This is a genomic window from Paenibacillus tuaregi, assembly GCF_900086655.1.
GTDB classification, from domain to species: Bacteria; Bacillota; Bacilli; order Paenibacillales; family Paenibacillaceae; genus Fontibacillus; species Fontibacillus tuaregi.
Genome location: NZ_LT575476.1, coordinates 3,252,612 through 3,367,954, shown reverse-complemented (window position 1 = coordinate 3,367,954; position 115,343 = coordinate 3,252,612). Strand labels below are relative to the sequence as shown.

At 49.4% G+C, this 115,343-nt stretch carries 108 protein-coding genes (2 of these 108 cut by a window edge); 83 read left to right on the top strand and 25 right to left on the bottom strand.

Going from position 1 to position 115,343, the window contains the following annotated elements; genetic code table 11:
* On the bottom strand, positions 1–1,031 hold the 5' portion of the coding sequence (locus BN6628_RS15095; RefSeq protein WP_068618789.1) for an NCS2 family permease. Its footprint begins 274 nt before the window's first position; the window shows 1,031 of its 1,305 coding nt (coding positions 1–1,031); the start codon lies at positions 1,029–1,031; its stop codon lies beyond the left edge, outside the window.
* 301 nt (positions 1,032–1,332) lie between these two features.
* Between BN6628_RS15095 and BN6628_RS15090 the strand changes: the two genes are divergently transcribed.
* Together BN6628_RS15090 and BN6628_RS15085 are read left to right on the top strand one after the other, a co-directional pair.
* Positions 1,333–2,907 carry a response regulator transcription factor gene (locus BN6628_RS15090; RefSeq protein ID WP_068618787.1) on the top strand — a complete coding sequence of 525 codons (1,575 nt, stop codon included), beginning with the start codon at positions 1,333–1,335 and terminating at the stop codon, positions 2,905–2,907.
* A 78-nt stretch (positions 2,908–2,985) separates the two neighbouring features.
* Entirely contained in the window at positions 2,986–5,829 is a 2,844-nt protein-coding gene (locus BN6628_RS15085; RefSeq protein ID WP_068618785.1) for a glycoside hydrolase family 3 protein, read from the top strand.
* A gap of 75 nt (positions 5,830–5,904) precedes the next feature.
* Here BN6628_RS15085 and BN6628_RS15080 read toward each other — a convergent pair whose 3' ends face one another.
* Both BN6628_RS15080 and BN6628_RS15075 read right to left on the bottom strand, forming a co-directional pair.
* Entirely contained in the window at positions 5,905–6,852 is a 948-nt protein-coding gene (locus tag BN6628_RS15080; RefSeq protein WP_068618783.1) for a hypothetical protein, read from the bottom strand.
* A 97-nt stretch (positions 6,853–6,949) separates the two neighbouring features.
* On the bottom strand, positions 6,950–7,840 hold the full coding sequence (locus BN6628_RS15075; protein WP_068618780.1) for a helix-turn-helix transcriptional regulator: 891 nt from the start codon (positions 7,838–7,840) through the stop codon (positions 6,950–6,952).
* Between the two features lie 134 nt (positions 7,841–7,974).
* On the opposite strand from BN6628_RS15075, the gene yicI reads away from it, so the two are divergent.
* The 7 genes from yicI to BN6628_RS15040 all read left to right on the top strand — a co-directional run bounded on the left by yicI (position 7,975) and on the right by BN6628_RS15040 (position 20,459).
* Complete coding sequence (gene yicI, locus BN6628_RS15070) at positions 7,975–10,296, top strand: alpha-xylosidase (RefSeq protein WP_068618778.1); 2,322 nt, start codon at positions 7,975–7,977, stop codon at positions 10,294–10,296.
* 103 nt (positions 10,297–10,399) lie between these two features.
* Entirely contained in the window at positions 10,400–12,184 is a 1,785-nt protein-coding gene (locus BN6628_RS15065; RefSeq protein ID WP_068618777.1) for a sensor histidine kinase, read from the top strand.
* 145 nt (positions 12,185–12,329) lie between these two features.
* Positions 12,330–13,274 carry an ABC transporter permease gene (locus tag BN6628_RS15060; protein ID WP_235847736.1) on the top strand — a complete coding sequence of 315 codons (945 nt, stop codon included), beginning with the start codon at positions 12,330–12,332 and terminating at the stop codon, positions 13,272–13,274.
* A gap of 15 nt (positions 13,275–13,289) precedes the next feature.
* Positions 13,290–14,189: a carbohydrate ABC transporter permease gene (locus BN6628_RS15055; RefSeq protein ID WP_068618773.1), complete on the top strand. Its 900-nt coding sequence runs from the start codon at positions 13,290–13,292 to the stop codon at positions 14,187–14,189.
* Between the two features lie 83 nt (positions 14,190–14,272).
* Positions 14,273–15,979 (top strand): ABC transporter substrate-binding protein, encoded by a 1,707-nt coding sequence (locus BN6628_RS15050; RefSeq protein WP_082926926.1) that lies wholly within the window; start codon positions 14,273–14,275, stop codon positions 15,977–15,979.
* 57 nt (positions 15,980–16,036) lie between these two features.
* Positions 16,037–18,400 carry a glycoside hydrolase family 95 protein gene (locus BN6628_RS15045; RefSeq protein WP_068618771.1) on the top strand — a complete coding sequence of 788 codons (2,364 nt, stop codon included), beginning with the start codon at positions 16,037–16,039 and terminating at the stop codon, positions 18,398–18,400.
* A 28-nt stretch (positions 18,401–18,428) separates the two neighbouring features.
* On the top strand, positions 18,429–20,459 hold the full coding sequence (locus BN6628_RS15040) for a beta-galactosidase (RefSeq protein WP_068618769.1): 2,031 nt from the start codon (positions 18,429–18,431) through the stop codon (positions 20,457–20,459).
* Between the two features lie 150 nt (positions 20,460–20,609).
* Here the strand turns inward: BN6628_RS15040 and BN6628_RS15035 are convergent, their stop codons facing one another.
* Entirely contained in the window at positions 20,610–22,121 is a 1,512-nt protein-coding gene (locus BN6628_RS15035) for a stalk domain-containing protein (RefSeq protein WP_068618768.1), read from the bottom strand.
* A gap of 245 nt (positions 22,122–22,366) precedes the next feature.
* On the opposite strand from BN6628_RS15035, the gene BN6628_RS15030 reads away from it, so the two are divergent.
* The 11 genes from BN6628_RS15030 to BN6628_RS14980 all read left to right on the top strand — a co-directional run bounded on the left by BN6628_RS15030 (position 22,367) and on the right by BN6628_RS14980 (position 33,976).
* Positions 22,367–23,131, top strand: coding sequence for a prolipoprotein diacylglyceryl transferase (locus BN6628_RS15030; RefSeq protein ID WP_068618766.1), 765 nt, complete (start codon positions 22,367–22,369; stop codon positions 23,129–23,131).
* Entirely contained in the window at positions 23,128–24,543 is a 1,416-nt protein-coding gene (locus tag BN6628_RS15025; protein ID WP_068618764.1) for a radical SAM protein, read from the top strand. The genes BN6628_RS15030 and BN6628_RS15025 overlap by 4 nt, the downstream gene beginning before the upstream one ends.
* Positions 24,540–25,025 (top strand): hypothetical protein, encoded by a 486-nt coding sequence (locus BN6628_RS15020; protein ID WP_068618762.1) that lies wholly within the window; start codon positions 24,540–24,542, stop codon positions 25,023–25,025. The genes BN6628_RS15025 and BN6628_RS15020 overlap by 4 nt, the downstream gene beginning before the upstream one ends.
* Positions 25,026–25,156: 131 nt before the next feature.
* Positions 25,157–26,809, top strand: coding sequence for an S-layer homology domain-containing protein (locus BN6628_RS15015; protein ID WP_068618760.1), 1,653 nt, complete (start codon positions 25,157–25,159; stop codon positions 26,807–26,809).
* A gap of 191 nt (positions 26,810–27,000) precedes the next feature.
* Entirely contained in the window at positions 27,001–28,101 is a 1,101-nt protein-coding gene (locus BN6628_RS15010; RefSeq protein WP_068618757.1) for a putative 2-aminoethylphosphonate ABC transporter substrate-binding protein, read from the top strand.
* 32 nt (positions 28,102–28,133) lie between these two features.
* Complete coding sequence (locus BN6628_RS15005) at positions 28,134–29,186, top strand: ABC transporter ATP-binding protein (RefSeq protein ID WP_068618755.1); 1,053 nt, start codon at positions 28,134–28,136, stop codon at positions 29,184–29,186.
* Positions 29,183–30,904 carry a putative 2-aminoethylphosphonate ABC transporter permease subunit gene (locus BN6628_RS15000; protein WP_068618753.1) on the top strand — a complete coding sequence of 574 codons (1,722 nt, stop codon included), beginning with the start codon at positions 29,183–29,185 and terminating at the stop codon, positions 30,902–30,904. Before BN6628_RS15005 ends, BN6628_RS15000 begins: the two co-directional genes overlap by 4 nt.
* A 9-nt stretch (positions 30,905–30,913) precedes the next feature.
* On the top strand, positions 30,914–31,711 hold the full coding sequence (phnX, locus tag BN6628_RS14995; RefSeq protein WP_082926923.1) for a phosphonoacetaldehyde hydrolase: 798 nt from the start codon (positions 30,914–30,916) through the stop codon (positions 31,709–31,711).
* Positions 31,708–32,838 carry a 2-aminoethylphosphonate--pyruvate transaminase gene (phnW, locus tag BN6628_RS14990; RefSeq protein ID WP_068618751.1) on the top strand — a complete coding sequence of 377 codons (1,131 nt, stop codon included), beginning with the start codon at positions 31,708–31,710 and terminating at the stop codon, positions 32,836–32,838. Before phnX ends, phnW begins: the two co-directional genes overlap by 4 nt.
* Positions 32,839–32,912: 74 nt before the next feature.
* Positions 32,913–33,152: a hypothetical protein gene (locus BN6628_RS14985; RefSeq protein ID WP_068618750.1), complete on the top strand. Its 240-nt coding sequence runs from the start codon at positions 32,913–32,915 to the stop codon at positions 33,150–33,152.
* A gap of 38 nt (positions 33,153–33,190) precedes the next feature.
* A complete protein-coding gene (locus tag BN6628_RS14980; protein ID WP_068618748.1) occupies positions 33,191–33,976 on the top strand; it encodes a DeoR/GlpR family DNA-binding transcription regulator in 786 nt (261 codons plus the stop codon).
* Between the two features lie 154 nt (positions 33,977–34,130).
* Here BN6628_RS14980 and BN6628_RS14975 read toward each other — a convergent pair whose 3' ends face one another.
* The 3 genes from BN6628_RS14975 to BN6628_RS14965 form a co-directional block, all read right to left on the bottom strand.
* Entirely contained in the window at positions 34,131–35,141 is a 1,011-nt protein-coding gene (locus BN6628_RS14975) for a phosphotransferase family protein (RefSeq protein WP_068618746.1), read from the bottom strand.
* The gene (rsgA, locus tag BN6628_RS14970) at positions 35,138–36,082 is read right to left on the bottom strand and encodes a ribosome small subunit-dependent GTPase A (RefSeq protein WP_235847651.1); all 945 of its coding nucleotides are present in this window, start codon (positions 36,080–36,082) and stop codon (positions 35,138–35,140) included. Before rsgA ends, BN6628_RS14975 begins: the two co-directional genes overlap by 4 nt.
* Positions 36,083–36,585: 503 nt before the next feature.
* The gene (locus tag BN6628_RS14965; RefSeq protein WP_068618742.1) at positions 36,586–36,969 is read right to left on the bottom strand and encodes a hypothetical protein; all 384 of its coding nucleotides are present in this window, start codon (positions 36,967–36,969) and stop codon (positions 36,586–36,588) included.
* 288 nt (positions 36,970–37,257) lie between these two features.
* Between BN6628_RS14965 and BN6628_RS14960 the strand changes: the two genes are divergently transcribed.
* Both BN6628_RS14960 and BN6628_RS14955 read left to right on the top strand, forming a co-directional pair.
* Positions 37,258–41,124: a PAS domain S-box protein gene (locus tag BN6628_RS14960; protein ID WP_068618740.1), complete on the top strand. Its 3,867-nt coding sequence runs from the start codon at positions 37,258–37,260 to the stop codon at positions 41,122–41,124.
* Between the two features lie 154 nt (positions 41,125–41,278).
* Positions 41,279–42,127, top strand: a complete 849-nt coding sequence (locus tag BN6628_RS14955) for an eIF2A family protein (protein WP_068618739.1) — start codon at positions 41,279–41,281, stop codon at positions 42,125–42,127.
* An 87-nt stretch (positions 42,128–42,214) separates the two neighbouring features.
* Here the strand turns inward: BN6628_RS14955 and BN6628_RS14950 are convergent, their stop codons facing one another.
* On the bottom strand, positions 42,215–42,430 hold the full coding sequence (locus tag BN6628_RS14950; protein ID WP_068622333.1) for a hypothetical protein: 216 nt from the start codon (positions 42,428–42,430) through the stop codon (positions 42,215–42,217).
* A gap of 135 nt (positions 42,431–42,565) precedes the next feature.
* Complete coding sequence (locus tag BN6628_RS14945; protein WP_068618737.1) at positions 42,566–43,081, bottom strand: PCYCGC motif-containing (lipo)protein; 516 nt, start codon at positions 43,079–43,081, stop codon at positions 42,566–42,568.
* Positions 43,082–43,374: 293 nt separating this feature from the next.
* Between BN6628_RS14945 and BN6628_RS14940 the strand changes: the two genes are divergently transcribed.
* The 9 genes from BN6628_RS14940 to BN6628_RS14900 all read left to right on the top strand — a co-directional run bounded on the left by BN6628_RS14940 (position 43,375) and on the right by BN6628_RS14900 (position 51,785).
* Positions 43,375–43,917 carry a DUF1697 domain-containing protein gene (locus BN6628_RS14940; protein ID WP_068618736.1) on the top strand — a complete coding sequence of 181 codons (543 nt, stop codon included), beginning with the start codon at positions 43,375–43,377 and terminating at the stop codon, positions 43,915–43,917.
* Positions 43,918–44,058: 141 nt separating this feature from the next.
* Entirely contained in the window at positions 44,059–45,159 is a 1,101-nt protein-coding gene (locus tag BN6628_RS14935) for an amidohydrolase/deacetylase family metallohydrolase (RefSeq protein ID WP_068618734.1), read from the top strand.
* A complete protein-coding gene (locus tag BN6628_RS14930) occupies positions 45,137–46,240 on the top strand; it encodes a DgaE family pyridoxal phosphate-dependent ammonia lyase (RefSeq protein WP_068618732.1) in 1,104 nt (367 codons plus the stop codon). The genes BN6628_RS14935 and BN6628_RS14930 overlap by 23 nt, the downstream gene beginning before the upstream one ends.
* 1 nt (position 46,241) lies before the next feature.
* The gene (gene dagF / locus BN6628_RS14925) at positions 46,242–46,997 is read left to right on the top strand and encodes a 2-dehydro-3-deoxy-phosphogluconate aldolase (RefSeq protein WP_068618730.1); all 756 of its coding nucleotides are present in this window, start codon (positions 46,242–46,244) and stop codon (positions 46,995–46,997) included.
* A complete protein-coding gene (locus BN6628_RS14920) occupies positions 46,990–48,006 on the top strand; it encodes a sugar kinase (RefSeq protein ID WP_068618728.1) in 1,017 nt (338 codons plus the stop codon). The genes dagF and BN6628_RS14920 overlap by 8 nt, the downstream gene beginning before the upstream one ends.
* A 9-nt stretch (positions 48,007–48,015) precedes the next feature.
* Positions 48,016–48,729, top strand: coding sequence for a GntR family transcriptional regulator (locus tag BN6628_RS14915; protein ID WP_068618726.1), 714 nt, complete (start codon positions 48,016–48,018; stop codon positions 48,727–48,729).
* 179 nt (positions 48,730–48,908) lie between these two features.
* Entirely contained in the window at positions 48,909–49,442 is a 534-nt protein-coding gene (locus tag BN6628_RS14910) for a sigma-70 family RNA polymerase sigma factor (protein ID WP_068618724.1), read from the top strand.
* Entirely contained in the window at positions 49,439–50,650 is a 1,212-nt protein-coding gene (locus BN6628_RS14905) for a DUF4179 domain-containing protein (protein ID WP_068618722.1), read from the top strand. The genes BN6628_RS14910 and BN6628_RS14905 overlap by 4 nt, the downstream gene beginning before the upstream one ends.
* Positions 50,651–50,741: 91 nt before the next feature.
* A complete protein-coding gene (locus BN6628_RS14900) occupies positions 50,742–51,785 on the top strand; it encodes a DUF4179 domain-containing protein (protein WP_068618720.1) in 1,044 nt (347 codons plus the stop codon).
* 60 nt (positions 51,786–51,845) lie between these two features.
* On the opposite strand, the gene trhO is transcribed toward BN6628_RS14900, so the two are convergent.
* A complete protein-coding gene (trhO, locus tag BN6628_RS14895) occupies positions 51,846–52,733 on the bottom strand; it encodes an oxygen-dependent tRNA uridine(34) hydroxylase TrhO (protein WP_068618718.1) in 888 nt (295 codons plus the stop codon).
* Between the two features lie 371 nt (positions 52,734–53,104).
* Here trhO and ku point away from each other — a divergent pair, with 371 nt between their 5' ends.
* From ku to BN6628_RS14865, 6 genes are all read left to right on the top strand, one after another.
* Positions 53,105–54,034 carry a non-homologous end joining protein Ku gene (gene ku / locus BN6628_RS14890; protein WP_068622329.1) on the top strand — a complete coding sequence of 310 codons (930 nt, stop codon included), beginning with the start codon at positions 53,105–53,107 and terminating at the stop codon, positions 54,032–54,034.
* A gap of 3 nt (positions 54,035–54,037) precedes the next feature.
* Positions 54,038–54,949 (top strand): ATP-dependent DNA ligase, encoded by a 912-nt coding sequence (locus BN6628_RS14885; RefSeq protein ID WP_235847650.1) that lies wholly within the window; start codon positions 54,038–54,040, stop codon positions 54,947–54,949.
* Positions 54,946–55,836, top strand: coding sequence for a non-homologous end-joining DNA ligase (gene ligD / locus BN6628_RS14880; protein WP_068618716.1), 891 nt, complete (start codon positions 54,946–54,948; stop codon positions 55,834–55,836). Before BN6628_RS14885 ends, ligD begins: the two co-directional genes overlap by 4 nt.
* 52 nt (positions 55,837–55,888) lie before the next feature.
* Positions 55,889–56,116 (top strand): DUF2188 domain-containing protein, encoded by a 228-nt coding sequence (locus tag BN6628_RS14875; protein WP_068618714.1) that lies wholly within the window; start codon positions 55,889–55,891, stop codon positions 56,114–56,116.
* Positions 56,117–56,154: 38 nt separating this feature from the next.
* Positions 56,155–56,874, top strand: coding sequence for a class I SAM-dependent methyltransferase (locus tag BN6628_RS14870; RefSeq protein WP_068618712.1), 720 nt, complete (start codon positions 56,155–56,157; stop codon positions 56,872–56,874).
* A gap of 221 nt (positions 56,875–57,095) precedes the next feature.
* On the top strand, positions 57,096–58,184 hold the full coding sequence (locus tag BN6628_RS14865) for a DNA alkylation repair protein (protein ID WP_068618710.1): 1,089 nt from the start codon (positions 57,096–57,098) through the stop codon (positions 58,182–58,184).
* Between the two features lie 35 nt (positions 58,185–58,219).
* Here the strand turns inward: BN6628_RS14865 and BN6628_RS14860 are convergent, their stop codons facing one another.
* On the bottom strand, positions 58,220–59,302 hold the full coding sequence (locus BN6628_RS14860) for an alpha/beta hydrolase (RefSeq protein ID WP_316245808.1): 1,083 nt from the start codon (positions 59,300–59,302) through the stop codon (positions 58,220–58,222).
* A gap of 248 nt (positions 59,303–59,550) precedes the next feature.
* Here BN6628_RS14860 and BN6628_RS14855 point away from each other — a divergent pair, with 248 nt between their 5' ends.
* The 4 genes from BN6628_RS14855 (at position 59,551) to BN6628_RS14840 (ending at position 64,236) form a co-directional block, all read left to right on the top strand.
* Positions 59,551–60,144, top strand: a complete 594-nt coding sequence (locus tag BN6628_RS14855; RefSeq protein WP_068618709.1) for a TetR/AcrR family transcriptional regulator — start codon at positions 59,551–59,553, stop codon at positions 60,142–60,144.
* Between the two features lie 159 nt (positions 60,145–60,303).
* Positions 60,304–61,716, top strand: a complete 1,413-nt coding sequence (locus BN6628_RS14850) for an NAD-dependent malic enzyme (protein ID WP_068618707.1) — start codon at positions 60,304–60,306, stop codon at positions 61,714–61,716.
* A gap of 466 nt (positions 61,717–62,182) precedes the next feature.
* On the top strand, positions 62,183–63,226 hold the full coding sequence (locus BN6628_RS14845) for an SPFH domain-containing protein (protein WP_068618705.1): 1,044 nt from the start codon (positions 62,183–62,185) through the stop codon (positions 63,224–63,226).
* A 5-nt stretch (positions 63,227–63,231) separates the two neighbouring features.
* Entirely contained in the window at positions 63,232–64,236 is a 1,005-nt protein-coding gene (locus tag BN6628_RS14840) for an NAD(+)/NADH kinase (protein ID WP_068618704.1), read from the top strand.
* Positions 64,237–64,369: 133 nt separating this feature from the next.
* Here the strand turns inward: BN6628_RS14840 and BN6628_RS14835 are convergent, their stop codons facing one another.
* The gene (locus tag BN6628_RS14835; RefSeq protein WP_068618702.1) at positions 64,370–65,560 is read right to left on the bottom strand and encodes an MFS transporter; all 1,191 of its coding nucleotides are present in this window, start codon (positions 65,558–65,560) and stop codon (positions 64,370–64,372) included.
* Between the two features lie 183 nt (positions 65,561–65,743).
* Between BN6628_RS14835 and BN6628_RS14830 the strand changes: the two genes are divergently transcribed.
* The 7 genes from BN6628_RS14830 (at position 65,744) to BN6628_RS14800 (ending at position 71,818) form a co-directional block, all read left to right on the top strand.
* Positions 65,744–67,081 (top strand): ABC transporter substrate-binding protein, encoded by a 1,338-nt coding sequence (locus tag BN6628_RS14830; protein WP_235847649.1) that lies wholly within the window; start codon positions 65,744–65,746, stop codon positions 67,079–67,081.
* 30 nt (positions 67,082–67,111) lie between these two features.
* Positions 67,112–68,041, top strand: coding sequence for a carbohydrate ABC transporter permease (locus BN6628_RS14825; protein ID WP_068618699.1), 930 nt, complete (start codon positions 67,112–67,114; stop codon positions 68,039–68,041).
* Positions 68,041–68,931, top strand: coding sequence for a carbohydrate ABC transporter permease (locus BN6628_RS14820; protein WP_235847648.1), 891 nt, complete (start codon positions 68,041–68,043; stop codon positions 68,929–68,931). The genes BN6628_RS14825 and BN6628_RS14820 overlap by 1 nt, the downstream gene beginning before the upstream one ends.
* 201 nt (positions 68,932–69,132) lie before the next feature.
* Positions 69,133–69,996: a YheC/YheD family protein gene (locus BN6628_RS14815; RefSeq protein WP_068618697.1), complete on the top strand. Its 864-nt coding sequence runs from the start codon at positions 69,133–69,135 to the stop codon at positions 69,994–69,996.
* A 121-nt stretch (positions 69,997–70,117) separates the two neighbouring features.
* Positions 70,118–70,666, top strand: a complete 549-nt coding sequence (locus BN6628_RS14810) for a glutathione peroxidase (protein WP_068618695.1) — start codon at positions 70,118–70,120, stop codon at positions 70,664–70,666.
* A 145-nt stretch (positions 70,667–70,811) separates the two neighbouring features.
* Positions 70,812–71,504: an AzlC family ABC transporter permease gene (locus BN6628_RS14805; RefSeq protein WP_068618694.1), complete on the top strand. Its 693-nt coding sequence runs from the start codon at positions 70,812–70,814 to the stop codon at positions 71,502–71,504.
* Complete coding sequence (locus BN6628_RS14800; protein WP_068618693.1) at positions 71,495–71,818, top strand: AzlD domain-containing protein; 324 nt, start codon at positions 71,495–71,497, stop codon at positions 71,816–71,818. The genes BN6628_RS14805 and BN6628_RS14800 overlap by 10 nt, the downstream gene beginning before the upstream one ends.
* 171 nt (positions 71,819–71,989) lie before the next feature.
* Here BN6628_RS14800 and BN6628_RS14795 read toward each other — a convergent pair whose 3' ends face one another.
* On the bottom strand, positions 71,990–72,421 hold the full coding sequence (locus BN6628_RS14795; RefSeq protein WP_068618692.1) for a MarR family winged helix-turn-helix transcriptional regulator: 432 nt from the start codon (positions 72,419–72,421) through the stop codon (positions 71,990–71,992).
* Positions 72,422–72,593: 172 nt separating this feature from the next.
* On the opposite strand from BN6628_RS14795, the gene BN6628_RS14790 reads away from it, so the two are divergent.
* Positions 72,594–72,812 carry a hypothetical protein gene (locus tag BN6628_RS14790; RefSeq protein ID WP_068618690.1) on the top strand — a complete coding sequence of 73 codons (219 nt, stop codon included), beginning with the start codon at positions 72,594–72,596 and terminating at the stop codon, positions 72,810–72,812.
* A 98-nt stretch (positions 72,813–72,910) separates the two neighbouring features.
* Here BN6628_RS14790 and BN6628_RS14785 read toward each other — a convergent pair whose 3' ends face one another.
* From BN6628_RS14785 to BN6628_RS25690, 3 genes are all read right to left on the bottom strand, one after another.
* On the bottom strand, positions 72,911–73,117 hold the full coding sequence (locus tag BN6628_RS14785) for a hypothetical protein (RefSeq protein ID WP_068618687.1): 207 nt from the start codon (positions 73,115–73,117) through the stop codon (positions 72,911–72,913).
* Positions 73,118–73,133: 16 nt separating this feature from the next.
* Entirely contained in the window at positions 73,134–73,718 is a 585-nt protein-coding gene (clpP, locus tag BN6628_RS14780) for an ATP-dependent Clp endopeptidase proteolytic subunit ClpP (RefSeq protein WP_068618685.1), read from the bottom strand.
* Between the two features lie 295 nt (positions 73,719–74,013).
* Positions 74,014–74,145: a DUF4023 domain-containing protein gene (locus BN6628_RS25690; protein WP_082926922.1), complete on the bottom strand. Its 132-nt coding sequence runs from the start codon at positions 74,143–74,145 to the stop codon at positions 74,014–74,016.
* A gap of 308 nt (positions 74,146–74,453) precedes the next feature.
* Here BN6628_RS25690 and BN6628_RS14775 point away from each other — a divergent pair, with 308 nt between their 5' ends.
* The 6 genes from BN6628_RS14775 (at position 74,454) to BN6628_RS14750 (ending at position 80,878) form a co-directional block, all read left to right on the top strand.
* Positions 74,454–75,017: a bifunctional transcriptional activator/DNA repair enzyme AdaA gene (locus BN6628_RS14775; protein WP_089153557.1), complete on the top strand. Its 564-nt coding sequence runs from the start codon at positions 74,454–74,456 to the stop codon at positions 75,015–75,017.
* Positions 75,014–75,559, top strand: a complete 546-nt coding sequence (locus BN6628_RS14770; protein WP_068618680.1) for a methylated-DNA--[protein]-cysteine S-methyltransferase — start codon at positions 75,014–75,016, stop codon at positions 75,557–75,559. The genes BN6628_RS14775 and BN6628_RS14770 overlap by 4 nt, the downstream gene beginning before the upstream one ends.
* Positions 75,552–76,265, top strand: a complete 714-nt coding sequence (locus BN6628_RS14765; protein ID WP_068618678.1) for a 2OG-Fe(II) oxygenase — start codon at positions 75,552–75,554, stop codon at positions 76,263–76,265. The genes BN6628_RS14770 and BN6628_RS14765 overlap by 8 nt, the downstream gene beginning before the upstream one ends.
* Positions 76,255–77,073: an SPL family radical SAM protein gene (locus BN6628_RS14760; protein ID WP_068622324.1), complete on the top strand. Its 819-nt coding sequence runs from the start codon at positions 76,255–76,257 to the stop codon at positions 77,071–77,073. The genes BN6628_RS14765 and BN6628_RS14760 overlap by 11 nt, the downstream gene beginning before the upstream one ends.
* A gap of 348 nt (positions 77,074–77,421) precedes the next feature.
* A complete protein-coding gene (locus BN6628_RS14755; RefSeq protein WP_068618676.1) occupies positions 77,422–79,404 on the top strand; it encodes a methyl-accepting chemotaxis protein in 1,983 nt (660 codons plus the stop codon).
* A gap of 241 nt (positions 79,405–79,645) precedes the next feature.
* Positions 79,646–80,878 carry an aminopeptidase gene (locus tag BN6628_RS14750; RefSeq protein WP_068618675.1) on the top strand — a complete coding sequence of 411 codons (1,233 nt, stop codon included), beginning with the start codon at positions 79,646–79,648 and terminating at the stop codon, positions 80,876–80,878.
* 165 nt (positions 80,879–81,043) lie between these two features.
* Here the strand turns inward: BN6628_RS14750 and katA are convergent, their stop codons facing one another.
* The 3 genes from katA to BN6628_RS14735 all read right to left on the bottom strand — a co-directional run bounded on the left by katA (position 81,044) and on the right by BN6628_RS14735 (position 84,191).
* Positions 81,044–82,498, bottom strand: a complete 1,455-nt coding sequence (katA, locus tag BN6628_RS14745; RefSeq protein ID WP_068618672.1) for a catalase KatA — start codon at positions 82,496–82,498, stop codon at positions 81,044–81,046.
* A 274-nt stretch (positions 82,499–82,772) separates the two neighbouring features.
* The gene (gene ybaK / locus BN6628_RS14740) at positions 82,773–83,267 is read right to left on the bottom strand and encodes a Cys-tRNA(Pro) deacylase (protein WP_089153556.1); all 495 of its coding nucleotides are present in this window, start codon (positions 83,265–83,267) and stop codon (positions 82,773–82,775) included.
* A gap of 33 nt (positions 83,268–83,300) precedes the next feature.
* Positions 83,301–84,191: a helix-turn-helix domain-containing protein gene (locus BN6628_RS14735; RefSeq protein WP_068618670.1), complete on the bottom strand. Its 891-nt coding sequence runs from the start codon at positions 84,189–84,191 to the stop codon at positions 83,301–83,303.
* Between the two features lie 137 nt (positions 84,192–84,328).
* Between BN6628_RS14735 and BN6628_RS14730 the strand changes: the two genes are divergently transcribed.
* From BN6628_RS14730 to treR, 5 genes are all read left to right on the top strand, one after another.
* Complete coding sequence (locus BN6628_RS14730) at positions 84,329–84,724, top strand: response regulator (protein WP_068618668.1); 396 nt, start codon at positions 84,329–84,331, stop codon at positions 84,722–84,724.
* A 207-nt stretch (positions 84,725–84,931) separates the two neighbouring features.
* Complete coding sequence (locus BN6628_RS14725; RefSeq protein WP_068618666.1) at positions 84,932–86,608, top strand: M20/M25/M40 family metallo-hydrolase; 1,677 nt, start codon at positions 84,932–84,934, stop codon at positions 86,606–86,608.
* A 391-nt stretch (positions 86,609–86,999) separates the two neighbouring features.
* Complete coding sequence (gene treC, locus BN6628_RS14720; protein ID WP_392397640.1) at positions 87,000–88,706, top strand: alpha,alpha-phosphotrehalase; 1,707 nt, start codon at positions 87,000–87,002, stop codon at positions 88,704–88,706.
* 49 nt (positions 88,707–88,755) lie between these two features.
* Complete coding sequence (gene treP, locus BN6628_RS14715) at positions 88,756–90,729, top strand: PTS system trehalose-specific EIIBC component (RefSeq protein WP_068618662.1); 1,974 nt, start codon at positions 88,756–88,758, stop codon at positions 90,727–90,729.
* 103 nt (positions 90,730–90,832) lie between these two features.
* The gene (treR, locus tag BN6628_RS14710) at positions 90,833–91,549 is read left to right on the top strand and encodes a trehalose operon repressor (RefSeq protein WP_068618660.1); all 717 of its coding nucleotides are present in this window, start codon (positions 90,833–90,835) and stop codon (positions 91,547–91,549) included.
* A 133-nt stretch (positions 91,550–91,682) separates the two neighbouring features.
* Here treR and BN6628_RS14705 read toward each other — a convergent pair whose 3' ends face one another.
* Both BN6628_RS14705 and BN6628_RS14700 read right to left on the bottom strand, forming a co-directional pair.
* Positions 91,683–92,261 carry a hypothetical protein gene (locus BN6628_RS14705; RefSeq protein ID WP_068618658.1) on the bottom strand — a complete coding sequence of 193 codons (579 nt, stop codon included), beginning with the start codon at positions 92,259–92,261 and terminating at the stop codon, positions 91,683–91,685.
* A gap of 105 nt (positions 92,262–92,366) precedes the next feature.
* A complete protein-coding gene (locus BN6628_RS14700) occupies positions 92,367–93,386 on the bottom strand; it encodes a glycine-rich domain-containing protein (RefSeq protein ID WP_068618655.1) in 1,020 nt (339 codons plus the stop codon).
* Between the two features lie 237 nt (positions 93,387–93,623).
* Here BN6628_RS14700 and BN6628_RS14695 point away from each other — a divergent pair, with 237 nt between their 5' ends.
* The 8 genes from BN6628_RS14695 (at position 93,624) to rbsB (ending at position 100,324) form a co-directional block, all read left to right on the top strand.
* Positions 93,624–93,824 (top strand): DUF4177 domain-containing protein, encoded by a 201-nt coding sequence (locus BN6628_RS14695; RefSeq protein WP_068622320.1) that lies wholly within the window; start codon positions 93,624–93,626, stop codon positions 93,822–93,824.
* A gap of 190 nt (positions 93,825–94,014) precedes the next feature.
* On the top strand, positions 94,015–94,296 hold the full coding sequence (locus BN6628_RS14690; protein ID WP_068618653.1) for a hypothetical protein: 282 nt from the start codon (positions 94,015–94,017) through the stop codon (positions 94,294–94,296).
* Between the two features lie 364 nt (positions 94,297–94,660).
* A complete protein-coding gene (locus tag BN6628_RS14685; RefSeq protein ID WP_068618651.1) occupies positions 94,661–95,641 on the top strand; it encodes a LacI family DNA-binding transcriptional regulator in 981 nt (326 codons plus the stop codon).
* Between the two features lie 2 nt (positions 95,642–95,643).
* Positions 95,644–96,522: a ribokinase gene (rbsK, locus tag BN6628_RS14680; protein WP_068618649.1), complete on the top strand. Its 879-nt coding sequence runs from the start codon at positions 95,644–95,646 to the stop codon at positions 96,520–96,522.
* A 2-nt stretch (positions 96,523–96,524) separates the two neighbouring features.
* Complete coding sequence (gene rbsD / locus BN6628_RS14675; RefSeq protein ID WP_068618647.1) at positions 96,525–96,923, top strand: D-ribose pyranase; 399 nt, start codon at positions 96,525–96,527, stop codon at positions 96,921–96,923.
* Between the two features lie 13 nt (positions 96,924–96,936).
* Complete coding sequence (locus BN6628_RS14670; RefSeq protein WP_068618645.1) at positions 96,937–98,418, top strand: sugar ABC transporter ATP-binding protein; 1,482 nt, start codon at positions 96,937–96,939, stop codon at positions 98,416–98,418.
* 1 nt (position 98,419) lies between these two features.
* Positions 98,420–99,394, top strand: a complete 975-nt coding sequence (rbsC, locus tag BN6628_RS14665) for a ribose ABC transporter permease RbsC (protein ID WP_068618643.1) — start codon at positions 98,420–98,422, stop codon at positions 99,392–99,394.
* Between the two features lie 15 nt (positions 99,395–99,409).
* Entirely contained in the window at positions 99,410–100,324 is a 915-nt protein-coding gene (gene rbsB / locus BN6628_RS14660) for a ribose ABC transporter substrate-binding protein RbsB (protein WP_068618641.1), read from the top strand.
* Between the two features lie 220 nt (positions 100,325–100,544).
* On the opposite strand, the gene BN6628_RS14655 is transcribed toward rbsB, so the two are convergent.
* Positions 100,545–100,775: a hypothetical protein gene (locus tag BN6628_RS14655; RefSeq protein ID WP_068618639.1), complete on the bottom strand. Its 231-nt coding sequence runs from the start codon at positions 100,773–100,775 to the stop codon at positions 100,545–100,547.
* 290 nt (positions 100,776–101,065) lie between these two features.
* Here BN6628_RS14655 and BN6628_RS14650 point away from each other — a divergent pair, with 290 nt between their 5' ends.
* Positions 101,066–101,962: a copper amine oxidase N-terminal domain-containing protein gene (locus BN6628_RS14650; protein WP_068618637.1), complete on the top strand. Its 897-nt coding sequence runs from the start codon at positions 101,066–101,068 to the stop codon at positions 101,960–101,962.
* A 110-nt stretch (positions 101,963–102,072) separates the two neighbouring features.
* On the opposite strand, the gene BN6628_RS14645 is transcribed toward BN6628_RS14650, so the two are convergent.
* Entirely contained in the window at positions 102,073–102,423 is a 351-nt protein-coding gene (locus BN6628_RS14645) for an ArsR/SmtB family transcription factor (RefSeq protein ID WP_392397639.1), read from the bottom strand.
* Positions 102,410–102,811 carry an SRPBCC family protein gene (locus BN6628_RS14640; protein ID WP_068618635.1) on the bottom strand — a complete coding sequence of 134 codons (402 nt, stop codon included), beginning with the start codon at positions 102,809–102,811 and terminating at the stop codon, positions 102,410–102,412. Before BN6628_RS14640 ends, BN6628_RS14645 begins: the two co-directional genes overlap by 14 nt.
* 354 nt (positions 102,812–103,165) lie before the next feature.
* On the opposite strand from BN6628_RS14640, the gene BN6628_RS26440 reads away from it, so the two are divergent.
* Complete coding sequence (locus tag BN6628_RS26440; protein WP_187386138.1) at positions 103,166–103,309, top strand: hypothetical protein; 144 nt, start codon at positions 103,166–103,168, stop codon at positions 103,307–103,309.
* Between the two features lie 247 nt (positions 103,310–103,556).
* Here BN6628_RS26440 and BN6628_RS14635 read toward each other — a convergent pair whose 3' ends face one another.
* A complete protein-coding gene (locus BN6628_RS14635; RefSeq protein ID WP_148449283.1) occupies positions 103,557–104,000 on the bottom strand; it encodes a hypothetical protein in 444 nt (147 codons plus the stop codon).
* Positions 104,001–104,335: 335 nt separating this feature from the next.
* On the opposite strand from BN6628_RS14635, the gene BN6628_RS14630 reads away from it, so the two are divergent.
* The 13 genes from BN6628_RS14630 to BN6628_RS14575 form a co-directional block, all read left to right on the top strand.
* Positions 104,336–104,683 (top strand): winged helix-turn-helix transcriptional regulator, encoded by a 348-nt coding sequence (locus BN6628_RS14630; RefSeq protein ID WP_068618632.1) that lies wholly within the window; start codon positions 104,336–104,338, stop codon positions 104,681–104,683.
* A gap of 188 nt (positions 104,684–104,871) precedes the next feature.
* Positions 104,872–105,345, top strand: coding sequence for an NADPH-dependent F420 reductase (locus BN6628_RS14625; RefSeq protein WP_157692479.1), 474 nt, complete (start codon positions 104,872–104,874; stop codon positions 105,343–105,345).
* Positions 105,342–105,479, top strand: a complete 138-nt coding sequence (locus BN6628_RS26140; protein ID WP_157692478.1) for a hypothetical protein — start codon at positions 105,342–105,344, stop codon at positions 105,477–105,479. Before BN6628_RS14625 ends, BN6628_RS26140 begins: the two co-directional genes overlap by 4 nt.
* Positions 105,480–105,533: 54 nt before the next feature.
* On the top strand, positions 105,534–106,415 hold the full coding sequence (locus tag BN6628_RS14620; protein WP_068618630.1) for an SDR family oxidoreductase: 882 nt from the start codon (positions 105,534–105,536) through the stop codon (positions 106,413–106,415).
* A gap of 581 nt (positions 106,416–106,996) precedes the next feature.
* Positions 106,997–107,896: a copper amine oxidase N-terminal domain-containing protein gene (locus BN6628_RS14615; protein WP_068618628.1), complete on the top strand. Its 900-nt coding sequence runs from the start codon at positions 106,997–106,999 to the stop codon at positions 107,894–107,896.
* 202 nt (positions 107,897–108,098) lie between these two features.
* Positions 108,099–108,518, top strand: a complete 420-nt coding sequence (locus BN6628_RS14610) for a hypothetical protein (protein WP_068618626.1) — start codon at positions 108,099–108,101, stop codon at positions 108,516–108,518.
* Entirely contained in the window at positions 108,508–109,797 is a 1,290-nt protein-coding gene (locus BN6628_RS14605) for an ammonium transporter (protein WP_068618625.1), read from the top strand. The genes BN6628_RS14610 and BN6628_RS14605 overlap by 11 nt, the downstream gene beginning before the upstream one ends.
* Before the next feature lie 192 nt (positions 109,798–109,989).
* Complete coding sequence (locus BN6628_RS14600; protein ID WP_068618623.1) at positions 109,990–110,907, top strand: hypothetical protein; 918 nt, start codon at positions 109,990–109,992, stop codon at positions 110,905–110,907.
* Between the two features lie 82 nt (positions 110,908–110,989).
* Positions 110,990–111,733: an ABC transporter ATP-binding protein gene (locus BN6628_RS14595; protein WP_068618621.1), complete on the top strand. Its 744-nt coding sequence runs from the start codon at positions 110,990–110,992 to the stop codon at positions 111,731–111,733.
* The gene (locus BN6628_RS14590; protein ID WP_068618619.1) at positions 111,726–112,472 is read left to right on the top strand and encodes an ABC transporter permease; all 747 of its coding nucleotides are present in this window, start codon (positions 111,726–111,728) and stop codon (positions 112,470–112,472) included. Before BN6628_RS14595 ends, BN6628_RS14590 begins: the two co-directional genes overlap by 8 nt.
* 17 nt (positions 112,473–112,489) lie before the next feature.
* The gene (locus BN6628_RS14585; RefSeq protein ID WP_068618617.1) at positions 112,490–113,968 is read left to right on the top strand and encodes a sensor histidine kinase; all 1,479 of its coding nucleotides are present in this window, start codon (positions 112,490–112,492) and stop codon (positions 113,966–113,968) included.
* Complete coding sequence (locus BN6628_RS14580) at positions 113,965–114,654, top strand: response regulator transcription factor (protein ID WP_068618615.1); 690 nt, start codon at positions 113,965–113,967, stop codon at positions 114,652–114,654. The genes BN6628_RS14585 and BN6628_RS14580 overlap by 4 nt, the downstream gene beginning before the upstream one ends.
* A gap of 119 nt (positions 114,655–114,773) precedes the next feature.
* A protein-coding gene (locus tag BN6628_RS14575) for a manganese catalase family protein (RefSeq protein WP_068618613.1) crosses the window boundary here: on the top strand, positions 114,774–115,343 show its 5' portion. 285 nt of this gene lie beyond the right edge of the window; 570 of the gene's 855 nt are visible here — the first part of the coding sequence; its start codon is at positions 114,774–114,776; the stop codon falls past the right edge of the window.

Here is a 115,343-nt window from a genome sequence, read left to right as displayed (position 1 = left end):
TCTGGGATATAAGTCAGCAGCGGGATGAAGAAGAACGTGGCGCCGAACAGACACGCGGCTACCAGCGGGGACACGCCGGAACGTCCTCCGGCTGCGATGCCTGCGGTCGTCTCGGCTGCGGCCACAGTAGGACTGCTGCCGAACAGGCCGGCGCCGATATTGGACAGGGAGAGCGCACGCAAGCTCCCCTTAAAGGTCTCAGGTCGGCCGATCATCCGCGTCTGTGCCCCAATCAGGCCGATATTTTCGAATACAATAATCAGAAGCAGCAGGAAGACCGCAATCCAGAAGGAAATGGTCAGAATCCCTGGATAGAAGCTTAGTTTGGCAAAAATTTCCCCATACTGCTCCAGGGGTTTGCCTTCTATCTTGGCAGCGGCGGGATGTACACCTCCCAAAATATAAGCCAAGGCCGTACCCACCAGGATGCTGATCAGCAGATCGCCCTTCACTTTGCGCACAAAGAGCACAAGAGCAAGCAGCAGGGTGACACAAGCCGTAATCACGTTCGGATCGCTGAAATGCCCTATCGTCACAAAGGTAGTCTGATGAGCAATGACAATTCCGCTTTTTTGCAGCCCGATAAAAGTCAGGAACAAGCCGATCCCTACACTGATGCCATGCTGCAGATTGTGCGGAATCGCTTCACTTATCTGTTTATAGAGTGAGGTGAAGGCCACAATGGCGAACAGCAGTCCGGCGACAGCAACAACAGCCAGCGCTTCCTGCCAACTCAGCTTCATGGAATGCACAAGAGTATAAGTGAAGAAGGCGTTGATTCCCATGCCGGGAACAACGATGATGGGTGATTTGCCAAGAAAGGCCATCAGCAGGCAGCCTGCAATCGAAGTGAGCAGCGTTCCCACCATGGCGGCTTGCAGCGGCATTCCCGCATCACTAAGAATCGATGCGTTCACCATGACTATATATACGACAGAAAAATAAGAAATCAGGCCAGCTGCGATCTCTCTTTTCCAATCGTGCTGTCCAGGCAGATACCCCAGACTTTTGGACAGCAGGTTTTGTTTCATTGTTTTGCCCCCATTCAATAAGTCAACATCACTTTACAGCAAGAGTAAGCATACAGCCGCATGCATGGATTAGCAAGCCATTTAATGTAAGTATATCCAAGGGATGCGGGATTCCAGTACGAAGAAGGATGAAGATAGTGCAACAGAGCCTCCAGATAATGTTAGTGATGCGCCGCAAGCTTGCTTATAATGGTAATAACAGCAGTTTTTATCTTTAAATTAAAGGTCTTAATCAATCTTCTGTAAGCGCTTAACAACTTGTCTGCAATTTGATTATATGATGCGATCGGGGGGATGTGCCATGATGAAAGTAATGATCGTGGATGATGAACCAAAAGTGAGGGAGGGTCTTACCCGGTTGATTCCTTGGGAAGCTTACGGCTATATGATTGCAGGGACTGCGGCTAATGGATTTGAGGCCTTGGAGAAATATGATGAGCTGCGGCCGGATCTGGTGGTAGCCGATATCCGCATGCCCGGTATGGACGGGCTTCAGCTTATTCAGAAATTGAGGGAGCGGGATGCACGGCTGCATATGATTATTCTCAGCGGATATGCGGATTTTGATTATGCCAAAAAAGCAATTAACCAGCGGGTCGACGGCTACCTGCTTAAACCGGTGGATGAGGATGAGCTAATTACTTATCTGGAATCGATCCGCTTGAAATGGGAAGCGGAGCAGGAGAAGCTGGAATGGGAGGACAGCACGACCATCCGTCAATGCGGATGGCTGATTGAGGCCTTGCTCAGTGGGAGCAAGGAAGATGCCGATACTTTTCTCGGCCAGGCGTCCTCCTGCGGCTTCGATTGGAAGGAGTATCAGGTTCTTCTTCTGGATCTTTACCCCTCCGGAGAGGGGAACCCACTCGAAATGGAAGAAGCTGCAGAGGAAATCCGTGTTTATTTCGAGGATGGGGGCTCGGGCATCAGCTTCCATTTGCATTCGTATCTTGGGATTGTTCTGAAACGACCCATTCTAGGGGAACAAATGAAGCGGGAGCTGATGCAGGAGCTTGATACAGTTCTTACCGGGTTCTGTGTTGAATTCACTGCTGCCTTGGGCACGATAGTCCGTGACCTGAAGGATATACCTGCTTCTTATGAACAGGCAAGGGAGCTGCTTCGTTCGGAATTCTTCATCGCTGGGCTGCCCGTATTAAGCCCGGACAATTTAAATCAGATCACGCCGTTGGAGACTGAGACTGCTGAGCTCAGTTCAATTGAAGATCGTCTCTATTATGCAGTTGATCTTGGTGATTCTGAGCCTGTGGCTAATCTACTGAGAACTCTCGGCCGCACCCTGGCCGCGGAGGGCAGAACAGAACAGGAAGTGAAACGGTACTTCGCTGAACTGATTACGGGTCTGCTCAGCAAGCTAGCCATGCGCAACTCCGATCTTGATGGTCTTCAGAGAAAATATGCGGAATCCGTCTCCAAGCTCTATCAGCAGCGAAGCTTGGAGCAGCTGATCAGGCATGCCGGGCACATCCTGAGTGAAGTGTCCCGCCATATTGACCGCAGCCAGCAGCAGGATATTAAGATCATGCTGGATATGATTCATCGCAATTATGCTGATAATCTGAAGCTTGAGACCTTGGCCGGCGTGTTCAATTACAACAATGCCTACTTAGGCAAGCTGTTCAAGAATGTGACCGGTCAATATTTCAATACGTACCTCGATCAGGTCCGGATGGAGCATGCCAAGCGGATGCTTCAGGAAGGTCTTAAGGTATATCAAGTGGCAGAGCGGGTGGGGTATACGAATGTTGATTATTTTCACAGCAAATTCAAGAAATATGTCGGGACCTCCCCATCCGTTTACCGCAAAGAAACTGATCCGGTGCGAATCAAGGAAACACATCCAATTTCTATATGAAAAGACCGCTAATTGTTCAGGTACTCGTAGAGCTGTAAGGGCGGTATAATTGCTGCAAAAAAAGAGAGAAGGTGCAGTATGACTTCTGCAAACGCTTACCTATATCGATTCCAGAGTCCCGATCTCCCTTTGGAGGAGCGGGTGGCTGATTTGATATCCCGCCTCACGCTTGAGGAGAAGATTGAACAAATGTGCCAGTATCAGGCTGAGGTGCCCAGGTTGAACCTGGCTGCTTACAAACATGGAACCGAGGGAGCACACGGCGTTGCCTGGCTTGGTGAAGCCACCGTTTTTCCGCAAAATTCCGGGCTCGCCTGTACCTGGAACCCGGAGCTGATGAAAGAGATCGGCTCGGTCATTGCGGACGAGGCCCGGATCTATCACAAGAAGGACCCAAAGGTCAACGGGCTGACCATCTGGGCCCCAACTGTGGATATGGAACGGGACCCGCGCTGGGGCAGAACGGAGGAAGCTTATGGGGAAGACCCGTACCTGACGGGACGCCTCACCACAGAGCTGGTCAAAGGAATGCAGGGGGAGCACCCTTTTTACTATAAGACGGTAGCTACCCTGAAGCATTTCTATGCAAACAACAACGAAGTGAACCGTGGAAGCGCATCGGTAAGCATTGACCCGCGCAACAAACGGGAGTATTACCTCAAAGCCTTTGAGCCAGCCTTTCGAGAAGGCAGGGCAGGCTCAATGATGACGGCCTACAATGCGGTTAACGGAGTTCCCTGCAACGTGAATCCGGAAGTGAATCATATTGTTAAAGGTGAATGGGGAATGGATGGCTTTGTGGTAGGAGATGCCGGAGATGTGCTGGGTACGGTGAACGACCATCGTTATGTTCATTCTTATGCCGAAGCCGTGGCGAGATCCGTGAAGAACGGGATTGACAGTATTACGGATGACCAGGAAATTGTCGTCCGGGCGCTGCAGGATGCTCTAGAGCAGGGACTCCTGGAAGAGGCCGATCTGGACAGAGCGCTGCAGAATACCTTCCGGGTGCGGTTCAGGCTGGGTGAATTTGATTCAGTGGACCGGAACCCTTATGCGGCGGTGGATGAATCCCTGCTCTGTGCTGAAGCCCATTCCCGCTTGTCGAGAAGAGCTGCGCAGGAAGGCATAGTTCTGCTGAAAAATGATAACCTGCTCCCGCTGGGTAAGGAGCTGGGAAGTCTGGCTGTCATTGGCCCATTGGCGGATGAGGTGCTCACGGATTGGTACAGTGGAACTCCAAGCTACCGGATCACCCCGCTTCAAGGCATCGCCAAGAAGATGAAGCATGCCACAATCCGTTACTGCAGCGGAAGTGACCGGGTCCGTCTGCGTTCTCTTGCGACAGGCCGGTATGTCGCTATAGGCACCGGGGAAGCCGAAGCTTGCGAGCGGCTTGCAGCTCTGCACCAAGAGGCGGAGCAGGCGGCGGTGTTCAGCCGGACCGACTGGGGCTGGGGCAGCGAGACACTCCGTGAGGAAGCGGGTGGCAGGTTCGTTACCGAGAGGGACGACGGATACTTGTATGCCTCCGCTGAGGAAGTCCGGGGCTGGTTCGTGAAGGAAGCCGTGAGCTTGGAAAGCGGTGCGGATGGAACATGCCATTTCAAGAATTGGCAGGGACGAGAGGTGTGTGCCAGGGAGGACGGAAGCCTGAAGGTGAACACCGGGTCCCCAGTTGATAACTCCCAAGGGGATTTCTCGGTAGAGGTTGTCAGCGATGGAATTGCCGAAGCGGTGAAGGCGGCCAAAGCTTCGGACGCAGCCATTATTTTTGCAGGCAATATTCCGTTTCTTAACGGCAAGGAGGAAGTAGACCGCCAGGATATTACACTGCCTCCGGCGCAGCAGCGTTTGATTCAGGCTGTGCTGGACGCAAATCCCAATACGGTGGTGGTGCTGGTCAGCAGCTACCCTTATGCGGTGAACTGGGAGCAGGAGCACATTTCGTCCATCCTGTATACGTCACATGCCGGACCCGAGCTAGGCTCGGCGGTTGCGGACGTATTGTTCGGGGATTACAATCCTGGCGGACGCCTTGCCATGACCTGGTACCGTTCCAAAGACCAGCTGTCTGACATCATGGACTACGATTTGATCAAGGGGAAGCGTACTTATCAATACTTTGAGGGACCTGTCCTGTATCCGTTCGGCCACGGGCTCTCCTACACAACATTTAACTACACTGAATTTAATGTGAGTTCATCTGTTATGAGTCAGGATGGGGAGATTGAGGTCACCGTTTCCGTGAAGAACGAGGGCCATCTAACAGGAGAAGAAGTGGTGCAGCTGTATGTCCGGGCGGATAGGTCCCGCGTTCCGAGACCGATCAAATCATTGCGGGGCTTCAAGAGGCTGGAGCTTGAGCCGGGTGAGAAGGCGGAGGTAGGCTTCCGGCTGAAGGCAGAGGATCTGGCCTTCTGGGATGTAACGCGTGATGGTTATGCGGTGGAGCCGGGAACCTATACGGTCATGGTCGGCAGTTCATCCCAGACGATTCATGCTTCAACGGGGATCACCGTTGAGGGTGAGCCCATTCCTCCAAGATCGTTCAGCCGGGATGTGTTGGCGGAGAACTTTGACGACTATGAAGCCGTGTACTTGGACGAGTGCAGCGAGGGCGGAACTTGTGTCCGAGTGAAGGGCGAGGAAGGCTGGATTTCATTCTGGGACGTGGAGCTGGCTCTTCGTGAAGGGAGAGACCTGGTGGTGCGGGCCGCCGGATCGGTACCCGGCGCAGTTCTTGAAGTCCGGTTGGAACAGGCGGATGGCCCCTTGATGGGAGCTGCTCCCGTGCCTCCAACCGGAGGCAGGCAGGCTTGGACCACTCTTCGCGTTCCTTTGAAAGAGGCTTCCGGTCGCTATAAAGTTTTCCTTGTTCTAAAAGGTGGGGTATCCATCAGCAGATTTAGATTGGAATAGAGGGCAGTTCATCCCAATGTCCTAAGCATCAACAAAGCGGCTTCCTCTAAGAACGGGAAGCCGCTTTGTTTGATTTTATGAGTGGGCATCTGAGCTGGTTGTACGATCAACCTGCGTGGGCTGTTTAGGCTGGGTCACAGCAAGATCAGCTTTATAGCCTGCTGGAATATAAGTTGTAGCACTGACCTGAGTGATAACCTGGGCATTCAGGCTGCCTTTTTTGGGCTGGACAACTTTAGTATAAATTATCGCTTGTTTGCGATCGTGGTCAAACGAGATGGAAGCGATCTGCAGTCCGTAACCCGGGCTCGGGGCTGCAGCACTTACGGTGATTTTGTTGATTTTGTCATCCATGGCTTGGGAGTTTAGACCGTAGTCCTGAAGCGGGGCCCCACTTGCTTTAAGCTCATCTTGCATCCTGTGCATAAAATCCACACTTTCGTTAAGCCAGCGGGTGGCAAGGCTCTGGGTAACCGGAGACTTCGGGTTGAAGCCCAGCTTGTCGTCAAGCAGGGAAACTCCGCTGTTCAGCAGGTACTGAATGCTGTCCATGTAAGCGGGGGTGATAGAATCCCCGTCTTTGATCACGTTGTAGCGCATAATTGTTGGATAATTACCGTTAAGATGAATGGCCTGGGACAGCAGGTTCGCATACTGCTCGCGGGTCATGGATTGATCCGCCTGCACATCCTTCGGGATGCTGAGCCCGTTCACTTGAGCGATTATAAACGCTTCAGAGTACCATGCGGAATCCTGAAGCTTTGTGAAATAATCGGATACCTTGGGTTCCTTAATGAAGTTATACCCGTCCAAGGATAGATTAAAATGGCTGACAATCGCAGTTATAGCTGAAGCGTAGTCCAGCTTGCCCTGGGGATCGAGCTTGCCTCCCGGAGTCTGGATAACCTGAAGCTTGCCGGCCGAAGGCTCTGTTGTGTTCACATCGGCGAGCACGCTGGCTGGAATGGCTGCACCCAGGATAACAACTAGGCTGAGCAGCATGATGCTGAATTTATGTTTCATCTCTATCCTCTCTCCTCGCTGGAGTAATTTTCTACCCTACCAGACGGGCCTTTCCGGCAAAAGGTTGCAGCTTGAGCGGGTCTGCGCTCCCCTGCTATCAGAGGGATATTCCTTTACGGAAAGCCGACGGAGGGCATTTCATGATTTTCCGGAATACCCGGATAAAGTAGCTGATATTATCAAAGCCCACTTCGAGGGCAATATCGGAAATTTTCTTATCCTCCACCCTCAGCATTTCTGCCGCCTGTCTGATCCGGTAGCTGTTGATGTAATCCACCGGGGTCTGCCCGGTCATGGATTTGAAGAAGCGGCAGAACTGTCCCTCACTCATCGGGATCAGGTCCGCCAGCTCCTGCAGACGGATCGGGCGGTCATAGTGCTGCTGAATGTGCAGAATCACCTTCTTCAGACGCTCAAGCTTAACGGCTGAACCGGAGCGGTTGAGGCTGCGGTCACAGGCCAGCCCACTGACGGCCAGCTCTTGAAGCATAAGCAGCAGCCTGCCTTTAACGGCGGCTTCATATCCTGGAGCCTTCAGGGTGCAGGCTGTCATCATGGATTGAATATGCTTGAGCAGTTCCTGGCCAGCTGACCCGGAAGGCTGGATCAAGCGGGGGAAGGTGACCCGCCGCTCCTGAAAGGGCAGGATCACTTGATCCTGAATAATGTCGTATTGGGCACTTGTGAGTAAGCCTGGGCCAAAGACGAGGGCGAAGAACTTGCAGCCTGCCCCGCCCAACGCATGACCGGCATGAATATCTCCGCCGTCGATAAAGACCGCTTCGCCCGCCCGAACCGGAAAGTGCTCCTCATCCAACTGGAAGAGCACTTCACCCTCGAGCACCAGGAAGATTTCGGACTCCTCGTGCCAATGGCAGTCCAGCACATGTTCACCTGGTCCGTATTCCATGTGGTACGCTCCGAAGGGCTGAAGATGACCGCTGTGAATGCGGCTTTCTTTTAACGTGCTTTTCAGCTGGGGGTCCATATCATTCACCTCGTCAATATTGTGTTATATAACCGTTCAATAATATAAGATTTGCATAACAGATATCAGTATAATGCGAGTATAACGCTTTCATTGGATTTTGTAAAAGTATACAGAAAAGGCAGTGAGGACAAATGAAATTCACCGATGGCAACTGGCTGATCAAAGAAGGTTATACGCTGGATAATGCGGTACAAATCCACGATTGTGAGGTAACCGGAAGGACCTTGGCCGCTTATGTATCGACAACGCCGCTGAACGGGCGGGGCACGATGATTAATACGACCCTGCTGACCGTGAAATTTCATTCCCCGGCACCTGGTGTAATCGGAGTTAAGCTGATTCACTTCGACGGAATCCGGGACGCCGGACCAAACTTTGAGCTTCATACGGACAGCACACATCCGGTTACCGTTATGGAGAATGAGCAGGAGGCCGTCTTAACAAGCGGGGACCTGAGTGTGAAGGTGTCCAAGGGAAGCCAGTGGTCTTTTGATTTCTATAGGGGTACACAGCGGTTGACCGGCAGCGGGTTTAAGTCTGCAGCTCATATCACGGACAGCCAGGGGCGGACTTATATGCGGGAAGAGCTTGATCTGGGCGTGGGCGAATGGGTGTATGGATTAGGAGAACGCTTCACCGCATTTCAACGGAATGGGCAAATCGTCGATATTTGGAACCAGGATGGAGGGACGAGCTCGGAGCAGGCGTACAAGAATATCCCGTTCTATCTAACCAATAAAGGTTATGGGGTATTCGTGAACCATCCGGGTCTGGTCTCTTACGAGATCGCCTCTGAGAAGGTGAAGAAGGTCCAGTTCAGCATAACCGGAGAGTCTATGGAATATTACGTCATCGATGGGCCTTCGCCCAAAGAAGTGCTGGGACGGTATACCAGTCTGACAGGGAAGCCTGCGCTTCCGCCAGCCTGGACCTTCGGGCTGTGGTTGTCGACTTCATTCACGACAAACTATGATGAAGAGACAGTGAACACTTTCGTTGACGGGATGGCGGAAAGAGGCGTGCCGTTGCATGTGTTCCATTTTGACTGCTTCTGGATGAAGGAATTTCACTGGTCGGATTTCAAATGGGATGAACGTGTATTCCCGGATCCTAGGGGCATGCTGGCAAGACTCAAGGCTAAAGGGCTGAAGATCTGTGTATGGATCAACCCGTATATTGGACAGCGCTCGCGCCTGTTCGAGGAAGGGAAGCGGCTTGGTTACCTGGTGAATAAGCCGAACGGCGATGTGTGGCAGTGGAACCTATGGCAGCCGGGCATGGGGCTGGTTGACTTCACGAATCCTGCTGCTTGCGAGTGGTATGCAGGTTATCTCCGGGAATTGGTGGATATGGGAGTAGACAGCTTTAAGACTGATTTCGGGGAGAGAATACCGGTGGATGTCGTCTATCACGACGGTTCTGACCCAGAGAAGATGCACAACTACTACACATATTTGTACAACAAAGTGGTATTCGGCGTGCTTCAGGAGAAATTAGGCCCACGGGAAGCAGCCGTATTCGCCCGCTCCGCAACGGCCGGGAGCCAGCAGTTTCCGATACACTGGGGCGGCGACTGCTACGCGGACTACGAGTCCATGGCAGAGAGCCTCCGCGGCGGATTGTCCCTAGGACTATCCGGCTTCGGCTACTGGAGCCATGATATCGGAGGGTTTGAGAACACGGCCCCGGCCCATGTGTTCAAGCGGTGGCTGGCTTTCGGCCTGCTTTCCAGCCACAGCCGGCTGCACGGTAGTTCCTCCTACCGTGTGCCTTGGGCCTACGATGAGGAAGCGGTGGTGGTCACCCGCTTCTTCACAAAGCTGAAGTGCCGGCTCATGCCTTATCTGTATCAATCCGCGGTACAGGCATCGGAGCAGGGGGTACCGATGATGCGGGCCATGCTGCTGGAGTTCCCGGATGATCCGGCCTGTGAACCTCTGGACCGTCAATACATGCTGGGCGACAGCCTTCTGGTTGCACCTGTATTCAGTGAGCAGGGAGAGGTTCAATATTATATTCCAGAGGGGAACTGGACCCATCTGCTGACAGGCGCGGTAGTTACTGGCGGGCGCTGGCTTAAGGAAACCCATGATTTCTTAAGTCTGCCGCTGTACGTCCGGCCGAATTCCATTGTGGCCTTTGGCAGGGAGGATACAGAGGTGGATTACGATCTGGCGGATGAGGTTAAGCTCGTCATTTATGAACTGGAGGATGGTTCATCAGCACAGACTTCTGTATTCGGCACTAGCGGGGAGAAGGAGCTTGAGGTCTCCGCCCGCAGGGACGGCAATAACATTTATCTGGAAGCCATAGGTGCAGGCAAGGCGTTCCGGGTTGTCTTAAACGGCAGCAATGCTCTGAGCATCGTGGAAGGACCAGCGGAGCAGAAAGATCATGAGGTCTATGTTCAACCGGGCTTGACCGAAGTTTCCCTGCATTTAACGGTATCCTAAATAGAAATTCATAGAAGAAGAGGCTCCTTTTTATGCCATAAAAGGGGCCTCTTTTGCTTCTGATATAATAGAAATTGACAATTTATAGATTAGGGGGATCTTTATGTTAGAGCGGATGGCGAGATTGTCCAACAACCTGAAGATGAAAAACAAGCTGATTCTGTCCTTTATTCTTATTGTAATGGTGCCTGTCCTGATTATTGGAGGTACCGTTACTTTTTATTTCCGGGAACAGGCGCTGGATAATGCGATCGATCAAGCAACGAATAACGTTGAGAAGATCAAGACCCAGACGCTGAACATGCTTCGCGTACCTACTGATATTTCCAATAGTCTGCTCTTCGACGAAGGCTTGAAGGAGCTGGTAAATACCCGCTATGAGGGTGCGCTTGATTTGACAAAGAGTTATTTGTCCTACACTAAATTTAAAGATTATGTCCGTCAGTATAAAGAAATTTCAGGCATCCGCTTCTACATGGACAACTCTACGCTGGTAAACAATCTGGAATATATTCCTCTTGATGAGCAGATCAAAAAGACTCACTGGTACCAGAAAGCAGCAGCCAACAAAAATATCGGCTGGTTCTATATTCCCGATGTGGAGGCTTCCCCGGTTCACAGGCTGAGCTTGGTCAGGAAAGTAATCTTTCCCGAATACCATTCCAGCGGGATCCTGATGGTCGAGATGGATCAGGGTGAGCTCAACGGCATGCTTAGGCAGGAGCAGTTCGATACATATATAGCTGATGAACAAGGATACATAATCGCCGCGAGCAAGCCGGTCATGGTGGGAAAGCTGATGAAGGACTTGAGCTTGGGCCTGGGCACAGATACGGAATACAAGGGAGCCTACAAGAAGGTTCTTAATGATAAAGCTTCCTATGTCATCACCGACAACCTGACACCGGACGCCAGCATGAACGGCCTGCGGATTATCTCTGTATTTACAACCGAGAGCATTGTGAAGGATGCCAACCATGTAAGTATGATGGGGTTCTGGTTCATGCTGCTTGTGCTCGTGATAGCCTTAATCTTTGTATACATTGTATCGGTTTTAACTACAGGGAGGCTGCTTCGGCTCAGCCGTCAGCTCAACCAAGTAGCGCTTGGCAAGTTCGATGTCGTGTCGACAATCGATGGCAATGACGAGATTGGACAGCTGTCCCGCCAATTCAATTACATGGTCAGCAGCATCCAGCAGCTGATGCGGCAGGTGGTAGAGAAGACGGAGCACAACCAGGCGCTTGAAATCGCTCAGAAGGAAATCACGCTTAAAATGATGGCAAGCCAGATCAATCCTCATTTTCTATTTAACGCACTGGAATCCATCCGGATGAACGCCCTTCTTAAAGGAGACAGGGAAATTGCTCAAGTTGTCCGACTGCTGGGCAAGCTGATGCGCAAGAACCTGGAGGCTGGAAGAGAGAAGACAACCCTCCAGGAGGAGGTTGAAATGATCAGGTCTTATCTGGAAATTCAGAAATTCCGTTATGAGGAACGGCTTGACTATACGATCATCGTGGATACAAATGCGGACAAGGTTATGATTCCGCCGCTCATTATTCAGCCTCTGGTGGAGAATGCGGTTGTGCATGGCATGGAGGACAAGCCGGACGGGGTTCAGGTGAATGTCCGGATACAGGAGATCGGGCAGGGCAGGATCCGGATTGAAGTTGAAGATAATGGGACCGGGATTACAGAGGAACGGATGGATGAGATTGTTCGGTATATTTCCGGCCCGGAGGATAAGGAGAAGCGGAGTATTGGACTAAGGAATGTGCATCAGCGGTTATGTATGGTATTCGGCCCCTCGGCCGGACTACATATTCGGAGCAAAGCGGGAATCGGGACAACGATATATTTTGAAATTCCGGCAAAGGAAGCGTAATCTCTAATTTTTATATGGTTTTCAGTCAAATCTGTCGGGTATTTCGGCAGCGCCTGCCCCTATACAATTGGAGTATAGATGAGGGGGGAAACCAGACGTGAAAACGCTAACAACAACCAACAACCTCCAGGCTGAAGGCGTAAGCTTGAAGAACCCGCAGAAGGAGAAAAAGCCGAAGAAGGGAAGCTTGTGGCGAAGTGTCGTCAGGCAGAAGTACTTGTATATGATGTCTATCCCGTTTGTAATTTGGCTCTTCATATTCAGTTATGTCCCGTTGTGGGGATGGACAATGGCCTTTCAGAACTACAAGCCTGCACGAGCCTTTTCGGAGCAGAAGTGGGTGGGATTCAAGAATTTCATTGAGCTTTTTCAGGACGAGCGCTTCTATCTGGTGCTGAGGAATACGCTGGCTATGAGCATCATGGGAATTGTCGCCGGATTCATTGTGCCAATTGTGTTTGCCATTCTGCTCAATGAGCTGAGGTCCATCAGGTTCAAGCGGACGGTTCAGACGATATCTTATCTTCCACACTTCGTCTCATGGGTGGTAGTAGCAGGGATTATTACGAAGCTGCTCTCTATCGACGGCGGAATTGTGAATGAGATCCTTATCTCTCTTCATATTGTGGATCAACCGATCCAGTTCATGGCTAAGGGAAACTGGTTTTGGGGAATTGTAACCGCTTCCGACTTGTGGAAAGAGACGGGGTGGAATGCGATTATCTATCTGGCGGCCATCACCGGAATAGACAAGGAACTCTATGAAGCGGCACGGGTAGATGGAGCAGGCCGCTTCAGACAGATGTGGAACATTACTCTGCCAGGAATCCGGCCGACCATTATGGTTCTGCTTATCCTGTCGATCGGACACCTGACCAGCATTGGGTTTGAGAAGCAGATGCTGCTGGGGAATAGTCTCGTGACGGATTACTCAGAGGTGCTGGACTTATATGCGCTGAAGTACGGGATTCAAATCAACCGTTTCTCCTATGGTACAGCCATCGGGATGTTCAATTCGGTGGTCAGCATTATTCTCCTCTTCACCGCCAACGGACTGTTCAAGAAATTCACGAAAGAAAGCGTTATGTAGAGAGGAGAGAGGAATATGGCGGACCGGGCATTTAATTCAACCCGATCAGAGAAATTGTTTGATATCTTCAATTATTTCTTTCTAACCGTTGTACTGATTGTGACACTCTATCCCTTTATAAATGTTCTGGCGATATCACTTAATGATTCTACCGATACGGTTCGTGGCGGCATTTACATTTGGCCCAGAGCGTTCACGCTGGAGAACTATCAGACGATTTTCAACTATACAGGCCTTATTCAGGGCCTGAAGATCTCGCTGCTCCGCACGATTGTAGGAACTGTACTTGGTCTGATCGCAGCGTCGATGCTGGCATTTACTCTTAGCAGGGCGGATTTCCGGGGCAGAAAATTTATCTCTACCTTCGTCGCGCTTACGATGTATTTCTCAGGGGGAATCGTTCCCGTCTACATTCTGATGCGGGATCTTCATTTGATCGGTACGTTCTGGGTATACATTCTGCCAGGGCTTGTCAGCGGATTCAACGTTTTCATTATCCGGTCGTTTATTGACGGCCTTCCGTATGCCCTTCAGGAATCAGCCAAGCTGGACGGGGCTAATGATTTCACGATTTATTACAGAATCATCCTCCCTCTCTGCAAACCGGTTCTGGCCACCATTGCGCTGTTCCTGGCCGTAGGGCAGTGGAATTCCTGGTTCGATACGTATCTGTACAATGGAACCAAGCAGCAGTGGACTACGCTTCAGTATGAATTGATGAAAGTGCTGCAGAGCACACAGCAGGGCGGGAATATGGTCAATGCCAACGATCTGGCGACTCAAATGGCCCATGTCTCACCGGATTCAATCAAAATGGCGATTACGATTGTGGTCACCGTTCCGATTCTTCTGGTATATCCATTTCTTCAACGTTATTTTGTGGGCGGAATGACCCTTGGGGCAGTAAAAGCCTAATGGTTCATAGGTTGAACACGGTGAATTCAGCCCGTCAGGCTGATCACATACACAAGCGACTTAATATGGCAAGGGGGATAAAAATGAAGATTAGCAAAGCGTCAAGACTCGTAGCGCTGGTTCTGGCAGGTTCGTTAATGCTGGCTGGCTGCTCAAGCTCGAAGGACAATCCAGGGGCAGCAGATACGGGCAAAGCCGGGGATACGGAGTCCACAGCTCCAGTGACCTTTACCTTCTTCGGTGCGGATGCAAGTCCCAATTGGAACAACATGAAGGATGATGTGGGACAGGAGATCACGAAGAAGACTGGAGTTACCATTAATGCGGAGTATGATGTCGGCAGCGGGGGTGGGGACAATAAAGTCTCCCTGATGGCGGCCAGCGGGGAGTATCCCGATATGATCTTTGCCAAGGGTAATCTGGGCATGCTGGTTGATGCCGGAGCGATGATTGATCTGACCGATTTGATTGAGAAGCATGCTCCGAATTTGAAAAAGATTTATAGCAGCAACATGAACCGGCTGAAGTACAGCAACGAGGACCCGAAGATTTATTCGATTCCGACGAATGCCGGCGTGGATAACGTGGTGTTTGATGCTACCGGCGGCTTCGAGATTCAGCATCGTGTTCTGAAGGAGCTGGGTTATCCCAAGGTCAGAACGCTGAAGGATTATGAGAACGTGCTCAAGCAGTATGTGGCCAAGCATCCGACAACCAATGGACAGCCTACAATTCCGCTTACACTTAATGCGGATGATTGGAAAATTATGATCACAGTGACGAACCCGGCCTTCCTGGCGACCGGAGCTCCGGATGATGGGGAGTATTATATCGACCCGGCAACTTATGAGGCGAAGCTTCATTATAAGCGTCCGGAAGAGAAGGAGTACTTCCGCTGGTTGAACCATATGTATACTGAAGGACTGCTGGACAAAGATACATTTATTCAAAAGGACGATCAGTATAAGGCTAAAATTTCAAGCGGACGGGTGCTCGGCCTGATTGACCAGGAATGGGATTACCAGGATGCTGAGAATGCCCTTAAAAGCTCAGGCAAGAACGAGTACACTTATGCCCACTTCCCTGTAACCATTTCCGAGGACATTAAGGATAAATCCATGCAATCTACAGGGTTTGACGGATATGGCGTTGGGATTACAACTTCCTGCAAAGATCCGGTCCGTGCTATTAAATTCCTGGATTGGCTGGCTTCAGATGAAGGTCAGGTTCTCCGCAACTGGGGGATCGAAGGGAAACACTATAAGGTGGAGAACGGCAAGCGGGTTATTCCTCAAGATGTGCAGAACCGAAAGGTCAACGATGCCTCCAACTTCGCAAAGGAGACAGGAATTGGATTGTATGCAGCTTTCAGTGCGCGGTATGGTGACGGTGTGAAGGATTCCACAGGCAACTATTACACCACGAACTTCCCTGAACAGATTGTAGCCAGTTATTCAGATGCCGAAAAGGAATCATTGAAGGCATACAAGGCTACTACTTGGAAAGATCTGTTCCCAAGCGAGAAGGAATTCCCGGTTAAGGAATGGGGAGCTGCTTACAACATGACGGTGCCTACAGACGGGGAATACCAGGTCATCTTCAAGAAGACCCAGGATATTATTCGCAAAAGCATTCCGGAAGCCATTCTTAGCAAACCGGGAGATTTCGACCGGGTCTATGACAACTTCCTGGCGAGTCTCGACAAGGCTGGCGCTCCTAAAATGGAAGCCGAATATACCAAGCTGGTCAAAGCCAGAGTTGCGCTTTGGACTGGTAAAGATGTGAAATAATGAAGCAGCAGCCCGGGCATTTGTCCGGGCTTTCTGTTCGACAGCAGGAGGATGAGTATGTATCCGGTTGAGGCAGGAAATGAAGAGCGGCTGTGGTACAGACAGCCAGCCGAAAGCTGGGAAGAAGCGCTTCCGGTCGGCAATGGGCGCTTGGGTGGCATGGTTTTTGGAGGAGATGAGCTGGAGAGAATTGCGCTGAATGAGGATACGTTATGGTCAGGATTTCCCAGGGACACGATGAACTATGAAGCGATCCGCTATTTGGAGCGTGTAAGAAAGCTGATCCGCGAGGGAAGCTTTGAGGAAGCCGAACAGCTGGTGGAGCAGGGCATGGTGGGAAGGCGGACGGAGTCCTATCAGCCGCTTGGCGATCTATGGCTTCGAAACCACAGATTTACCGGAAGAGAGCAGGGTTATACTCGCAGCCTCGACCTGAAGCGGGGGGTAGCGGCCGTCCAATCCGGCAAAGGGGGAGCGCGGTTCTACAGAGAGGTGTTCGTCAGTGCGCCTGATCAGGTTATGGTCGTCAGGCTGGAGGATACCCAGGGGATTGATGTTACGGTTCAGCTGAGTTCCCCGCTCCGGTATACGGTTCATGCCGGAGAAGCCGAGCTGGTCTTAAGAGGAAGAGCGCCTTCGCATATTGCAGACAATTATGCCGGCGATCACCCACAGCCCATTTTGTATGAAGAAGACCGGGGAATCAGCTTCGCTGTGCATCTGTTCGTGGACGCATGCGGAGGGAGTCTTGAGGCTGGGGAGGAAGGGGCTCTGCGTATTCATAATACCGGGTCTGCCGTACTTTATTTGACGGCGGCAACGGACTTTGAACGGTTTGATGTGATGCCTGGCCGATCAGATCCGGAAAAGAAGAGCCGGGAGCAGCTGACAGCCGCGGCAGGTCTTGGCTTCAGCCTGCTAAGGGAGAGACACATCCGGGATCATCTGGATTTATTCAGCCGCGTGTCGCTGATCTTGGGAGGGGAGGAGAGCGAAGCGATACGGCGGCTTCCGACCGATGAACGCCTGAAGTTATATGCTGGCGGGGGCAGAGACCCGGAGCTTGAAGCTTTGTATTTCCAGTATGGCCGCTACCTGTTAATGGCTTCTTCAAGACCAGGTACTCAAGCCGCACATCTGCAGGGAATCTGGAATCCGCATGTTCAGCCCCCCTGGAACTGTGGATATACGACCAATATCAATACACAGATGAATTATTGGGCAGCTGAAGTGTGCAATCTGGCCGAATGCCATGAACCGTTGATGGACTTGATCGGGGAGCTTGGCGCCAGCGGCAGCAGAACCGCCCGTATTCACTATGGAGCGCGCGGCTGGGTCGCCCATCACAATGTGGATTTGTGGCGGACCTCAACCCCTTCCGAAGGCCGCGCCAGCTGGGCCATGTGGCCCATGGGCGGTGTGTGGCTGTGCAGCCACCTGTGGGAGCATTATTTGTATGAGCCGCATGACCTTCAGTTCCTGCGGGATACAGCCTACCCCCTGATGAAGGGTGCGGCAGAGTTCTGTCTTGATTGGCTGGTGGAAGATGCTGAAGGGTATTTGGTCACCAGCCCATCTATTTCCCCGGAGAATGAGTTCATTACTCCTTCGGGAAATGTGTGCAGCATATCCGAAGGCTCTACGATGGATATGTCGCTTATCCGCGAGCTGTTCAGGAATTGTGCCAAGGCGGCCGGGCTTCTTGGTATTGATGGAGAATGGGCAAGTACCCTGCTGACAGCGGCTGGCAGATTGCGCCCCTTCCAGATTGGCGGGGACGGCCGGCTGATGGAATGGGCGTCCGAATTTCAGGAAGCTGAGTCCGGTCACCGGCACATGTCCCATCTGTATGGCCTTCATCCGGGATTTGAGATCCACCCGGAGCATACGCCGGAGCTGGCCGAGGCTGCAAGGCTTGTGCTTGACCAGCGGATTGCCAGCGGCGGCGGGCATACCGGGTGGAGCTGTGCCTGGCTGGTGAATCTGTACGCAAGATTGGCTGACGGGGAGTGGGCGCATCATTTCCTGCGCTCCTTGTTGAGCAGGTCCACGTATCCAAATCTGTTCGATGCCCATCCTCCGTTTCAGATCGACGGAAATTTTGGAGGAACCGCTGGAATTGCTGAAATGCTGCTCCAGAGCCATGCGGCTTATATAGACCTGCTGCCCGCCCTTCCTTCATCGTGGAGACAGGGAGAGGTTGCCGGTCTGAGAGCCAGGGGAGGATTTACGGTGGATGTGGAATGGGCAGCAGGCCGCCTAGTTCAAGCCCGGATTACTTCCGTTTATGGCGGCTCATGCAGGGTAAGGTATCGCGGAGAGGCACTGCAAGTGGTGGGAGGTACGGCGGTGACAGAGCCGGGCGGGGTGCTGGTCTTTGCCGCTGCGCCTCACAAGCCTTATACGATAAAATTGATATAAATTTCAATTCAGAAGGGATGGGAAAGAAATGATTAACACCAAGCTGCCAAAAATCTGGTATGGCGGGGATTACAATCCTGAACAGTGGGAGCCCGCCATCTGGAGTGAGGATGAACGGATGTTCCAGCTTGCCGGGGTGGATGTGGCTACGCTTAACGTATTCTCGTGGGCACTGAATCAGCCAAGTGAGGATGTGTATGATTTCAGCTGGCTGGATGAGCAGATGGACCGCATGTCCAGAACCGGAGTATACGTCTGTCTGGCAACAAGCACGGGGGCACACCCGGCATGGATGGCGAAGCGTCATCCGGATGTTCTCAGAGTGGATAGGATGGGCCGCAAGCGGGCCTTCGGTGGAAGGCATAATTCTTGTCCGAACAGCCCGACTTACCGCCAGTATTCGACCAGGCTTGCCGGCAAACTGGCCGAGAGATACAAGGACCATCCGGCACTTGTGATTTGGCATATCTCCAATGAGTATGGAGGGTACTGCTACTGTGATAACTGTGCTGCTGCCTTCCGGGTATGGCTGAAGGAACGCTATAAAACGCTGGACGCACTGAACCGTGCTTGGAACACGAGATTTTGGGGACATACGTTCTACGATTGGGATGAGATTGTGCCTCCAAGTGAGCTCAGTGAGGAATGGGGGCATAACCGGACGAACTTTCAAGGCATCTCACTAGACTACCGTAGATTCATGTCTAACAGTCTGCTGGAGTGTTACAAACTGGAGTATGAGGCCATCAAGGAGTTTACCCCGGATATTCCGGTCACTACCAATTTAATGGGGCTGTACCCGGAACTGGATTATTTCGAGTGGGCCAAATATATGGACGTGGTGTCATGGGATAACTATCCCTCGCTCGATACACCGGTCAGCTTAACCGCGATGACCCATGATCTGATGCGCGGACTAAAGCATGGTCAACCGTTCATGCTTATGGAGCAGACCCCGAGCCAGCAGAATTGGCAGGCTTACAATTCGTTAAAGCGGCCGGGTGTCATGCGCCTGTGGAGCTATCAGGCGGTGGCGCGTGGTGCGGATACGGTGATGTTCTTCCAGCTGCGTCGGTCCATCGGGGCATGTGAGAAATACCATGGGGCGCTGATTGAGCATGTGGGACATGAGCATACGCGTGTATTCCGCGAGTGCGCCCAGCTCGGCAAGGAACTGCAGGGACTTGCAGACTCGATTCTTGATTCGCGAAGCGGGGCACGGGTTGCCATCGTCTACGACTGGGAAAACCGCTGGGCGATTGAACTATCCAGTGGACCCACTGTGGCGCTGGATTATGTGAAGGAGGTCCACAAGTATTATGACGCTTTATTTAAGCTGAATATTGCCGTGGATATGATCGGTGTCGATGCGGATCTTTCCCCGTATGATCTTGTAATTGCTCCGGTTCTCTATATGGTTAAGCCGGGGTATGCCGGCAGAATTGAAGAGTTCGTGGAAGGGGGAGGCACTTTCGTAACCACTTTCTTCAGCGGAATCGTGAATGAGAATGATCTGGTTGCCACCGGAGGGTATCCGGGTGAACTGCGCAAGGTTACAGGAATATGGGCTGAGGAGATTGACGCCCTGTTCCCGGATCAGAGCAACCGCATGGAGATGCGGCAAGCCTGGGGGGAGCTGGAAGGAAGTTATTCCTGCGGGCTGCTCTGTGATCTTATTCATGCCGAAGGAGCGGAGGTGCTAGCGGAATATGGGGAGGATTTCTACAAGGGCATGCCGGTTCTGACCAGGAACCGCTATGGTCAAGGAACCGCCTACTATGTGGCGAGCAGCCCCGAAGCCGCATTTCTTGAAGGATTCCTGAGTAATTTATGCCAGGACAAAGAAATAGCTCCCCTTCTCGCGGATGTGCCCCGAGGTGTGGAAACAGCCCTGCGGGTTAAGGGGGAGTCAAGGTACTTGTTCGTCCTGAACCATCTTGCAGATGAGGCCCAGATCCAAATTGGAAACCAGGTGATGAGGGATTTACTGAGTGGCGAACAGATAAAGGGCCAGGTATCGCTGCCGGGAAGAGGGGTGCTGATTCTGGAGAGCATGTAAACATTTATTTGTTCAAAATGATATGGTTTTCGAGATATATTGGGAAAACTATGAGCCGCGAACCTGAATTCTGCCCAAATACAAAGAAGAGGCCTACAGCCGTGAATACGACTAGTAGGCCTCTTTTTTGTTCAGATCCGTCAACAGCAGTTAGTCGACATCTGTAATCTTCCACTTTCCATCGGTTTGTCTAAATACAATGCCGACAGAGGTGCTTGAACGACCGTTGGGGTCTGACAAATAACGGAATTCCACGTAAGCCACGAGTTCATTCGGATCTGTGCCCTTCTCCAGCCGGAATCCGCTGATCTTCGTGATTAGGCGGTTTCCCAGGTTCTCCAGCTTAGGGAATACAAATTCGTCTTTCGCGAATAGCGTCTTCAGCTTGCTCAAGTTTCTCCTGTTGAGGGCAGATACGTATTCGTTGACCCGCCCGGCGATTTCACGCTCCAGGCTTCCTGTGGCGTACTTGTTCACCGATAGCAGCGCGGGCTTCAGGATAATGGTTACGTTCTTGCTGGGCTCCAGCCAGAGGACTGACTGGCCGAACGCGCCGGTTGCCGCCCTAACGGGGACATAGGTGACCCCGTTTCGCACAATGACCGGCTTCAGGTCTGAAGCTGCAGGCTTGCCATCAATCCAAAGGCGTACTCCACCAGATGGTTTCCCGGACACAGCTGATAACGGGGTTCTGATCAGAACACTCTGGTGTTTCGCATCCCAGATCAGCGCTTCCCCCAGCAAGGCTCCAACAGCCCGCAGAGGCAGCAGTGTGATCCCTTGGTAAGAGATTGGCTGAAGAGACGGGTCGGTCACGGGAAACCCGTTTACAGAAAGGGATAGAGAGGCTGCAGGCTGAACATTCACCGGGAAAGACTTGTGAAGCCGTGCCGGTGTTATTGTTATTGAACCCGCACCCGGATGAATCGCCCCAAGGCTTCCATCCCAAGCCTCCCCATAAACGGGAAATGTAAATTTAAAATCATACCGCGCCTGATGCGAAGGCCCCCGGTAGATAAGCAGCGCCGACTTGGAGGGGAATTCTGCTCCGGTTGCGGACTCGGTTGGGGTATAAGAGTTAATTTTGCCTGGGGTCCAAAACACATTTACTTGGCCATCTTCTACAAGATCATCGGAGCCACTGATTCGGACGGGGTCACCAATCCGGAAGCTGGCTGGACTCAAGGAGGCCGATTTCCCCATAACAAACAGGCTGGTCAGCTTGGTTAACTGGGCATCCGCTAATGATATTCTGGTCTCCTTATATTCAAGGACTAGACCGCCTGAATTTTGAGGGTTGTAGAGCAGGGCATTCGAACCGTCTTTAAATGAAAGGTCGACCTTGTAGCTGAAGAAGCTGTTTGAGCTGTCTCCCGGCTTAATAGTTTCTTTGGTACCCTTTGCTGTGAATTGATTGATGAAGCTGGATATCTCGGTCAGTGCCTGTTTGTCTGCTTCCCTGCTGCCGAATAACGGGCGATAGGTCAGATCTGCTTGGGACAGGGTGGCTTGGCGGATATCTTCAGCTTTGATATTCGTGAGCGATTGTTCTGCTGCCGATACCACACCATGGCCAACGATGTTTGAATATGAAGGGGTTAACGTGACTCCGACCGCTAAAGTGAACATGAGTATGTACTTGGCTGCATGATTTAACTTCATAACATCAACTCCTTTAGTTTGAAAAAGAATACAAGAGTAGACTAACGGAATAATCATATATCATCTGTGATTTACAAAATTTACAAAACTGTTAATGAACACGGGAGGTTTTCTAAGAAAACTCAAGCAAAAAAGGCTATCCGCCGGGGGTTCAAATTGGTATAGTAGTAATAGTTTTTATTCCTAATTTTAACCAATCTATCAATATCAATGATGAACTTACAACCAGCGACAGGAGAACCAGGATGCAGTTTCCCGTATACATTCATATTGGAAAGTTAGTGATTCACCCTCATTTTTTGTTTGAGACACTTGCCTATTTCTTGGGATTCAGAGTTTACCTATGGACCCGGCGCAAGACGGAGGTTCCGGTCAAAAATATGTTTTGGGTGATTGTTGGTGCCGCGATAGGAGCTGCTCTTGGCTCCAAGCTGCTGTTTTGGTTTGAGAATCCAGAGCTGTTAAAGTCTATTGGAAGCCACTGGACGGAACTCATGGCCGGTAAAACGATTGTTGGCGGGCTTCTGGGCGGCTTGATCGGAGTAGAGCTGGCCAAGAAAATGGTTGGCATTACGCGCTCTACAGGGGACGATTTCGTATTTCCCTTGCTTTTTGCGATTGGAATCGGCCGCATCGGGTGTTTTTTAACCGGGCTGGATGACCATACCCACGGTATTCCTACGAATTGGATCACGGGCTTCGACTATGGCGACGGGATTCCAAGACATCCTACACAGCTTTACGAGATCGGCTTTTTCCTGGTGTTCGGGATCGTCTTGTTTGTGATCAAACGAAGAAGAGCAGCCCGGGGCTGGCCGCTGGCCGACGGTGCCATGTACCAGGCGTTTATGTTCGGTTATCTTGCGTTCCGGTTTTGCGTTGATTTTATTAAGCCGACGCCTCACCCATACCTGGGAATGAACAATATTCAAATTGCGTGCCTGCTTGGCATGCTGTATTTCATATTTGGCTATCATACTCAGCCGGTTAGGAAGGAAAGTGTGTCATGACCACAAAAAACAGACCTTATCTATTCTACGAACTCACGAACAGCATCTGCTCTAAATGCCTCAAGAAAGTGGAGGCCAAAGTCATTATTGAAAATGACCGGGTGTATTTATCCAAATACTGCTTCGAACACGGCCGGGAAAAGGTGCTGATCTCCACGGACGTAGAATATTTCAAGCGCTGCCGCGAATTTATCAAGCCAGCGGAAATGCCGCTGCACTGGAATACTCCGATCCGCTACGGATGCCCGTATGATTGCGGTCTATGCCCGGATCATGAGCAGCACAGTTGTCTGACAATCGTTGAGATTATCGACCAATGTAATTTGAAATGCCCGATCTGTTATGCCGATTCGTCCCCGGAGAAGAAATTATGGCGCTCTCTTGAAGAGATCGAACGAATGCTGGATGCCGTCGTCCGCAATGAGGGGGAGCCTGACATTGTGCAGATCAGCGGCGGGGAGCCGACCATTCATCCACAGTTTTTTGAAATTTTGGACATGGCCAAGACGAAACCAATCAAGCACCTGATGATTAACACCAATGGAATCCGGATTGCCCAGGACCGGGAATTTGTCCGGCGGCTGGCGGAGTATAAACCAGGGTTTGAAATTTATTTGCAGTTTGACAGCTTTGATAAATCCACGCTTCAGGAGCTGAGGGGGGCCGACCTTCGGCAGATTCGGAATAAGGCGATTGAGCACTTGAATGAATTCAACATCTCGACCACCTTGGTAGTCACACTTAAGAAGGGGCTGAATGATCATGAAATCGGGGAGATCATCCAGTACGGTCTCAAGCAGCGGGCGGTTCGGGGCGTAACTTTCCAGCCAATCCAGGCTGCTGGGCGCCTCGAGGAGTTCGACCCTTCCAAGGACCGCTTAACCTTAAGTGAAGTCCGTCAGCAGATTATTGATCAGTCCGGTGTGTTTCAGGCTGAAGATATCATTCCAGTTCCATGTCATCCCGATGCACTTGCGATGGGGTACGCGCTGAAGATGGGTGGTGAAGCCGTACCGCTCACCGGAATGATCGATCCGCAGATTCTGCTGGAGGGAGGACGCAATACAATTGTGTTTGAACAGGACCAGGATCTTAAAAAGCAAATCTTTGAACTGTTCTCTACGGCTCATTCTCCAGAATCCTCGGCATTATCATTAAAAAGTCTGCTGTGCTGCCTTCCACTTGTCCAGGTACCAGAGACAGTCAGTTATGACAATGTATTTCGCGTGATCATCATGCAGTTTATGGACCCTTACCATTTCGATGTCCGCTCCGTCAAGAAATCGTGTGTTCATATCGTACATCCGGATGGTAGAATCATTCCGTTTGATACGTATAATATCTTCTATCGTGGAGAGTTGGAGAACCGGCTTAAGGAGCTGAAGGCGGAAATGGAGGGGGTCAACCGATGAGCGATGAGCACGACAAACGGCCTGAAGGGAAAAATGATGCGGACAGGAATGCGGAATCTGTAGAGGGTTCTAGTGACCGGGAGCCATCCAAGTCAGTGCCCCCGTCCTCCCAAGGCAATGGCCATGGATTAGAGTATGGACAGGGACTTGGACTTGACCAACAGCCTACACCTGGCTATGAATCCTATCCTGGCGCCTGGAATGGAGTGCCCGGTGCGCCGCCTCCCCATGAACCGGAGCGGAATCATTCGGCCGAGGTGTTTAAAGGACTGGCCATTCTGTTTCTGCTCCATTTCCTCCATGCTGCCTTTCCCGCAGCGATCTTTGTCATCGGTATTTCTCAGATCGTATACTTAATTCCGGCTGCGATCATTGCGTTTAACCGCAAACGAGTTGGAATAGGGCAGGGAATCCTGATCGGCGGAGCGATTACCTTCCTGCTGAATGCCGCCTGCTTCGGAATAATAATGGGCAAATTCTAAAAATAATGACCACCTGAGCGGGTGGTTTTTTTCTTTATCTGGAAGTTTTTCCGTCTCTTGTTGTTCAGATTATTGTTTGATTATGCTACGATCTTTGTGATTTTTCTTATTTCATCTATTGGGGGAACATTATGAAAAGATTAAAGCGGGCACTTGCCGTATCAGTGGCTTCCGGCGTGATTTACCTTGGAGCACCACTAAGCACACATGCTGCAGTAGATTTCACCGATATTCAGGGCTCATTTGCCAAGGATGCCATTTTGGAATTGGCTTCCAAGGGAATACTGAATGGGGTGAACACAGGCAGCTTCAATCCTGCCGGAAAGATCGAGAGACAGGATTTCGCTATCATTCTCGCCAAGGCATTGAAGCTGGATACCAGCCAACCGCCTGCTTCGCCAAGCTTCAAGGATGTTCCCAAGGATCATTATGCCTACGCAGCGGTTGAAGCCGCAGTCAAAGCCGGTCTGATTAAAGGAACAGGCGATGGGTCATTCGGAGGCGGAACCAATCTGTCCCGCCAGGATATGGCCGTCCTGTTCGCCAGAGCACTGAACCTGATTGTAGGTAAAGACGTGGTGACCGGGGGAGCAGCCTATTTGAATTTCTCAGATGCAGCTTCTATTTCCGATTACGCCAAGGATGCGGTAGGCGCAGCGTTTAAGCTGGGTTATCTTAATGGCAGCAACGGCCAGTTTAATCCCACGGGGGCGGCAACCCGCGAGCAGGTTGCAAGCTTGACTCAAAGATGGCTCAGCACTTCTGATACGGTGCAAAAGCAGGAGGCAGCGAAAGCTGAAGAGGCAAAGAAAGCGGAAGAAGCGAAAAAAGCTGAAGAAGCCAAAAAGGCGGAGGAGGCGAAAAAGTCTGAGCAGCCGAGCACATCTTATGTGCCGCCAGTCTATTATCCGACCACACCGACTCCTGAACAGCCGCCCGTGGCAACTCCGGAAATTCCACAAGCTCCTTCCGATCTGGCGCTGCATTATTCTGTAAATGCAGACTTGCCGGGACTGACTCTGCCAGAGTTGACCTGGACGGCTAAGCCGAGTGTTACTTATGATGTCTACTATTCCAGTGTGTCTGGGTTAGAATACCAAAAGATAGGTCAGACAGAATCTGGTTCATTCCCACTCACCAATAAGTATTTCCAAGGTACCGCTTATTTTGTGGTGAAACCAAGCGGAGAGGGAACGAAGTATTCCAATGAAGCTTCCGTTCAATTCAAGCCGGAAATAGCCGAGTTTAGATATTATAATGACGGCGGGGCTACTCTAGAGTGGATGCCAGGGGATGTGAACGACCGGTATTTCATTTTCTACAAAGAACCGGCTGGAGCACAATACCGTCTGTTAAATCTTCAACCAGCCACAGCTGATGCAGGAAATGTAAATGGTGGCAGCATCTCTTCTTCATACATTAAATACATGATTGAAGGATTTAACGGAGGCAAGCCGCTTACCGGATATTCCTTCTTCTTGCTCAAGGTTCCTTCTTCAGCGGATCAGCCAGGCACGGTTATTACATCATCTGTAGTCACTGTGCAAGACAGCACTAATGATTCCGATGGCGGGCAAGATTCAGGCTCCGACCAAGGAGGAACGACTGGCCAGACACCTCCTCCGGGTACTGGTGATCCAGGCACCACAGATCCGGGTACCACGGATCCAGGCACTACAGATCCGGGTACCACGGATCCAGGCACTACAGATCCAGGCACCGCGGATCCCGGCACCACAGATCCAGGCCCTGCAATTCCAGGCACCATGGATCCAACTCCATAGAAAGACACCTAAAACCCTGACTGCTTCGGCGGCAGGGTTTTCTCGTATCAAAAGTCACAACAAAAAACAATTAAAATATAAACAAAAACATTTTATTAACGTGGATTTGATGTGTAGTTAATAAATGGCCTCTATACTGAGTTTGTTGTCTGAAATGAACCTATCAAGGTATTGGAGGAGAAGAAGAGAGCATGAAAAAATGGACGGGTCTATTAGCAACTATGCTTATGCTGGTGTCATTCCTGGCTGCTTGCGGTCAAGGAACGAAATCTGAAGGAGCGAATCAGCTGAAAGACCAGAGTGCTGGTGCCGGGAAAGAGGCGGCGGTTTCGGGAAGCAAAGAGATAACGGTGTATACCGCGCTCGAAGATGATCAGATTGAGTCCTACCTAGAATCTTATAAGTCTACTTATCCTGATGTAAAGGTGAATGTCGTCCGCGATTCCACAGGTGTCATTACAGCCAAGCTGCTTGCAGAGAAAGATAATCCGGTAGCCGATGTGGTGTGGGGAACAGCCGCTACAAGTCTGCTGGTGCTTGACCAGAACGGAATGCTGGAGCCTTATTCACCAGCAGGCGTTGAGAAAGTTACACCGGAATTCAAGGATTCGCAGAACCCAACTCACTGGGTTGGAATTGATGCCTGGGAGACTGCCTTTGCGGTAAATACGGTGGAGCTTAAGAAGAAAGGACTGGCCATTCCACAGTCTTATGCTGATCTGATTAAGCCGGAATATAAAGGTCTTATTGTTATGCCGAACCCGGCTTCTTCCGGAACAGGTTTCTTGACGGTATCTGGTCTGCAGCAGCTGCTGGGTGAAGAAGAAGCTTGGAAGTACATGGACAAGTTGAATGAGAATATCGCAACCTATACACATTCGGGCTCGAAGCCGGCGAAGCTGGCCGGTACAGGTGAATACCCAATAGGTATTTCATTTGGTTACCGTTCTATCCAGGAGAAGAAGAAGGGTGCTCCGGTCGAAGTTGTATTTCCGAAGGAAGGCTCCGGCTGGGATGTGGAAGCGAACGCTTTGATCAAGAAAGCCGACATCAAACCTGAAGCCAAGCAGTTCCTCGATTGGGCGATTTCTGCCGAGCCGATGAAGAAGTATAACGAGAATTACGCCATCATTTCCATTAAAGACGACGCTGCGGGCATCCCGGAAGGTTACAGCAAGGATCCTGTCAGCCAATTGATCAAGAATGACCTGAATCAGACTGCCAAGAACCGTGACGCCACGCTTGCCGAGTGGACAAAGCGCTATGACTCGAAGAGCGAGCCTAAACAATAACAATAACGAACCTGAATGAAGGAGGAAAGCCCATGCCAGACCCCTATTTGGCAATTCGAGACATCCATAAGGCATTTGGCACATTTACAGCGCTGGAACCCATCCGGATCGATATTCAGAAGAATGAATTTGTTTGTCTTCTAGGTCCGAGCGGATGCGGCAAAACGACGCTGCTCCGGATCATTGCAGGACTGGAAGCGCCGGATGGCGGTAGTATAACGGTTGCGGGCAGGGATATCACATCCCTGCCTCCAGCTAAACGGAACGCAGGCATGATGTTCCAATCTTACGCCTTATTCCCTAATCTGACTACCGCCCAGAATATCGCTTACGGTCTCAAGGAGAAGAGAATGTCCAGAGCTCAGATCAGCGAAAAAGTACACGAGGTGCTTGCCATGGTTGATTTGGAGCATGCCGTGGACAAATACCCGGCTCAGCTGTCAGGCGGCCAGCAGCAGAGGGTAGCTTTGGCCCGGGCGGTTGCACTGTCCCCGGATTTCCTGCTGCTTGATGAACCGTTATCCGCACTGGACGCCAAGGTCCGTCAGAAGCTGCGCAAGGAAGTGCGCCGGCTGCATGATCAGCTTGGCATGACTACGATTATGGTGACGCACGACCAGGAGGAAGCGTTAACCATGGCAGATAAAATCGTCGTGATGAACAACGCCAAAGTCATTCAAACCGGTTCGCCGGAGGAAGTATACGAGCAGCCCAAGACCCGTTTTGTAGCGGACTTTATCGGTGCTGTGAATTTTATGGATAACGGGTGGCTTCAGCATCCCGAATATGATAAGGACAGCGAGCTTGGCATCCGGCCGGAGCATATCCGGATCAGTGACCGGCCAACCGCATACAGCCGCGAAGCCGTAGTAACCGACTCCGAGTTCAGGGGCGCGTTTTACCGGCTGAGTATCCGGCTTGCGGCACACCTTGGCGGGGAAGAACCGATTTATGTGGATGTGCCGGCCTCCTTTGCGAAGAGACTGCACGTGCACAAGAATCTGAAAGTATATGTGGAATTTCCAGAGAACCAAATCATCGGGTTCGGCACACCCCGAAGCGGAAAGCTGAGTGTTCCCGTATGAAGACCACACAGGGGGCACATCTATTCACCACGGGTGCAGGCAGAGACCGTTTCATTCAGCGGACCGCCATTTTCGTTATGATTGCCGGCCTGTTGATTGCCGTTCTGGCACCGCTGATGTCTTTGTTCAGCAGAGCCTTTACAGACAGGGGAGGGCAGTACATTGGACTGGGGAATTTCGCGAAATATTTTACAACCTCAGCATCCATGCAATCATTCCAGAACACGATGTTTATTTCCGTTGCTTCATCTGTGATTTCCGTAGCGCTGGCTCTTGGGTTCGCGTTCACCTTAACCCGGACGGCCGTTCGGGGCAAGCGGTTCTTTAAATCCGTGGCCCTGCTGCCTTTATTCGCACCAACCATGATGCATGGAATCGGACTAACTTATCTGTTCGGGCATCAGGGGATCATCACAACGGGGTTCTTCGGGGCATTGCCATGGGAATGGAAGATCGACTTATATGGACCGGTCGGAATTATACTTTCCGAGGTCATCTATACCTTCCCCCAAGCTTATTTAATTCTGTTGGTGGCATTGTCCTTTGCGGATTACAACCTGTATGAAGCCGCCGAGACCATGGGCGCGGGGAAGCTCCGTAAATTTCTGACTGTAACTGTGCCCAATATCAAATACGGTCTGATCTCATCCCTGTTTGTGTGCTTTACGTTGTCATTTACCGATTTTGGAGCACCCAAAGTCGTAGGGGGACAGTACAATGTCCTGGCTACCGATATCTATAAGCAGGTGATCGGCCAGCAGAATATGGGCATGGGAGCCACTGTGGGAATTATTTTGATCATCCCTGCAATCTTGGCGTTTATTGTGGACCGGATTCTGGAAGGGAAAATGAACTCGGCTATTACAGCGAAATCCGCTCCTTACCGGACAGGAAGGAACCGGCTGCGTGACACCCTTCTGTTCACTTATTGCCTGATTATTTCAGGGGCCATTCTAGTGCTGACCGCAACGGTATTTGCCGCCGCTTTTATCAAGACCTGGCCATACAATCTTACGTTCACGCTGGATCATTTCGATTTCAGCAAGGTGGCGGGAGAAGGTATGAAGCCTTTCTGGACCAGTTTGAAAGTGGCTGCCTGGACCGCGGTGATTGGAACAGCAGGCACTTTTATGGGAGCTTATCTCATTGAGAAAACAAGACATTTCAGGCTGCTGCGTCAAGCCGGATATTTTTTGTCGATCCTGCCGCTTGCGCTGCCGGGCATGGTGATTGGTCTAGGGTATATTTTCTTTTTTAACAATAGGGATAATCCGCTTCACGCCATTTACGGTACAATCTGGATTCTGGTGCTGGCGAATATGGCCCATTTCTATTCCGTTTCGTTCATTACAGCCACCACGGCGCTGAAGAAGCTGGACCGGGAGTTTGAGATGGCTTCAGAATCTATGGGCGTCCCGTTCTACAAAACATTTGCCCGGATTACGGTTCCGATTTGTTTACCGGCAATTCTGGAAATGACAATGTATTATTTCATCAACTCTATGGTTACGGTCTCTGCCGTGATGTTTCTGTATGCGGCGGACTTGAAGCTGGCATCTGTATCGATCGTGAATATGGATGACGCGGGCGATGTTGCCCCGGCGGCCGCCATGTCGATGCTGATTGTCATCACGAATATCGGGGTGCGGATGATCTACGAGCTCGCCACACGAGGGGTTCGCAAGAAATCGGCAGCCTGGCAAAATAGGGAAGGTTAGGTGAGAGGAATGATTAAAGCAGTTATGCTCGACTGGGCGGGAACCATGGTGGATTACGGCTGTTTCGCTCCGCTTCATGTGTTCGTTGAGGTGTTCGCCCAAGCAGGGATTGAAGTCACAGCTGAAGAGGCCCGTAAGCCGATGGGGCTTCTGAAGAGGGATCATATTGCGGCGATGTGCCAAATGGAGCGCATCTCGGCATTGTGGGAGATCAAGTATGGACGCACACCGAATGAGCAGGATATCGACAAGCTGTACGCAGAATTTGAGCCGCTTCTGTTCAGCACATTGGAGCAGTATGCACAGCCTGTGCCAGGAGCAGTTGAGCTTACAGCACGCCTTCGGGAGCGCGGCATTCAGATCGGCTCCACGACCGGCTACACCCGGGCTATGATGGATATCGTATCCCGTGAAGCCGCTGCCACAGGCTATAGACCAGACTACTTGGTTACACCGAGTGAAGTACCTCAAGGCAGACCTTACCCTTGGATGATCTACAGAAATGCGGAAGCGCTGAATGTGTATCCCATGTACGAGATCGTCAAGGCCGGGGATACAGTCAGTGATATGCAGGAAGGTGTAAATGCGGGCTGCTGGACCGTAGGCGTGATTCTGGGCAGCAACGAACTCGGGATGACCGAGCAGGAAGTACAGGCATGTGACCAGCTTGAGCTGGAGGCCAGGAAGGCTGCTGTGGCAGCAAGGCTGCTTGAAGCCGGTGCCCACTACGTCATCGAACAGATTGGGGATCTTGACCGTATTGTGGATGAAATTAATGAGAGGCTGGCAAGGAGGGATCGCCCATGACTACGGCATCATCAACGAATCAGACTGCTCTTGGAGATAATCCGTATCTGCTGCTTACTCCAGGACCATTATCCACCTCGAAGACGGTAAAGGAAGCTATGCTGCGGGATTGGTGTACTTGGGATAAGGACTATAATGAACTGGTGCAGAGTATCCGGTCTCGGCTTGTTGAATTAGCTGGCGCCAGCACGGATGAATATACCGCGGTCCTGATGCAGGGGAGCGGAACGTTCAGTGTGGAAGCGGTAATCAGCACGGTCATGCCATCTGAAGGCAAGCTTTTGATCCTGACCAATGGCGCTTATGGCAACCGGATTGCAGAAATCACACGTCTGTACAATATTGAGGCCACCGTGTTGGACTTTGGGGAAGTTGTTCCTGTCTCTTCCGAGGCTGTAGACCGGATTCTGGCTGAGGACAAGAATATCACCCACGTTATATTTGTCCACTGTGAGACAACCACAGGGATGCTGAATCCAATTCATGAGATTACCTCCATAGCCAAGCGTTATGGCAAAACCATCATGGTCGACGCGATGAGCAGCTTCGGCGGAATTCCGCTTAACATTCAGGAACTGCATATCGATTACCTGATCAGCAGTGCAAATAAGTGCATCCAGGGTGTGCCTGGATTCGGATTTATTTTGGCAAGAACGAACTCTTTGCAGATGTGCAAGGGCCAGGCCCGAACCGTGTCGCTGGATTTGTACTCCCAATGGGAGACGATGGAGAAGGGCGGGGGCAAATGGCGTTACACCTCACCGACGCATGTTGTCCGGGCCTTTGATCAGGCGCTTAAGGAGCTTGCCGAAGAGGGCGGGGTAGAAGCCCGTTATGCCCGTTATAAGAATAATCAGCAGCTTCTCGTAAGCGGAATGAGTAGGCTTGGGGTAGAAGCGCTGCTTCAACCAGAGGTTCAATCCCCTTTTATCACAGCGTTTCAATTCCCGCAATCTGAACACTTTAGTTTTGAAGAGCTGTATGCAAGAATAAAACAAGCAGGCTATGTGATCTATCCAGGCAAAATCAGTGCCGCCGACACATTCCGGATCGGAAACATTGGGGAAGTCTATCCGGAAGATATTGAGAATCTGCTTCAAGTTATAGCGGATAACCGGTTTTGGTAGACTCCTTTTTTTATCGATAAAGTTCCAAGCAAAAACACAACAACAAAACCTCGGTCTGGGGAGGATAAAGTTGAATGAAACGCTCCATACGCTCAGACGTTTCGGTTCCCGGGTGGGGGATTCTATGTGCTTATACCCGTAATGTGAGTACTCTCATGGCTAGTGCTGCCGAACTGATTGCAAAAGAGGAGGTCACCCGGACCGGAGTGATTACACCTAAGGAAGCGTTTGTGAAACCGGAGAGGTCATTTTTAAAGCACTGGAGAAGAGGAACATCCTCATTCATGAGCGAATTAATGAACTATAGAGGGTAAGTATAGATAATACGCCGGATTGGAGCTGGAGCTTCTGTATGTCTTTAGTAGGTGAAGAGAGAAAACAGGTTATTCTGAATATGATTAATGACGCTGGAAAAGTCCGTACGAACGATCTTGTCCGAACGCTGCAAGTATCTTCGGAGACGATTCGCCGTTATCTGGAGGAACTTGAGGAGGACAACCGTCTGAAGAGAGTGTACGGTGGGGCCGTCAAGATGACGCTGGAGCGGGAAGAGCTTCCACACGGGAAGCGGGAAGTCCTCCGGGCTGAGGAGAAGAGAAGAATTGGCCGAGCGGCTGCCAATCTCGTGGAAGACAACGATGTCGTGGTCATTGACGATGGCTCAACAACCCAGCAGATGATTCAATTCCTGATGTACAAGAAGAATTTGACGGTGCTGACCAACTCAGTGCCGGGACTGAATCTACTCATAGAATATACGAACAAAGAGCTGTTCGGTGGGGAAGTGTTCTTCCTCGGCGGCAAAATTGATGCGAAGCATTACAGAACCTGCGGCTCATTAACGGGAAGTATGATGAGCAGCTTTTATGTGAACAAGGCTTTTCTCTCAATTGACGGTCTGCATCCCCGAAGAGGGATTACAAGCTATGATGCCGACAGGGCCAACCTGTCACGGGTGTTCATGGAACATGCCAAGCAGAATATTATCCTTACCGACAGTTCGAAGCTGGGGGATACCAAGCTGTACAAAATGGCTGCTATAAAGGAAATCGACACCATTATTAGTGATGTTCCCGTACCATCGGAGTGGGCAGAGGAGCTTAAAGACCTGGATGTGGAGTGGATTACGGCTGAATAAGCGGAGATTCCCCCACTTGCAGACACTCCTAGTGCCCCGCGTCGTCTACGACATCACGAGCAAGCCGCCGGCGACGTTCAAATGAGAGTCATGAAAGAAACTCCGAAAACCCGCTACATTAAGGGTTTTCGGAGTTCTTTTTTTAGAATCAGCCTTACACAGGGCTGGTCTTCATTTCATAGATTTTTTGGAGTGTATGGACATGCTTTGTCTTCTCGTCATCATCCTCTGTGTGGAGATACCCCTCCACAAGCCTGTATCCGAATATGAGAAGGATCAGCTCGTATACGCAATGATCGGCGATTAGAGATATATCCGCATGCTCTGAGAAGCCTTTGTAGTATGCGGGGACACACCTGTGGTAGTATTCGACCATGTGATCAATATCCGCTTCATCGGCAATCAGGCTTGCGAGATCCTCGCCCAGGTAGCCCCATCCGGATGTGTCCCAGTCGATGAGTGCAAATTTCCCGTCGGCATAGATCAGATTGGTCACCCAGAAGTCCCGGTGACACAGCACAAGGGGCAATTGTTCTATGCGGGCGAATATCTCGTCTGCGTGCTCATCGATGTCGATAATCATTTGCCGCACATGCCTCGGGAATTCGCATTCCTCAGAGCGTATATAATCATAGACGACCGGCCAAGACCGGTAATGCAGATACGTATTCTTCATGAACTCCGCACGGCTCAGGTTGGTCAGACTCTGCAGCACAGCGGGCTGCTCCGCATACAGTTTGCCTTGGTAGCGTCCTAACTCCAGCGCGGCCTGTTCATACATGTCACCGGTCAAGTCTAAACCGGTTACGCCATCGATATATTCCAGCCACAGCTGGAATTCATCTTCTTCGGCATTGATTTCGGCATGATAACATGTCGGCCAGCGAAAGGCATCCGAGAACGTCGCTCCCAGATCAGACATATAGAGATCATACTCCCGGCGCCATGAACCCGGATCGCCGTAACGCTCCCATTTCTTCTGGATTTTCAGCACGATACGGTACAGTAATTTTTCACCATCCGCGGTTTCTGTGATTCCCGTTACCAGGTACACATTTCCTACAGTTCCGCCCTGTAACGGCATGGTTTGGTAGTCAGCTAAGGTGACATCCTTCTTGAACCGTCGGCTTAATGCATAGATCAGCGTTTCATATTTAAAATTCATTTCTTTGATCCTCCGTTTTTCTTCGTTTGCTTGCTCCAGATGCCCATCGTTTTGCCCTTAGCCCTCTTCTCGATGAGGTAGCCCGTTTTATTCTGGATATACTTGTTCTCATGCTGCTGGGCAACGTAATGCTCCCACCGTTCACGCGGCAGCGAACCATCGGCAAGTGCGGCGTGAACGGCACAGCCCGGCTCGGCCTGATGGCGGCAATCCGCAAATCGGCACCGCGGGAACCATTCCTCCACATCGCTAAAGTTTGCGCGTATGCCTTCGTTAGCATCGAAAAGCCCAAGCTCACGCATACCCGGCGTATCGATAACCATAGCACCGGAAGGGAGCATGAACAGCTGACGGTGCGTTGTCGTATGCCGCCCCCGGCTGTCGACCTCGCGGATCGCCTGAACCTTCATTACGTCCTGCTTTATCAACGCATTGAGTAGAGATGATTTACCGACGCCGGACATGCCGAGAAAGACGACGGTTTTACCAGGCATCAAGTAGGGAGCGAGTTCGTTCAGCCCCTGGCCCGTATGACTGGAGATCGCGTAAACCGGCACATCAGGGATGCTTTGTGTGACTTCTGCGAGCGGGAGATTATAATCTGGGACGAGATCAGATTTGGTCAGAATGACGACCGGCTGTCCGCCGCTCTGCCTGGCTTGTGTGAGGTACCGCATGATGCGAGGAACGTTGAAATCCCAGTTCAGAGAAGAAATAATAAACACATAGTCAAAGTTGGTTGCGACGACCTGTTCCCGGATGGTTTTGGCATAGCTTGCGGCATGCCCTGAGTAATCCGCGCGTGAGAACTTGGAGCGGCGGGGCAGTACAGTATCGATGAGAGAATCTCCACTCTCGTTGTAGTGCAGCAGGACAAAATCACCGACGCACGGAAAGTCAACGCGTGTTTCCGCGCTGTGATAGAACGATCCTTTGAGCACCACGGTGACTTCGCCGCGCTCAGTCATGACCGTGAAGCGCTCGCGCCGAAGTTCCGTCACCCTGCCGGGCATTAATCCGCCCCGAATTGCTTCAATATTTGTGTAGCCATAGGTTTTTAAATCTATCATGTTTTTGGTTAGCTCCTTTGATATTGTTTTTTGGACGCAAAAAAGCCACGGACAAGCAGCCTCTAAAGAAGCTGCTGTCGCGCGGCATCAGGACGCAAAAAAAGATACGACCTTCATCGTATCCTGCAAACAGCAATATTCACGAAAGGTTACTTTGGATGGCATACCAAATAATACGGGTGTTTTTCCCGCTTATGTTCGCATATGCCTACTATTCAGTTTAAGACGAAACCACCATATAAGTAGCTGCCATTAAAACCATCTCCCTTCGTGTCAGGAACTTGCTTATCGCTAAGCTGTCTATAAAATAACCTGTTTTGGAAAAAAATCAACAACACCGGATTAATGAATAATTGCTCCCTGAATTAAAACAATTAAAGCTCTATTTCACCAGCTTGATCTTGCTCTAGATGAACAAGTGGAACAGGGGAGTAAATAAACGTATCTCCGTCGTTTTCAAGCTTGTATATGATACAAAACAAAGCTGAACCTCGATGATCGCCACTCGGTATAGAGAAAATCATGGCTGGACAACGCAGCTCAGCAGAATGAACGATTGTACACAGATCTTTATAAGTCACAGCAGCAAGGTTGTCGATATCAACGAGATGCTGTTGACAATCCCCGATAACATGCATGTAATACTCAATACTCTGGCTGTACTTATTCGCAAAGCTCATCTTATACTCCTCAATGCTGAGAAAGCAGCACTCCCAATCCAAAGGTGGGACACTTAATACATAGCGATAGAACTTCAACTTTCTGATTCCTCCTCTTACGAATCGAGCGATTATACGTGATCATTTAAGTATATAGGTATTTTTGGAAAGATTCCTCCTATTGAGTATATACACAATAACCGGGGGGATCATCCCGACAAGAGTATTGAGATTGTGACCCAACCTGTGCCGGGATTTTGATACCGGCGTTGTTTTTTTGTACATATATGGCTTCTGCTGATCTAAAACTGAGGATTTTGTTTATTTATATCGTATACTTAAGTTATCAACTAAGAATAGTCGTTATCCAAATTAAGGAGGCTAGCAATGGTATCCTCATCCAGACAGATGGCAGTATTCAAACAATTCTACAAAAGTTCATCCACAGGAGTCGCTGTGATCGATGGCCAGAATCACCGGTTCTTAATGGTTAATCCGGCTTTTTGCACTATGCTGGGATATTCCGAAGGTGAACTGTTGGCGATGAGCTATACCAAAATTAAGTTTGATGAGGATTCTGAATCCGAATTAAGTTCATTTAACCCAACACCTACAGACCTTCAGACGCAGGAGGTGGCTGTGTTTGAAGGGCAATTTGTTCATAAGTCCGGAAAAATGGTGCGGGCAAGCACGACGCTGTCTTCGGTTGCTGAAGAAGGCTCTTCGGAACCGGCATGCATTCTAGCACAGTTTGTTTCAATTGCGGAGCCTCATATGTCTGAGCAGCAGCTTGAAATTAATCATGATTTATATAATTTGATTACCAATAATACGCCTGATCTGATTTCCGTCAGCACCCCGGATGGGTTTATCACTTATATGTCTCCCTCTTGCGAAACGGTGCTTGGGTATGACCCGAGCGAAATGATAGGCAAGCACAGAACCCTGTTCTACCATCCGGAGGATGCGGAACAGATGAAGCGTGACAATGCCTTATATTCAGACAGTGATGTCTACCGGAGACGGGTAAGACATAAGAACGGCCATTATTTATGGCTGGAGACCTCGTTCCAGATTGTAAGGGGTGAGCGTAACCATATCGAGCGGATTCTCGCTATTGGACGTAACATCACAGACAGAGTGAATTCAGAGAAGATGCTTGCCGAAGCCCAAAGGATAGCTAATATAGGCACGTTTGATTGGGATATTCAGAATAACAAAGTCCATTTCTCGGAAGAGATGCGTAGGATTTTCGGATATGCAATGAATCCGGTTGATACGATGGAGTCTGTTATGGCCTGTCTGAGCCCTGATGATTTAAAGATGATTGGGAGGGCTTATGAATCGGCCATTCATAACGGTGAGAATGGGGAATGCGAGTATCGCATGACCAAGCCGGATGGAAGCCTGCGAATTGTATACTCCAGATGGAGAGTTGAGATTGACCATGTAAGTGGTAAGGCAATCCAGATGGTGGGGATGGTGCAGGACATTACAGAGCGAAGAGAGACGATGGACAAGCTCAGAGAGAGCGAGCGGCAGTTTCGCTTAATTTCGGAAAGTTCATTGGATTTCATTTCCAGGCATGCTCCTGATGAAGAGGCGACCTTTCTGTATGCTTCTCCAGTGTGCCGGACCATGCTCGGTTACGAACCAGCGGAGATGATTGGACAAGCCGGACTGGATTTTATCCACGAGGAAGACCAGGACGCCGTGAGATATTATCTGGAAATGAACAGAATGGGTCTGGGGCCGGAAACCGTAGTCTACCGCTTTAAGCGAAAAGACGGCACTTATGTCAGTTTTGAAACGGCTTCGATTTATGCCTACGATGAATTCCGGCAGGTGGAGGAAATCATTGCAGTATCCCGGGACATTACAGAGCGTAGACAGATCGAGCTCAGGCTACAGGAGAGCCAGAGCCGGTATAAGTCTTTATTTGAATATAACCCAGAGGGGATTTTCGCCATTGATCTTGAGGGCAATCTGATGTCAATGAATACAAGTATGGAATCCTTGATCGGATACTCCCGTGAGGAAATGATAGACAAGCCGCTAATTCCGCTGATCGACCCAATGGATCAGGAGGCGACCCGAGCTGCGATTGAGAGTGTGTTTCGCGGAAGCACGAAGTCTTGGGAGACCCGAATGTATACACGTACAAAGGACTTGGTTGATGTCAGCCTTACGATCCTGCCGATTGTAGTCAATCACCAGATTGTCGGTGCATATGGAATTGCGGGTAACATCTCCTCCCGTAAGAAGTCGGAGCGCCTGCTTAAGGAGAGCGAGAGCCGTTATAAGTCTTTGTTCGAAAATAATCCTTCTGCAGTCTACTCCATGAATCTGGCCGGAGACTATTTAACGGCAAACGAGAATCTGGAGCTGCTGACAGGCTATGCTCTAGATGAGCTGATCGGTAAGTATTTCGGTCCTTTGGTACCGGATGAATTCATATCTAAGACCTTGCATCACTTTGGCTTGGCAGCCCGTGGATTCCCGCAGAACTATGAAATATCGATCCGTCATAAACAGGGGCATCTGGTTGATATTTCGGTAGCCAATATTCCAATTATTATTGATGATGAGATTGTTGGCGTGTACGGAATTTCCAGTGATATTACGGAGCGCAGCGAGTATATCAAGCAAATTGAGAAGCTTAGCAATGAGTACACCTTGATTCTGAACTCGGTTACAGAAGGCATCTTTGGGGTGGATAACGATGGAAGAGTTACGTTCATCAATCCTGCTGCCGCAGCCATGCTCGGCTACAGTCACCGCGAGATTATCGGACAGTATCAGCTTGACTCAATTCAGATGACCCGGCTGGATGGAAGCCATTATGCCCCTGGTGAGACACCCATCTATGTGGCGGCGAAGGAAGGCCGCTGGTATCAGAGCACGGAAGAAGTATTCTGGAAACAGGATGGAACCAGCTTTCTGGTCGAATACCGGGTCAGTCCTTTGATAGATAAAGGTGAGCGTAAAGGAGCCGTTGTCGTCTTCCGTGATGTCACGGATGAGAAAGAGATTATCCAGGCTAAGGAATCGGCCGAACGGGCCGACCGGGCCAAATCGGAATTCCTGGCCATTATGAGTCATGAGCTGCGGACACCAATGAACGGAATCATTGGAATGACCAGTCTGCTCGAGAGCACAGAACTGGATGAAGAACAGCGCGAATATACCAATATTATCGTTCAGAGCAGTAATTCTTTGCTGCATATTTTGAATGAGATTCTTGACTTTAGTAAAATTGAGGCTGGCAAGATGGTTCTAAACCAAGACCCGGTTAGTCCGGTTCATATTGTCAAAAGCGTTGTTGAGCTCTTTGCTCCGCGTGCCGAGGAGAAGCAGATTGAGCTTGTCTATCACGTAGATATATCGGTCCCAAGCCTGGTCATTGGGGATGAGGTGCGCCTTCGTCAAGTATTGATTAATCTGCTTAGCAACGCGGTCAAATTCACGGAGAAGGGCAGAATCAATCTTACGGTCCGCGCCAAACACCGTTACAAGTCGTCTGACGGGATCGTGCTGGAGTTCTTTGTAGAAGACACAGGGATTGGAATTCCTCTCGATCTTCAGGGTCAGCTGTTTCAATCCTTCTCCCAGCTCCATCCCTCTATCAATCGTAAGTATGGGGGAACCGGCCTCGGTCTGGCGATCAGCAAAAAGCTTGTTGAGCTTATGGGTGGGTCGATTGGCGTGGAAAGTGAAGTAGGAAGAGGTTCCACCTTCCGGTTTACGGTTTCCTCGGGTCTTTATCATGAATCGGGTGCAGAGGAAGAGGAGCAGACTCCCCGGACAGATATGGAAGCCAATGCCTCGTTTAAGGAGGACGCTTGTCCAGCTGCGGAACACTTTGAACCGATCCAGATACTTATAGCCGAAGATCACCCGGTGAACCAGAAGCTTCTGCATACGATACTCAGCCACAGAGGACATCATGCGGATATTGTTAGTAACGGAAAGGAAGCGGTGGATGCTATTTTGAGCAATAACTACGAACTGGTCTTCATGGATGTGCAGATGCCTTTAATGGATGGGCTTGACGCTGTGAAGCTGATTCGTTCCCATCCCGGGTATGAGAGCCGGCCCTACATCGTTGCCGTAACTGCTTTTGCCAGGCATGAGGATAAATTGACCTGTCTGGCCAGCGGCATGCAGGATTTCGTAGCGAAGCCGATTGATATGTCAGAGATCGACCGGGTCCTGATGGAGATAATTTCCTCAAGGAAAGGGCAAAATAGTTAAATGAGCCGAACATCGCCATGGTTGGCGGAGGGTTCCTGTTCGCTTCTAATTAAATATATCCAAATGTCCGCAAGCTCTTCGCAATGGTGTAAAATAGTTAGCAGATGAAAAGGTCACACATACAGTCAGGCCACGGTAAGGAGGCGAAAGTGGGATGAAATCCATTTACATGACAATCATGGCGGTCCTGGTTGTATTCACGGTAATCGGCTGCACGGCAAGTGGAGATATTTCCGAGACTCAAGCAGAAGCGGATAATATGAGGACCCTTGACTCAGGGCAGGCGGCCGTTGCTCCAGCTGTCGACGAAACGCCTGCGGAAGCCTCTAAGAAATATAGTATGCCGGAGATTGTTCCGGTTCAAGTAAATGATGACAAGGTCAGCTGGCAGGCTGGGGACGTGAGCTTCACAGGGCATCTGGCTCCGTCATCGGAAGACCAGATTTCGGGTAGTATGGAAATACGCGATACGTCCATCACCTCAGGAGGCAAGGCGTTTAAGCTCGAATTGAATCCACTGCCAAGTTCTGTCTCATCGGTCACTTTGTCGGCGGACCACCGATATCTAGCCCTTCATTATCAATTTAAGGAGGGTTATAAGCTGATCATCATGGATCTGAAGAAAGGCGATTATTACCCGGTGAATGACTATTTCAGCCGGAACGGCAGAGGGACTGTGAATCTGATTCATGCCTATAATTGGTCCCCGGAAGGCCATGAACTGGCTTTATCCTATGGTGAGCAGAATAGAAGTAGTGTTGCGGTATATGATACCGATTCACGAATGCTTCTCGATATCGCGACCCCCCGGGTCTATAAGAATACGGTAGCTATACTTTGGGGCGAAGACGGGAAGGGCTTTGATTTCGTGAATGGGGATGAGTCCGGGAATTATGTGCTCTATCAATACACGCGAAAAGGAAACCTGCTTCAAGAAGCTGGACCCGTGAGCGCTAGTGACCTTGAGCGCTTTGCGGAGATCAGCCCTGCTTATGCAAAATAACACAAAGAGAGGGGCCGTCCCTAAAGACGGCCCCTCTCTTTGTGTAGGAGTTCTGTTTGTGTTCAAGAGGCTCCGGACCGCTTCTTCTTAGGCTTTGCTGGATAAATAGATGGCTGCGGCTGCAAAGGTCACCACCGTAGCTGCAACATAAATCCAAGAAAGCTTGCCCAAATTTCCTTTTGTCCGCCGGTCGTATTCTGGATTGCTGACCTTATTGGCCTTGGAATGACCAATCAGCAGGGTACCCAACCCGCCAATCACTGCTATCACTATGATAAGGATGTAAGGCAAATGCTCCATCATATTCACACCGTCCTCACCCATTGTGTTAATTCAAGATTATAGGCATCCTTACTAAATTGCAATCTTTGATTCTAGAACCACTAGGCAGCGCCGTTTCCCCAAAAATTTATAAACTATCCTTGAATAAAACGCTCGTTATAGGGGTATCGGTGTCGGGGTAGGCGGAGCATAACCTTCTTTGTATTGCTCATCGATGATTCTCCGGATTTCCTTCAGGGATTTGCCCTGTTTTTTCATTTCAGCAGTCGTTTTTGCAGTTTCAAGACACACGCCGCACCGGGTTCCATGGTCATCCCACAAGACGGAGCCGTCCTTGTTGATCTCTGAGATAAAACAATTCAAATTGCTCTTGTGCCCGGCAGATTTCCCACACCCGCAATAACATGGAATGGAAGAGAGGATATCGGAAACGGAGGCCGCTGTTACGTAACCCGATTTCACCTCGGTAGAAGCCTGACTTAAAAAGGCGGGCAGCTTATCCAGCGAGACGGTCTTCTCCTGAAGGTCGCCACTTGCGGTTTGCTTTACATGGTCAGATCCTGAATGTGGCTTAGGCTGCTGCGAATCCGTAGACTGGCCAAAGCCGCAGGCGGATAGGATCATGCCGGCTCCAAGGAGAGAGGCGAGGGCTGTATAGATCCGTTTTTTCATAGGAACTTAGGTCTCCTTTCATCGCTAACAAATATACATATACCTGGTATGAGTATAAATGAAATTGAGATAGGTTTCCAGCAAGTTGGAAGTTTAGAAGAGTAACTCTGTATTTGAATGTAGTACAATATACGAAGGCAACAAATAGATGAAATGGCCCATTGGGCACTTATTTCAAGTATTTCGGAGGCAACCGTGATCGTAAGATTACTCGACATCGCAGCGCCCGAAAAGGGCAGCCTTCATAAGTTCATTTTATATAGTAACAATCACTTGAAGAGGAGGATCATCTAATGATCTATATTGCACTGCTAAGAGGGATCAATGTGGGCGGAAACAACAAAATTAAAATGGCTGATTTAAAAAAGGCACTGGAGGATGCTGGGTTCATGCGGGTCAAAACTTATATTCAAAGCGGAAATGTTCTGTTTGAATCGGACAAGACGGAGGCGGAGCTGGTTCCAGAGCTTGAGGGGATTATTCACACCGCATTTGGCATTTCACTTAAGGTAATCCTGCGGACTGCAGATGAACTTGACCATCTGATTACAAACACTCCATATGCGGGTCATACCCTTGCTGAAGGGGAGAGCTTTTACGTAACTCTGCTCGGTGAGCCTCTGCCTCAGGAGGAGCTTGTAAAGCTGAAGGAGATGGAGAACGAGGAGGATCAGTGCTCCGTGGTAGGTCGGGATGTGTATTATTTGTTCCGTAAAAGTATTTTGGATTCCAAGCTGGCTGGGGCGATGAACAAAATCAAAATCCCATCCACCACAAGGAACTGGAATACGATGAACAAGCTGCAAGCCCTGGCTAAAGAAATGAGTCAGCAATAAACATTATAACGTTATATTTACCTTGTTGAAATTATGTGCTACTCTAGCATTATTAGCAGCTTATAGGAAAGGGATGGCTGTTAGATGCCTTTTATATGAGTGAGCAGAGAGTGGACAGATAATAGGATGAGGTGATAGGGCTTGGGTGATAAGGTTGTGCTTCGTAATGTGAAGACCGTCAATGGGCATGCCGTTGACATTGTCATTGCATTCGGGAAAATCGTCGAAATCACACGGGCGGGAGAAGCGTCAGGCAGTGAGATCAGGGACTGCACCGGGCAGTACGTGTCCAGCGGGTGGATAGATATGCATGTGCATGCTTTTCCAGAGTTCGAGCCCTACGGGGATGAGATCGATGAAATTGGGGTTAAGCAGGGGGTCACCACCATACTTGATGCGGGAAGCTGCGGCGCGGACCGGATCGGGGAACTAAGAGGCAACGCGGAGCGTGCTCACACAAGGCTGCTGGCTTTTCTAAACATCTCTCATATCGGTCTCGAACGGGTGGATGAGCTTTCCCGTCTGGAGTGGATTGATGTGGAGAAAGCACTTCAGGCTTGCCGTGACCATAAGGAATTTATTGTTGGACTTAAGGCGCGGATCAGCCGGAGTGTTGTGCAGAGAAGCGGAATTGAACCTCTGAGATTGGCAAGGGTACTATCTTATGAGACCCATCTGCCCATAATGGTGCATATCGGCTCCGCTCCTCCCATGATAGAGGAAGTTCTGGAGTTAATGGAGAACAAAGATATTATTACCCATTACCTTAATGGGAAGCCGAATAATTTATTCGATTCACAGGGCGACCCGCTGCCAGAGCTCCTTGCGGCATTGAACCGGGGGGTTCATCTCGATGTGGGGCACGGCACGGCCAGCTTCTCGTTTAAGGTGGCTGAGTATGCGAGAAAGGCCGGAATCCGGCCCGACACGATTAGTACGGATATATACCGCGCCAACCGGTTGAACGGTCCCGTATACAGTCTGGCCAATGTCCTGACCAAGTTCCTTTATTTAGGTTACAGCCTTGAAGAGGTGATCTATGCGGTGACGGAGAAAGCCGCTAATTGGCTGAACAGACCTGAGCTTGGGCGGATTCAAGCAGGGGATGAGGCGAACCTGACGCTGTTCGAGCTTAAACCAGGAAAAATCACCCTTACCGACTCCGAAGGCGAAGAGCGGATTGCGGATCAGTATATTGAACCGAGAGGAGCTTTTGTAAATGGCACATTCACTGAATGCTAAATACGGTCTTAAGCGGGTTATCAATGCTAGTGGAAGAATGAGTATTCTTGGCGTATCCGCCCCTACGGATACAGTGATGGAAGCGATGAAGCAGGGGGGCCAGCAGTACGTTGAAATTGCTGATCTTGTTGATAAGGCCGGGGATTATATAGCTGGCATCCTAGGATCTGAAGCCGCTGTTGTCGTCAACTCGGCGTCCAGCGGAATTGCGCTCTCCGTGGCGGCAGTGGTGACCCAGGGACAGCGCCGGGCCAGTGAGAGATTGCATCAGGACCCGATTGCGAGAAATGAAATCATCATGCTCAAGGGACACAATGTCCAGTATGGAGCTCCCGTGGAGACAATGGTGTACCTTGGCGGGGGGAGCCTTGTGGAAGCCGGTTACGCAAATGAAGGCCGTAAATATCATATTGAGGATGCAATTAACGTCAATACTGCGGCGATCCTGTATGTGAAGTCCCACCACTGCGTGCAGAAGAATATGATTTCTGTGGAGGAGGCCTGGGAAATTGCCCAGAGACGCGGAATTCCACTGATTGTGGATGCTGCTGCAGAGGAGGATATCCAGAAGTATGTGCAGGTATCCGATCTGGCCATTTATAGCGGGTCCAAAGCGATTGAAGGGCCTACCTCCGGCATTGTCGGTGGCAAGCGCAAATATGTTGACTGGCTCAAAGTGCAGCTTCACGGTATCGGTCGAAGCATGAAGGTAGGCAAGGAAACGACCTTTGGACTTCTGCAGGCACTGGACGAGTACATGAGCAAGACGGACAAAAGTGAGCAGGAGAAGGCTTCTCTCAAGCTGCTGGAACCTCTTGAGGCTCTGCCAGGCGTTAAAGTGACGATAGTGCAGGATGAAGCTGGCCGGGCGATCTACCGGGGCCGTATTCATATTGATGAGCAGGCGGCAGGACTATCGGCGGCTGCGGTGAACGACCAACTGAAAGATGGGGAGATTGCAGTCTATACACGTGATTATGGTTTAAGACAGGGGTATTTCGACATTGATCCCCGCCCGCTGCAGGGGGATGACATGCAGGTGATTGCAGCAAGAATCCAGGAAATTATAGGAGGCAAATAACATGTCCAATATCGAGAAACGTATGTACAAGAACCGTGCAGCCCTAAACGTGCTGGCTGGAAGTATTGAGAATGCGAAGGAAGTATTCGAGGCTGCGGAAGGTCATGTGGTTGTTGGAGTTCTGTCCAAGGACTACCCCAATGCCCAGGAAGCGGTTAAGGCGATGCGCGAATATGGAGCGGCCATTGACGATGCTGTCTCGATTGGACTTGGTGCTGGAGACAACCGCCAAGCTGCGGTTGTAGCTGAAATTGCTAAGAGTTATGAAGGAGCGCACATCAATCAGGTATTCACGGCGGTTGGCGCTACGCGCGCAAATTTAGAAGGCCGGGACAGCTGGATTAATGCGCTTGTCTCTCCAAGCGGACGGCCGGGCTATGTGAACATCTCCACCGGGCCTATCAGCGCAGCGAATGCGGATCATGCCATTGTACCCGTCCGGGCGGCGATCGCACTGATTAAGGATATGGGCGGAAATGCGCTGAAATATTTCCCGATGCAGGGACTTAAGCTGGAAGATGAATATCGTGCGGTAGCAGAAGCTTGTGCGGCCGAAGGTTTTGCCTTGGAGCCGACGGGCGGTATTGATATGGACAATTTCGAGCGGATTGTGGAAATTGCTCTTGAAGCTGGAGTTCAGCAGGTCATTCCACATGTGTACTCCTCCATTATTGACAAGGCAACCGGAAATACGAATGTGAATGATGTTAAAGTTCTGCATGAAACGTTGAAAAAGCTGGTTGACCGTCATGGCTAAACGGATCTCGGCCTTCGGCGAGGTCATGATGCGGCTTCAAGTTCCGGGGTATGAGTCATTGGTCCAGGCACACACCCTGAACTTCACATTCTCCGGGACAGGGGTCAACATTGTCTCGGCCTTGTCCAAGTTCGGCCACAAGGGTTACCTTGTGTCAACGCTCCCTTCCAATCCGGTGGGAGAAGCGGCCCTCGCTTATTTGCGGAAGCTTGGAATTTCGACCGATTACATCAGCAGGAACGGCAAGTATGTGGGGATGTATTTTTTGGAGAACGGCTTTGGGGCAAGACCGGGCCGGGTGACTTATACGGACCGGTTGGCCAGCAGCTTTAATACGGCTGCAGCGGACAATTATAACTTTAAAGAAATTGCCGGGAATATGGACATGGCCCACTTCTGCGGGATTACCCTGGCTATGAACGATGCTGTCCGCAGTCAGATGAAGGCATTCGCATCGGAGATGAAGGCCGCTGGACGCACCGTGGTTTTTGACTGTAATTACCGGCCTTCACTTTGGGGGGATAACGGTTACACAGCCGCCCGCCCGCACTACGAGGATATGCTGCGGATGGCGGATATCGTGATGATGAACGAGAAAGATGCCATACTCATCCTCGGCATGGAGACTGAGCAGACGGACCGGATGGCCCAGCTCCAGCATTTGATTCCGCTGGTCGCGCAGCAGTACGGTATCCGTACCATTGCAGGCACGCACCGGGTTGTCAATTCGGACAACACACACTCGTTGTTAGGGTATATTTACTCGGAAGAGCAGTTTGAGTTCTCACGTCTGCTCACGTTCTCAGTCTACGACCGGATTGGAGCTGGGGATGCGTTCGCCAGTGGGATCATACATGGGGAGGCACAGGGCCTCCCTGCTAAGCATACCGTAGAATTCGCAGCAAGAGCCGCAATGCTGGCTCATACCGTGGCTGGAGATACGCCAACTTCAACTGAAGCTGAAATTCTGCAGACAATGACAGAGATTGTGCTTGATGTAGAAAGGTAGGGACCTGAAATGTCCATCAATCGGAATAGAGGACCCTTGTATTTGCAGGTCAAGAAAGCTATTAAGGATCGTATTCTGCATGGGATTTATCCGCTGGGTTCATTGATCCCCTCCGAACCGCAGCTGGAGCAGGAATTTGCTGTAAGTAAAATGACAGTGCGTAATGCGGTGAAGGAGCTGGCCCAGGAAGGTTATGTGGAGAAGCGCAGCGGAATCGGAACCAAGGTTATCCGCAATACCTCCTTCTCCAAGCTGTCAAAGGGCAAGCGCTTCACTGAAGTCCTGGTGGAAGAAGGGCATAAGATTCAGAAGAAGCTGCTGAGCCTTAAGGTCATTCGTACGGAGGACAATTCCGAACTTTACGGAATGTTCGGGGATATGTGCTTGCAAGTGAACCGTCTGTATATTCTTGACGGCCACCCGTATGTTCACTACACGCATTATCTTAGATCGGTGTTTTCCGATGAAGACCTGGGCGATCTGGACCATCAGTCACTCTATGAGCTCATTGAAGAGCACCATATTGAGCTGGAGAAGTTTAGAGACAGCTTTACCGTTGCCGAGGCAACGGAGGAGCTGGGAGAGCTGCTGCTGATTCCCCAAGGCAAGATGCTGCTGAAGAGGATCAGACATTCCTATGATTCAAGCGGAGTGCTCATGGAGTACAGCATCGGTCATTATAACACAGAGCTTCAGCATTATCTGGTCAATTATGATGCCTAATCTATAATGAAGTTTTCATCCGGATGCTTTCATCCATATGTAGCAGAATAGTACCAAACCGTGAACAGTCAGGATCATCAGCCTGACTGTTTTCTTTTTTTATGTAACCTTTTACCGGAATGGGCCATCTAATTAGCAGAATTTAGGAAGAAGTTAGTCAAGAGAGGGGATTGCGCATCTTGAACACAGACCAAGAATCTGAAGTAAGAAGGGCTCAGGCAGGAAGCCAGGCCTCCTTCATTAATCTGATCAAGCAATATGAGGTCCAAATGTATAATGTGGCTCGCTCGATTGTGAAGAAGGATGAAGATTGTGCCGATGCGATGCAAGAAACGGTGCTTAAAGCCTACCGATCCTTGATTAATCTCGAGAATCCGGCTTTTTTCAAAACATGGTTATTCCGCATCCTGATTAATGAATGCAACCTGATTCTCCGGGGGCGCTCCAAAGTCTTGAGCTTGCACAAGGAGGAGGGCTCTTATCATAACACTTCCGTTAATGCGGAAAGAATGGATTTGCGTGATGCGGTATACCGCCTTGAAGAAGTGTCCCGTACGATTGTGATTCTTCATTACTTCCGGGACCTGCCGCTGCGTCAGGTGGCTGAGCTCATGGATATGACAGAGGCGGCGGTCAAGACGCGTCTTCACCGGGCGAGGCACACATTAGCTGAGTGGCTTGTCGATTCTGCGGAAAGGAGGGTTAACATATGACCGGCGGACAGCAAAATTTGAACCAGGAGCTGGGGAAATTGAAAAAGGAGGAGGCAGAGCATTTGCCAGAAATGATTCGTCAGCGTATGGATTATCTGTATGCACATTTGAATGAAGTGGATCAGGGGTCAATGAGGTTGGGATCAGAGAATGGCCAATCTCAGCATATGAAGTTAGGTGAATTAGATCAGATCACAACAAGACCGAGCCTTGTGAAGCGCGGATTGAGGACATTACTTATCTCCATCTCCGCAGCGGCAGCGGCAGGTGTGCTTATTATCGGATCTGGCTTTGTCTCTCCGGTCATGGCGGAGGCTCTGAGGCATATCCCGCTGGTGGGAGGTATATTCAGCACTTCAGGAGATGAGGGGCTTAAGGCCGCAAGTAAGCAAGGGTTATCGACCAATGTGAATCTCAGCCTTGAACATGGCGGGGCAACGTTAACCATTTCAGATCTACTATATGACGGAAACCGTCTGTCGATGGTGCTGACCAGGCATACCGCTGATGGGAACAGCTTATCCCTGTCTGATTGGCTGGGCAATAAGAACTGGAAGAAGGGAGAGGGGATCAACCAAATTGAATTTACCGTAAATGGCGAACGGGTCAATACAAGTATGGGAACGTCCAAAGCCCAGAACGATGAGTTTAATTCCATTATCATTAACACAATGGATGCGGTTCTCTTAAAAGATAGTACTACTGAAGTTCAGCAGATTCCCGAGCAATTTGATCTTGGAGTCCGGATTTATGATGCCAAGCAGGATTATTGGTACAGCTTTAAAATTCCGGTTAAGAAAGCGGGACAGAACAACATTCTGATCCAGCCTACGGAGACAAAATCATTAGGAAATAACACCTTTAAAATTTTGAAGCTCGAAATGACACCAGCTACCGTTCGGCTGGATGCTCAAATGGAAGGGAAGTCAGGCGAAGATATTAAAGAGATTGCTAAGAAGCTTCCGGACAAGTACAAAATTGATGGGTTTATCAATATCAAATACGACCTGGCAGACGATAACGGAACCCTGCTAAAACCTCTTGGGGCAACGGGAAATGGGAGAGGGGATATGTACTGGTTCACCGGTACCTATGAGCCACAAACAAAAAGACCTAAATCTATTACTGTGAAGCCTTTTACCGAACGAAACGGAAAGAAAGTATATATTCCAGAGCTGGAGTACGTGCTTCCTGTGCCAAGCAAATAATGTCATTACTTAGTAAATAACACCTCACATACCCGGTTTGGAATTGGGGTTTTGAATCGGGATTGTCGGAATAGAAAAGGAGAATAAGAATATGAATATGAAACCTATGAATCTTAAGGGAAATGCGAGTAAAGGAAAATTTCTGAAAATATGTACTTCGGCTGCAGTAGCCGCTGTCCTGAGCGTGTCGCTTCTTCCGGAATATCCGGCACAGGCAGCATCTCCTGTAAAAGCTGTTAAAGCCAAAACCTCATCACCTGCGAAAAGTGGATTTAGCCTGTCTGAAGACGCAGGTTTGAGGGCGGCCAAAGAACTTGGCCTATCTTCTAATGTGAATAAGAGTGTAACTCATGACAAAGTTACTTTTACGGTCTCAGATTTTATCTACGACGGAAATCGGGTGTCCTTTGTATTAACAAGAAAAGCGGCGGACGGCACAAAGCAGTCTTTCCAACAATGGTTGGATGGCTCAAAGAAAATTGGAGACCCCGCAAATCATATTTCTTTTCTTATCAATGACAAGCCTGTGAATACCGGAGGGGGTTGGTCTTGGCTGGAAAAAGGAGGGGCCTCTAACTCGTTGCTGATAAGCACCTTGAATTCTGTCATTTTAAAAGATATGGAAACTACCGAGATTCTACAAATTCCCGATCAATTTGAACTCGGAGTAAAGATTTATGATGCAAAGAGGAAGCATGATTATGTGATTAAGATTCCTGTTAAAAAAGCAGGAAAACAAAATATTCTGTTTCAGCCTGAGGAAACAAAGATTCTTGGAGATAATGTTCTCAAAATATTGAAGCTCGAACTGTCGCCGATCAGTGTCCGCCTGGATATGGAAATGAAGGGTAACTCGGGAGAGGAAATCAAAGATATTGCAGAAAAACTTCCGGATGAATACAAAATTGATGGATTTGCCAATATCCAGTTCGAGCTTGTGAATGACAAGGGAACTGTGCTGAAACCTAAGGGGGCAAGAGGGGACGGGAGAGGGGATATGTACTGGTTCTCCAGAATGTATGAGCCTTTAAAAGAAAGAGCGAAGTCTATAACTGTAAAGCCTTATTCCGAGAGAAACGGCAAGAAGGTGTACATTCCCAAGGCAGAGTTTGTACTTACTGTACCCAATAAATAAACTCATTCAAAAAAACCGCCCCTCGCAATCAATGCGGGGGCGGTTCTATTTGTGTGCTGCTTAAACAACCATTTCAGCCTTCTCACGGCATTCATCGGAGCAGTAATGCTCATGCTTCTCTTCACAATCCGGGCAGCTGATGTGCTGAAGATTGCAGACCGGGCAGTTGACGTAATGGTCACTCGCTGTCCCGCAGTGGAAGCACTTGCCTACTACGATATCCTCGTCCGTCCGATTGATAGGCACGGAGATCCGCTCATCGAATACATAACATTTGCCGTCGAACAGGCGACCTTGAACTTCAGGGTCCTTGCCGTAGGTCACAATGCCGCCCTCTAACTGGGCAACATCCTTAAAGCCCTCTGACAGCAAATAACCGGATAACTTCTCACAGCGGATACCGCCGGTGCAGTAAGTCAGGATTGTCTTGTCCTTATGTTCGCTGAGATTGTCCTTGATCCATTCCGGGAATTCACGGAAGGATTCGACCTCAGGACGGATTGCGCCGCGGAAATGGCCGATATCATACTCGTAATCGGTCCGGCCGTCCAGTACGATGACATCCTCACGCTCCAGGTGGTCGTGCCACTCCTTAGGAGAGAGCCGCTTGCCGCTAAGCTTGTTCGGGTCAAGCTCCCGGTCGTTAACCCGGAAGGTAACCAGCTCCTGCTTATGACGGACGAACAGCTTCTTGAAGGCGTGGCCTTCAGACGGATCGATCTTGAACACGATATCCTCAAACAGCGGGTTGGCCCGCAGATCGCGCATATACTGCTCGGTATGCTCCACAGTGCCTGACAATGTACCGTTGATACCTTCTGCGGCAATCAGAATACGGCCTTTGATCCCAAGCTCCTTGCAGTACTGCAGATGTTCAGCCGTAAAGGCTTCAGGATCATCGATATGAACGAATTTATAGAACAGCAGAATCTGATATGGACTGGACATATAAAATCACCCTTGCTAAATGTATTTAAATTCACACCGCGTGACTGCAATAGTCCGCGCAGCAATTGGACTGAGCTTAAAATAAAACCAAAAGTAAATTCTATACCTAATCTCCTGATTCGTCAATTTGCAATATCTGCATAGGCAACAAATGTCCCCATGCTGACCTCTACTTATAATTCTCCGTTATCTACAAACCAATGTGCCGTCTTCCACAATCTAACCCTGTTTGTGTTTGCTTCATTTATAACCTCATTCCGGCCAAGAAATACGGCAGGTTAGCTAAGATTACCTGATTGAGCAGATGAAGGTTGAGGTTATATACGAAGTAACCATATCAGAACAGGAAGCCTACAGAAATGGGGGATAATATGCAGACCGTATGGAAGGGAGCCGTCAGCTTTGGACTGGTGAACGTCCCTGTGAAGATGTTCACGGCTACGCATGACAATGATATCCCGATGAAGATGCTTCATAAGGAGTTCAACGTACCGATCCAGTACCACCGGACCTGTCCGAAGTGTGAGGAGAATGTCAGTTGGAATGAGATTGTGAAGGGGTATGAATATGAGCCGGGACATTATGTGACTTTTGACAAGAAAGAGCTGGAGAAGCTGGCCTCCGAAACTTCACGCGAGATTCGGATTCTGGATTTTGTGGATCTGAAGGAGATTGACCCCGTCTATTTCCAGAAAACTTATTATCTTGCGCCAGAGGAGAGCGGGACACATGCCTATAATCTGCTGGTTCAGGCGTTAACCGATACGAAGAAGATCGGTATTGCCAATATCAGTCTACGTTCGAAGAGCAGCCTGGCGGCGGTTCGGATTATCGATGGTGTGCTGTCTATGTCCACCATGTATTATGCAGAGGAAATCCGCCCCAAGGAGCAGATTCCGAACCTGCCTAAGGAGGCAGAAGTGGACGAACGCGAGCTGGAAATGGCCAAGATGCTAATCGAGCAGCTTGCCGCACCTTTTGAGCCTGAGAAATACGAGGATGAGTATAGAGAGAGGCTGATGGATGCGATAGAAGACAAGGTGGAAGGCAAGGAAGTGAAGTTTGCTCCTGAAGAGAAGAAGACCAATGTTATCGATCTGATGGAGGCGCTGAAAGCAAGCTTGAAACAGAGCCAGGACGCTGCCGGGAGCAAGAAGGAAGCTTCAGGTACAGAAGCGGCTAAGCCAGCGGCCAAGCGGACAAGCAAAGCCAAAGCTTCTTCCCGCTCCTCTTCCAAAAAGACCAAGACCACATCCTCCAAGGCAGCGGCCAAACCCCGCCGGAGAAAGACAGGGTCTTAACCGATGCATATGCATCCTTTTACGCCCATGTCCCCGATTCTGACCGAACAGCTGCCTTCCGGCGGGGAGTGGATATACCAGCTTAAGTGGGACGGCTTCCGGATTCTCGCCTGGGTAGATAACGGAAAGGTGGAGCTGTATTCCAAAAAAATGCTGCCCAAGAACCGGAATTATCCGGATCTGGTTGAAGTCTTATCGAAGCTGCCGGGCACTTTTCTGATAGATGGGGAGGCCGTTATTCTGGATGGCCATACCGGCCAGCCAAGCTTTCAGCTGATGCAGCAGCGGGACAAATTAACGGACGCGTCGCTGATCCGCCGCTCGGTCGCAAGGCATCCGGTCCAGTACATTTTGTTCGACCTGCTTCGTATCGGAGATGAAGATCTCCGCAATCGTTCTTACACAGAGCGTAGGCGGCAGCTTGAGCTGCTTGCCGATGGCTGGAAGCCTCCGCTTCATTTGGCGGAACAATTTGAAGACGTGGACGGGCTCTGGAGCTGGGTGACCCAGCATGGCTGGGAAGGGATCGTCGCCAAGCGGTGTTCCAGTAGGTACAAGGAAGGCAAGGAGCACAAGGACTGGTTCAAGCGGAAGACCATCCTGCATTTTGACGTGGCCATTGCAGGCATCATCTGGAAAGAGGGACGAATCTCCAGTCTAGTCATGCAAAAGCAGGGACGCTATTTCGGACGCGTCTCCTCCGGGCTGAATGAGCGGGTGAAGCTCAGGCTCAGGGAGCTTCCCGCCGGAGCCGGAGTAGAGGCTTATTTCCCGGTGCTGCCAGAGGGGCTTAGGAATGCGGAGATTCACTGGCTGGATGAGCCGCTTGAAGGGCGGGTAACCGGAAGGGAGATCACGGAGCTGGGTCTTCTTCGCCATCCTAAAGTCATTGATCTGGGAGGGATTCCTTTATGAACGGGGAAGATACTGGTGTAATTGAGGTGGAAGGTTATGAAATCAAGGTGTCTCATCCCGGGAAAATGCTGTGGGCGGAGCTCGGCATACATAAAGCGATGTACCTGCAGAAGCTGATTGCTCTGGCTCCTTACCTGCTGCTGTACTGCAAGAACCGGTATTTGACCACCATTCGTTATCCGAGTGGGGTGGGGGGGCAGTTCTTCTATCAGAAGAATGCGCCCAAGCCGCTTCCCGAATTCGTCTCCACCGCCACACATGACGGAGTGGATTATATAAATCTCAATTCTCTGCCAACCCTGTTATGGCTGGGGAATCTGGCCGCTCTGGAATTTCATCCGTCATTTGATTATATCGGAAGAGAAGAGCCTGCGGAATGGGTGCTGGATATTGATCCGAGTGAGCAGCTCGTTGGCAGGCTGATGGAGGCCGTTAGTCTGATTGGGGAGGCACTGGAATCGATGGGCATTCAATCCGTCCCTAAGACCAGTGGAGCTACAGGCATTCAGATTGTGATTCCGATCCGACGCGGGTACACCTTCGGGCAGCTGCGCATGCTTGGGGAATTTCTGGCCAGGTTCCTGACCGAGAAGTATCCCGATCTGTTCACCACAGAGAGAATGATCCGGGAGCGGGACGATAAAATTTACATTGACTATGTTCAGCATGCACCGGGTAAAAGCCTGGCTGCCCCGTACACACCAAGAGGGCGTGAGCACGCTGCGGTATCCACACCTCTGCTTTGGGAGGAGGTCCGGCACGGCGTTGATCCCAAAGCATTTAACTTGCTCACGATTGAGCGGCGGCTTGAGCAGTATGGGGATCTGATCTCCACCGTTGCTGAACAGTCGCTGGATGACGTGCTCGCTTTTGTCAACATAAAATGAGGCTTCCGGTAATCGATTACAATGCTGAATACAACTAAGGAGTGTGAAACCCATGTCTGAGATCAACAAATTCATTCATACGACACCGAACCCTGACGGGGGTTGGGATAACCAGCAGGATGGCGAGAAGATCAGTCATCACCGCACAAAGGAACAGGCCGAGAAGAGGGGCCGGGAGGAAGCTAAGAAGGAAAAAACCGAACACAAAATTCATAACCGGGATGGCAGGATTTCAGAGTCGAACAGTTATGGGAACGATCCTTTTCCACCGCGAGGGTAGGAAGAAGCGGGTAAGAATACAATTTAGGGGGTGAGAAGATGGATCAAGCCAATTTTGAGGAAGCCCGGCGTGCGGAAGAGACTTATCACAGCAAGCTTTATCAGGAGAATGAGATTCTTGAGCAAGGGACTTGGATGTCGCAGCCCATCCCTTTGGTTATGGAGCTTCTTGACCGTCTTCGCCAGCATAAAAATGTGGTCTCCGTACTCGATCTGGGCAGCGGGGCAGGGCGAAACACGATTCCGCTTGCCCTGCGGCTTAGAGATACGGACAGTAAGGTCGTTGGGGTAGATTTATTGGAGGAAGCTGTGAGCAAGCTGAAGGAGAATGCCGAGGAATACGGTGTCAGCCGTATCGTGGAAGCCAGAGTGGGAGACGCGGAAAATATAGATTACGGCACCGGGCAGTATGATTATATCGTGGCCTGCGGCTGCCTCGAACATGTGTCTTCGGAAGAAGCCTTTGTACAGGTGCTTGACCGGATGAAACGCGGAACAAGGCTTGGGGGCATTCACTGTATCGCCATGAATACGAATGTTCAAGAAATTGATCAGAAGACGGGCCGGGAGCGGGATACACTTATTGAACTTAATCTATCCTCTCAGCGTGCCGTGGAACTGCTGAAGATGGCCTACAAGGACGGCTGGAGTGTGCTTGAGGAGAAAGCCGTGCTGCAATCCATCCAGGAAGACAAATATGAGACTCCGACCGAATTTCGGGCACAATCGGTCACCTTTGCTGTTCAGAGAATGAAATAGCGCTGTTAAGGAATTGGGAGGGACTGGTGTCACGGTTAAAGGCACCAAAAGTTATTAAGCAGGTAAAAAGAAACAGGTCAGGCAGGGCGATGAGCCCGGCCTGACCTGTTTGGTATGTCGAGAAGAACTGATATCCAGCCTGGAATCTTAACCCAATCGGGAATGGACATCTCTGGTGGAATCAGATATCATGAGAACAAACGATCGCATGGAGGCGGCTTATGGAAGCTTTGAAAGAGGTATATTCAAGATCTTTTTTTGAACAATTTGTCAAGGTGGTTAAGCGGGAATACCCTCCTTTTGATAAAGACCGCTTCTTTGAGCTGATCTATGATCAGGCTTGGCCTGACCGCGAGCTCAAGATGCGAATCCGCCATGTCGCTGATGTCCTGACTCAGACTCTGCCTCCCACATATGAGGAGGCGCTTGGAATCTTGATGCGTATCGCCCCGGAATGCAGAGGATTCGAATATTTGTTCCTCGCCGACTTCGTAGAGCTGAATGGACTTGGCGATTATGAGAATTCAATCAAGGCCCTTGAAATGTTCACCGTTTGCGCAAGTTCGGAATTTGCGGTAAGGCCTTTTATATTGAAAGATCCTGATCGGATGATGGCCCAAATGCTGGCCTGGTCCACTCATCAGAATGAACACTTGAGAAGGCTGGCCAGTGAAGGGTGCAGGCCAAGACTGCCCTGGGGAGTTAGCCTGCAGATGTTCAAAGCGGACCCTGGTCCTATTCTTCTTATCCTGGACAATCTGAAGCAGGATTCTTCAGAATATGTCCGCAAGAGCGTGGCTAACAATCTGAATGATATATCTAAAGATCACCCGGAGCTGGTGCTTGATATTTCCAAAAGGTGGTATGGTCATCACCCACATACCGATTGGATCGTCAGACACGCCTGCCGCTCGCTTCTTAAGCAAGGGAACCCGGATGCGCTGGGTTTGTTTGGACTGGGAAATGCCGAAGGTATTGATGTTCACCAGTTAGTAACTTCCACCCCACAGCTCAAGGTAGGGGAGGATCTGATATTCTCATTCCATATTCAGAATTTATCCAACGATCCCCGGAAGCTCCGTATTGAGTATGAAATCGGTTTTGTGAAGAAGAATGGAAGTCTGTCACCGAAGCGGTTTAAACTGTCTGAGAAGATGTATCCGCCCGGTACATCCAGCGTATCAAAGAAACATTCCTTCAAGCCGATTACTACAAGGGTCTATTACGCCGGGCAGCATAAGCTGTCCGTTATCATTAATGGACGGGAGGCAGCTTCGGTCCCGTTTAACTTAATGGACGGCAATCCATAGGTTGGTGGCCGATAGGGGTACAATTCTCCTTAGAGCTATCTGTGAGCTGTGGAAGAGGTTGAAAATGGCTTCTGGGAGAGCTCCTTGACCAACTGCCCTATAACATCCACTACCACGCCGGGTTCATCGTGAATAATGTAATGACCACTGTTCTTGGCCACAATCAGCTTGCTGTCTTCGGATATTTTCAGCAGGTCTCTTTGACCAGCCTGCCAAATCTCTTCGATTTTGCGTCCGGCATCCGGGGATAGTCCCATCTGTTTGACTTCAGGTGGAATTTGTCCACGCGTGATGACCCGCACCGGAAGCTTGCCCAGATGCTGATTTTTCAGCCGCTCCTCGGTTATTGGGATGTTCTTGGCTTCTTCATCTACAGCATCAAAATATTTAGGCTGTGCAATAACGTTCACAAACACATCACGGTCTTCTTTTCTTACAAGTCCTTCAAGCAGTATGTCCTTAAACAACCTCATCGCTCCCGATTGCTTCAGCAGCTTGGAGATGCCCGAAGATGGTGTAGGCTTCTGAAAGTGCTCCTGTTCCAAGATAGGAGCTGTCTTCAGGTCATCACCCACGGGTTTTGCGTCGACAAGTACAAGACCAGCCATTTCTTGTTGGTATTCTTGTGCGAACAATCGGGCGTACATTCCCCCCAGAGAATGTCCCACAATAATGTAAGGTCCCTGGATGCCTTCACGCTTAAGCGCGGTATGAAGCTCTTGCGCAATATTTGGCCCTGTTCGCGCAGTCACAGCTTTGTCGCTCCAGCCAAATCCGCCCCGGTCATAGCTGACAACTGTAGCAAATTTGGCGATCTCATCCGGAATCTTTCTCCAGGACTGGCTGGTTTCTCCTGAAGCGGCTTCCAGGAGAATCGTCGGCGATCCAGTCCCCTTCTTAAGAATGTGCAGCCGGAAGCCTCCCACATCTACGAGCTTTCCAGGAGGCGGATAATCCGCTTCAGCCTTCTTGGAGGCATACCACTCATAGCCAAAACTTGCCCCGACAAGAATGAGCATAAAAGCGAGAACGCCCAGCACAATTTTGATCCACCTGATCTTGTGTAGTTTCCGGGGCTTCATAATTATTTTTGTGTTTTGTTCGTTAGGTGCAGTCATGTTCGTCTCCTTTGTTAATTCGCTTTAGGATGAAATGTAATAAGACACATTGAAGCAGAAGTAGAATAGCGAGTGCTCCCAGTACAATTTTGAGCCACCTTAATCTACGGGGCCGCCGGGCCCCTGATTTATCCACCGATATATGTCTGTAAAACAGGTCAATTTCTCCCTCCTTTTTTTAGTACAATGTATTACGAAAATCAATATAGCACATTGTATTAAATAAATCAAAACGATATAATAAAGACATGCCAAAAATCGTAGATCATGATAAACAAAGACAGCTTGTAGCTGAAGCCGCGATCCGGGTTATCCGCAGATCCGGGCTTGAGCAGGCAACAGTTAGAAATGTCGCAGTGGAAGCCGGGTTATCGGTCGGTTCCATGCGTCATTATTTCTCAACTCAGGCGGAGCTTTTTGCATTTTGCATGACCTTGTTTCGTGAACGGATTGAGAGAAGGATTGAGATGATGTCATTCAGCGGTCCGGTTCTGCTGGAAGTAAGGAATCTGATTCTTCAATTCATTCCAGTCGATGAAGAGAGAAAGACGGAAATGGAGGTATGGTTGTCTTTTAACGCAAAGGCCTTGATCCATCCTGAACTCAGGCTGCTCAGTCAAGAAATGCATGATGGGTTGTACAAGGCCTCCTCAATTGTTATCGAGACGCTTAGGCAGCATAAGCTTGCTAGACCGGATCTTGATCCTGAGATTGAGACGGAGAAGCTGTATGCGCTGATCGATGGGTTGGCGCTGCATCAGATCATGCAGCCCGGAAGATTATCCAGTGAACGGATCGAGCATATGATTGATGAACACCTGCGTATGCTGTGCGCCAGGTAAATAATGGGGATTACACCGGACTGGGAGGTAAGGCGGCTGAATTTATTTATGAGCCCTTGGAAGGATTTCCACGTCTTGTCCTTGTGAGATGAGAGAAGAGAGGATATCATATGGATGAAGCGTTTTCATTTGAAGGTAATGGAAGGGGTCTGAAAAGCCATGGCTTTTAACAGTATTATTCTTCGTCTTGAACTGGATCATAAGCTGGTGAATTTCGGCGACGTGGCATCTGCGGTAAGCGATTCCGGTGGAGACATCATATCCATTGACGTGATTCGTCCGGGATCTGACATCTCTGTACGTGATATAACGGTACAAGCCGCTGATGAGAAGGAGAAGCAGATTGTGGATTCCCTGCGGAATTTGCAGGGCATTACCATTGTGAACGTATCCGACAGAACTTTTCTGGCTCACTTGGGTGGTAAAATCTCGATTCAGCCAAGCATGCCGATCCGCAACCGGGACGATCTCAGCAGGGTGTATACTCCTGGCGTGGCCCGGGTATCAATGGCAATACATGAAAACGTGGACAAGGCTTACTCTCTTACGATCAAAAGGAATACTGTGGCCGTAGTCTCAGACGGTACGGCGGTGCTTGGACTTGGGGACATCGGCCCCCATGCCGCTGCGCCGGTTATGGAAGGAAAGGCAATGCTGTTCAAGCAGCTTGCTGATGTTGATGCCTTCCCGATCTGTCTGGACACGAAGGACACGGAAGAGATTATCCAAATCATTAAAGCGATCAGTCCTATCTTCGGGGGCATTAATCTAGAGGATATCAGTTCCCCGCGCTGCTTCGAGATTGAGGCCCGGCTCGCAGAGGAACTGGATATCCCGGTGTTCCATGATGACCAGCATGGGACAGCGATCGTTGTTATTGCCGGACTTATCAACGCGCTGAAAGTGACCGGCAAAAGAATGGAGGATATCCGGGTAGTTGTGAACGGAATCGGCGCGGCGGGTGTGTCCATCTGCAAGATGCTGCTCGCATCAGGTGTAAAAACACTGATTCCGGTGGACAAGGATGGCATCATTGTGCGTGGCGGAAAGTATCCACACCCGATGTGGCAGTGGCTCTCCGAGCAGCCGCAGGTTGAGGATAAGCCGGGCATCCTTAAAGATGCGATTGTTGGCGCCGATGTGTTCATCGGTGTATCCCGGGGGAATGTGCTGGATGCGGCCGATGTGGAGAAGATGGCACCTGGAAGGATTGTGTTCGCCATGGCGAATCCCCAGCCGGAAATTGAGCCTGAGAAAGCACTCCCGCTTGTCAGCGTGTTCGCAACCGGAAGAAGTGATTACCCGAACCAGATTAACAATGTGCTCGTATTTCCGGGAGTGTTCCGGGGGGCGCTTGACTGCCGGGCTAAGGTCATCAATGAGCAAATCAAGCTTGCGGCCGCCCACGCGATAGCTGATGTGGTATCTGATTCTGAGTTGAATGAACAGTACATCATTCCAAGTATTTTTAACGAGAAGGTAGCCATGAGTGTCCGGCGTGCGGTAATCGAGGCTGCCATTAGGACAGGTGTGGCCAGAAGGACACCGCCGGATATGAGACCCCAGAAGTAATGCCGCTAAGATAGATTAGCCAGATTCTTAAAGTGCAAGTGTAAGTTTAAATGCAAGCGCAAGTGCAAGTGTTGAGGCTCCCATGAAACGTGTGCAAGCCCGCTGATTCTAGCGGGCTTTTTAAGCGTGTGCACTGCTTCCTGTGCGCACGATGCGTGGTTCGGGGCATGCTTGGATGGCTGGTCGGCCATATGCACATTTCGCTCTTATAGGTTAGGTGGCAGGTTAATTGGCAGAGGAGGCTGGGATGAAAAGAGTTCTGAATATTGATATTAACAACTTGATAATATCAAATGAATGTATTATTATGTTGTTAATAACAAAATGATACTAACAAGAAGCGGAGGGTTTATTTGACCTTAAACCGTCCGGGCAGAGTGAAGACAGCGTTCCGGCTCTCTTTTGCTCCGAGAATTCTCCCTTGTTCGAGTATCATCCATACCTGTAGGAAAGCGAGGCTGGAGATATGTTCGGATACAAATACGTAAAGTTTCAACCAAGTGACTATGTGATGAAAGTAAGAAATGGCAGAGTGGTTAAGGAAGGAGTCGGCCTATCCTTTTACTATTATGCGCCTACAACCTCAGTGGTAGTGGTTCCCGTATCCTCGATCGACGTGCCGTTCATGTTCGAGGAGATTACAAGGGATTACCAAACGGTCACGGTCCAAGGACAGCTGACCTACCGGATCACCGATTACCGTAAAATTACGGAGGTTCTGAATTATACCTATGATCTTCGCAGCCATGCATACATTTCCGATGATCCCGCCAAGCTAGCGCAGCGTGTCATTAATACAGCGAAGGTCCTGACAAAGAAGCACCTGGAGCAAATGCCGCTGAAGGAAGCGGTTCAGGCCAGTGAGCGGCTGGCCCAGAATGTGACGCGGGAAATCCGCGGCAACGAAGAGATTGCCCAGCTGGGGATCGAGCTTATGGGCCTGTCGATTCTGGCTATTCTCCCGAACCGTGAGACGATTCGAGCTCTTGAGGCGCAGGCAAGGGAAGAGATATTGAGAAGTGCCGATGTGGCCCTATATGAACGGCGGAACGCTTCGATCGAGCAGGAGCGGCGTGTGAAGGAGAACGAGCTGAATACAGAGATCGCGATTGAGATGAAACGGCGCCAGATCCAGGAAACCCAGCTTGAAGCCGAGCGGTCGATGAGACAGAAGCAGAATGAGATGCACGAGGAACAGTTAAGGTTCGATACGGAGCTTGAAGAGAAAAGGCAGGAATTGATTAATCTGACTGCCGCCAATCAGAGAGCCGAAGCGGATGCCAAGGCGTATGAGCTTACTGTGGTGATGAAGTCGCTTCAGGAAGTCCAGCCAAGTGTGCTGCAATCCTTGGCTAATATCGGGATGAAGCCGGATAAGCTGATTGCGATCGCCTTCCAGGAGCTGGCAGAGAATGCTGGCAAGATCGGCCAGTTGAATATTACACCTGATCTCCTGCAGGGAATTATGGCCGGTTCGGCCGACGGGAGGAACGCAGACCAGAGGAGATGATGGCGATGAACCAGCCGTTAACTGAACGCAAGATTGTCTTGATTAAACGACGGACCCGGCTTGAAGATTTGGTTGTACGATACAATACTGTACAACAAGCAGAGTTCTATATTGAGCGGCTTGGCGCGGATTTCAGCGATTATACCCGGGAAGACAGGGTCTACCGGGAAGCTCTGGCCGAAGCAGCCGGTTTGCTCTCGGATGTGGGCCGGGTGCAGATTCTGGACCGGGACCATGTGCCGAATTTCATCTTCGGCGAGCAGGATATTATCGTTGTGCTTGGTCCGGATGGATTAGTAGCCAATACGCTGAAATATACGGAAAGTCAGCCGCTGATCGGGGTGAACCCTGACCCGCACAGATGGGATGGGGTGCTGCTGCCCTTTTCAGTGCGCGATCTTAAGCTGATTATTAGGGATGTAATTTACGCCAGACGGACCATACAGGAGGTGACCTTGGCCAAGGCTGAGCTCAATGACGGCCAGTATCTTTACGGGGTGAACGACCTGTTTGTCGGGCGGCGTACGCATGTATCCGCACGGTATGAGCTTAAGCTGAATGAAGCGGCGGAGCAGCAGTCGTCCAGCGGTGTGATTATCTCGACCGGACTTGGCTCGACCGGCTGGCTCAAGAGCGTACTTGCCGGCGCGGCAGGCATTGTCAGCCGGGCGACTCATCAGCCTTTGAAGCTGGCTGTGGAAGATATTCACCGGAAGGAGCATGAGCCTACAGGCGGACACAGGGAGGCTGAATCAGCGGATCAAGCCCGCGCCGCCTGGGATTCACGCCATCTCTATTTTACCGTGAGGGAGCCTTTCCCCAGCAGAACTACGGCGGCAAATCTGGTGTTTGGCAGAATTGAAGAGGGAAGTCCGCTGCGTATCGTATCCCAGATGCCGGAAGAGGGCGTGATTTTTAGTGACGGAATTGAAAGTGACTATCTGGAATTTAACTCAGGGGTCGAGGCGGTTATCCGCCTGGCGGATAAGAAGGGACGCCTAGTAGTATAGAAGACGATAAATGAGTTGGTAGCAAGGGTTGGTGGATTAACGATTCCCCGGCGGGCCTGGCCGCTTTCATTTTGGAGTATATGAAGAAAGGAGAAGACACGGCGCTGTGTCCTCTCCTTTTTATTTTGCGTCCTTATTTCACAGCTGGAATCATTTCAACAGGGGAGCCTTCTGACGTCTTCTTATCATTCATCCGGAATACGAACCAGGCTGCCGGCAGAAGAGCCACGGCTCCCAGAAGCATGAAGCAGGTCTGGATACTAAACAGCTTGTACAGGAACATCCCGGCAAAAGGCCCAAGTGCGCCGCCCAGATTGTTAAGCAGAGCAACATCGGAGAAGAAACCCGCCTCATCCTCATGCTTCTTGGATTCTTCAATGGATAAAGTCTCTTGGGCAATCCCGGTGAAGCTTCCGATCAAATCGCGCACGATTTGAAGGCCAAGCAGAACTGCATAGGTGTGGGACAGGCCGTACAAACAGACGGTGCACATCAGCAGGGCATACCCGGTCAGCAGAGTGTTCTTGTAACCGAATCGCTTGATCCACCGGCGTCCTAACGGGATGCATACCGCGGATACCGCACCAGAACAGATGGAGAATAGGGCAATCTGCATATTGCTGAAGTGCAGCACGTTCACATGATAGATCACCCAGAGCGAGCCAGGCAGGGCGCTTCCTACAGCCATGAGGCCCACTAGCATCAAGAACGGGGTCGGTTTCTGAAGCGGGCGTTTCCAGCGGAAGCTGATCTTCTTGGATTCTCTTGGCGCCAGGCGGGCCATTAGATTCATCCCGGTGAAGGTGCAGACTGCCCCAAGGATCATACAGACGAAATAGTTATATGGAAAAATGCTGTCAAAGCGGTCCAGTAGTGTACTGGCGCTGTAGGAGCAGACCATAGTGACACCAATGGCGATAATGCGGATGTTTCCAAATAAGGAGGACATCTTTGCCTCTTCCACGTTGTGCTTGATCAAGGAATGCTGCTGGACATTCAGGATCATCACCACGATGCAGTTGATTGACCAGAACAGAAGAATCCAGGTAATGGAATGGGGCAGAAGCACGGCGAAGGCAATGCATAGAAAAGCAAGCTGGCGGATAATGCCTGCCGAGTAATATACCTTGAACGTACACGGCAGCAGCCGGGTGACGAACACTACGGAAAGAGCCGACATTAGAGGCGGCAGCGAGGTGGACAACGTGATTTGAAGTGGCGAAGCTCCCATACGGGCAATCAGAATGGGCAGGAACATGAAGAACAAAATATTTTTCATGTTTTGAAGGACGGCATCGAGGTAAATCCTTGTTTCGGCTTTCAAGCTGTCATCTCCCGGAGGTTAAAGTTGATGCATGTAAATTCGAATGCTTTGTTTTACATCGGAATTCATGGTCCGGAAGTGAATAAAAGCGGCTGTGTTTTTTTAATAAATACAAAAAATGATGCATTTCGACCTTGCTTGGTTAAGTAATAGGAAGAAACAAACTACTGCCTAGGGGGATACATGATGAAAAAGGAAAAATCAAATCAGTCTTGGGTCAAGCTGCTTGCCATTCTGTGCAGCCTTTCGATCCTGGCCGCATGCTCCGGGGGAACGTCCGGCGGGCCGGCAGGTGCAGCCTCACAGACGGATGCGGGCACATCCACGGACGGGAAAGTGGTGCTCAATTATTGGACATGGTGGGGATCGGAGACCCGTAGACCGATCATTGAGAAGCTGGTGGACGATTTCAATAAGTCACAGGACAAAATTTTCGTGAAACACAGCTATTATCCCTACTCGGATATTTTCACTAAGGAACTGGCGGCTGTCAGTGCCGGTAATCCACCAGATATTATGATGAATGACATAAATACAGTTCAGCAGCGTGCCAGCAAGAAGCAGGCAACTGATTTATCCAAATACGTCGAGCGGGACAAGGTGAAGGACCGCTTCTTCCCTGAACTATGGAAGACTGTTTTGTACCAGGACAAGCCATATGGGCTTCCGTTCAACACGGATACCCGGATGATGTTCTATAACAAGGATGACTTCAAGGCAGCGGGTCTTGATCCGGAGAAATTCCCGAACACTTGGGATGAACTCGAGAAGACAGCAGCCAAGCTGGATAAGAAGAGCGGGGATAAGTACACCCATATCGGATACTCCCCGCAGTTCAACTCGGACTGGAACTTACTGCAGCTGAATTTCGACGGGGGACGCAATTTCTTCGCCGACAACGGCAAACCGGTGGTTAACGCGCCGGCAAAGGCGGAGGCCATGCAGTACATTCTGAACAACGCGAAACGTCTTGGTCAGAGCAATATTGATGCCTTCAAAGCTGACTTCGGCAGCAAGCAGGCGAACCCGTTTATTGCCGGCAAGGTATCTATTTGGACGGATGTAACCAATTTCTATACGCAGATTCGGGATTACGGCCAGAATATGAACTTCGGGGTAGCTCCGCTGCCGGAGACCAAGGAAGGTGCTGGACATTACAGTGTCGGGGGCGGATTTGTTATTGAGATTCCGTATGGCTCCAAGCATCCGGATGAAGCCTGGGAGTTTCTTAAATACATGACGGATGTGCAGGCTCAAACCTATTGGGCTGAGAAGAACTTCGATAATGTGGCCAATAAAGAAGCCTCCAACAATCCGGAGCTGCAGAAGAATGCCGTGTATAAAGCTTCTGTAGACAATTTGGCCGTGACTAAAATTACTCCTAATCCGCTGAGTGCGCCAGATTATATCAATCTGATCAATCCGCAGCGCGATGCGATTATGCTTGGCCAGAAATCGGTTCAGGAGGGGCTGAATCAAGCTCAGGCGGATGTCGAAAAGCTGATTTCCAACAATAAATAAAAGGTCTATCCCAGAAAGAAGGTGGGCAGCATGGCCCGTACCGCACTACGCTATCGCGGCAGTGCTCTCAGCCGCAGGGAAGCCTGGCAGGGATATATATTTGCAAGTCCATGGATTGCAGGGTTTCTGCTGTTCACAGCAGGTCCCATGCTGTTCTCCCTATATGCCAGTTTTACCAATTATGATATTACTTCAAGAATGAATTGGATCGGATTGCGGAATTATGAAACGATGTTTAGTCATGATCCGCTGTTTTGGAAATCGCTATGGAATACATTCTATTATGTAATTATTAGTGTACCTCTGCAGACAGCGGGTGGTCTGCTGCTGGCCGTTGTGCTGAACCGCAAGGTTGCCGGTATCCGGATATTCCGCACAGTCTTCTATCTGCCGTCCATTCTGTCGGGTGTAGGCGTATATGTGCTTTGGATGATGCTGCTGTCCCCGAGCGCTGGACTTGTGAATCTCATGCTTGGCTGGGTCGGTGTGGATGGACCGGCTTGGCTGACTGACCCGGCTTGGACGAAGAACGCTGTGATTCTTATGAAAATATGGGGAGCGGGAGGCATGATGCTGCTCTATCTCGCAAGTCTCCAGTCTGTTCCGAAACGGCTGTATGAAGCGGCTGAATTGGACGGCGCAGGCCGGTTCCGCAAGTTCTGGCATGTTACCCTGCCGATGATTACTCCGGTTATTTTCTTTGAGATCGTAACCGGGATGATCGGAGGATTTCAAATCTTCCAGGAAGGCTATGTGATGGGGTATAACAACGAGCCGGGCGCGCCGATGAACTCGCTGCTCTTTTACAATCTGCACATGTTTCTGAAAGCCTTCAAAGTGTTTGACATGGGTTACGCGATGGCGATGGCCTGGTTCCTGTTCTTGATTGTTCTGGCACTCACCCTGGTGAATCTGATCTTGTCCAGATTGTGGGTGCACTATGAAGGGGGGGACCAGTAATGAGTCTGGTAGCTTCACGAAGGCACGGAAGTATCAGCGGGGTTAAGCAATCACCCGGGGCTATGCGCAGCAAGGGAATGTCCATCCTGCTGTTTCTGTTCATGACGGCGATAGGTCTGCTGCTTCTGACACCGCTCTTCTGGATGATTTCCACGTCACTGAAGTCCATGCAGGAGATTATGTCCTATCCGCCAACCCTATTCCCCAAGGAGGTTCATTTAGAGAATTACCGTCATGCTTGGGAGAAGGGGAACTTCGCCCGGTATACGCTCAATACGCTGCTGCTTGCAGGCATCGGGGTCTTTTCCCATGTGCTGTCCAATACGTTTGTGGCCTATGGATTCGCCAAAATCAGGTTTCCGGGTAAAAAACTGCTCTTCTCTATCATGCTCGGTACGATGATGATTCCAAGCTTTGTTACACTCATTCCGCAATATATTCTGTTCTCCAAGCTGTCCTGGATTAACACGTATTATCCATTGACCGTACCCGGCTTCTTCGGAAGCGCCTTTCAGATCTTTCTGATCCGCCAGTTCTTCATGACGATTCCGAATGAACTGATCGAAGCGGGCAAGGTGGATGGGGCAAGCCACTTCCGCATATGGTGGAGGCTGATGCTGCCTTTGTCCATGCCGGTGATAGCCACCGTGGCGATCATGACCTTCCAGGGAGCTTGGAATGACCTAACCGGCCCCCTGATCTATATCAATTCGGAGTCCTTGTTCAACCTGCAGATTGGTCTGCAGACTTTTAAAGGAACCGAATCAACCCAGTGGCACTATCTGATGGCAGGCTCGGTGATTGTTCTGCTGCCCGTCGTTCTCCTGTTCTTTTTCTTCCAGAAATATTTCATTGAAGGCATGAATATTACGGCGGGGACGAAGGGGTAATGTTCACACAGGTGGCCTAGAGAGCGAATAGCTAGTTTAAAGCGATAAGCAGGAAAAACACCGAATAAGACACTCAAGTTGAGGAAAGTAAGACGTTACAGGAGATACGAAAATCCCAGGCTGATAAAGGCGGATATACATGGCGGGCATTCCACACCTCAACATATATTACTATCAATTCACACACGAGGAGATGGAGAAATGCCGTTTCGTAAGGTCAAGAGCAAGCTGCTCAAAGCCCGCGCTATGCAGAGATCCAGGGTTCTTCGCCCTCATCTTCCCGAGACACACGGATATCACCCGTACCATCTGCGAAGAATGCTGCTTCGTTATCCGTCGGTTTTTGTAAAACCGGACAACGGAAGCCAAGGGGTCGGTATCATTAGAGTAAAGAGGGCTGGAAGAGGTATCGTTGATATCGGATGGGATTTAAGGAGTATGAGAGTGAGAGAACGTTCCGCCGCGGATGCGCTCAGAGGGCGTATGCACCGGGGAAGATCATATATCATCCAGCAGGGGATTCCGCTTGCACGGTATAAGAACAGGCTCATAGATATTCGGGTATATATGCAGAAGCCGGATTCAAAGTGGCATATCTCGGGTAAAGTCGTCCGGGCCGGTGCGAAGGGAAGGTTCCTGACGAACTACAGTCAGGGAGGGAGACCGGTAGCCTTGGAGGCTGTCCTAAATGCCATCCATCACAACTCTGCAAAAGTCAAAACATCCCTGAGGAAGATTGACCAAGTGTCCTACGGGGCGGCGAGAGCGCTTGACCAGGCATTTCCGGGTATCCGTATTCTTGGCATCGACCTGGCACTGGACAAGAGTGGACGGATCTGGATTATTGAAGCGAATACAAGACCGGGTTTTGAGATGTTTAAGCACTTGAGGGACCGCAGCATGTATCAGACTATTATACGAAGGGAACATATCATTGCATCCAGATATACAGCCCCGGCAAAATGGGCTCCCGCCCCAACCCTTAGGAGGGGCCGGCACTCTAGAGTCTATTCGCCCATAGGCCGCCGAATGAAGCTTCGAAATTACAATGTGACAAGACTATGATTTGCATTGAAATCTGTAACCTATATGGAAATTAACCAAGATTTTGGCTGGCTATTAGTCTTTTAATTTGTTACCATCAACCCTGTAACAATACACACATATTGTAAGGGGATAACCAAAGATGAGTATATATAATTTCTCTGCTAAAGCAATGAATGGAAAAGAAATTTCTTTGGAAGCTTATCGTGGTAAGACTTTGTTGATTGTGAATACGGCAAGCCAGTGCGGATTTACCTTTCAGTATGAAGATTTACAGAAGCTGTATGACCGGTACAAGGACAGAAATTTCTTAATCCTCGGGTTTCCTTCCAACCAGTTCGCTGACCAGGAGCCGGGGAGTAATGACGAGATTAATACCTTCTGCACTCTAAATTATGGTGTGAATTTCCCAATGTTTCAGAAGATCGATGTGCGTGGAGAAGAAGCCCATCCTCTGTTCAAATACCTGGCTGGCTCCAAGCCATTTGAAGGTTTCAACCACCAACATTCTGTGGCGAAGCTCTTGATGGCTGTGATTCAGGAGAAGCATCCGGAATATATGGAAGGGGATTCGATTAAATGGAATTTCACCAAGTTTCTCATTAACTCGAGTGGTGAGGTTGTAAAGAGATTTGAAGCTACTACGGACCCGCTTGATATGGAGCAGGATATTGAGGAACTTCTCGCTTAAATTTGATACAGTCTATTATACTAAAAGCCTCTGCCTTGGCAGAGGCTTTTAGTATCCCGTTCAACGGGTATAACCCAGCATCCCGTGCGGAGTGGTATAATTGAATTTTGTCGGGACTAAATAGAGAGACAGGAGTTAGGAACCAGTGAACAGAGAGCAATTTATCCGCGGAGTCAAGGACTGTGTCCCTACATTACTGGGCTATTTGAGCATTGGCTTTGCGGCAGGGATTATTGAGAAGACGGCAGGTCTCAGCATGATGGAGGTCGGTCTTCTGAGTGTAATGGTGTATGCGGGCTCAGCGCAGTTCATCTTCGCGGGCATGATTGGAGCGGGGAGTTCTACGGCAGGTATTGTGGCTACCGTGTTCTTCGTGAATCTAAGGCATCTTCTTCTGAGCGCTGCCTTATCCCCGTATTTCCGGCATCTATCGCCAATTAAGAATGCCTTAATCGGTATGCTGCTTACCGATGAGACGTTTGGGGTGGCTTCCGCTCAAGCCTCTCAGACTAAGCAGTTAAACAACAGCTGGATGCAGGGCCTGAATCTTACCGCATATTTGAACTGGATTGCTGCTAATCTAGCCGGTGCCTATTTGGGGGAATGGATTAAGGACCCTGAGAAGCTTGGACTAGATTTTGCGCTTCCGGCGATGTTTATCGGCTTGTTGGTGCTGCAGATCGTTCATCGGAAGAGGTATACGGTCGATCTTGTGGTAGGATTAACTGCGGTGATCGTGGGGGTTATTTGTGGAATTTGGTTATCTCAGAGCGCAGGTGTCATTGCGGCGACAATCACAGCGGCAACAGTGGGGACGGTGATTGAGAGATGGAGATAAGATGGGATATTTTTGTGCTGATCGCAGCTTGTTCCCTGGTTACGGCGCTTCCCAGGGTAATTCCGCTTGTGCTGTTAAGCCGGATTGATTTGCCAGAGCCGCTTCTGAGATGGCTGGGACACATTCCAATTGCGGTGATGGCTGCATTGGTGGGACAGGAGCTTATTCATGCGGAAGCTGGCTTTAGTCTTCATGAACATCTGGATCTGGCTGCAGGCGTGCTCACATTTATTGTTGCTTTCAAAACCCGGAATCTGCTGTGGACGGTAATCTTGGGTTGTTTATTTGCTATGGTTCTCCGCCTTCTGGCGTAGACCCGCACGGTGGTTGCGCTCATCGGGTTTATTTAGAAATATTAAAATGGCTGTTTAGTCCGGTTGAGCATACTTGGCCTGGTGGGGGTTGATAGGGGAAGATGCAGGAATTGGTTGTTGCTGCGAGGAATAGGGAAGAGACCGGCCAGAGTTAGCCGGTCTCTCTTCATGTCAGAAATTTTTGTTTACCTTAACCAGCTTCTGGTACAGAGTAATTAGCTGGGTAAGCTCCTCATCTGTCAGCATATCAAAAAAATGGGCGAACTGGGCGCGGCCCTGGCTCCGGGTCTGATGAGCAAGTGCCCTTCCGGCGTCTGTGATGGCCAGATGAACGGCACGGCGGTCTTCTTCATCGCGGATGCGCTGAATGTAACCAGCCTTGACCAGCTTATCGGCGAGACCTGTGACTCCCCCGGTGGTCACCTTTAGAACCGCGGCTAATTTGGAGGGATTAAGTGGGCCCTCCTTATCCAGAAGCTCCAGAATAAGTTCGTGGTTGCGCGAAAGTCCATAGGTATGACGCTTATTCCATTCCTGCTGCCACATTTGATAATGGTCATTGTACAGCCGGGATAACTCTTTTAACAGTTCTATACGGTTCATAAATGAAAAGCTCCTCACAGTGCATAGAAGTATGAAACCTTGCTGGTAATATGAAAATGGGTAATAGAAATTTTAGGCTAACATACAATGTTATCGATAATAATATCACTAAGATATTTACTATTCAACCACATGATGTTCAAATTCATCCGAACAGGAGCTGAAGCAAATCATGACAGGAATTGAGGTGAACTGGGGGGTAACCAGGGTCCGTCTAAGTTGGAAAAGACAAGATGCCGGTTATGAGTCTGGTGGGCGGATATTGATTAAACCGGAAGACGCAGGCAAATACCATCAAGGCTGGAATGAGGTGTATGAGGAAATACTACAATGTGCTATGTCGGTAAAGCATGTAGAAGGCCACAATAGCAAAGCGCCAGCCCAAGGATAGTTTCGCTTGGATTGGCGCTTTGTTTACTTTTTGCAAAAAAGCCGCACATTCTGCTGTAAGATTGCTTGCTTTCGGAACGGTCTCCTGGGGCCCAATGGTTACTGGGCAAAGCCCACACGTGGGCGCTGGCGCTCCTTGGTGTCAATACTGATGGACCGGATGGAGGTAACGGGAATGTACAAGGACTGATATTCATCAGCGTAGTTGATAAAGTTCTCTTCAATGGCCTCCAGAATACCGCCTCTTACACAAGAACCATCAAGAAAATGTATGGTCACTTCTTTGTTAAGCAAATGGTTTAACATCAAATCACCTCCTCGACTAAATCGATGTAATGACTTTGTCAATAATTCCGTATTCCAGAGCTTCCTGCGCTGACATGAAGTAATCCCGATCCATGTCCCGCTCAACCTTGTCATATGGCTGGCCGGTTCGGTCCGAGGTAATTTGAACGATCTTTTCCCGGATTTGAAGAATCCGCTTCGCACTGATCGCAATGTCGCTGGCCTGACCCTGGGCTCCTCCGTGGGGCTGGTGGATCATAATTTCGCTGTTTGGAAGAGCGAACCGCTTCCCCTTGGTCCCGGCAAGCAGAAGAAGGGAGCCGAAGGAAGCGGCAAATCCCGTACATATTGTCTGGATATCCGGTTTGATATACTGCATGGTGTCATAGATCCCGAACCCGGCTGAGGTGGAGCCTCCCGGGCTGTTAATATACATAAATATATCCTTCTCAGGATCTTCCGCCGATAGAAACAGCAGCTGGGCTGTAATGCTATTGGCAAGTTGGTCGTCAATGGCGGAGCCGACAAAGATGATCCGGTCCTTAAGCAGCCGTGAATAAATGTCATAGCTTCTTTCACCCCGGCTGGACTGTTCTACAACATAGGGGACATAATGACTCATTTCAGGCACCTCCGTTGGTTTGTGCAAAATGGTTTACGATCTGTACACGAACCAATGCGGAAAAAGGATACGGTGTGATGATGGGGATGCGGACTTGAATGAAGCCGGGTCTCAGATGAATTTGAAATATTGGGGGAAATGGCACAGTAATTAGGAAGAAGCTGGCCCGAAATGGATTGGGGAAACCTTGGCATGAAGAGTGACCATCATACTTGCAGCAATTAATTAAGAAAGATGAAGAAGCAAGAGCAGCAAGACCATGGCCCGAGGGACATGGTCTGCATGGCTTCTTTTATTACTTGTTGGTACTGTGCTGCTTATTGGGCAGCTGTGAACCCGGATTTCCCTTGGCCCGGTGCTTATTCTTCTCCGCCTTTTTCTGATTGTCGTGGACCTTCTCCACGAATTCGTGCGTGCTTTCAGACATCCTTTGTGCCTCCTTAGAGTTAATATCCTTGTTACTATAACCAAAGAAAGGGAAGTTCATGAAATGCACCAGAATAAAAAGAAGTATAACTACATGTGCTACAGCATATGCTTGCGGAATTCTGGTTTCATCCGCTCATTAGAATCTACCCGAATTGACGCTATTCCTACCCCATTTAAACGAGTGCTAAGATGAGGTGCGGTGTTTCGTAATCTTGCTATTACATCCTGGAATCCTCCCTGAAATCCGCAGCAAAGGGTATACTATGTATAGTGGCCACAATGTTAATAGGGCAAGGAGGGATCTTGATGAAGGATGAGTACTGGACGGCAATAATCAGCAATGATGCCGCCTACGATGAGCAGTTCTTCTATGCGGTAAAGACCACAGGTATATTCTGTAGACCGTCCTGTAAATCCCGTGTGCCGAACCGGGGCAACGTCCGAATCTTCAGAAGTGCGAATGAGGCGCTAAGGGAGGAGTTCCGTCCCTGCAAGCGCTGCAAGCCCACGGGGGAGCGGCTGCCCGATGAGGACTGGGTGGAGCAGATCACGACATGTATCCAGTCGCATTATAAGGAGAAGTTGACTCTCCATATGCTGGCCGATATGTGCCATGGTAGCCCTTATCATCTCCATCGGACATTCAAGCGCATTACGGGCGTTACACCTGTTGAATATATACAGAGTTACCGGGTTGGAAAAGCCAAAGAGATCCTGATGCAGACGACTTCGTCTGTACATGAGGTAGCTTATTCTGTAGGCATTCCGAGCGCCCCGTATTTCATCACCTTATTTAAAAAAATAACGGGTTATTCACCTGCCGAGTACCGGCAGAAATATAAACTGGAGCTTATGGAGGAACCAATATGAAAACAGCAGCGGCGAACACCATCTATTGGACCCTGTTCGAGGATGAAGGATGGCAGTTCTATATGGCGGCAACACCTCAAGGTCTGTGTTATGTGGGATCGGAGAACAGGCCTTATGAAGAAATGGCCGCATGGCTCATCCGGCGATTCCCAGGTGCTGCTATCGAGTGTAATGATCAGCATATGAAGCCCTATATTGACGAAATGAAAGAGTATCTGCGGGGAAGACGCACCCAGTTCTTAGCCCCGCTTGATTTCTACGGCACTCCTTTTCAGGTTGAGGTATGGAACGCACTGCGCCAAATTCCTTATGGTAAGACTTGTTCGTACTCAGAGATCGCTGAGACTATCCAGAGACCAGGAGCGGTAAGGGCTGTTGGGGCTGCAATTGGAGCCAATCCTGTCCTGATCTCCGTTCCCTGCCACCGGGTGATTGGAAAGAACGGCAGCCTGACTGGCTACCGGGGCGGACTTCAGATGAAAACCCGGCTGCTTGAGGTTGAACGGCGGTGGTCAGATGAAGATAGAACACGGCATGCCTAATAAAATTGCAGATCAGGTTGCCAGACTGGATTGGAACAAACTGCAGGGAAGCCTTGACGAGCAGGGGTATGCCAAGCTGCCGGCTCTGCTGGATGAGGAAGGGTGTGATGTCATCATCCGCACCTATGAACAGGACGAGCTGTTTCGCAGCACGATCGATATGGGCAGGTTCAGGTTCGGGGACGGAGAATACAAGTATTACTGCAATCCGCTTCCCTCATGGCTTCAGGAATTAAGGACAAGTCTTTATCCGGAGCTCTCCAAGACAGCCAACCGGTGGCATGAGCAGCTTGGGAAGGAGTTTAGATACCCCTCCAATCTGGATGAATTTATCCAGAGGTGTCACCAGCGCGGCCAGACTCGTCCAACACCATTAATACTGAAATACGAGGCCGGTGGATACAACTGCCTGCACCAGGATTTGTACGGGGAGGTGTTCTTCCCTTTCCAGGTCGTGTTTGCCCTGAACCAGTATGGGCTGGATTATGAAGGCGGTGAGTTTCTTCTGGTTGAGGCGCGGCCAAGAGCCCAGAGCCGGGGCCGTGTGGTTACCCTTAACCGGGGAGAGGGACTGATCTTTCCGACCCAATATAGACCTGTATCTGGAACAAAAGGATACTACAGAACCACACTTCGGCATGGAGTAAGTGAGATCACCGCCGGTATGAGGTACAGTTTGGGGGTGATTTTTCATGATGCCCTATAAACTGCTGAATAAGTACCCCAAGACCATGCTGAACAAAGGAACAGGTTTTCTTGCGGATTACACGCATTCGCTGAATCCCTATACCGGGTGCTCCTTCGGATGTGCTTATTGTTATGTGCGGGGAATGCCGGTATCCACCTTCCGGGGTGAGGAATGGGGAAGCTGGATAGACATTAAGAAAGAGGCGGCTGGCCTGCTTGAGAAAGAGCTTGTAAGAGCCAAGTCGAAAGGGAAAGTGACCATCTTCATGTCCTCAAGCACGGATCCTTATCAGCCGGTTGAGGTTCAGGAGAAGGTAACCCGATCTCTTCTTGAGGTGATGGCTGTAAATCCGCCGGACTTCCTGCTCGTCCAGACCCGCAGCCCGCTGGTCCAGCGCGATCTGGATTTGTTCCTAAAGCTCAAAGAACGCGTAAGAATAAGCATGACCATAGAGACGGACCTGGACGAAATACGGAAGCAGTTTAGCCCATCTGCGCCTCCAATCCCTGCAAGGCTCAAAGCTCTTGGTGAACTGGCCAAATCTGGAGTTCCGGTTCAGGCGGCAATCGCTCCTGTGCTTCCGAGCAGCGCTGCTTTTCCGGATGTTCTAAGGTCCGTGGTGGATCGGGTATGTCTGGATGATTACTTCATGGGTGATGGAAGCGGGGGAAGAAGGACTCGCGGATTAGGCATAGGCTCCATATATGAGAAGCTGGGCTTGGAGGATTGGTACGGGCCATCCGCATACCGCATCGTGTATGAACGGTTATTAGGAGCCTTCGATGAGGCCCAGATCCGGATTAGCCGGGAGGGATTTGCACCTTGATAGGCCAACACGGGATCATAAGTAAACCATCTGGTTGGATTGTGACGAACAGCGTAATGTATAAGAAAAATTAACGGTTTACAAAAAATAAACGTGCCGGGAGAGGGGTTGCCCAACCTGGCACGTTTATATTTTGCAACTGAGATTTGTATGTAACCGGATACAGATACTTTTTTATTAAAGATTAAGTTTAGGTACTAAAATAAATGACGAAAAATGTCGATGAAAGGAGAGTGGAGAAATTTCGAATGGGGGAGAGTCGAGAGACGAATGAAAAAGATAAAACAAATAGGGACTAAATCAGCAAGGGGGAGTGAACAATCCGGGGACAAGGCAGGAGAAAAAACGGTGTTCTTTTCCATAAAGAACAAGCTGATTGGGGCATTTGCCATTATCCTGGTTGCTCCTACCATACTCCTGTCATACGTGTCGTATCAGACAGCTAAGGAGAATGTGAACGAGCAGATGACGGCTGCGGCCAATGGGAATGTGAGACTGCTGGATTCCTTGCTGAATGATTTCTTTAACTCAAAAAAGAAAGAAATCGAAGTGTTATCCCAGCTTGCCGACCTGAGCAGCGTTAAGTCTGACAATGGCACCAACATTGGGAGCAGCGAAAGCGTGAAACGTAATCTTCTTATGTATAAAGCAGCAGAGTCGGATACAGAAAATGTTTTTATTGGGACGAATGATGGACTGTACCTCGACTCGAACGCTGTGACCAAAATTGCAGCGGATTACGATCCGAGGGTGCGGGGCTGGTATAAAGAGGCGCTTGCGAGCAAGGGCAGCATTGTGGTGACATCTCCTTATGAGTCAAAGGCAAGCGGAAATCAGGTTGTCACAATTGCCAAGGTGAGCAAGGATGGCAAAGGCGTCGTGGGTATGTCTGTAACGATCAAACGACTCGCTGAAATTACAAAGAGCGTTCAGATTGGTCAAAAGGGATTTGTGTTCCTGATCGATAAAGATAAGAAGTTTGTCTATCATCCGGCAAACAAAACGGGGTCTACGGCCAAGGAAAGTCCGATGTTAACAAATCTTTACAAAGACAACAACGGGAATTTCAGTTATGAGAGCGACGGTACCCTTAATAAAATGGTATTTACGACTAACCAAACTTCCGGGTGGAAAATCGCCGGAACCATGTATGAATCAGAAGTGGCGGACCAGGCTGCACCAATCTTGAGGTCCACTTTTATTGTCCTTGCCATTTCCCTGCTTGTCGGAGCGGCTATTGTAACCGTGATTATTGTAGCCATTCTCCGGCCGCTGCGGAGAATCAACAGAGCCTCATTGCGGATCAGTGAAGGTGATCTGTCCGAAACCATCGAAGTGGTACGGCATGATGAAATCGGATTGCTTGGAAAAAACTTCAATCAGATGGCGGCTTCCCTTCGTACCGTTCTGCATAAAGTTAATGATAACGCGATGCAGCTTGCGGCTTCCTCGGAGCAGCTGTCCGCCAGCTCAGAACAAATTGCGGAGGCAGGGAAGCAGGTGGCTCTCGCAGTTCAGGAAGTTTCCAGTGGTTCAGCCCAACAGGTGAAGGAAATCAATACAACCGTCAAGGATTTGAATGGAATAGGCGGCCAGGTTCAATCGATCTCGCAAAGCACGCACGAAGCGGCAGAATCTGCCGGACATACCGAGCAGACGGCCAAAGACGGTAATCAAGCGATTCAATCCGTTATGAACCAGATGAAAGCTATTGGAGGAACCGTCAGCAATCTTGCTCAAGATGTGACCACGCTCGGAGAACGCTCTAAAGACATCGAGGCCTTCACCCAGGTGATTACTACAATTGCTTCACAGACCAATCTGCTTGCGCTGAATGCTTCCATTGAAGCGGCGCGGGCTGGGGAGCAGGGTAAGGGCTTCGCCGTAGTAGCTTCCGAAATCAAGAAGCTCGCGGAGCAATCCAGCAGCTCGGCGGCTCAAATTGCCGAATTGATCGCGGGAATCCAGCGTGATTCTGGAACGACTGCGGCAAGTATGGAGCAGGTGATCCATGAAGTGAAACAGGGAATTGACATGGCTGATACGGCAGGCGGTTCCTTCGAGCATATTCTCGAATCCATTGCCGGAGTTGCCCAGCAGATCGAGCAGGTATCCGTGGCTTCTCAGGCTATGGCGGCGAATTCGGATAAAATGCTTGGCTCAATCGGAGAAGTTGCCGATATCTCAGAGGAGACGGCTGCCAGCATTGAGCAGGTGGCGGCAACAACGGAAGAGCAGCTGGCCTCCATGCAGGAAATCAGCGCATCTGCGGCAATGCTAAGCAAGATGGCGGAGGAGCTTCAAGAGACGGTAAGCAAATTCAAAATTTAACAGATAGCAAGAGAGAGCAGCCAATCAGCGGCTGCTCTCTTTTTCATTGTTAAGATGGTTTTCAGGGTCTGGTTCTGGATACTGAACCAGGGCGCTCTTTTAGGCAGGGCAATAATCTGAGCATCTTAGGCCATGATTTGGAGCAAGCCTGTGGGCTGTTTCCTCGTTTCCTGGTTCTCTGGTGGAAGAACTGTAAATCGTGATACGATAGGACCACAGCAGATAGAGAGGATGGTAGAAAGTGGACAAGGATTTTCAGTTGTTATTAAAGAAGTATGCGGAGCTTGTTATAAAGGTAGGCGTTAATATCCAGCCTGATCAAGTGCTTATCATCCAGGCTCCGATCGAGACTGCGGAATTCACACGTCTGGTTGTCGCCAGCGCTTATGAAGCAGGGGCTAAATATGTCCAGGTTGAATGGGATGATGAGCAGGTGACCCGAATCCGCTATGAGAAGGCGCCGGACTCATCTTTTGCCTATTATCCGAAATGGCAGGCTGATATGATGGAGCAGCTCGCCGTAGGTGGAGGTGCGGTCCTGCATATTAAAGTGCCTGATCCAGAGTTGTTCCGGGGAATAGATTCCTCCAAAGTATCCACCGCGGTAAGAGCTGCAGCAGTGGCCCGGGAGAAGTACTCTTCCTATGTCCGGAGCAATAAGGTGACTTGGTCGCTGATTAAAGCCCCTACCCAGGCATGGGCGGACAAGGTGTTCGCGGATCTGCCGGGAGATCAGCGGATCCAGGCAATGTGGGAAGCGGTGTTCCTGATGAACCGGGTTGATCAGGATGATCCGGTTGCGGCATGGCAGTCCCATATCGCGCAGCTGAAGGAAAGCCAAGAGCGAATGAATCGCAAGCGCTACAAGTCTCTTCATTACAGAGCGCCCGGAACGGATCTCAGAGTAGAGATGCCTGAAGAGCACTTGTGGCTTGGCGGGGGAGACGAGAATGAAGATGGGATCTATTTCGTGGCCAATATGCCGACAGAAGAAATATATACCATGCCTCTGCGGACCGGCGTGAATGGCGTGGTCAGCAGTACACTTCCACTCAACTTGAACGGCCGGTTGATTGAAGGTATTAAACTTACATTTAAGGATGGTAAAGTCGTTGCTTATGAGGCACAAACCGGGCTTGAAGACCTGGCCTCTCTGTTGGAAACTGACGAAGGCGCTTCTTATTTAGGCGAGATGGCTCTGGTTCCGCAGGATTCGCCGATCTCAAGAATGGGCCGAATCTTTTATAATACAGGCATTGATGAGAATGCTTCGTGCCATTTTGCCCTTGGCAGCTCTTACCCGGTCAATATCAAAGGCGGAACGAAGCTGAGTAAAGAGGAACTGTTAGCTCGAGGAGCAAATGTCAGTCTAACGCATGTCGACTTTATGATTGGCTGCCCTGAACTGGAGATTGACGGCGAACTCCCGGACGGCACGATTGAACCCGTGTTTCGTCAAGGAAATTGGGCTTAATAACCTGATCTTGTCCGGGGAAAGCCTGGACAGGACTAACAGAACCACAAATACTCTAGCGGTTTTGTTTCGGTAAAATTGGCAATAACGTTCAAGAAAACAGCTATTAAGAAAGAGACACCTCAAATTATCTGGGGTGCCTCTTTTTTGTTATATATGATCGACTTACACGCCTTGAGGAACTGGTAATCCGAGCCCCTCAGCCACACGGGTGCCATACTCCGGATCGGCCTTGTAGAAATGACCAATTTGGCGGATTTTAATTTCATCCTTATCTACAGGGGTCATTGCCGCAACAATATTGGCTACAAGCCGCTCACGTTCTTCCTCGCTAAGAAGGCGGTACAGATCACCGGCTTGGGTGTAGTGGTCGTTATTGTCGTATGGAACACTGTCAGCCAGACCGGATACGGCGAATGGAGCTGGCTTGTGAACCGGCGACTCGACAGCGCCGCCGTAGCTGTTCGGTTCATAGTACACGGATGATCCGCCATTTCCGTCCGCTCTCATGGCGCCATCGCGTTGATTATTATTTACTTCCGCAACCGGACGATTAATTGGAAGCGTATTGTGGTTCGCTCCCACACGGTAGCGGTGGGCATCCGCATAAGCGAAGATGCGTCCTTGGAGCATCTTGTCAGGTGATGCTTCGATACCCGGTACGAAGTTTCCTGGAGAGAGGGTAATCTGCTCCACTTCTGCAAAATAATTATCCGGGTTCCTGTCAAGAACCATGCGTCCCACTTCAATCAGTGGATAGTCCTTCTGGGACCATACTTTTGTCACGTCAAACGGGTCAAAACGGTAAGTGTCGGCATCTTCAAACGGCATGATCTGCACATAAAGCTTCCAGGCTGGGAAATCACCGTTTTCTATGGCATTAAACAAATCCTCTGTATGGTAATCCGGGTGTTCGCCAGCCAGCTTGGCGGCTAGCTGCACGTCCATGTTCTTCACACCCTGCTCAGTCTTGAAATGATATTTGACCCATACGGCCTGGCCCTCCGCATTCACCCATTTGAACGTATGGCTTCCGAATCCGTGCATATGCCGTAACGTGGCTGGAATCCCCCGGTCCGACATAAGAATTGTCACCTGATGAAGAGATTCCGGGGACAAGGACCAGAAATCCCACACGGCATTCGGATTCTTGAGGTGGGTCTGCGGGTGGCGTTTCTGGGTATGGATGAAATCCGGAAATTTGATGGCATCGCGAATGAAGAAGACTGGTGTATTGTTCCCTACCAGGTCATAATTGCCTTCCTCTGTGTAAAATTTCACAGCAAAGCCGCGCGGATCACGAACGGTGTCCGCAGAACCCAGTTCACCGGCCACCGTGGAGAAGCGGATAAACAAAGGAGTTCTTTTGCCAACTTCGGACAGAAACGCCGCTTTGGTGTAGCTTGATACATCTTGGGTCACTTCGAAGTACCCATGTGCTCCGGCCCCCTTGGCATGAACGACCCGTTCGGGAACTCGCTCCCGGTTGAAGTGGGCTAGCTTCTCGATCAAGTGATAGTCTTGGATTAGAGTGGGACCGCGGCTGCCCGCTGTCATGGAGTTTTGATTATCGCCGACAGGTGCGCCGGTGCTCGTAGTCAAATGTTTCGGTGTAGTCATTCAGTAATCAATCCTTCCATTACAATATAATTAAAATTGTTTTTAGACTTAATCTAAATCATGTGTTTATTATAGCATGGGCTTTTCGGCTTCATCATGAGGTTTTCATGAGTTTTTGATGAACAATGTGGGGGACAGGGCATCGGATTTATTGTGAGAGGGGAGTGTGGGTTAAACGATGGTTCATGTAAGTGGGGATCTGCACGAGAGTAATCCGGAAATCGCCAGGCTTGGTGCTCCAATACCTAGACGATTCCCGGTTTCTGTTCCAGGACTAAGCCTCATATTCAGCCGGGGCTTTGACTAAGCTTGCGAATACAGCACCTGTACAGCTTGCCAGCTCAGCAGGCTGTACTTCCATCTGCATTCCGACTTTTCCCGCGCTGACGGCAACTGTATTCTGGGAAGCCGCGGATATATCTATAAAGGTGGGATAATTCTTCTTCATCCCAACGGGTGAGCAGCCTCCCCGCACATACCCGGTAGAAGGTAAAAGCTCTTTTACCGGAAGCATTTCAATTTTCTTCTGTCCTGCTGCCTTGGCTGCTTTCTTCAGGTCCAACTCTTCCGCTACTGGAATGACATAAACAAACAGCTCGTTCCCGGACCGGGCCACCAAAGTCTTAAATACAGTCTCCGGATTAAGGCCAATCTTCTCAGCCACGGCTGTGCCGTGAATTTGGCCGTCTTTGTTATCATAGGTATGAAGCGTGTAGCTGATGTGGTGACGGTCCAGAATACGCATGGCATTGGTTTTTGATATTTGCAAATTGAACAACTCCTCTATCTTGGAAATCTATGATTAATTGGTTGAATTGAAATACCTGCGTGCGTCGGATGTAACCCCTGACACCGGGTGCTCGTAGTTCCCGCGGGCTTTGAGATTGTCCCAGAATTCGGCGTTAACCGGCTGCTGGCGGACAAGCTTAGGAGATACCCCATATTTCTGCTTAAATAATTTGTGAAAATAGGAGTACGTGCCGAAACCGCAGCTTTGCGAAATATGCTCGAGACTCCAGTCGGTGTATCTTATCCGTTCCAACGCATTGGACAGCCGGATCTCTTGGGCATACTGGATCATCGTATAACCAAGCACCTCTTTGAATAAATGTACTGCTCTTGACACGCTCAGCCCGGCCATCTTAGCAACATCCTCAATGCGAAACGTCTCTAGTGCGTTCTCTTCGATGTAACGCTTCATGCTGCCCACCACCCAATTGGTGCGCAAAGGTGAACCTGGCTTGGAGCAGCTCTGATCGGAAGCCCGGTCAAAGATCAGACACAGCGCACACAGCAGGTGCTGGATCAGTTCAGTTCGGCTTCCCTCCAGCCGATGCTGTTCAATGGACAGCTGCTGCCACAAGGAGACGATTCCATCGTCCAGGTGAACGTGCTGATAAGCCTTGCGGGGCATCCGGTTCCACCATTCGTCCACCCATTTCCCTTCACAGAGCAAATAATAATCTCCGCTCTCCGTAACTCCCTTGTACTCCTCTACATGCAGCTTGTACATATCTCCTGGTCGATACAAGAGCAGATCACCAGGCTCAATCTCGCGCATGGCCCCGTCCACCCAGGCCCGGCACCGGCCCAGCACCTGCAGCCGGAACAGGTAGAACGGAGGGCTGTTCAGATTGTTTTTATAAGACTTGGTATGTAGAGAATAAGCGCAGGCATGCAGCCTTACATCCATAGTGATCACCTTTCAGCCAAATAGTAGAGGTTTTGAACTAGATCGGATATTTATGTTACTGGCATATTTAATTATAATATTAGCAAATCAAACAGGTTCATGGAACGGTTGAACCTATAGAGAAAAGGTGAATGACAATGTACAATATGATGATCGCGGATGGTCATTCCAATGCTTTAATGGATATGGATTGGAGCACGGAGAAGATTGGGCAGATACATACGGCATTTCATGTACAGGAGGCACAGCAATTGCTGCAGAGGCACGCGATTCATATCCTGCTGCTGGATATCAAGAGGCCTTTCGAAGGAGGTTTTGAGCTGTTATCCTGGGTCAGGAAGCAGCATCCAGCGATTCGAATTATTATATATACGGCACAGGCAGACTTTTTCGATGTCCAAAAAGCCATGCGTTTCGGTATCAGCGACTACATCCTGAAGACGGCTGATATTAGGGAGCTGATGGCCTCGGTAAAACGGGTCGTCCGGGAAATTGACAAGACGGGAAGCATGCTCACCTGTGGGATTAGGTAACATTTGAATTGTACAAGAAGATTTAATGTTGACCCAATAAAATAAACTAAGTGGATTGGAGGCCGTCCCCCGGACGGCCTTTTTGGTGATTTCACGGTTCCGTAATAAGGAGTGATTTGTATTGTCTGGTACAAATTGGATTTATTATGCTTTGTTTTGTAAAATTAAGAGGGAAGGACAAAGAAATATATGTAAGGGGTTGAGAATGTGCAGGGTAACAAGCAGTTCAAAATCGCTTGGTGGTTGAAATCTCTGGTAATTCTGGTCATCGTGATAGCTGTTGGCTTTGTTGGTTTACTGCCGATCCGGGCGCCTGAGCCCTTAGGAAAAGATGCGGCGGCAGACCAGTTCTCATCAGCCCGTGCGGCTGAGAAGCTCGCTGTGATTGCGAAGCAGCCACACCCGTTGGGATCAGCAGCGCAAAAGGAAGTCCGGGATTATCTGCTCTCTGAGTTGAGACAGCTTGGGTTACAGCCGGAGGTTCAAAAGGCAACGGTTAAGTACAAGCGGTATCCGGATAAGACCGAAACTGAAGCTGAAATTGAGAATATTCTTGCCCGCATCCCTGGAACGGATAATAGTAAAGCACTTATGCTTACAGCTCATTACGATTCGGTCCCTACGGGTCCTGGAGCAGGTGATGACGGATCAGGGATAGCGGCAATTCTTGAGACTATACGGGCTATAAAGGTATCCGGAAGCCTGAAGAATGATGTTATTGTGCTGATGACGGATGGGGAAGAGATGGGTCTGCTGGGCGCAAAGGCGTTCATGAAGGAACATCCCTGGGCAAAGGATGCGGGGCTTGCGCTTAACTTTGAGGCGAGAGGTAACCAAGGCCCTTCGCTTATGTTCGAGACAAGTGACGGCAACGGATGGCTGGTCCAGGAGTTTATTAAAGCGGCTCCAACTCCACATGCCTATTCACTCATTTACAATTTATATAAAATGATGCCGAACGACACCGATATGACAGTTCTCCGCAGAGGGGGCCTGCAAGGATTGAACTTCGCGTTTGGTGGAGGGATAGATGCCTATCACGGTCCGTCTGACACCCCGGAGAACCTGGACCCGGGAAGTCTTCAGCATCAGGGCGAATATATGCTTGCCTTAACACGACATTTCGGCCAATTGGATCTGACTACACCTCCTCAGGAGAATCGGGTATTCTTCAACGTGTTCGCTTCGGTTATGACCAGTTATCCGCAGTCTTGGGCGATCTGGCTCGCTGCGATTGGTGTGCTCTTGTACGCTATTATGATCTGGCTGGGCCTGCGGTCTAGAGCGCTCAATGTGAAAAGGACCGGAACGGCCTTTCTGCTCTCTGCGGGAACCCTGCTGATTGTGTATGGGGTCATTACCCTGGTGTGGAAAATGGTCCGCTTCATCGTCAGTGACCAGCAATGGGCAGCCATACTTTTGGATTCTAAAATCAGTGACTACTCCTTATTCGCACTGCTAATCTTGACATTTGTTATTGTTGCGGCTGCAGCCCGCCTTATCTCCAAGTACATAAACAGCCTAAATATGTGGGCAGGCACACTGCTCCTATGGGTAATAGCATCCATCGTCACCGCACTTTATCTTCCCGGAGGAAGTTATCTTCTGATTTGGCCGCTGTTGTTCAGCACGCTCGGTCTCCTAGCCAGCTTTAAGTGGCATAAGAAGAGCCCTTGGTGGATAAATACTCTCGTAGCTGTACCGGGGATACTGCTGTTTAGCCCTATCCTGTATTTAACTTCTACGTTAATAACCTTAGAGGCGGCCCCGGCTATTTGCGCGCTGGGAGCTTTCACAGCAACTCTGTTATATCCGGCCTTGATTGAGTATGAGCATAGGCCATCTGTAATGAGAACTGGAAGAGCCGATATTCCGTTACAATAAAACGTTCATTCTGCAGAGTAGACGGCTTATTGCAAAAAATAAGCACAGCGCCAGTCCAAGGGTGTTACCCTTGGGCTGGCGCTGTGCTATTTTTACCTTCTATTTGATCAAGAAATCCAAAACTAGGCAGCATTGGGAGCGAGGCGTTCGTTCTCGTAGCTTTTCGATCACAGGCTGAACTCCTAAACCAAATCAGGGGCTGCCTTTCTGTACGATCCCGTTTCGGTTTTAACTGGGAGGGGATTGGTTAATTTTATAATTGACAACTTGTATATACAGGTCTATCATTAACGGAGTATTTAACTTGTATATACAGGTTAGTGATGTAAGCGCTGCAGTTAAGGGTTTACATCGTTGTTTAGGAATGAAAGTTAAAAGGAGGAGTTTATCCTTGAAGAATAGCAAAGCTCATGATTGGTGGCGAAAGTCCACGGTGTATCAAGTCTATCCCAAGAGCTTCAATGATACGACGGGCAGCGGTGAGGGAGATATCCGTGGACTCATTAACAAACTTGACTATTTGAAAGATCTCGGGATTGATATTGTATGGCTTCAGCCTGTCTACGTCTCCCCGCAAAATGATAACGGTTACGATGTGGCTGATTACTGCGCAATTAATCCGGAGTATGGGACGATGGAAGACTTCGATGAGCTGGCTGCCCAGATTAAGCGCAGGGACATGCACTTGATGCTGGATATCGTTGTGAACCACTCTTCGACGGAGCATCCTTGGTTTAAAATATCCAGACAATCCAAAGATAACCCTTACCGGGATTATTACATTTGGAGGAATCCGGGACCGGATGGAGGGCTCCCGAATAACTGGCAGTCCAAGTTCGGCGGCCCGGCTTGGCAGTATGATGAAGCAACGGGCCAGTATTTCCTGACTCTATACGATAAGACGCAGGCCGATTTGAACTGGGAGAACCCGAAGGTAAGGGAAGAAGTGATGAAGCTGATGACCTTCTGGGCGGAGAAAGGGGTCAGCGGCTTCCGAATGGACGTTATCAATCTGATCTCGAAAGATCGGAGCTTCCCGGATGATGACGGCAGTGTGCCCCCTGGAGATGGACGGAGGTTCTACACAGATGGACCAAAGGTTCATGAGTATGTAAAAGAAATGTACGATCGTGTATTCGGTCCATACAATTTGGTGACCGTTGGCGAAATGTCCTCCACCACGATGGAGCATTGCTTGCGGTATTCCAACCCGGCGGAAAAGGAATTCTCCATGACCTTCAATTTCCATCACTTGAAGGTGGATTATCCGAACGGCCAGAAGTGGGAGCTCATGCCATATGACTTCCAGCAGCTCAAGAGCTTGCTCTCCAACTGGCAGACAGGCATGCAGGAGGGAGGAGGCTGGAACGCCCTGTTCTTCAACAACCATGATCAGCCGCGGGCTTTGTCGAGGTTTCTGGATGACGGGGAATACCGGGTGGAGAGTGCCAAGCTGCTTGCAACTACTTTGCATGGACTCCAAGGCACCCCTTACATTTTCCAGGGTGAGGAGATTGGGATGCCAAATCCGAAGTGGAACAGCATTGAGGAGTTCCGGGATATTGAATCGAGAAATATGTACCGGCTTCTCCAGGAGCAGGGCAAAACAGCGGAAGAAGCCTTGGATATTATCCGCGAGCGCTCCAGAGACAACTCCAGAACCCCGATGCAGTGGGATGACAGCCCCCATGCCGGATTCACGAGCGGCACGCCCTGGATCAAAGTGGATGAGCGCTATCCGCTAATAAATGTGAAGCAGCAGCTCCAAGATCCTAACTCCGTTTACCACCATTACAAGAAACTTATCGCACTTCGCAAGGAGCTGCAGGTGTTGACGGAGGGGAGATTCCAGCGGCTCGATGAGGAGCATCCGCAGGTTTTTGCATACGCTAGAATCAGTGAAGGGGAACAGCTAGTCGTACTGTCCAACTTCAGCAGCCAGGAGACGGTATTCAAGCTGCCTAAGAGCTTCCACGACAAGTATGTGGCAGGGAAAAAGGCAGAGATGCTTATCGGCAATACCGGGGCAGCGCCTGGACTTCAGGCGGAAACCCCTCTAACCCCATACGCTTCCTATATGTGGGTAATAAGAGGATAAATGAGGGCGGATTGCCCCTTAATTATGAAGAGCAAGGGAGCTGAGTGGGATGGCGATCAACAGACAAAGCGTTGAACAAATTGTTCAGGCTGTTGGCGGAAAAGAAAATATTGAAGCTGCGACACACTGTGTGACCCGGCTTCGGTTTGTACTGCTAGATGATTCCATCGTGGATGAACAAGCGTTGGAACGCAATGAATTGGTTAAAGGGCATTTCTCGACTCAAGGCCAGTTCCAGGTTGTCATTGGACCAGGACTGGTGGATAAGGTCTATGATGAAATGCTTGAAATCACGGGAGGCGAGCGTGCTTCCAAGGATGAAGTGAAGAAAGCGGCCGGGAAGAAGATCAATCCGGTTCAGCAGGCCATCAAAACGCTGGCAGATATTTTCATCCCAATACTTCCTGCAATTATAACTGCAGGTCTCCTGCTCGGGATCAACAATATTCTGACCGGTCCGGATATTTTTTATAAAGGGCAGTCCCTTGTGCAGGTCTACCCGGCGTGGGCTGACTTCGCATCGATTATCAATCTAATCGCAAGCACAGCGTTTGCATTTCTGCCCGCATTAATTGGCTGGTCGGCCGTAGTCCGGTTCGGTGGAAGCCCGCTGCTTGGGATTGTGCTCGGACTTATCCTGGTCCATCCGGATTTGCTGAATGCTTACGGTTACGCCGAAGCTTCTGCGAAGGGAGCTATCCCGATGTGGAATCTGTTCGGGTGGCATATTGAGAAGATTGGATATCAGGGCCAAGTGCTCCCTGTACTGGTATCCTCCTATGTGCTGGCCAAGATTGAGCGCTTCTTGAATAAAAGAGTTGCCGATTCCATCAAACTGCTGGTTGTAGCGCCCGTTGCACTTCTCCTAACAGGGTTCCTGGCGTTCACCGTAATCGGCCCAGTTACCTTCGGGATCGCCAATGCCATTACTTCGGGTCTCGTCTATATCTTCCATGCATTCCCGTTCTTAGGAGGTCTGCTGTACGGCGGCCTGTACGCGCTGCTCGTGGTTACCGGGATGCATCATACCTTCCTCGCGGTGGACGTACAGCTGATCGGCAGCCAGGGCGGTACCTTCCTGTGGCCGATGCTGGCCCTGTCTAATATTGCCCAGGGTGCGGCAGCCCTTGCCATGCTGTTCGTTCTTCGGGAGCAAAAAGCCAAGGGTCTCGCGGTAACCTCATCTGTATCCGCCTTTCTGGGTGTCACTGAGCCGGCGATCTTCGGGGTTAACATCCGTTATAGATACCCGTTCATCTTCGGGATGATCGGTTCAGCCATAGGGGGAGTTCTGCTCACCTTGAATCATGTGCTGGCTTCTTCTATCGGGGTAGGGGGAATTCCAGGATTCTTATCCATCTTCCCTAATCAATGGCTTGTATTCTTTGCGGGCATGGGGATCGTTCTGGTTGTTCCCTTCTTGCTAACGGTTCTGTATGGCAAGGTCGTAAGCCGGCGCAATTCAGAGGCTTCTGTGGGGGAAAATCAAGCCGAATCTGCTCACAGCACAGGAAATAAGGCATCTTCTGCAGATGGAACCAAGCCCGCATCCGCTGGGGTTCTGGAAATCCGCTCTCCGCTCACCGGTAAGGCGATCGCGCTGGAGCAGGTGCCAGATCCTGCATTTGCCGAGAAGCAGATGGGCCAGGGAATTGCTATCGAGCCGACTGAGGGCCGGGTAGTAGCACCTTTTGACGGGAAAGTGGTTCATGTGATCAAGAGCAAGCATGCTGTTATTTTGGAGCACCAGAGCGGGGTTCAAATTCTAATTCATATAGGCATTGATACGGTCTCGCTGAAAGGCAAAGGGTTTACAGTGCATGTCGAGGCTGGGGATGAGGTGAAGGCCGGACAGCTGTTAATTGAATTTGACAAAAAGGAGATACTGGAGGCAGGTCTCCCGCTGATCACTCCGGTCATAATTCCTGACGGGCAGGATGTGGTTGGCAGGGTAGAGGAGCATCCAGACGGTCCGGTTAACGGCAACCGTGATGTTATTCTCAAAGTTCAGCTTTCCTCTTGATGTCAGACGGTAATTGTGGTCTTGCCTTAAGAAGCGTGGTCTTGATAAGACTGCGCTTCTTCTGTCCATACGCATTATGGTAGACTGTAGAAGGTGATCTAAGTTGAACAAAAATATATACTTGAATATTTACAATGATTACGCGCAGCAGATTCAAAGAGGTTTGCTGTCTGCCGGAACGAAACTTCCATCAGAGAGCGAGCTTGCCGAGAAATACACGACAACGAGGGAAACGGTACGCAAAGCGCTTAACCTGCTCTCCCAGAACGGCTATATTCACAAAATGATGGGAAAAGGGTCGTTTGTGCTTGATATCGGCAGGATGGATTTTCCGATTACCGGTTTGATCAGCTTTAAAGAAATGTCAGAGCGAATTGGCAGGCCCTCCCGGACGATTGTAGACAAGACCAGCATCATTCAGGCCCCGGAGGAAATTGCCGGTTTTCTTCAAATCCGCGTGAATGAGCCCGTATGGGAAGTGATTCGGGTCCGGGAAATCGAAGGGGAGAAGGTCATTCTCGACAAGGATTATTTCCTGCTTGAAGCGGTTCAATCTCTAACCAAGGAGATTGCTTCCGGTTCGATTTATGATTATCTGGAACACACGCTGAACCTGGTGATCAGCTATGCTAAGAAGAAAATCTCCGTGGAGGAAGCTACGGAAGAGGATATCCGTCTGCTTGATTTAAAGGGGATGTCCCATGTGGTGGTTGTGCGGAATTTCGTTTATCTCGAGGACACCACCCTGTTTCAATACACGGAGTCCAGGCATCGGTTGGACAAGTTTCAGTTTGTCGATTTTGCCCGGCGTATTCATTAGTTTGTGTGTAGACATATAGCAAGGCGCCAGCCCATGGATAATCCTTTGGACTGGCGCCTTGCTTACTTTTTTGTAAGAAGCCGTTTGCACTTGGCTGTAAGATTACTTGCTTTTGAGACGGTTCTTTTCGGCATTATTTTTTGCGGGCATAGGATTTCTGTTTCACAATTCCTTTGGACGTCAGCTGGTATACCGTAACGTCATAGATACCGCTGTGCCGTTCGGCATTGGAATCCTTGGCCGGGTTCCACTTCGGATTCAGACGTTCCATCGCCACTTCGAAAGAGTCGGCCTTCAGAAATTTAGAGGTGACATCAATTCCACTAAATTTCTTCTTCACAAATACTTTGCCGCCTGCATGGACACCGACCAAATCCACGCCCATTCCACCGCTGGCTCCGATATAGTAAATGGTGTACAGGAAAGTATCCCCACCTGAGGTCAGTGTAAACTGAATATCTCCGCTTCCTTCAAAATCGTTCTTCCCTGTCCAGACCTTCTTGCCAGCGTGCTTGATCACAGGGAACAGGCTGTCGCCCGGCTCCTTGTCAATGGTCAGACCGTTCGGAAGCTTGACTGGCAGCTTCTTCGGATTCATTGCCAGCTGAACCGCGGGATAGACCTTGGCAGTGTACTTGGGGGAAGCCGCCCCTGTAATGCTTGCAGGCACGAGCATGGCGAAGACAAGTACTAATAATGCGAGTTTTCTCATGATGTGTCGCTCTCCTTCTGATGGATAATAGGAATATGTACCTATGTTATTATCGACCAGAGGGTTTGTTTTTGTTAGATACAGCCGACTCTAATTGCTTGGGATTTAGTCCCCACCGCCGCCCCCGCATCCGCCTCCACATGAGGAGCTTCCGCCACAGCTGCTGTTTGAACTGCAATTGCTGCTGCTGCAATTGCTTCCGGAGCAGCCGGAGTTGTTCGAATCACCTCCGCCTGAGCCGCAGGCAGAGGCAGAGGAACACCCGGAGCTATCTTTGCGGTGAGGATCTTCCTGCGGGACCATATGATCCACGAAATTATCCGGATCGTTCATGGAGAAGAATACCGCCGAGGCCAGCAGCAGATCGGTATTCTGGAAGTCCATGCGGTGGTCCGCCGCGAGCTTATCCCCAGCCATTCCAACACGGAAGCGGAGGCCATCCAGCACAGCATCAATCGCTTTGCGTGCAGCCTCTGAATGCTCATAAGCCCAAGTGTTGAACCGGCTGTCTGAAGTTAATCTGGAGGCCGGGTCCCTGTAGGGTTCCAGTTCATCCTTTGGCAGGGGGTTTCGGAAGAAGGGCCCCCAGATTAATGCGCTGTGGTGATTCCAGCCGAACAGCTCCACATAGATAAGATCGAACCAGGCCCGTTCCGCTGGCATGGGTCTTGAAGGCTCACCGTTTGGCATATGATGCAGCATTTGACCGAGAAAGCGGGTCGAGAACTGCTGGTACTCATAGGTATACATCAGCATTTCGTGCCATACCTCATCCACCGCATTGCTGAACATGGGAACCTGCTTGAGTACGGAGCACATCATGAAGAAGCGGCGGAGTTCCATCCATCGCCATTCATACTCGTGTTCCGTCATATTAGGATATTCCTTCAGAACCCTGTCCTTAAGAGACGAGGCCCAGGATTCGGGAATGGCTTCATTCAGCGTCAAAAACAAATCATAAGCAGGGCTCTCCGGCTCAGCAACAGGTGGGGCGGGCGGGGCCTTGCGGAGCTTTCTGGAGAGGGGTGAGGACTTCCGGTTATTCCTGTTCTTGATAATAAATCCGAAGAGAAATAACAAAACCACAGTTAATAAGATAAGAACGATAATTGAATTTTGGTTCATTAGCATGCTCCCTCCAACAGAAGATATTTCCATTATCCCAGAAATAACAGATTATGCCTATAAATATATATGTATTAGCAGATGAAACGGAGCAGGCAAGATCAGCATTTGGAAGAGCCGTCCTCTTTGGAACGGTTTCGTTCTAATTTGGAAGCAGATTGGATTTGGAATAGCAGCATCCGCTATAATTCAATGTAAGGATCTGCCAAATCAGATAGATTGGAAGGAATGATTGTTTTGGAACAGTGGGAATATAGAACGCTCAAATTCAAAACAGGCGGCTTTCTCGGCGGCAAAATCGACGAGGAAGAATTTGAATATGCCCTGAATACATACGGCCAAGAGGGCTGGGAACTGGTATCCTGCTTTGACACGAGCCAGTCACAAGGGGCCTCGCGGGATATTATCGTTGTTTTTAAGAGAAGGAGACAAGTGTAACAGAGCTATGGAATAGGGTTGCAGCTGTACGACGTATGGGACATCATGATTGCGAGTTGGTTTCTTAAACCTTATCAGGTTCGTGAAGTTTTATGATTTAGGTAAGAATTCCGGAACGTTGTGCCGAGCTAAGAAGTTTAGTGGTTTGGTGGTCACGTTGGGATAATCAATCGGTTAAAGGAGCCTTGCCGTGTTCATTTTGAAAAAAATCACAACCTGGTGCCTGATCGGTTCTATCGCAATTTGTGTGCATCATAGTCTGGGTTACGATAGCAAAAGCCTGCTGTTATTCCTGACCTGCCCTGTTCTAGCAGAATTAAGCGGATGGATAACCGGCCTGAATATGAATCCGGCCACGAACGTCTATGTGAAGCCGTTATGTTATGTGATTCATTTCAGTTTCTGGCTCGTGGCAGGGGTTTTGTTGGATATAGCTTTGACCAGATTCATGAAGGCTGTGCGCAGCCAATGAGCATGCGGTGTGAAGGTACAATAAACAGAATTGCAGGAACCTGTATGATTGCAGCTCATGACGGGCGTGGTGCAGCGCTTGTCCCTTTTTCCAATAATTAGAATTGCAGAAACCTGCGTGATTGCAGCTGTGAGTGTCGAGCCTGGCTCCCAAGGGAGGCCAAGCTCTTGTACTCGCGAATCACCAGAAGCTTGCTTCAAATACGGGCTGGCTATAACAGAAACTCGACCGGGGGTTCGCAGAGACTCAAATAGGTTATGGTTAAAATTACCTTGTAAGCGGTTAATTAAATCTGTTGTCAAAATGAAAAGCATGTGTTATCTTGAATAAGTAACCGGTTACACACATTAGAGGTGAACAGGAAATGAGCACAATTAAAGATGTTGCTGCCCATGCGGGAGTCTCGGTTGCCACTGTCTCCAGAGTCATTAACGAGACTGGTTATGTACATGAGAGCACCAGGCAGAAAGTGGAGCAAGCTATTAAACAATTAAACTACTCGCCCAATGAAGTGGCGCGTTCGTTATTTAAACGGAAATCGAAATTGATCGGGCTTCTGCTGCCTGATATTACGAACCCCTTCTTCCCGGAGCTTGCCCGTGGGGTAGAGGACCGGATGCAGGAGAGCGGGTACCGGTTGATTTTTGGAAATAGTGATGAAGATGAACATAAAGAGCAGGATTATATACAGACGTTTACGCAGAATAATGTGGTTGGAGTGATTTCCTCCACCAACGATCACACTGCGGATACTTACAGCAAGCTGAAGTTTCCTGTTGTGTTCCTGGACCGTACATCGGGAGACAAGCCCTCCGTGTATGCGGACGGCAGAGAAGGCGGACGCATGGCTGCCCAGGAGATGATCTCCAGAGGGAGCCGGAACATAACGGTTCAGCAAGGTCCTAAGCATGTTAGACCCGCACAGGACCGGTTCGAAGGCGCTGTGGAGGTTCTGGAGAAGTCGGGGACAGCATTTCAGGTCCAACTGACAGCTTCATTCTCATATGAGGAAGCCGGCTTGAAGGCGAAGGAGCTGTTTGCGGAGTATCCATGGACCGACGGCGTTATAGCCAGCAATGATATTGCCGCCGCAGCGGTGCTTCATGAAGCGCTGAAGCTCGGGAGGAAGGTGCCGGAGGAGCTGCAAATTATCGGCTTCGACGATATCCCCGTAAGCAATCTGGTGTACCCTTCGTTGTCCACGATTCATCAGCCGGCTTACGAGATGGGAAGAGCCGCCGCCGAGCTGCTAATTGAACTTGTAGAGCATGGACATGCTCATCAACATATTATTCAACTGCCCGTCAGCTTTGTTGAACGGGGCACGACAAGAAAGGCGGATTAAATATGGCGAAGATAGGTGTAATCGGAAGCTGTTCCATGGACTTGGTTGTTACCTCCAGCAAACGGCCTGGCGCAGGTGAGACTGTGCTGGGGGAGAGCTTTAAGACAGTACCTGGCGGCAAGGGAGCGAATCAGGCTGTGGCGGCAGCCCGTCTTGGCGCCGAGGTGACAATGATTGGCCGGGTGGGTGAAGATGGCTTTGGCCAAGAGATTTTAAATAATTTCATGGCAAATGGTGTTTCTGTAAGCAATGTGGAACCGGTTACAGATGCGGAAAGCGGTACAGCTCACATTGTGCTGGCTGAAGGTGATAACAGCATTGTGGTTGTAAAGGGAGCGAATGACCGGGTAACTCCTGAATATGTGCAGATGAAGTCGGAGGTGTTGCGGGAGTTGGATATGGTACTGATTCAGCAGGAAATTCCTGAAGAGACTGTGGTTCTTGTAAGTCAACTGTGCAGCAAATTCGGGATTCCCCTGATGTTGAACCCGGCACCGGCCCGGGCTGTTCCATCGGAAGTCATTGAGAAGGCCGCCTATCTGACGCCGAATCAGCATGAGGCTTCGCTGCTGTTCCCGGATATGAACATTCAGGAAGCGCTCCGCATGTATCCGAACAAACTGTTTATTACGGAAGGCTCACAAGGTGTCCGGTACTACGATGGAGAGAAAGAAGTGCTGGTTCCGACATATAAAGTGGAAGCCGTGGATACTACAGGTGCGGGAGATACCTTTAATGCAGCCTTTGCGGTAGCTCTGGCGGAAGGCAAGCCGGTATATGAAAGTGTTCAATTCGCGAACCGGGCTGCTTCGCTGTCGGTAACCAAATTCGGCGCACAAGGCGGAATGCCAACCCGCGCGGAAGTGGAGGCGAGTCTATAATTATGAAGAAGCAAGGGATACTGAACAGTCACATTGCCAAAATCCTGGCGGATCTCGGACATACGGACCAAATTGTAATTGCGGATGTCGGTCTTCCGGTTCCGGAAGGGGTTCCCAAGATTGATCTGGCTCTTACCTTCGGTCTTCCTGAATTCCAGCAGGTGGTTGATCTCATTGCCGAGGATATGGTCATTGAGAAGGTCATCATAGCTGAAGAGATATACAAGGATAATCGTAAGCAAGCCGAATATATAGAGAACAAATTTAAGGACTGTGAGATTGAAGCTCACACGCATGACGAGTTCAAAAATCGGACGCGGCAGGCAAAAGTCGTGATCCGTACAGGAGAAGCGACGCCATACGCCAACTGTATTCTGCAAGCGGGTGTTCATTTCGGTTAAGGAGGAAGTCATCATGCATATTCAAATGAACCATATTCATAAATCCTTCGGTACCAACCGGGTATTGACCGGCGTTGATTTCGAGCTCCGGGAGGGTGAAGTGCATGCCCTGATGGGGGAGAACGGAGCCGGGAAGTCCACGCTGATGAATATCCTTATTGGTCTTCATCAGCGGGATGAGGGCACGATTGTCATCGACGGGCAGGAGAAGTATTTCTCCTCGCCTAAAGAGGCGGAGGAATATGGAATCGCTTTTATTCACCAGGAGCTCAATGTTTGGCCGGATATGACAGTGCTTGAAAATTTGTTCATAGGCAAGGAAATCAGGAACAAAGCCGGATTTTTGAATACCAAACAAATGAAAACGCTCGCATTGGAGCAGTTCCGTAAACTGTCGGTGACGATCCCTCTGCATCAGGAGGCCGGTGAGCTGTCCGTCGGTCAGCAGCAGATGATTGAGATCAGCAAGGCGCTGATGACAAACGCCAAGGTTATCGTCATGGACGAGCCGACAGCGGCTCTGACTGAACGGGAGATTCAGAAGTTGTTTGAAATTATCGCTTCATTAAAAAGCCAAGGTGTCTCCGTGGTCTACATCTCTCACCGGATGGAAGAAATCTTCGCCATCTGTGACCGGATTACGGTGATGCGGGACGGCAAGACCGTGGATACGAAGGAGATCCCCCATACCGATTTTGATGAAGTGGTCAAGAAAATGGTCGGCAGGGAACTGACCGAACGTTATCCCGCAAGAGAACCGAAGCCGGGTGAAGTTATTCTGGAGGTTAAACAGGCGGGAAGCAAGGGACGGTTCGAGAATGTCAGCTTTCAGGTAAGAGCCGGAGAAATCGTGGGCTTCTCAGGACTGATGGGAGCCGGCAGAACCGAGATTATGCGGGCCATCTTCGGCCTGGATTCGCTGGACAGCGGAGAGATTTGGATGCGCGGACACAAAGTCAACATACGTAAGCCCGAAGATGCCGTGAAGCTGGGCATTGGCTTCATTACAGAAGACCGGAAGGATGAGGGTCTTGTGCTGGATTTCTCAATTCGCGAGAACATGGCCCTGCCAAGCTTGACGAGTTTTGCCTCCAAAGGCTTCATTTCCACCACCAAGGAGCAGGAGTTCGTTGATATGCTGATCAAACGTCTGCAGATCAAGACCCAGTCTGGCGAGACTCCAGCCCGCAGCCTGTCCGGTGGTAATCAACAGAAGGTCGTTATTGCCAAGTGGCTGGGAATTGGGCCGCGACTGCTTATTCTCGATGAGCCGACACGTGGGGTTGATGTTGGGGCTAAGCGTGAAATTTACCAACTGATGAACGAACTGACGGACAGAGGGGTTGCCATCATCATGGTATCCTCGGAGCTTCCCGAGGTCCTTGGTATGAGTGACCGGATTATGGTCATCCACGAAGGTAAATTAAGCGGAGAATTGTCCTGTGAAGAAGCCACACAGGAAAAAATCATGACACTAGCAACGGGAGGCAAATAAAATGACAACTCTTAACGATGTCAACACAAACACCACCAAGAAATTCTCTCTGTCTCAAATGACGCAAAAGCTGGGCCCGCTGCTTGGACTAATCATCCTCATCGTGATTGTATCAGTGCTGAATCCTAGCTTTCTGGAGCCTTTGAATATACTCAATCTGCTCCGCCAGGTCTCGATTAATGCCTTGATTGCATTCGGCATGACGTTTGTTATTCTGACCGGAGGCATCGATTTGTCGGTCGGCTCAATTCTGGCGCTCTCGAGTGCGTTTGTCGCCAATATGATGGTGTCCGGTTTTGACCCAATCATTGCGATAATTATCGGCTGTCTGGCTGGTGGGGTAATGGGTGCAGTGAACGGTCTAATGATCACTAAAGGTAAAATGGCTCCGTTTATTGCCACGCTGGCTACGATGACGGTATTCAGAGGTCTGACCTTGGTGTATACGGATGGTAATCCGATTACAGGTCTTGGCAACAGCCTGGTATTCCAATTGTTCGGCCGTGGCTACCAGTTCGGTATTCCAGTTCCGGCAATCACGATGATTCTTACCTTTGCCGCACTGTGGGCAATTCTGCACAAGACTCCATTTGGCCGCAAGACGTATGCGATCGGCGGTAATGAGAAAGCTTCTATTGTATCCGGTATCAAAGTGGATAAAGTAAAAATCATGATCTATTCCCTGGCAGGGCTGCTATCAGCTCTGGCTGGCGCAATTCTTACCTCCCGTCTGAACTCTGCGCAGCCAACTGCGGGAACCTCTTATGAGCTTGACGCCATTGCGGCTGTAGTTCTGGGTGGAACCAGCTTGTCCGGTGGACGCGGAAGAATTGTGGGAACGCTGATCGGTGCGCTGATCATCGGGACCTTGAATAACGGACTGAACCTGCTGGGCGTATCTTCCTTTTACCAAATGGTCGTTAAAGGGATTGTCATTGTCATCGCTGTGCTCATCGACCGTAAGAAATCCGCTTAGAAGGAGACGACTATTATGAAAAAAGTAACGTTAGTGCTGATATCTCTGATGCTTGTGTTGATGACAGGCTGCTCGCTGGAGCCCCCGGGCTGGGCCAAGCCCAAGGCAGTCAGTGACTTGAAGGAAGCTAAGATTGGCCTGTCGATTTCAACATTGAACAATCCGTTCTTCGTATCCCTGAAGGATGGGGTAGTGGCTGAAGCGGCAAAACTGGGGCTTAAAGTGATTGTGGTGGATGCGCAGAACGACTCCGCCAAGCAGAGTAATGACGTGGATGATCTGATCCAGCAAGGTGTTAATGCACTGCTGATTAACCCTACGGACTCGGCGTCGATCTCGACTGTGGTCCAATCGGCCAACAACCTTGGAATTCCGGTGATCACGCTGGACCGCTCAGCTGATAAGGGTGATGTGAAAGCCCTCGTAGCCTCGGACAATATCAAAGGCGGGCAGATGGCCGCCCAGTATATTGTGGATCAGCTTGGCAAGGATGCCAAGGTGATTGAACTTGAAGGTGTTCCAGGCGCATCCGCAACCCGTGAGCGGGGCAAAGGATTCCATGAAATTGCCGACAAGCAGCTGAAAGTTATTGCGAAGCAGGCCGCTGATTTTGACCGTACAAAAGGCCTGAACGTCATGGAGAACCTGCTGCAGGGGAACCCGGATGTGCAGGCGGTGTTCGCTCACAATGATGAGATGGCGCTTGGCGCGATTGAAGCGATCCAAAGCTCGGGCAAGAACATTCCGGTCATCGGCTTTGACGGCAACAAGGATGCGCTTGATTCCATCAAGGCTGGCAAGCTTACAGCTACAATTGCCCAGCAGCCGGAGCTGATTGGACAGCTTGCGGTGAAGGCAGCGAAGGACGTTCTTCAAGGCAAGCAGGTTCAGAAGTCGATCCCGGCTCCGCTGAAGCTGGTAACGAAATAACGAAATTGCAGCAGGATGAGAAGCCGGACAAAAGGTCTGGGCTGAAATCAAAATACGGCTTAAATTTAGAACTGGCAGGTACGTAAAGCACTATCGCCAAGCTTCTCAAGAAATCCATGTTCATTAAAGAACCTCCAACCCGCTAATGCGGAGTTGGAGGTTCTTTGTGTGTGAACTCGTGCGGGTAACACGATTAACCTGAATAAGCATGCAGATCTGCTTAGGATGCGCAGCCTGCACACTCGATGTAATTATCTCCGACCGCCTTGCTAATGCTCAGAAGATCGCCCATTTGAATGTCGTCTTCTGTTGTGAACTCATAATCGTAGGCGGTTTCCAGCGCAAGCTTGGCCGCTTGTTCCTTGCTGTCCGCCAAGACGCTGATCTGCTCTTCCTTGCCGGTGGAGATCACAGTGTAGGCAAAGGTATAACGCAGGTTTTCTTGTTCCATTGCAGCACCTCCTAAGAAGACAGTATGGATTGCTCACTTCTCAAAAAGAAGCGTATGGACATTATACACTAACCTTTAGTTACTTGCATACTATATTAAATTAATAAACGGTTAGCCGTTTCTTTAACATGCACTCTACATCGCTAGGGAAAATTCACGTTATGAAATTGACATACTTGAATTAATGTAAAATTAAGAAACAATTGGAAGTTCCTCTGCGTCTGATAATATGATCCGCCTAGAAATATAGTCGGTTAAGGAAGTTTGTAAGATTGGGGGAATGATTTGGAATGAAAAAATGGATGCCAACCATCATCACTGCAGCTCTGTTGGCAGGCGTAGTTAGTACGGGAAGCACTATCCAAGCCAAGGCGGCTCTAAGTTCGCGGGAGCAGGTATACATCAACGGTGCATTTCAAGAAGATGCGCGTATACAGAATGGAAGGGCGCTTGTCCCGCTTAGATCGCTTAACGATTCGGATGAGCTTACTTACAACTATGATGCCAAGACTCATGAAGTGACTGTGAGGAGCAAAGACGGAGGAAAAGTGATCAAGCTGAAAGCCGGCTCGAAAACTGCTTTGGTGAACGGTAAATCAGTTAAGCTGAACCAAAGTATTGTAAATCACAAGGGCAGAACCTACGTGCCTCTTCGCTTTGTAAGTGAAGCGCTGGGCGGGATCGCCTATTACAACGCTAAGGACAATAGGGCAATTGTCCGGACTCCAGCAGGACAAGCCGAGTATGAGACGCTGATGAAAGGCGATCTTACAGCGGCAAGAAATGTTGCCATTAATCTTCAGCGGGCTTATGATCCAGGATTATGGTATCCGCAGGGATATGGATATTATACCTATATTGTGTTTCCTGAAGGTCAAGCTCTGCAATTCTCAAGAAAGCACAGATCACTTACCGATTACCTAAAGGTAAATCGTGATGGTCTTTTGGAAGTAGTGTACGAGGAAAATGACATAGGTGGAACGAAGCCCAAAACGAGGGGAATTAAGCCCAAACGCGAAGGAAGTTTTGTTTATTTTTACTATGATTTAATGGGTGGTGGTCTTGATTATGGTAAGGGTAAATTTAATAGTGAGGAAACGAAGCTGGGCTTTATTGAAGACTCTAACGATCCGGGAAACAAATATCCAAGGGCGGTGCCCGTCGAAGGTGAGGTACGAACAGATTAAGGTACGGCAGCAATCCGATTAATCCCGGTTATTTATGTACAAGAGGGTGTCCAAAAGTCATCATGAATGACAGAGGGACACCCTCTTGTATGACGAACAGACGAAAGTATTTAATTATTCTCGGGATGATCCGACTCTACAAGATGCTTAAGCATCGAAAGCTTGTTCTCCCAAAAACGTTCATAGTAATTCAGCCAGCTTTTTACCTCGGATAGCGGCCCGGGATCAAGCCGATAGCGGGTTTCGCGGCCGACTTTTCTTTCCTTTACGAGACCGGCATCGGCAAGAATACGCAGATGCTTGGAGACCGCTGTCCTGCTGATCGGAAAATGCCCACTGATGACGTTAACCGGCATCTCCTCTTCCACCAGCAGTTTCAGGAGCTTTCTCCGGGTAGGATCAGCAATCGCCTGGAACACATCATGCCTGGCTGAACTGCTGTTCAGATCAGGCCTCGACATATTTGCCGAGGCGTTGTCCGATTTCTCCCCAGCCGCGGCTCATGTTCGTGTGAGGGCCTTTATCAGCCGCATCCCAGCCTGCATGGGTGAGGGTGAACTCCGTGGAGCCTCCAAGATCCCTCAATTCAAAGGTGATAACCCAGCTCTTGGCCCATTTGAAAGATAGGCGGTTCGGGGGATCAAGCTCGGTCACTTTGCACAGATTCTTCCCCCATGGACCCGCATCCAGGTAGAATTCCGCACCTTCGATAGGCTGGAAATCGTTAGGCATGAACCAGGCTTCCATGCCTTCGGAAGTCGCGACTGCGTCCCAAACCTTTTGGATAGGGGCATTAAAAGTAAACGTATGACGAATGTCGGGCAGAGAGTTAGGTGTAGTTTGATCCATGATGAAGTCCTCCAGTTAGTTAAAGTGTCATTAAGATTTGTTAGGCTGCATGCTGCGGATAGCTCGAGGCCCTACTTTTCACTATTATATGCAAAAAAACAGGCTTTTCATCGAACCATATAAGTTGAACTTGAGAATTACCAAAAGGCGAGTTGTGAAAACATTTCACGCGGCTGCTTTCCTAATTAATCACCTAGTCCAACTTAATCAGCAAGCATATGAAACCAAAAGGTTTCGCTTTTGCATTATATGACACCTAAAGGTTTCGCGTCAATCCCCAACTCTGATCTAGGTACCCAGATATTGCATGAAATCTCCATAACAAGCTCATGTTAAAGCATGGAGGTGATCGTGATGACGGGCAGAAATAATAAGCCTAAGAATGTGGGGCCATCCGCCACACCTTCCCGGCTGGACCAGTATGGACAGGAGATGGCTGAGGATATGATTACGAAGGTAACCATTAAGCGGAATGGCTCCAAACGGGAGGAAAAGTAAAGCTGAGGCCGCAACCGGCCTCATACTAAGGCGAGTGTATCATAAGATACACTCGTCTTATTGTTACATAGCTTTAGAAATACACTCAAAATCTGTATTATAAACCCTATTTGAGAACTAATTCGTACTTGTCATTTGGGTTGAAAATAAGTTGCTTTTGGACAATTAAAAGAAGCAGCGGCAGAGCAAGACTTGACAAATAATGTCTTAGACTGCCGCTGTTATTGAACTAACGTTTCCCGTTAGTTCAGTCCATCTTCAGTTCGATTGTTTCTGATTTGTCTTTTGTCTGCACAACAACTTTTACCTTTGAATTAGATGTAGGCGAAGTAGAAGAATCAAAAAGAATTGCATAGATTGGAGGATTCCTTTTAGCGGTAATTGTTCCAAATGATCCTGTCTCTTCATCTATTTGGTACTGAATTGTCACTGCCCCTGTTGGAAGCTCATCTTTACCATTGTAGATAAAGTACCCTCTGGTACTCACTTTCTCTGAATCTTTGGATTTGTAGAAGTACATCACTGCTCCCCAGTTGTCCGTATGACCTTTGAACTCATGGAGATATTCAAGCTTTGGATCATTTGTTATATCGGTCATTTTATCCTTTGTAATCCCGCCGTAGTAATCCTTTTCTTTAGAGCAGCCTGTTAACACGATAAGTAATATAAGCATGATTGCGGTCCACTTCACTAACATCTCTCCTTCTTGGAACAGGTCCGCCGTTTTGTCGGAAATTCCTGTAAATTCCATATTATCCAATGCCAACTAATACGCTATTAATGATGATTTTGCTGCGCTAAACTGCCCGTTAGCTTAATTTAGCATTATCAGTCTACAACTATATTTTCCAAGTTTATCAAGACCTAAATTTAAGAAAGATAGATATATTACAGGGTTTCACATATTAGTCATGACTAATATGTGAAACCCTTTATGTTCAACTATCGTTTCCCGTTAGATCAACAAGTAATAGGGTTATCATGTATTATAATAATGGAAATTTAATGAAGGGTAGTGTTTTTTAATTGAAAACTTTTTATTGTGATCTGGAAATCACTTTAGATGTCATTGGCGGGAAGTGGAGGCCTCTTATTCTGTATTATTTAATAAAAGGTCCTAAACGAACCGGTGATTTGAAAAGGCTCATACCCACAATATCTCAGAAAATGTTAGTCCAGTCGTTGCGGGAGTTGGAGAGTGCTAATTTGATTATAAGAAAAATGTACAATCAGGTACCACCAAAAGTGGAATATTCAATATCAGAAATGGGTATGTCACTTGAACCCACTTTGCGAGCTCTTTGTGATTGGGGCCAAAATTATGCAGAGAAGAACTTGAGCAAGGATGAATATCGGAGATTAAATGTAGAATAGAGTAATTTCATTGACCCATTTATTCTGCACTTCATCACAATTATCACTTTTTAGTTACTATATAACCTAAAAGTACGTACTATTTTAAAAGTTATAGATGGAACATAATAAGACTTGTGGCCATGAAGAAAATCAAAGAATTAATAAAAGGAGTCGTATGTAGGTCGATAAGTTTTTGGAGGTGCGTTATGAAATTTGGCTTTATGGGTGCTGGAACAGTTGCTCAAACGCTGGCGAAACATCTATTGCTTCACGGTCATGAAGTTATTCTCAGTAATAGTCGTGGTCCCGAAACGCTCTCAGATCTGATAAGCTCGCTCGGTGCTGGCGCAAAATCCGGAACACCGTCAGAAGCAGCTGAGCAGGACTTTGTAATATTATGCGTGACGTGGGCGCAAATGCCTGCTGCTTTGTCAATGGTTCCTGACTGGACAGGCCGCGTTCTTATTGATGCTACCAACCGTTTTGAAAATACGGAACATCTATTTGGTGAATGGTCAGGAAAGAATTCAAGTAAAATCGTAGCCCAATATGCTCCGGATGCTCATGTAATTAAAGCTTTTAACAGTGTTCCGATGGAATGGATTAAGGATTACACGGAGGAGAAGCCGAAGACTGTCCTGTTCATGTCCGGTGACGACATCCAGGTAAAAAAGTCTTGAAAGAAATTTGGGAGAAGATTGGCCTTGCCTGTATTGATCTTGGTTCTTTGAGCCAGGGCGGTCTGCTGCAGCAAATAGGAGGACCTCTCGCCGGATTGAATTTAAATCTGCTGGATCAATACACTGTACGATAACGTTATTCTATACTGCAACTGGTTTATCAATAAAAGTTCAAAGGAGTTACTAATATGGGTAAAATACTTATTACTGGAGCAACAGGTAATCTTGGCAGCAGGACGCTAAACCTTCTTCTTAAAAAGGTTCCGGCAAATCAGGTCGCTGTATTGGTACGTGATCCACAATCCGAAAAAATCGATAGGTTTGTTAAAGAAGGTGTGGAGGCCCATCAGGGCGACTATTTTGATTATAACTCCCTTCTGCGAGCTTTTAATGGTGTTGACAAAGTCATGCTTATCTCCGCGCAAGCATTTACCGACCGTAATACGCAACATTTCAATGTCATCGCAGCTGCAAAGCAGGCTGGTGTTAAACAAGTGATCTTCACGTCGATCATACGAAGAGAAAATTCAAATCTTATTGTGCCCGAAGTGTCGATGTCAGACTTATTTGCTGAACAAACGCTTAAAGCATCCGGATTAGCTTATACCATTCTGCGGAATCCACCGTATCTTGAAGTCATGCATATGTATTTCGGAGATGCGCTTAAAGCCGGCGTGCGAGTACCAGAGGGTTCCGGCAAAGTTGCCGCTGCATCTCTGGATGATTTGGCGGCAGCTAACGTAGCCGTTCTCACCCAACACGGGCACGAAAATAAGTCATACACTCTAAGTGGCAGCGAGGGAAGCTCTTTTGCAGACATCGCTGAAGCCCTCTCGGAGATTAGTGAGATGAATATCCCTTATGAGGCAGTTAGCGAAAAAGAATATATAGACTCTATGGTAGCGAATGGCTTGCCTGTTTTCATGACTGATTTTTTATTAGGCTGGGTTCGAGGAATCAACACTGGAGAATTTTCGGAGACATCCGGGGATCTTGAACGTCTGATTGGCCGAAAACCAATGACATATAAGGAATTCTTTAAATATCAGTTTTCTAAAGTTGAGGATTGAAAGCTGGGTATGTTTTAGACTAAATTTGAAAAAGAAACAGCGACAGCCAAGAACAAGAAAATTGACTGTCGCTATTTTATTGAGCTAACGTTTCCCGCTCGGAATGACTTATAATTCGCTTTACTACTCGTTAAGGTCTACCTCTAAACCGTTTAATTGCATCCTCAGTCACTGGCTCAAAGAATGGCCTTTCTAAATAAAAGAACCGCATCGACGATAGCGCCGCGCGGTCCCCCTGCTCTTTACTTAATAGAATCAAATGTAATTCATAAAGAGATATTCTGTTTCTTTTCGTCGCTCCTGGCCAAGTTCAGCCTTCACAACTGCCCCCACTCTGGTGTCCACCGTTTGAATGTGAAAATCAGCATATAAGTCAAGGATGAAAGGATCCCCGTAATAGGTTACAAGGCACTTCCCCTTTAATATTATGCAAAATTCTAGCTAGCTCCATGTGATCTGACTTTGTTAAATTTCAAATAAACAACCAAATTTAGAAACAAATAGGCGAAATATCCGTCTAATTATATACCCCCAAAATAATAAGAGAACTAAGCCATAATAGCGTGAAAGGAAGATGTACAATGAAAAAGTGGATTCCATCCGCCATTGCAGCAGTTCTACTCACAGGTACAGTCGGTCTTGGAAACGTGGCTGATGCCAAGTCATCTGCAAGTATCAAGGAACAGGTATTTATTAACGGAATAGTCCAAAGTGACGCCCTCGTCGAAAAAGGAAGAGCACTCATTCCTCTCAGATCCTTGAACGATCCGAATTGGCTGACTTACAATTATGATGGCAAGACCCGTACGGTAACGGCCAAGAGCAAAGACGGCAGCAAGCTAATCCAGCTGAAAGCTGGTTCAAAAACCGCAACGGTCAATGGCAAACAAGTCGCGCTCGACCTCAGTGTTGTGAATAAAAAGGGCCGTACTTATGTGCCTCTGCGCTTTGTCAGCGAAGCATTGGGTGGGACTGCCTACTATAATGCCAAAGACAAACGGGCGATTGTCCGGACCCCAGCGGGACAGGCCGCGTTCAATATACTGATGAAGGGTGATCTGGTGGATGCACGTAAGGAGGCGCTTAAACTTTTTGCATTGAAAGGACCTGATGATTGGACTCCTCAAGGGGAAGGCTTTACCACTACTTACCGATTCCCGGAAGGCCAAGCATTGCAATATTCCCAAACCTATAAGCTCCTGACCGATTACATCAAGATCAACGACGATGGAATTGCCGAAGTGATCGGCCAATTGGATGAGAATGAAGGAAAGTCGAAAACAAGAGGCGCCAAGCCTGACTACAAAGACGGTTATGTCTATTTTTCTGACAACTGGATGGGGGATACCCTCCACTATGGAAAAGTAGATTCAGCCGGGAAAGACACAAAGTTGGGACAATTCAATTACACTCAGAATCCGGAATATAAAAACAATTCAATTGTTCCTATTGAAGGGGAGACCCGCAAAGACGCAAAGTAAATGATCTAAAGCTATAATTGTTCAACTTATAATTTAAAAAGCGATTCAAGATAAAAGAGGCTGCCTGACTCCGTGCTCATTGCACGGGATCATGGCAGCCTCTTACTTATTAACACAGAATATCACATGTAATAATTGTTGACACTAAAGCGAAATGAAAATACAATCAGATAAAGTAACTTTGTGTGTGAGGAGAACTGACATGGATGTCTTAGATGATTTATACCACCGGACAGCTTTTCATATTTCCGCTGAGAAATTAATTCTTATCATACAATCATTGACCGCTAAAAAACAAGATGAGATTGAGTATTTTAAGGATAAAATCGCGAGGTATGAGCAAAAGCGCAGAAAAGAGGAGGCGGCATATCAGTCATTATCGCCTCTGCGCAGATTATTTACCGGTCGTCCTCCCAGCCACCATCAGGCGGTCGAATATATGGTTTATGTCAAGGAACCTTTCAAGAAGATTGAAAAAGTAAAGAGAGAGATCCAGGACTTGAAGCGGGTTCTTGAAAGAATTCAACAGAATCCGGCATCCCGGGAAATTGTCCTGTCCCATCGTCTGATTGATGAACTGGCTTCTTGGGTGGAAAGCGAGGAAATAACTAATGAATATTGAGACCTTACATACGGGACTTGACACCGTATGGGTCGTGCTTACAGCGGCCATGATTCTGCTCATGGAAGGCGGCTTCGCTTTGGTTGAGGCCGGCTTTGTCAGGTATAAGAACAATGTGAACATTATTATGAAGGTATTTGCTGATATAACGTTAGGAACGTTATGCTATTATGTTCTTGGTTTTGCGCTTATGTATGGCAAGGATGTGATGGGCCTCATCGGTTCCAGCGGATTTCTGCTGGGAGGCGACTTGTCCCATTTGAAATTCTCTATATCGATAGACACGTATTGGCTGTTTCAAGCAGCTTTCGCTATTGCCGTAATTTCTATAGTCTCAGGCGCTGTGGCTGAACGGATTAACTTCAGGGTATACCTACTCTATATTGTGCTAATGACCGCGCTGATCTATCCGATTGCAGGCCACTGGGTATGGGGGAGCGGCTGGCTTGGCGCGCTGGGGATGCGCGACTTTGCAGGTTCGGCCGTCATTCATGCGCTTGGCGGCTTCTCCGCGCTGGCTGCTGCAATCGTCATTGGCCCGCGCAAAGGAAAGTTCACGGCCAAGGGCTCTAGTACAATAGCTCTGCCCAGCAATCTTCCGCTTGCCTCGGTCGGCGCGTTTCTGCTGTGGTTCGGCTGGTTCGGCTTCAATGCGGGAAGCACACTTACGGCAACCGATGTTAGGATTGGCCATATTGCCATTGTCACGATGCTTTCCGCTGCGGCAGGGGGAGCCACCACTATGGTGTATACCTTAATCCGCTATAACCGCTCGGATGCGTCATCCGTGATTAATGGATCGCTGGCTGGCCTGGTCGGAATTACAGCGGGCTGTGCATTTGTCAGCGATGGGGCAGCTATTGTGATTGGTGCGGTATCAGGACTGCTCATGATGGCCGCCACAAATTGGCTGGAGGCAAGGAGGATCGACGATCCGGTCGGTGCCTTTCCCGTACATGCAGTGTCAGGGATGTGGGGGACTATTGCCACAGGATTATTTGCCCGGGATGAAGGATTATTCTATGGACATGGATGGCATCTGCTTGGAATTCAATTGGTAGGTCTTCTTGTCCTATGTGCTTGGGGCTTCCTGCTGACCTGGGCTGGACTCAAGCTGATCAACCGCTGGGTTCCCGTCCGCTCTACGGAGGAAGAGGAGGAGATTGGACTGGACATCAGCTATCATGGGGTAATGGCGGCTCATCAGGCGCATGATTTCATTGATGATGAAGACAGGTATTTGAAGGATTTTATGAGGGGCAGAGATGACCGGGATTGACCTGGAAAACTCACGCTACGTGATGCCTCTCGGTAGAATTCATATAGAAAGAAGGAGTGCATCGGAGAATGCGCTCCTTTTCTTTTTTAATTAATAGGTTTTAAGAAAATTTTAATAATTGGTTCACGGCATGTTTACTATTTTTTTCTATCCTTAGTCATGTAGTTCAATACAATCTCTAAGGAGGACAATATGAACAAGAAATGGTTAACTATCGGAGGCGCGGTAGGACTAAGTGTTGCAGTGATGGCTGCTACCGGAATGAGCGCCATGGCAGGAGCTTCGGGTTATGAGGCTTACAAATCCGCACTGAAGAGCACGCACAGCATCCAGTCCGCAACGGTCCAGAGCGCCGCATACATTCAGGACAACGGCAGCGATCTTGCCAGCTTAAAAGGACAATTCCAGATTAATTTTACTAACGGGAATTCGAGCGGGAATGTAGAATTCAGTTCAGGTGGAACTCAGAGAAATCTCGGTGTCTACCGGCAGGATGGTCAGACTATCCTTAAACCGGCTGAGGGGGATACTTACTATGTGGCGGAGGGAGGCAAACATAAACACGCACCAAGACCGCACACGGCAGATCCTGAAACCGCAAAACAGGTCGAGTCGGTGATCGATACGCTTGTCGGGAATATGAAGGATTATGTGAATCTTGAGCCGAACTCAGACGGCTCGAAGCAAATTTCACTTCAACTGGATCATGCACAAATTCCATCCATTGTTAACACGATCGCCCCGCTGGCCATCAAAGAGGCAAGCAAACACAGGGAAGATGCGGGAAATTCCAAGCCGGGTACAGGATTGCCTCTAGCTGAGCTTAACGTTAAAAACTCCCTTCCTGAGCTAACCACTCAGATTCAAATTGAACAGGTGGTAGTGAAAGCTACCATTGATTCTTCGAATCATATCAAGCATCAGGAAGCCGATCTGGTGATATCTGGGGCGGATAATACCGGAGCCGGACATAAATTGAAGATTCACCTACAGGCGGATCTCTCAGAACTCAATAGCACCACCCCCAATAAAGTAGATCTGAGCGGCAAAAAGGTACAAAAGCTGAAGCAGGTAAGACATGGTGAGTCTGCCTTGACGGAGCAGCGTTAATTTCCAAGAACGAAGAGACAGACAGGTGCTTGCCCGCAAGGCCTGTCTGTCTTAAATCGCAATCTTAGGAGGATGTTATGTTATGGGGAGTATTCTAAAGACAACTGAGCTTAGCAGGCAGTATGGGAAGGATAAGGGGATTCACGGGATTGACCTTGAGTTATATGAAGGTGATATCTATGGGCTGTTGGGTCCAAATGGGGCCGGGAAAACCACGTTTCTGAAGCTGATTACAGGATTGATTAAGGCGGACCGGGGGGAGATCAGCTTATTCGGGGTTCCAGGTGCAGATGGCCTGCAGAAAGGGATGCATCAGCTAGGGTGTATGATTGACTCCGCAGATTTTCATGATTATTTGACTGCGAGGCAGTACCTATCTACTGTCGCGAGGTTCTATCCCCATGTAACGGGCATGCAGATCGACGGAATTCTGGAGAGAGTAGGCCTGCTGAATGTCAGGAATGTCAAGATCAAGAACTTTTCGACGGGTATGAAAATGAAGCTTGCCCTGGCAGCGGCCGTACTGCCTTCGCCCCGGTTTGTCGTTCTGGATGAGCCGACTAACGGACTGGACGTTGAGGGAATCGTGATGTTTCGAGAGTTAATTCAAAGTATGAACAGGGAAATGCACAGCACCTTCCTGGTATCGAGTCATATGATCCATGAGCTTGAGCAGCTCTGCAACCGGGTGGGGATTGTACAGAAGGGGAGAATCGTGATGGAGGGGGAAGTGAAGGAGCTTCTTGGATCGGGGCAGACGTTAGAGTCCTTTTATCTGGGAGTCCTTCAGGGGAGTTCCAGGAACGTGGAGGTGCAGGATGTCTAATTGGAAATCAGCCTATGTCAATGAGTTGGTCTTGATGATGTACCGGAAAAAGGTGGTTATCATCGCGGTGTTCTCCGCCATTCTGCCGGTGTTGGCCGCACTCCTGATGCGAAGTCTTCAGCCGCTGCTTGGTTTATTTGCGGTAAGCTCGTCGTTCCCGGTTGAAATGCTGGGCCTCTTTACAAGTGTTTGGCTGCCGCTAGTTATGTTAACCTTAACTGCAGATCTATTCCCCCAGGAAGTGTCCGGGCGCACGCTTAAGCTGATCTTGATTCGTCCGGTGACCCGTCTGCAGGTATTTCTTGGCAAGGTTGCTGCTCTGGCTACAGTTATTGGTGCGCTCCTTGTGATTTCAGGCTTAGTCTCGTACTTATGCATGGCTGCGGCAGGAACCTCAGCCGGATTCAGCGAAGTTCTATTAACAGCGAAGGCATATCTGGCAGGCTATGGGGCCATGCTGGCCATACTGACCCTGTTTGTGTTCGTAGCCCAGTTTTTCAAAAGTGTCAGCGGGTATATCCTTGTCATGATCAGTTTGTATGCCGCGATCAAGCTGGCGCCCTTTTTGAACAGCTCGATTGCCGCTTTTTCTCCAGCTTCTTATACCGGATGGCACCTATTGTGGTTGAGTCCTTATGTCAGCGGGAGCAGGCTGTTGACGGGGGCATTATTTCTGACAGCCAGCTGTGTGCTGTTCCTTAGCCTGGGTTATTACAAGTTTGATCGCAAAGATCTCTGAAGAGAAGGAAGATGCGTATGTCCATCCGGTTAAAATTAATCCTGTCCTATGCGGCGATGCTGGTCATTCCGCTGTTTATGATGATCTTTACAGCCATTCTGCTGACCTTAGTCTTCAGAGGAGACTTACAGAACATTAAAGATCAATATGGCACACCAGATAGCAGTTATGAAGTCCATAATATTGACCGCATGCTGAAGGAGGTCCGGAGAACTGCGCAGAATAGTCCGTTATTATTTAAGGATTCGGCATATTTGAATGAAGTACAGATGGAGCTTAAATCGAACAGTGCGGATATACTTGTTCGAACCAAGGATGAGTTAACTTATATTCCGTCCACTTTTCAATATAGAGACTTCTTGCGTCAGCTGCCGGGATATAAGTGGACCGGTTATTCCGTTAAACGTGAACCGATACAGCTAGGCGCCAAGGCTGCTGAGCTGTCCCAGTATGATTTTTCATTTCCGGACGGACAGCAGGGAAGTGTATTTGTAATCACCAAGGTGAACCCCATTGTTAATTTTGCCCAAAAGTTCTTCCCAACGCTGTTTATTTCACTTATCCTTGTCCTGATACTCACACATACGCTGCTTACTTACTTTGTATCCCGCAGCATTATCAGGCCGCTGCGCGAGCTTAAGGATGCAACCAAACGGATTAAGGATGGAGACCTTGATTTCAACTTGAAGATTGCGAACAAAGATGAAATCGGCGAACTTAGCCAGGCCTTTGAGCAAATGCGAGTAAAACTAAGAGAGTCCATTCAGACTCAGCTGCAGTATGAGGAGAACCGCAAAGAACTGATATCTAATATTTCTCATGATTTGAGAACGCCGCTTACGGCGATCCGTGGATATATAGACGGAATTGGAGACGGTATCGCAGACACGCCTGACAAGGTGCAGAAGTATCTGGATATTATCTCATTGAAGGCCGGAGAGATGGATCAGATGATCGATGAGCTGTTTCTGTATTCCAAGCTGGATTTGAACCATCTGCCGTTTCATTATGAGAAGATCAATCTACGTTCATTTTTAACGGATTGGTCCGAAGAGCTGGAATTTGAATTGAATAAACATGGAGTTAACTATGACGCGTATATTCGAATTGATCCCGGTACGGAGATTTCAATTGACCGTGACAAGCTCCGGCGTGTATTCTCGAATATTATCAGCAACTCCTTGAAATATATGACTAAAGATGAGAAAAGAATCACTCTGAACGCGAATGTAGCAGGCGGGGAGTTTGTCATGAAATTACATGATAATGGTCAGGGGGTTGACGCTGAGGCTTTACCGTTCATATTTGAAAGGTTCTACAGAGCTGATCCTTCCCGGAACAGTCACACAGGGGGGAGTGGACTTGGTCTTGCCATCTCCAAACAAATCATAGAAGGTCATGGAGGATCGATCAAGGCGGAAAGCATCAAAGGGGAGGGTACAGGCATCACGATTACACTTCCCCTTATTCCTAGTGAAACGGGTGAGCAGGCTTGAAGAATATTCTGATTGTTGAAGATGAACAACTAATTGCCGAGCTGCAGAGAGATTATCTGGAGGTAAGCGGCGGATTTAGTGTGGATCTTGCCGCAGACGGTGAGCGGGGTCTGAACCTGGCTCTAAGCGGACAGTATGACCTGATCATTCTGGATCTCATGCTTCCGGTGTTGAATGGCTTTGAGGTCTGCAGAAGAATCCGCAATGAGATGAACGTACCTATTCTTATGGTTACCGCCAAGAAGGAAGATATTGATGTAATCCGGGGACTTGGACTTGGCGCTGACGATTATATTACGAAGCCCTTTAAGCCGGGGGAGCTGGTGGCCCGGGTGAAGGCTCATCTGGCGAGGTACGACCGGCTCACAGGGAACAAGACAGGTTCCCCGGAAATACGTATACGCGATTTAATGATTGAACCGGACTCCAGGCGGGTGTATCTTCAAGGTCATGAGATTAGTCTGACAACCAAAGAGTTCGATCTGCTGCATTTCCTTGCAGTCAATCCGAACCGCGTATTCAGCAAGAACCACCTGTTTGACCGGGTATGGGGTATGGAGGCCCTTGGCGATGCTCAAACGGTGACCGTTCATATCCGGAAGCTGAGGGAGAAAATTGAGACCAGTCCGTCCAAATCGGAATATATCGAGACCGTATGGGGAGCGGGGTACCGGTTCCGGTTATGAAGAAAGTCTGAGTAATCAGGCTTTTTTATTTTGGATATATGAATAAATTCATCTGTTAAAGAGGGAGAATAGGGAACGATTCTATTCAAGCTGATAAGTTATTGAAGGAGGTCGTTCTTTTGTATTTCTACAAAGAAGATTTAATTAATGAAATTGTCCCTGATAAGCCGGACCCTGCTGCAGCCAAGGTGCTTCAGGAAGTTTTGGGCGGTAGATTCGGGGAGATGCGCACGCTGATGCAGTTCTTTTTTCAGAGCAACAACTTCCGGGGGACAGAAACGCAGTTCCGGGATTTGATCAGAGGCATCTCGCTTGAGGAGCTGGCTCACGTGGAACTGGTACAGCATACGATTAATCAGCTCTTGAACGGAGCCGGGGACGACGCAGCCGGGAATGCTGGACTTGATGGAGCTCCGCTGGATGAGGCTGTCAAGCATGCTAATCCGCATCATTTCATTATGGGTGCGCAGAGCTCGCTGCCTGTGGATGCCGCTGGAAATCCGTGGATGGGGAATTATGTATACGCACACGGGAACCTGATTAGTGATCTGCTCGATAATCTGGTACTGGAATCTACAGGGGTACTTCAAAAGACCCGGATCTACGAAATGAGCAGCAACAAAACATTCCGGGAAACCTTGGCCTTCTTGATCGTCCGGGACAATGCCCACCAAAACGCCTATGCCAAG

Coding starts and splice junctions, on each gene's coding strand:
- BN6628_RS15090 (WP_068618787.1), top strand. CDS start 1,333: ATGATGAAAGTAATGATCGTGGATGATGAACCAAAAGTGAGGGAGGGT.
- BN6628_RS15085 (WP_068618785.1), top strand. CDS start 2,986: ATGACTTCTGCAAACGCTTACCTATATCGATTCCAGAGTCCCGATCTC.
- BN6628_RS15080 (WP_068618783.1), bottom strand. CDS start 6,852: ATGAAACATAAATTCAGCATCATGCTGCTCAGCCTAGTTGTTATCCTG.
- BN6628_RS15075 (WP_068618780.1), bottom strand. CDS start 7,840: ATGGACCCCCAGCTGAAAAGCACGTTAAAAGAAAGCCGCATTCACAGC.
- yicI (WP_068618778.1), top strand. CDS start 7,975: ATGAAATTCACCGATGGCAACTGGCTGATCAAAGAAGGTTATACGCTG.
- BN6628_RS15065 (WP_068618777.1), top strand. CDS start 10,400: ATGTTAGAGCGGATGGCGAGATTGTCCAACAACCTGAAGATGAAAAAC.
- BN6628_RS15055 (WP_068618773.1), top strand. CDS start 13,290: ATGGCGGACCGGGCATTTAATTCAACCCGATCAGAGAAATTGTTTGAT.
- BN6628_RS15050 (WP_082926926.1), top strand. CDS start 14,273: ATGAAGATTAGCAAAGCGTCAAGACTCGTAGCGCTGGTTCTGGCAGGT.
- BN6628_RS15045 (WP_068618771.1), top strand. CDS start 16,037: ATGTATCCGGTTGAGGCAGGAAATGAAGAGCGGCTGTGGTACAGACAG.
- BN6628_RS15040 (WP_068618769.1), top strand. CDS start 18,429: ATGATTAACACCAAGCTGCCAAAAATCTGGTATGGCGGGGATTACAAT.
- BN6628_RS15035 (WP_068618768.1), bottom strand. CDS start 22,121: ATGAAGTTAAATCATGCAGCCAAGTACATACTCATGTTCACTTTAGCG.
- BN6628_RS15030 (WP_068618766.1), top strand. CDS start 22,367: ATGCAGTTTCCCGTATACATTCATATTGGAAAGTTAGTGATTCACCCT.
- BN6628_RS15025 (WP_068618764.1), top strand. CDS start 23,128: ATGACCACAAAAAACAGACCTTATCTATTCTACGAACTCACGAACAGC.
- BN6628_RS15020 (WP_068618762.1), top strand. CDS start 24,540: ATGAGCGATGAGCACGACAAACGGCCTGAAGGGAAAAATGATGCGGAC.
- BN6628_RS15015 (WP_068618760.1), top strand. CDS start 25,157: ATGAAAAGATTAAAGCGGGCACTTGCCGTATCAGTGGCTTCCGGCGTG.
- BN6628_RS15010 (WP_068618757.1), top strand. CDS start 27,001: ATGAAAAAATGGACGGGTCTATTAGCAACTATGCTTATGCTGGTGTCA.
- BN6628_RS15005 (WP_068618755.1), top strand. CDS start 28,134: ATGCCAGACCCCTATTTGGCAATTCGAGACATCCATAAGGCATTTGGC.
- BN6628_RS15000 (WP_068618753.1), top strand. CDS start 29,183: ATGAAGACCACACAGGGGGCACATCTATTCACCACGGGTGCAGGCAGA.
- phnX (WP_082926923.1), top strand. CDS start 30,914: ATGATTAAAGCAGTTATGCTCGACTGGGCGGGAACCATGGTGGATTAC.
- phnW (WP_068618751.1), top strand. CDS start 31,708: ATGACTACGGCATCATCAACGAATCAGACTGCTCTTGGAGATAATCCG.
- BN6628_RS14985 (WP_068618750.1), top strand. CDS start 32,913: ATGAAACGCTCCATACGCTCAGACGTTTCGGTTCCCGGGTGGGGGATT.
- BN6628_RS14980 (WP_068618748.1), top strand. CDS start 33,191: ATGTCTTTAGTAGGTGAAGAGAGAAAACAGGTTATTCTGAATATGATT.
- BN6628_RS14975 (WP_068618746.1), bottom strand. CDS start 35,141: ATGAATTTTAAATATGAAACGCTGATCTATGCATTAAGCCGACGGTTC.
- BN6628_RS14960 (WP_068618740.1), top strand. CDS start 37,258: ATGGTATCCTCATCCAGACAGATGGCAGTATTCAAACAATTCTACAAA.
- BN6628_RS14955 (WP_068618739.1), top strand. CDS start 41,279: ATGAAATCCATTTACATGACAATCATGGCGGTCCTGGTTGTATTCACG.
- BN6628_RS14950 (WP_068622333.1), bottom strand. CDS start 42,430: ATGATGGAGCATTTGCCTTACATCCTTATCATAGTGATAGCAGTGATT.
- BN6628_RS14945 (WP_068618737.1), bottom strand. CDS start 43,081: ATGAAAAAACGGATCTATACAGCCCTCGCCTCTCTCCTTGGAGCCGGC.
- BN6628_RS14940 (WP_068618736.1), top strand. CDS start 43,375: ATGATCTATATTGCACTGCTAAGAGGGATCAATGTGGGCGGAAACAAC.
- BN6628_RS14930 (WP_068618732.1), top strand. CDS start 45,137: ATGGCACATTCACTGAATGCTAAATACGGTCTTAAGCGGGTTATCAAT.
- dagF (WP_068618730.1), top strand. CDS start 46,242: ATGTCCAATATCGAGAAACGTATGTACAAGAACCGTGCAGCCCTAAAC.
- BN6628_RS14920 (WP_068618728.1), top strand. CDS start 46,990: ATGGCTAAACGGATCTCGGCCTTCGGCGAGGTCATGATGCGGCTTCAA.
- BN6628_RS14915 (WP_068618726.1), top strand. CDS start 48,016: ATGTCCATCAATCGGAATAGAGGACCCTTGTATTTGCAGGTCAAGAAA.
- BN6628_RS14905 (WP_068618722.1), top strand. CDS start 49,439: ATGACCGGCGGACAGCAAAATTTGAACCAGGAGCTGGGGAAATTGAAA.
- BN6628_RS14900 (WP_068618720.1), top strand. CDS start 50,742: ATGAATATGAAACCTATGAATCTTAAGGGAAATGCGAGTAAAGGAAAA.
- trhO (WP_068618718.1), bottom strand. CDS start 52,733: ATGTCCAGTCCATATCAGATTCTGCTGTTCTATAAATTCGTTCATATC.
- ku (WP_068622329.1), top strand. CDS start 53,105: ATGCAGACCGTATGGAAGGGAGCCGTCAGCTTTGGACTGGTGAACGTC.
- BN6628_RS14885 (WP_235847650.1), top strand. CDS start 54,038: ATGCATATGCATCCTTTTACGCCCATGTCCCCGATTCTGACCGAACAG.
- ligD (WP_068618716.1), top strand. CDS start 54,946: ATGAACGGGGAAGATACTGGTGTAATTGAGGTGGAAGGTTATGAAATC.
- BN6628_RS14875 (WP_068618714.1), top strand. CDS start 55,889: ATGTCTGAGATCAACAAATTCATTCATACGACACCGAACCCTGACGGG.
- BN6628_RS14870 (WP_068618712.1), top strand. CDS start 56,155: ATGGATCAAGCCAATTTTGAGGAAGCCCGGCGTGCGGAAGAGACTTAT.
- BN6628_RS14865 (WP_068618710.1), top strand. CDS start 57,096: ATGGAAGCTTTGAAAGAGGTATATTCAAGATCTTTTTTTGAACAATTT.
- BN6628_RS14860 (WP_316245808.1), bottom strand. CDS start 59,302: ATGACTGCACCTAACGAACAAAACACAAAAATAATTATGAAGCCCCGG.
- BN6628_RS14855 (WP_068618709.1), top strand. CDS start 59,551: ATGCCAAAAATCGTAGATCATGATAAACAAAGACAGCTTGTAGCTGAA.
- BN6628_RS14850 (WP_068618707.1), top strand. CDS start 60,304: ATGGCTTTTAACAGTATTATTCTTCGTCTTGAACTGGATCATAAGCTG.
- BN6628_RS14845 (WP_068618705.1), top strand. CDS start 62,183: ATGTTCGGATACAAATACGTAAAGTTTCAACCAAGTGACTATGTGATG.
- BN6628_RS14840 (WP_068618704.1), top strand. CDS start 63,232: ATGAACCAGCCGTTAACTGAACGCAAGATTGTCTTGATTAAACGACGG.
- BN6628_RS14830 (WP_235847649.1), top strand. CDS start 65,744: ATGATGAAAAAGGAAAAATCAAATCAGTCTTGGGTCAAGCTGCTTGCC.
- BN6628_RS14825 (WP_068618699.1), top strand. CDS start 67,112: ATGGCCCGTACCGCACTACGCTATCGCGGCAGTGCTCTCAGCCGCAGG.
- BN6628_RS14820 (WP_235847648.1), top strand. CDS start 68,041: ATGAGTCTGGTAGCTTCACGAAGGCACGGAAGTATCAGCGGGGTTAAG.
- BN6628_RS14815 (WP_068618697.1), top strand. CDS start 69,133: ATGCCGTTTCGTAAGGTCAAGAGCAAGCTGCTCAAAGCCCGCGCTATG.
- BN6628_RS14810 (WP_068618695.1), top strand. CDS start 70,118: ATGAGTATATATAATTTCTCTGCTAAAGCAATGAATGGAAAAGAAATT.
- BN6628_RS14800 (WP_068618693.1), top strand. CDS start 71,495: ATGGAGATAAGATGGGATATTTTTGTGCTGATCGCAGCTTGTTCCCTG.
- BN6628_RS14795 (WP_068618692.1), bottom strand. CDS start 72,421: ATGAACCGTATAGAACTGTTAAAAGAGTTATCCCGGCTGTACAATGAC.
- BN6628_RS14790 (WP_068618690.1), top strand. CDS start 72,594: ATGACAGGAATTGAGGTGAACTGGGGGGTAACCAGGGTCCGTCTAAGT.
- BN6628_RS14785 (WP_068618687.1), bottom strand. CDS start 73,117: ATGTTAAACCATTTGCTTAACAAAGAAGTGACCATACATTTTCTTGAT.
- clpP (WP_068618685.1), bottom strand. CDS start 73,718: ATGAGTCATTATGTCCCCTATGTTGTAGAACAGTCCAGCCGGGGTGAA.
- BN6628_RS25690 (WP_082926922.1), bottom strand. CDS start 74,145: ATGTCTGAAAGCACGCACGAATTCGTGGAGAAGGTCCACGACAATCAG.
- BN6628_RS14775 (WP_089153557.1), top strand. CDS start 74,454: ATGAAGGATGAGTACTGGACGGCAATAATCAGCAATGATGCCGCCTAC.
- BN6628_RS14770 (WP_068618680.1), top strand. CDS start 75,014: ATGAAAACAGCAGCGGCGAACACCATCTATTGGACCCTGTTCGAGGAT.
- BN6628_RS14765 (WP_068618678.1), top strand. CDS start 75,552: ATGCCTAATAAAATTGCAGATCAGGTTGCCAGACTGGATTGGAACAAA.
- BN6628_RS14760 (WP_068622324.1), top strand. CDS start 76,255: ATGCCCTATAAACTGCTGAATAAGTACCCCAAGACCATGCTGAACAAA.
- katA (WP_068618672.1), bottom strand. CDS start 82,498: ATGACTACACCGAAACATTTGACTACGAGCACCGGCGCACCTGTCGGC.
- BN6628_RS14735 (WP_068618670.1), bottom strand. CDS start 84,191: ATGGATGTAAGGCTGCATGCCTGCGCTTATTCTCTACATACCAAGTCT.
- BN6628_RS14730 (WP_068618668.1), top strand. CDS start 84,329: ATGTACAATATGATGATCGCGGATGGTCATTCCAATGCTTTAATGGAT.
- treP (WP_068618662.1), top strand. CDS start 88,756: ATGGCGATCAACAGACAAAGCGTTGAACAAATTGTTCAGGCTGTTGGC.
- BN6628_RS14705 (WP_068618658.1), bottom strand. CDS start 92,261: ATGAGAAAACTCGCATTATTAGTACTTGTCTTCGCCATGCTCGTGCCT.
- BN6628_RS14700 (WP_068618655.1), bottom strand. CDS start 93,386: ATGAACCAAAATTCAATTATCGTTCTTATCTTATTAACTGTGGTTTTG.
- BN6628_RS14685 (WP_068618651.1), top strand. CDS start 94,661: ATGAGCACAATTAAAGATGTTGCTGCCCATGCGGGAGTCTCGGTTGCC.
- rbsK (WP_068618649.1), top strand. CDS start 95,644: ATGGCGAAGATAGGTGTAATCGGAAGCTGTTCCATGGACTTGGTTGTT.
- rbsD (WP_068618647.1), top strand. CDS start 96,525: ATGAAGAAGCAAGGGATACTGAACAGTCACATTGCCAAAATCCTGGCG.
- BN6628_RS14670 (WP_068618645.1), top strand. CDS start 96,937: ATGCATATTCAAATGAACCATATTCATAAATCCTTCGGTACCAACCGG.
- rbsC (WP_068618643.1), top strand. CDS start 98,420: ATGACAACTCTTAACGATGTCAACACAAACACCACCAAGAAATTCTCT.
- rbsB (WP_068618641.1), top strand. CDS start 99,410: ATGAAAAAAGTAACGTTAGTGCTGATATCTCTGATGCTTGTGTTGATG.
- BN6628_RS14655 (WP_068618639.1), bottom strand. CDS start 100,775: ATGGAACAAGAAAACCTGCGTTATACCTTTGCCTACACTGTGATCTCC.
- BN6628_RS14650 (WP_068618637.1), top strand. CDS start 101,066: ATGAAAAAATGGATGCCAACCATCATCACTGCAGCTCTGTTGGCAGGC.
- BN6628_RS14645 (WP_392397639.1), bottom strand. CDS start 102,423: ATGTCGAGGCCTGATCTGAACAGCAGTTCAGCCAGGCATGATGTGTTC.
- BN6628_RS14640 (WP_068618635.1), bottom strand. CDS start 102,811: ATGGATCAAACTACACCTAACTCTCTGCCCGACATTCGTCATACGTTT.
- BN6628_RS26440 (WP_187386138.1), top strand. CDS start 103,166: ATGACGGGCAGAAATAATAAGCCTAAGAATGTGGGGCCATCCGCCACA.
- BN6628_RS14625 (WP_157692479.1), top strand. CDS start 104,872: ATGAAATTTGGCTTTATGGGTGCTGGAACAGTTGCTCAAACGCTGGCG.
- BN6628_RS14620 (WP_068618630.1), top strand. CDS start 105,534: ATGGGTAAAATACTTATTACTGGAGCAACAGGTAATCTTGGCAGCAGG.
- BN6628_RS14615 (WP_068618628.1), top strand. CDS start 106,997: ATGAAAAAGTGGATTCCATCCGCCATTGCAGCAGTTCTACTCACAGGT.
- BN6628_RS14610 (WP_068618626.1), top strand. CDS start 108,099: ATGGATGTCTTAGATGATTTATACCACCGGACAGCTTTTCATATTTCC.
- BN6628_RS14605 (WP_068618625.1), top strand. CDS start 108,508: ATGAATATTGAGACCTTACATACGGGACTTGACACCGTATGGGTCGTG.
- BN6628_RS14600 (WP_068618623.1), top strand. CDS start 109,990: ATGAACAAGAAATGGTTAACTATCGGAGGCGCGGTAGGACTAAGTGTT.
- BN6628_RS14595 (WP_068618621.1), top strand. CDS start 110,990: ATGGGGAGTATTCTAAAGACAACTGAGCTTAGCAGGCAGTATGGGAAG.
- BN6628_RS14590 (WP_068618619.1), top strand. CDS start 111,726: ATGTCTAATTGGAAATCAGCCTATGTCAATGAGTTGGTCTTGATGATG.
- BN6628_RS14585 (WP_068618617.1), top strand. CDS start 112,490: ATGTCCATCCGGTTAAAATTAATCCTGTCCTATGCGGCGATGCTGGTC.